Source organism: Pasteurella dagmatis (assembly GCF_900186835.1).
GTDB lineage: Bacteria > Pseudomonadota > Gammaproteobacteria > Enterobacterales > Pasteurellaceae > Pasteurella > Pasteurella dagmatis.
The window spans coordinates 1152371-1267713 of record NZ_LT906448.1; the positions used below are offsets into that span (position 1 = coordinate 1152371).

The 115343-nt window shown below is 37.5% G+C and carries 115 protein-coding genes, 1 tRNA gene and 1 other RNA gene (2 of these 117 running past the window's edge); 60 read left to right on the forward strand and 57 right to left on the reverse strand.

Annotation, left to right across the window (positions count from 1 at the left end):
• The 3 genes in view from ydiJ to hemH are tightly spaced (at most 1 nt apart) and all read left to right on the forward strand, a layout consistent with a single transcriptional unit that may run on beyond the window.
• Positions 1–2282, forward strand: partial view of a D-2-hydroxyglutarate dehydrogenase YdiJ gene (gene ydiJ / locus CKV78_RS05240; protein ID WP_032855293.1) — the 3' portion only. It extends 805 nt beyond the left edge of the window; the window shows 2282 of its 3087 coding nt (coding positions 806–3087); its start codon lies beyond the left edge, outside the window; its stop codon occupies positions 2280–2282.
• Between the two features lies 1 nt (position 2283).
• The gene (locus CKV78_RS05245) at positions 2284–2703 is read left to right on the forward strand and encodes a hotdog fold thioesterase (RefSeq protein WP_005762632.1); all 420 of its coding nucleotides are present in this window, start codon (positions 2284–2286) and stop codon (positions 2701–2703) included.
• A complete protein-coding gene (hemH, locus tag CKV78_RS05250; RefSeq protein WP_005762633.1) occupies positions 2696–3661 on the forward strand; it encodes a ferrochelatase in 966 nt (321 codons plus the stop codon). The genes CKV78_RS05245 and hemH overlap by 8 nt, the downstream gene beginning before the upstream one ends.
• Positions 3662–3702: 41 nt before the next feature.
• On the opposite strand, the gene selD is transcribed toward hemH, so the two are convergent.
• Positions 3703–4758, reverse strand: a complete 1056-nt coding sequence (gene selD, locus CKV78_RS05255) for a selenide, water dikinase SelD (protein ID WP_032855295.1) — start codon at positions 4756–4758, stop codon at positions 3703–3705.
• Between the two features lie 115 nt (positions 4759–4873).
• Between selD and gntR the strand changes: the two genes are divergently transcribed.
• A complete protein-coding gene (gene gntR / locus CKV78_RS05260; protein ID WP_005762637.1) occupies positions 4874–5872 on the forward strand; it encodes a gluconate operon transcriptional repressor GntR in 999 nt (332 codons plus the stop codon).
• 61 nt (positions 5873–5933) lie between these two features.
• On the opposite strand, the gene CKV78_RS05265 is transcribed toward gntR, so the two are convergent.
• Complete coding sequence (locus CKV78_RS05265; RefSeq protein WP_005762639.1) at positions 5934–6452, reverse strand: gluconokinase; 519 nt, start codon at positions 6450–6452, stop codon at positions 5934–5936.
• Between the two features lie 250 nt (positions 6453–6702).
• Between CKV78_RS05265 and CKV78_RS05270 the strand changes: the two genes are divergently transcribed.
• Positions 6703–8052, forward strand: a complete 1350-nt coding sequence (locus tag CKV78_RS05270; protein ID WP_005762641.1) for a GntP family permease — start codon at positions 6703–6705, stop codon at positions 8050–8052.
• Positions 8053–8136: 84 nt separating this feature from the next.
• Here CKV78_RS05270 and CKV78_RS05275 read toward each other — a convergent pair whose 3' ends face one another.
• Both CKV78_RS05275 and CKV78_RS05280 read right to left on the reverse strand, forming a co-directional pair.
• Positions 8137–10233, reverse strand: a complete 2097-nt coding sequence (locus tag CKV78_RS05275; RefSeq protein ID WP_095075291.1) for a fused MFS/spermidine synthase — start codon at positions 10231–10233, stop codon at positions 8137–8139.
• Positions 10234–10274: 41 nt separating this feature from the next.
• Positions 10275–11894: a phosphoethanolamine transferase gene (locus CKV78_RS05280; protein WP_032855209.1), complete on the reverse strand. Its 1620-nt coding sequence runs from the start codon at positions 11892–11894 to the stop codon at positions 10275–10277.
• A gap of 151 nt (positions 11895–12045) precedes the next feature.
• Here CKV78_RS05280 and CKV78_RS05285 point away from each other — a divergent pair, with 151 nt between their 5' ends.
• The 4 genes from CKV78_RS05285 (at position 12046) to cydC (ending at position 17515) form a co-directional block, all read left to right on the forward strand.
• Positions 12046–12903 (forward strand): co-chaperone YbbN, encoded by an 858-nt coding sequence (locus tag CKV78_RS05285; protein ID WP_005762649.1) that lies wholly within the window; start codon positions 12046–12048, stop codon positions 12901–12903.
• Positions 12904–12976: 73 nt separating this feature from the next.
• Positions 12977–13930 (forward strand): thioredoxin-disulfide reductase, encoded by a 954-nt coding sequence (gene trxB / locus CKV78_RS05290; RefSeq protein WP_005762650.1) that lies wholly within the window; start codon positions 12977–12979, stop codon positions 13928–13930.
• A 94-nt stretch (positions 13931–14024) separates the two neighbouring features.
• Positions 14025–15788: a heme ABC transporter permease/ATP-binding protein CydD gene (gene cydD / locus CKV78_RS05295; protein WP_005762652.1), complete on the forward strand. Its 1764-nt coding sequence runs from the start codon at positions 14025–14027 to the stop codon at positions 15786–15788.
• On the forward strand, positions 15788–17515 hold the full coding sequence (cydC, locus tag CKV78_RS05300; protein WP_005762654.1) for a heme ABC transporter ATP-binding protein/permease CydC: 1728 nt from the start codon (positions 15788–15790) through the stop codon (positions 17513–17515). Before cydD ends, cydC begins: the two co-directional genes overlap by 1 nt.
• Before the next feature lie 16 nt (positions 17516–17531).
• On the opposite strand, the gene ffs is transcribed toward cydC, so the two are convergent.
• An RNA gene (ffs, locus tag CKV78_RS05305) (signal recognition particle sRNA small type) lies at positions 17532–17630 on the reverse strand.
• 175 nt (positions 17631–17805) lie between these two features.
• On the opposite strand from ffs, the gene tesB reads away from it, so the two are divergent.
• Positions 17806–18672 carry an acyl-CoA thioesterase II gene (tesB, locus tag CKV78_RS05310; RefSeq protein WP_005762656.1) on the forward strand — a complete coding sequence of 289 codons (867 nt, stop codon included), beginning with the start codon at positions 17806–17808 and terminating at the stop codon, positions 18670–18672.
• Between the two features lie 30 nt (positions 18673–18702).
• Positions 18703–19578 carry a ferritin-like domain-containing protein gene (locus tag CKV78_RS05315; protein WP_005762658.1) on the forward strand — a complete coding sequence of 292 codons (876 nt, stop codon included), beginning with the start codon at positions 18703–18705 and terminating at the stop codon, positions 19576–19578.
• A gap of 12 nt (positions 19579–19590) precedes the next feature.
• On the opposite strand, the gene CKV78_RS05320 is transcribed toward CKV78_RS05315, so the two are convergent.
• From CKV78_RS05320 to CKV78_RS05350, 6 genes are all read right to left on the reverse strand, one after another.
• Entirely contained in the window at positions 19591–22455 is a 2865-nt protein-coding gene (locus CKV78_RS05320; RefSeq protein WP_005762661.1) for a valine--tRNA ligase, read from the reverse strand.
• A gap of 203 nt (positions 22456–22658) precedes the next feature.
• Positions 22659–23051, reverse strand: coding sequence for a hypothetical protein (locus tag CKV78_RS05325; RefSeq protein WP_005762663.1), 393 nt, complete (start codon positions 23049–23051; stop codon positions 22659–22661).
• A gap of 198 nt (positions 23052–23249) precedes the next feature.
• Entirely contained in the window at positions 23250–24023 is a 774-nt protein-coding gene (locus CKV78_RS05330; RefSeq protein ID WP_005762664.1) for an ADP-ribosylglycohydrolase family protein, read from the reverse strand.
• Between the two features lie 201 nt (positions 24024–24224).
• Positions 24225–24722, reverse strand: coding sequence for a thiol peroxidase (tpx, locus tag CKV78_RS05335; RefSeq protein WP_005762666.1), 498 nt, complete (start codon positions 24720–24722; stop codon positions 24225–24227).
• 209 nt (positions 24723–24931) lie between these two features.
• Positions 24932–25384, reverse strand: coding sequence for a DIP1984 family protein (locus CKV78_RS05345; RefSeq protein ID WP_032855210.1), 453 nt, complete (start codon positions 25382–25384; stop codon positions 24932–24934).
• Between the two features lie 9 nt (positions 25385–25393).
• On the reverse strand, positions 25394–25822 hold the full coding sequence (locus CKV78_RS05350) for a DNA polymerase III subunit chi (protein ID WP_005762670.1): 429 nt from the start codon (positions 25820–25822) through the stop codon (positions 25394–25396).
• A gap of 249 nt (positions 25823–26071) precedes the next feature.
• On the opposite strand from CKV78_RS05350, the gene fumC reads away from it, so the two are divergent.
• From fumC to CKV78_RS10625, 3 genes are all read left to right on the forward strand, one after another.
• Entirely contained in the window at positions 26072–27466 is a 1395-nt protein-coding gene (fumC, locus tag CKV78_RS05355) for a class II fumarate hydratase (protein WP_005762672.1), read from the forward strand.
• Positions 27467–27600: 134 nt separating this feature from the next.
• On the forward strand, positions 27601–28212 hold the full coding sequence (locus CKV78_RS05360) for a hypothetical protein (protein ID WP_005762673.1): 612 nt from the start codon (positions 27601–27603) through the stop codon (positions 28210–28212).
• A gap of 91 nt (positions 28213–28303) precedes the next feature.
• Entirely contained in the window at positions 28304–28783 is a 480-nt protein-coding gene (locus CKV78_RS10625) for a hypothetical protein (RefSeq protein ID WP_005762675.1), read from the forward strand.
• A gap of 10 nt (positions 28784–28793) precedes the next feature.
• Here the strand turns inward: CKV78_RS10625 and CKV78_RS05370 are convergent, their stop codons facing one another.
• Both CKV78_RS05370 and CKV78_RS05375 read right to left on the reverse strand, forming a co-directional pair.
• Positions 28794–29228: a hypothetical protein gene (locus tag CKV78_RS05370; RefSeq protein WP_005762676.1), complete on the reverse strand. Its 435-nt coding sequence runs from the start codon at positions 29226–29228 to the stop codon at positions 28794–28796.
• On the reverse strand, positions 29228–30262 hold the full coding sequence (locus tag CKV78_RS05375; RefSeq protein ID WP_005762677.1) for an IS1595 family transposase: 1035 nt from the start codon (positions 30260–30262) through the stop codon (positions 29228–29230). The genes CKV78_RS05370 and CKV78_RS05375 overlap by 1 nt, the downstream gene beginning before the upstream one ends.
• Positions 30263–30365: 103 nt before the next feature.
• Between CKV78_RS05375 and CKV78_RS05380 the strand changes: the two genes are divergently transcribed.
• From CKV78_RS05380 to CKV78_RS05395, 4 genes are all read left to right on the forward strand, one after another.
• Positions 30366–30701: a helix-turn-helix domain-containing protein gene (locus CKV78_RS05380; protein ID WP_005762678.1), complete on the forward strand. Its 336-nt coding sequence runs from the start codon at positions 30366–30368 to the stop codon at positions 30699–30701.
• A gap of 91 nt (positions 30702–30792) precedes the next feature.
• Complete coding sequence (locus CKV78_RS05385; protein ID WP_005762679.1) at positions 30793–32796, forward strand: N-6 DNA methylase; 2004 nt, start codon at positions 30793–30795, stop codon at positions 32794–32796.
• Entirely contained in the window at positions 32790–34196 is a 1407-nt protein-coding gene (locus tag CKV78_RS05390) for a restriction endonuclease subunit S (RefSeq protein ID WP_005762681.1), read from the forward strand. The genes CKV78_RS05385 and CKV78_RS05390 overlap by 7 nt, the downstream gene beginning before the upstream one ends.
• A 378-nt stretch (positions 34197–34574) precedes the next feature.
• Positions 34575–35708, forward strand: a complete 1134-nt coding sequence (locus tag CKV78_RS05395; RefSeq protein ID WP_005762683.1) for an IS1595 family transposase — start codon at positions 34575–34577, stop codon at positions 35706–35708.
• A gap of 298 nt (positions 35709–36006) precedes the next feature.
• On the opposite strand, the gene ycfP is transcribed toward CKV78_RS05395, so the two are convergent.
• Together ycfP and CKV78_RS05405 are read right to left on the reverse strand one after the other, a co-directional pair.
• Positions 36007–36549, reverse strand: a complete 543-nt coding sequence (ycfP, locus tag CKV78_RS05400) for an alpha/beta hydrolase YcfP (RefSeq protein ID WP_005762685.1) — start codon at positions 36547–36549, stop codon at positions 36007–36009.
• Positions 36550–36586: 37 nt separating this feature from the next.
• Positions 36587–37504, reverse strand: coding sequence for a RimK family alpha-L-glutamate ligase (locus CKV78_RS05405; RefSeq protein WP_032855212.1), 918 nt, complete (start codon positions 37502–37504; stop codon positions 36587–36589).
• Positions 37505–37659: 155 nt separating this feature from the next.
• Here CKV78_RS05405 and CKV78_RS05410 point away from each other — a divergent pair, with 155 nt between their 5' ends.
• Together CKV78_RS05410 and argA are read left to right on the forward strand one after the other, a co-directional pair.
• On the forward strand, positions 37660–37923 hold the full coding sequence (locus CKV78_RS05410) for a GrxA family glutaredoxin (protein ID WP_005762691.1): 264 nt from the start codon (positions 37660–37662) through the stop codon (positions 37921–37923).
• 123 nt (positions 37924–38046) lie between these two features.
• Positions 38047–39360 carry an amino-acid N-acetyltransferase gene (gene argA, locus CKV78_RS05415; protein WP_032855213.1) on the forward strand — a complete coding sequence of 438 codons (1314 nt, stop codon included), beginning with the start codon at positions 38047–38049 and terminating at the stop codon, positions 39358–39360.
• A 39-nt stretch (positions 39361–39399) separates the two neighbouring features.
• Here argA and manA read toward each other — a convergent pair whose 3' ends face one another.
• From manA to manX, 6 genes are all read right to left on the reverse strand, one after another.
• Entirely contained in the window at positions 39400–40602 is a 1203-nt protein-coding gene (gene manA, locus CKV78_RS05420) for a mannose-6-phosphate isomerase, class I (protein WP_005762694.1), read from the reverse strand.
• Positions 40603–40610: 8 nt separating this feature from the next.
• Positions 40611–41066, reverse strand: coding sequence for a DUF986 family protein (locus CKV78_RS05425; RefSeq protein WP_032855214.1), 456 nt, complete (start codon positions 41064–41066; stop codon positions 40611–40613).
• A gap of 130 nt (positions 41067–41196) precedes the next feature.
• Entirely contained in the window at positions 41197–42357 is a 1161-nt protein-coding gene (locus CKV78_RS05430) for a porin (RefSeq protein WP_005762698.1), read from the reverse strand.
• Positions 42358–42638: 281 nt separating this feature from the next.
• Positions 42639–43475, reverse strand: coding sequence for a PTS mannose transporter subunit IID (locus CKV78_RS05435; RefSeq protein ID WP_005762700.1), 837 nt, complete (start codon positions 43473–43475; stop codon positions 42639–42641).
• A gap of 14 nt (positions 43476–43489) precedes the next feature.
• Positions 43490–44293: a PTS mannose/fructose/sorbose transporter subunit IIC gene (locus tag CKV78_RS05440; protein ID WP_005762702.1), complete on the reverse strand. Its 804-nt coding sequence runs from the start codon at positions 44291–44293 to the stop codon at positions 43490–43492.
• A 24-nt stretch (positions 44294–44317) separates the two neighbouring features.
• Complete coding sequence (manX, locus tag CKV78_RS05445) at positions 44318–45301, reverse strand: PTS mannose transporter subunit IIAB (protein ID WP_005762704.1); 984 nt, start codon at positions 45299–45301, stop codon at positions 44318–44320.
• A gap of 387 nt (positions 45302–45688) precedes the next feature.
• Between manX and CKV78_RS05450 the strand changes: the two genes are divergently transcribed.
• Positions 45689–46906 carry an MFS transporter gene (locus tag CKV78_RS05450; protein WP_005762706.1) on the forward strand — a complete coding sequence of 406 codons (1218 nt, stop codon included), beginning with the start codon at positions 45689–45691 and terminating at the stop codon, positions 46904–46906.
• A gap of 64 nt (positions 46907–46970) precedes the next feature.
• Here the strand turns inward: CKV78_RS05450 and CKV78_RS05455 are convergent, their stop codons facing one another.
• The gene (locus tag CKV78_RS05455; protein WP_005762711.1) at positions 46971–47309 is read right to left on the reverse strand and encodes a DUF496 family protein; all 339 of its coding nucleotides are present in this window, start codon (positions 47307–47309) and stop codon (positions 46971–46973) included.
• Positions 47310–47508: 199 nt separating this feature from the next.
• Between CKV78_RS05455 and serC the strand changes: the two genes are divergently transcribed.
• The 3 genes from serC (at position 47509) to aroA (ending at position 51137) form a co-directional block, all read left to right on the forward strand.
• Positions 47509–48591, forward strand: a complete 1083-nt coding sequence (gene serC / locus CKV78_RS05460; protein WP_005762715.1) for a 3-phosphoserine/phosphohydroxythreonine transaminase — start codon at positions 47509–47511, stop codon at positions 48589–48591.
• Between the two features lie 86 nt (positions 48592–48677).
• Positions 48678–49775, forward strand: coding sequence for a histidinol-phosphate transaminase (hisC, locus tag CKV78_RS05465; RefSeq protein WP_005762717.1), 1098 nt, complete (start codon positions 48678–48680; stop codon positions 49773–49775).
• A gap of 39 nt (positions 49776–49814) precedes the next feature.
• Positions 49815–51137, forward strand: a complete 1323-nt coding sequence (gene aroA, locus CKV78_RS05470; protein ID WP_005762718.1) for a 3-phosphoshikimate 1-carboxyvinyltransferase — start codon at positions 49815–49817, stop codon at positions 51135–51137.
• A gap of 82 nt (positions 51138–51219) precedes the next feature.
• On the opposite strand, the gene ubiD is transcribed toward aroA, so the two are convergent.
• Positions 51220–52692 carry a 4-hydroxy-3-polyprenylbenzoate decarboxylase gene (ubiD, locus tag CKV78_RS05475; RefSeq protein ID WP_032855215.1) on the reverse strand — a complete coding sequence of 491 codons (1473 nt, stop codon included), beginning with the start codon at positions 52690–52692 and terminating at the stop codon, positions 51220–51222.
• A 160-nt stretch (positions 52693–52852) separates the two neighbouring features.
• Between ubiD and smpB the strand changes: the two genes are divergently transcribed.
• The gene (gene smpB, locus CKV78_RS05480) at positions 52853–53335 is read left to right on the forward strand and encodes an SsrA-binding protein SmpB (protein ID WP_005762724.1); all 483 of its coding nucleotides are present in this window, start codon (positions 52853–52855) and stop codon (positions 53333–53335) included.
• Positions 53336–53419: 84 nt separating this feature from the next.
• Here smpB and CKV78_RS05485 read toward each other — a convergent pair whose 3' ends face one another.
• The 3 genes from CKV78_RS05485 to CKV78_RS05495 form a co-directional block, all read right to left on the reverse strand.
• Entirely contained in the window at positions 53420–53629 is a 210-nt protein-coding gene (locus CKV78_RS05485; protein WP_005762726.1) for a TOBE domain-containing protein, read from the reverse strand.
• 89 nt (positions 53630–53718) lie between these two features.
• Positions 53719–55092 (reverse strand): quorum sensing histidine kinase QseC, encoded by a 1374-nt coding sequence (qseC, locus tag CKV78_RS05490; RefSeq protein WP_032855216.1) that lies wholly within the window; start codon positions 55090–55092, stop codon positions 53719–53721.
• Positions 55079–55750, reverse strand: a complete 672-nt coding sequence (locus CKV78_RS05495) for a response regulator (protein ID WP_005762730.1) — start codon at positions 55748–55750, stop codon at positions 55079–55081. Before CKV78_RS05495 ends, qseC begins: the two co-directional genes overlap by 14 nt.
• A gap of 541 nt (positions 55751–56291) precedes the next feature.
• Here CKV78_RS05495 and CKV78_RS05500 point away from each other — a divergent pair.
• Genes CKV78_RS05500 through CKV78_RS05515 form a run of 4 tightly spaced genes read left to right on the forward strand, consistent with a single transcriptional unit; the run spans position 56292 to position 58830 of the window.
• Positions 56292–56750, forward strand: a complete 459-nt coding sequence (locus CKV78_RS05500) for an HvfX family Cu-binding RiPP maturation protein (protein ID WP_005762733.1) — start codon at positions 56292–56294, stop codon at positions 56748–56750.
• Positions 56751–56789: 39 nt separating this feature from the next.
• On the forward strand, positions 56790–57140 hold the full coding sequence (hvfA, locus tag CKV78_RS05505; RefSeq protein ID WP_005762735.1) for an oxazolone/thioamide-modified RiPP metallophore HvfA: 351 nt from the start codon (positions 56790–56792) through the stop codon (positions 57138–57140).
• A 60-nt stretch (positions 57141–57200) separates the two neighbouring features.
• Entirely contained in the window at positions 57201–58121 is a 921-nt protein-coding gene (locus tag CKV78_RS05510; protein ID WP_032855217.1) for an HvfB family MNIO-type RiPP peptide maturase, read from the forward strand.
• Positions 58111–58830 (forward strand): HvfC family RiPP maturation protein, encoded by a 720-nt coding sequence (locus CKV78_RS05515; protein WP_005762739.1) that lies wholly within the window; start codon positions 58111–58113, stop codon positions 58828–58830. The genes CKV78_RS05510 and CKV78_RS05515 overlap by 11 nt, the downstream gene beginning before the upstream one ends.
• Positions 58831–58951: 121 nt before the next feature.
• On the opposite strand, the gene CKV78_RS05520 is transcribed toward CKV78_RS05515, so the two are convergent.
• From CKV78_RS05520 to CKV78_RS05550, 7 genes are all read right to left on the reverse strand, one after another.
• Positions 58952–59164, reverse strand: a complete 213-nt coding sequence (locus tag CKV78_RS05520; RefSeq protein ID WP_005762740.1) for an anti-sigma factor family protein — start codon at positions 59162–59164, stop codon at positions 58952–58954.
• Entirely contained in the window at positions 59165–59722 is a 558-nt protein-coding gene (locus tag CKV78_RS05525) for a sigma-70 family RNA polymerase sigma factor (RefSeq protein WP_005762742.1), read from the reverse strand.
• A gap of 101 nt (positions 59723–59823) precedes the next feature.
• Positions 59824–59909: transfer RNA gene (locus tag CKV78_RS05530), tRNA-Leu, on the reverse strand.
• An 18-nt stretch (positions 59910–59927) separates the two neighbouring features.
• Positions 59928–60269: a preprotein translocase subunit SecG gene (gene secG, locus CKV78_RS05535; RefSeq protein WP_005762744.1), complete on the reverse strand. Its 342-nt coding sequence runs from the start codon at positions 60267–60269 to the stop codon at positions 59928–59930.
• A gap of 112 nt (positions 60270–60381) precedes the next feature.
• On the reverse strand, positions 60382–62349 hold the full coding sequence (locus tag CKV78_RS05540) for a DNA topoisomerase III (RefSeq protein WP_005762746.1): 1968 nt from the start codon (positions 62347–62349) through the stop codon (positions 60382–60384).
• A 9-nt stretch (positions 62350–62358) separates the two neighbouring features.
• Positions 62359–62961, reverse strand: coding sequence for a recombination mediator RecR (gene recR, locus CKV78_RS05545; RefSeq protein ID WP_005762748.1), 603 nt, complete (start codon positions 62959–62961; stop codon positions 62359–62361).
• Between the two features lie 106 nt (positions 62962–63067).
• On the reverse strand, positions 63068–63397 hold the full coding sequence (locus CKV78_RS05550) for a YbaB/EbfC family nucleoid-associated protein (RefSeq protein ID WP_032855218.1): 330 nt from the start codon (positions 63395–63397) through the stop codon (positions 63068–63070).
• A gap of 223 nt (positions 63398–63620) precedes the next feature.
• Between CKV78_RS05550 and acnB the strand changes: the two genes are divergently transcribed.
• On the forward strand, positions 63621–66227 hold the full coding sequence (gene acnB / locus CKV78_RS05555; RefSeq protein ID WP_005762752.1) for a bifunctional aconitate hydratase 2/2-methylisocitrate dehydratase: 2607 nt from the start codon (positions 63621–63623) through the stop codon (positions 66225–66227).
• 119 nt (positions 66228–66346) lie between these two features.
• On the forward strand, positions 66347–67375 hold the full coding sequence (locus tag CKV78_RS05560; RefSeq protein WP_005762753.1) for an ABC transporter substrate-binding protein: 1029 nt from the start codon (positions 66347–66349) through the stop codon (positions 67373–67375).
• A 55-nt stretch (positions 67376–67430) separates the two neighbouring features.
• On the opposite strand, the gene epmA is transcribed toward CKV78_RS05560, so the two are convergent.
• A complete protein-coding gene (gene epmA / locus CKV78_RS05565) occupies positions 67431–68402 on the reverse strand; it encodes an elongation factor P--(R)-beta-lysine ligase (RefSeq protein WP_005762754.1) in 972 nt (323 codons plus the stop codon).
• A gap of 364 nt (positions 68403–68766) precedes the next feature.
• Between epmA and frdA the strand changes: the two genes are divergently transcribed.
• The 4 genes from frdA to frdD are packed head-to-tail and all read left to right on the forward strand — an operon-like array spanning position 68767 to position 72102.
• The gene (frdA, locus tag CKV78_RS05570; RefSeq protein ID WP_005762757.1) at positions 68767–70563 is read left to right on the forward strand and encodes a fumarate reductase (quinol) flavoprotein subunit; all 1797 of its coding nucleotides are present in this window, start codon (positions 68767–68769) and stop codon (positions 70561–70563) included.
• Positions 70556–71326 carry a succinate dehydrogenase/fumarate reductase iron-sulfur subunit gene (locus CKV78_RS05575; protein ID WP_005762759.1) on the forward strand — a complete coding sequence of 257 codons (771 nt, stop codon included), beginning with the start codon at positions 70556–70558 and terminating at the stop codon, positions 71324–71326. The genes frdA and CKV78_RS05575 overlap by 8 nt, the downstream gene beginning before the upstream one ends.
• Positions 71327–71336: 10 nt before the next feature.
• Positions 71337–71735 (forward strand): fumarate reductase subunit FrdC, encoded by a 399-nt coding sequence (frdC, locus tag CKV78_RS05580; RefSeq protein WP_005762761.1) that lies wholly within the window; start codon positions 71337–71339, stop codon positions 71733–71735.
• Positions 71736–71751: 16 nt separating this feature from the next.
• Positions 71752–72102, forward strand: a complete 351-nt coding sequence (gene frdD, locus CKV78_RS05585; RefSeq protein WP_032855219.1) for a fumarate reductase subunit FrdD — start codon at positions 71752–71754, stop codon at positions 72100–72102.
• A gap of 296 nt (positions 72103–72398) precedes the next feature.
• On the opposite strand, the gene lptG is transcribed toward frdD, so the two are convergent.
• Together lptG and lptF are read right to left on the reverse strand one after the other, a co-directional pair.
• Positions 72399–73469 carry an LPS export ABC transporter permease LptG gene (gene lptG / locus CKV78_RS05590; RefSeq protein ID WP_032855220.1) on the reverse strand — a complete coding sequence of 357 codons (1071 nt, stop codon included), beginning with the start codon at positions 73467–73469 and terminating at the stop codon, positions 72399–72401.
• Between the two features lie 6 nt (positions 73470–73475).
• Positions 73476–74582: an LPS export ABC transporter permease LptF gene (gene lptF / locus CKV78_RS05595; RefSeq protein WP_005762767.1), complete on the reverse strand. Its 1107-nt coding sequence runs from the start codon at positions 74580–74582 to the stop codon at positions 73476–73478.
• Positions 74583–74701: 119 nt separating this feature from the next.
• Between lptF and CKV78_RS05600 the strand changes: the two genes are divergently transcribed.
• Positions 74702–76186: a leucyl aminopeptidase gene (locus CKV78_RS05600; RefSeq protein WP_005762772.1), complete on the forward strand. Its 1485-nt coding sequence runs from the start codon at positions 74702–74704 to the stop codon at positions 76184–76186.
• Positions 76187–76300: 114 nt separating this feature from the next.
• Here the strand turns inward: CKV78_RS05600 and mtnN are convergent, their stop codons facing one another.
• From mtnN to dsbC, 4 genes are all read right to left on the reverse strand, one after another.
• On the reverse strand, positions 76301–76990 hold the full coding sequence (mtnN, locus tag CKV78_RS05605) for a 5'-methylthioadenosine/S-adenosylhomocysteine nucleosidase (RefSeq protein ID WP_005762775.1): 690 nt from the start codon (positions 76988–76990) through the stop codon (positions 76301–76303).
• Positions 76990–77673 (reverse strand): thiol:disulfide interchange protein DsbA/DsbL, encoded by a 684-nt coding sequence (locus tag CKV78_RS05610; RefSeq protein ID WP_005762777.1) that lies wholly within the window; start codon positions 77671–77673, stop codon positions 76990–76992. The genes mtnN and CKV78_RS05610 overlap by 1 nt, the downstream gene beginning before the upstream one ends.
• A gap of 12 nt (positions 77674–77685) precedes the next feature.
• A complete protein-coding gene (gene recJ, locus CKV78_RS05615; RefSeq protein ID WP_005762778.1) occupies positions 77686–79407 on the reverse strand; it encodes a single-stranded-DNA-specific exonuclease RecJ in 1722 nt (573 codons plus the stop codon).
• 63 nt (positions 79408–79470) lie between these two features.
• A complete protein-coding gene (dsbC, locus tag CKV78_RS05620) occupies positions 79471–80154 on the reverse strand; it encodes a bifunctional protein-disulfide isomerase/oxidoreductase DsbC (protein ID WP_005762781.1) in 684 nt (227 codons plus the stop codon).
• A gap of 160 nt (positions 80155–80314) precedes the next feature.
• Here dsbC and prfB point away from each other — a divergent pair.
• The 10 genes from prfB (at position 80315) to rnb (ending at position 90761) form a co-directional block, all read left to right on the forward strand.
• Positions 80315–81413, forward strand: a protein-coding gene (gene prfB / locus CKV78_RS05625) for a peptide chain release factor 2 (protein WP_155811610.1) whose coding sequence is annotated in 2 segments (ribosomal slippage) — positions 80315–80389 and positions 80391–81413 — 1098 coding nt in all. Because the reading frame shifts where the segments join, the coding sequence is not laid out codon by codon here.
• A gap of 58 nt (positions 81414–81471) precedes the next feature.
• Positions 81472–82977, forward strand: a complete 1506-nt coding sequence (gene lysS / locus CKV78_RS05630; protein WP_005762786.1) for a lysine--tRNA ligase — start codon at positions 81472–81474, stop codon at positions 82975–82977.
• 55 nt (positions 82978–83032) lie between these two features.
• A complete protein-coding gene (locus CKV78_RS05635) occupies positions 83033–84271 on the forward strand; it encodes a multifunctional sialyltransferase (RefSeq protein WP_032855225.1) in 1239 nt (412 codons plus the stop codon).
• 37 nt (positions 84272–84308) lie between these two features.
• Entirely contained in the window at positions 84309–84980 is a 672-nt protein-coding gene (locus CKV78_RS05640) for an acylneuraminate cytidylyltransferase family protein (protein WP_005762794.1), read from the forward strand.
• 141 nt (positions 84981–85121) lie between these two features.
• The gene (gene queC, locus CKV78_RS05645) at positions 85122–85796 is read left to right on the forward strand and encodes a 7-cyano-7-deazaguanine synthase QueC (RefSeq protein ID WP_005762796.1); all 675 of its coding nucleotides are present in this window, start codon (positions 85122–85124) and stop codon (positions 85794–85796) included.
• Positions 85797–85799: 3 nt separating this feature from the next.
• Positions 85800–86225 (forward strand): 6-carboxytetrahydropterin synthase QueD, encoded by a 426-nt coding sequence (gene queD, locus CKV78_RS05650; protein ID WP_005762798.1) that lies wholly within the window; start codon positions 85800–85802, stop codon positions 86223–86225.
• Between the two features lie 5 nt (positions 86226–86230).
• The gene (locus tag CKV78_RS05655; RefSeq protein ID WP_005762800.1) at positions 86231–86860 is read left to right on the forward strand and encodes a 7-carboxy-7-deazaguanine synthase QueE; all 630 of its coding nucleotides are present in this window, start codon (positions 86231–86233) and stop codon (positions 86858–86860) included.
• Positions 86861–87095: 235 nt separating this feature from the next.
• Positions 87096–87851, forward strand: coding sequence for a Nif3-like dinuclear metal center hexameric protein (locus tag CKV78_RS05660; protein ID WP_005762802.1), 756 nt, complete (start codon positions 87096–87098; stop codon positions 87849–87851).
• An 85-nt stretch (positions 87852–87936) separates the two neighbouring features.
• The gene (gene fabI / locus CKV78_RS05665; protein ID WP_005762805.1) at positions 87937–88719 is read left to right on the forward strand and encodes an enoyl-ACP reductase FabI; all 783 of its coding nucleotides are present in this window, start codon (positions 87937–87939) and stop codon (positions 88717–88719) included.
• Between the two features lie 62 nt (positions 88720–88781).
• A complete protein-coding gene (gene rnb, locus CKV78_RS05670) occupies positions 88782–90761 on the forward strand; it encodes an exoribonuclease II (protein ID WP_005762808.1) in 1980 nt (659 codons plus the stop codon).
• A gap of 59 nt (positions 90762–90820) precedes the next feature.
• Here rnb and murA read toward each other — a convergent pair whose 3' ends face one another.
• Genes murA through mlaF form a run of 7 tightly spaced genes read right to left on the reverse strand, consistent with a single transcriptional unit; the run spans position 90821 to position 95540 of the window.
• On the reverse strand, positions 90821–92095 hold the full coding sequence (gene murA, locus CKV78_RS05675) for a UDP-N-acetylglucosamine 1-carboxyvinyltransferase (RefSeq protein WP_005762811.1): 1275 nt from the start codon (positions 92093–92095) through the stop codon (positions 90821–90823).
• A gap of 20 nt (positions 92096–92115) precedes the next feature.
• A complete protein-coding gene (locus CKV78_RS05680; protein WP_005762813.1) occupies positions 92116–92373 on the reverse strand; it encodes a BolA family protein in 258 nt (85 codons plus the stop codon).
• On the reverse strand, positions 92373–92732 hold the full coding sequence (locus tag CKV78_RS05685) for an STAS domain-containing protein (RefSeq protein ID WP_005762814.1): 360 nt from the start codon (positions 92730–92732) through the stop codon (positions 92373–92375). The genes CKV78_RS05680 and CKV78_RS05685 overlap by 1 nt, the downstream gene beginning before the upstream one ends.
• A gap of 3 nt (positions 92733–92735) precedes the next feature.
• Positions 92736–93377 (reverse strand): phospholipid-binding protein MlaC, encoded by a 642-nt coding sequence (gene mlaC, locus CKV78_RS05690; protein ID WP_005762816.1) that lies wholly within the window; start codon positions 93375–93377, stop codon positions 92736–92738.
• Positions 93378–93414: 37 nt separating this feature from the next.
• The gene (mlaD, locus tag CKV78_RS05695; RefSeq protein ID WP_005762817.1) at positions 93415–93921 is read right to left on the reverse strand and encodes an outer membrane lipid asymmetry maintenance protein MlaD; all 507 of its coding nucleotides are present in this window, start codon (positions 93919–93921) and stop codon (positions 93415–93417) included.
• A 45-nt stretch (positions 93922–93966) separates the two neighbouring features.
• A complete protein-coding gene (gene mlaE / locus CKV78_RS05700) occupies positions 93967–94749 on the reverse strand; it encodes a lipid asymmetry maintenance ABC transporter permease subunit MlaE (protein ID WP_005762819.1) in 783 nt (260 codons plus the stop codon).
• Positions 94746–95540: a phospholipid ABC transporter ATP-binding protein MlaF gene (gene mlaF, locus CKV78_RS05705; RefSeq protein WP_005762821.1), complete on the reverse strand. Its 795-nt coding sequence runs from the start codon at positions 95538–95540 to the stop codon at positions 94746–94748. The genes mlaE and mlaF overlap by 4 nt, the downstream gene beginning before the upstream one ends.
• A gap of 232 nt (positions 95541–95772) precedes the next feature.
• Between mlaF and lptC the strand changes: the two genes are divergently transcribed.
• The 5 genes from lptC to rapZ are packed head-to-tail and all read left to right on the forward strand — an operon-like array spanning position 95773 to position 99000.
• Positions 95773–96339 (forward strand): LPS export ABC transporter periplasmic protein LptC, encoded by a 567-nt coding sequence (gene lptC / locus CKV78_RS05710; protein ID WP_005762823.1) that lies wholly within the window; start codon positions 95773–95775, stop codon positions 96337–96339.
• The gene (lptA, locus tag CKV78_RS05715; protein ID WP_005762825.1) at positions 96323–96829 is read left to right on the forward strand and encodes a lipopolysaccharide transport periplasmic protein LptA; all 507 of its coding nucleotides are present in this window, start codon (positions 96323–96325) and stop codon (positions 96827–96829) included. Before lptC ends, lptA begins: the two co-directional genes overlap by 17 nt.
• A gap of 26 nt (positions 96830–96855) precedes the next feature.
• On the forward strand, positions 96856–97581 hold the full coding sequence (gene lptB, locus CKV78_RS05720; protein WP_005762828.1) for an LPS export ABC transporter ATP-binding protein: 726 nt from the start codon (positions 96856–96858) through the stop codon (positions 97579–97581).
• A 2-nt stretch (positions 97582–97583) separates the two neighbouring features.
• Entirely contained in the window at positions 97584–98111 is a 528-nt protein-coding gene (ptsN, locus tag CKV78_RS05725) for a PTS IIA-like nitrogen regulatory protein PtsN (RefSeq protein WP_005762830.1), read from the forward strand.
• A gap of 25 nt (positions 98112–98136) precedes the next feature.
• Positions 98137–99000 carry an RNase adapter RapZ gene (gene rapZ, locus CKV78_RS05730; protein ID WP_005762832.1) on the forward strand — a complete coding sequence of 288 codons (864 nt, stop codon included), beginning with the start codon at positions 98137–98139 and terminating at the stop codon, positions 98998–99000.
• A gap of 92 nt (positions 99001–99092) precedes the next feature.
• On the opposite strand, the gene xseA is transcribed toward rapZ, so the two are convergent.
• The 4 genes from xseA to CKV78_RS05750 all read right to left on the reverse strand — a co-directional run bounded on the left by xseA (position 99093) and on the right by CKV78_RS05750 (position 102508).
• On the reverse strand, positions 99093–100466 hold the full coding sequence (gene xseA / locus CKV78_RS05735; protein ID WP_005762836.1) for an exodeoxyribonuclease VII large subunit: 1374 nt from the start codon (positions 100464–100466) through the stop codon (positions 99093–99095).
• A gap of 63 nt (positions 100467–100529) precedes the next feature.
• On the reverse strand, positions 100530–101723 hold the full coding sequence (locus tag CKV78_RS05740; RefSeq protein WP_005762837.1) for a ribosomal protein uL16 3-hydroxylase: 1194 nt from the start codon (positions 101721–101723) through the stop codon (positions 100530–100532).
• Positions 101724–101781: 58 nt separating this feature from the next.
• Positions 101782–102081: an RnfH family protein gene (locus tag CKV78_RS05745; protein WP_005762839.1), complete on the reverse strand. Its 300-nt coding sequence runs from the start codon at positions 102079–102081 to the stop codon at positions 101782–101784.
• Positions 102068–102508 carry a type II toxin-antitoxin system RatA family toxin gene (locus CKV78_RS05750; protein ID WP_032855227.1) on the reverse strand — a complete coding sequence of 147 codons (441 nt, stop codon included), beginning with the start codon at positions 102506–102508 and terminating at the stop codon, positions 102068–102070. The genes CKV78_RS05745 and CKV78_RS05750 overlap by 14 nt, the downstream gene beginning before the upstream one ends.
• 154 nt (positions 102509–102662) lie before the next feature.
• Between CKV78_RS05750 and pth the strand changes: the two genes are divergently transcribed.
• From pth to CKV78_RS05775, 5 genes are all read left to right on the forward strand, one after another.
• A complete protein-coding gene (gene pth, locus CKV78_RS05755; RefSeq protein WP_005762843.1) occupies positions 102663–103247 on the forward strand; it encodes an aminoacyl-tRNA hydrolase in 585 nt (194 codons plus the stop codon).
• Positions 103248–103275: 28 nt separating this feature from the next.
• The gene (locus CKV78_RS05760) at positions 103276–103887 is read left to right on the forward strand and encodes a hypothetical protein (protein ID WP_005762846.1); all 612 of its coding nucleotides are present in this window, start codon (positions 103276–103278) and stop codon (positions 103885–103887) included.
• A 38-nt stretch (positions 103888–103925) separates the two neighbouring features.
• Entirely contained in the window at positions 103926–105017 is a 1092-nt protein-coding gene (gene ychF / locus CKV78_RS05765; RefSeq protein WP_005762848.1) for a redox-regulated ATPase YchF, read from the forward strand.
• Between the two features lie 102 nt (positions 105018–105119).
• Positions 105120–106526 (forward strand): basic amino acid/polyamine antiporter, encoded by a 1407-nt coding sequence (locus tag CKV78_RS05770; protein ID WP_005762850.1) that lies wholly within the window; start codon positions 105120–105122, stop codon positions 106524–106526.
• A 129-nt stretch (positions 106527–106655) separates the two neighbouring features.
• A complete protein-coding gene (locus tag CKV78_RS05775; RefSeq protein WP_005762852.1) occupies positions 106656–107381 on the forward strand; it encodes a nitroreductase family protein in 726 nt (241 codons plus the stop codon).
• A gap of 105 nt (positions 107382–107486) precedes the next feature.
• On the opposite strand, the gene CKV78_RS05780 is transcribed toward CKV78_RS05775, so the two are convergent.
• From CKV78_RS05780 to CKV78_RS05800, 5 genes are all read right to left on the reverse strand, one after another.
• Complete coding sequence (locus tag CKV78_RS05780; RefSeq protein WP_005762855.1) at positions 107487–108728, reverse strand: Zn-dependent hydrolase; 1242 nt, start codon at positions 108726–108728, stop codon at positions 107487–107489.
• Positions 108729–108862: 134 nt separating this feature from the next.
• Positions 108863–109633 carry an amino acid ABC transporter ATP-binding protein gene (locus CKV78_RS05785; protein WP_005762858.1) on the reverse strand — a complete coding sequence of 257 codons (771 nt, stop codon included), beginning with the start codon at positions 109631–109633 and terminating at the stop codon, positions 108863–108865.
• Positions 109634–109643: 10 nt separating this feature from the next.
• Complete coding sequence (locus CKV78_RS05790) at positions 109644–110360, reverse strand: amino acid ABC transporter permease (RefSeq protein WP_005762860.1); 717 nt, start codon at positions 110358–110360, stop codon at positions 109644–109646.
• Positions 110344–111135, reverse strand: a complete 792-nt coding sequence (locus CKV78_RS05795; RefSeq protein WP_005762862.1) for an amino acid ABC transporter substrate-binding protein — start codon at positions 111133–111135, stop codon at positions 110344–110346. The genes CKV78_RS05790 and CKV78_RS05795 overlap by 17 nt, the downstream gene beginning before the upstream one ends.
• A gap of 180 nt (positions 111136–111315) precedes the next feature.
• A complete protein-coding gene (locus tag CKV78_RS05800; protein WP_032855230.1) occupies positions 111316–111873 on the reverse strand; it encodes a YtfJ family protein in 558 nt (185 codons plus the stop codon).
• 143 nt (positions 111874–112016) lie between these two features.
• Between CKV78_RS05800 and CKV78_RS05805 the strand changes: the two genes are divergently transcribed.
• Positions 112017–112349, forward strand: a complete 333-nt coding sequence (locus CKV78_RS05805) for a zinc ribbon domain-containing protein YjdM (RefSeq protein ID WP_005762865.1) — start codon at positions 112017–112019, stop codon at positions 112347–112349.
• A 74-nt stretch (positions 112350–112423) separates the two neighbouring features.
• Here the strand turns inward: CKV78_RS05805 and CKV78_RS05810 are convergent, their stop codons facing one another.
• A complete protein-coding gene (locus CKV78_RS05810) occupies positions 112424–112636 on the reverse strand; it encodes an excalibur calcium-binding domain-containing protein (protein ID WP_005762868.1) in 213 nt (70 codons plus the stop codon).
• Between the two features lie 206 nt (positions 112637–112842).
• Between CKV78_RS05810 and rbsD the strand changes: the two genes are divergently transcribed.
• The 3 genes in view from rbsD to rbsC are tightly spaced (at most 10 nt apart) and all read left to right on the forward strand, a layout consistent with a single transcriptional unit that may run on beyond the window.
• Positions 112843–113262: a D-ribose pyranase gene (gene rbsD / locus CKV78_RS05815; protein WP_005762870.1), complete on the forward strand. Its 420-nt coding sequence runs from the start codon at positions 112843–112845 to the stop codon at positions 113260–113262.
• Between the two features lie 10 nt (positions 113263–113272).
• Positions 113273–114775, forward strand: coding sequence for a ribose ABC transporter ATP-binding protein RbsA (rbsA, locus tag CKV78_RS05820; RefSeq protein ID WP_005762872.1), 1503 nt, complete (start codon positions 113273–113275; stop codon positions 114773–114775).
• A 9-nt stretch (positions 114776–114784) separates the two neighbouring features.
• Positions 114785–115343: the 5' portion of a ribose ABC transporter permease gene (gene rbsC, locus CKV78_RS05825; RefSeq protein WP_005762874.1), read on the forward strand. Its footprint extends 410 nt past the window's final position; the window shows 559 of its 969 coding nt (coding positions 1–559); it begins with the start codon at positions 114785–114787; its stop codon lies off the right edge, out of view.

Consider the following 115343-nt stretch of genomic DNA (forward strand, 5'->3'; position numbering starts at 1 on the left):
GATCACTAGCATTTATTTGCGAAGCAACATTAGATCTCACCCAAATTCCACAATATCGCACATTAATTAATATTAAATACAACTCATTTGATTCGGCATTACGTAATGCCCCATTCATGGTGAAAGCAAACGCTCTTTCTGTTGAAACAATTGACTCCACCGTACTTAATTTAGCAAAACAAGATATTATTTGGCATTCTGTTAATGAATTATTGACAGAGAATGAGAACAATCCAATCCTTGGGCTAAATATTGTAGAATATGCAAGCAACGATAAGTACAAAATTCAACGCCAAGTGACCGCACTTTGCCAAGCACTTGATGAAAAAATTGCCAATCAACAAGATGGCATTATTGGTTATCAAGTGTGTTCTGATTTACCCTCTATTGAACGTATTTATGCAATGCGTAAAAAAGCGGTAGGTTTATTAGGGAACGCAAAAGGTGCTGCAAAACCCATCCCATTTGTAGAAGACACTTGCGTGCCACCAGAACATCTCGCCGATTATATTGCAGAATTCCGCGCCTTATTAGACCAACACAATTTACAATACGGAATGTTTGGTCACGTTGATGCTGGCGTATTACACGTTCGCCCTGCACTTGATTTATGTGATCAACAACAAGTGCTACTATTCAAACAAATTTCTGATCAGGTTGCCGAATTAACACGCCAATATGGTGGTTTAATTTGGGGGGAACACGGTAAAGGCATGCGTTCACAGTACGGTGAAAAATTCTTTACCCCAGAATTATGGCAAGAACTACGTTATATCAAATTCTTATTTGATCCTGATAACCGCTTAAACCCGGGTAAAATTTGTACACCGTTACACAGTAAAGATGAACTGTATTCTATTCTTTCTCCAATGCGAGCAGATAATGATCGGCAAATTCCAATTAAAATGAAAGAGCAATTTAGCGGTGCAATGAATTGTAACGGTAATGGGCTTTGCTTTAACTTTGATGTGCATAGCACAATGTGCCCTTCGATGAAAATCAGCAAAAATCGTCTATTTTCACCTAAGGGACGTGCAGCAATGGTCCGAGAATGGCTTCGTTTGTTATCACTCGAAAATGTATCACCTGAACAACTTGATTTCCGTGAGCAAGAAGTGAAGTTAACGGATCTGGTAAGTAAAGTTCGTCATTCTGTACAGAAATGGCATGGTGAATACGATTTCTCACACGAAGTGAAAGCAACGATGGATACTTGTCTTGCATGTAAAGCTTGTGCCAGTCAATGCCCAATCAAAATTGATGTACCGCATTTTCGTTCAAAATTCTTACATTTCTACCATAGTCGCTACTTACGCCCATTAAAAGATCATGTGATTTCCAATATCGAATATATTGCTCCTTTGATGGCAAAACAACCTGAATTTTTTAATTTCTTCACTGCAGCAAAAATCACTCAATCTATTACGAAAAAAGTATTAGGTGTGATCGATTTACCTCTACTTTCCTCACCTTCATTGCAAAAACAATTAGTTGAGATTGGCTACCAAGGCTATTCCTTAGAAGCACTTGAGCAACTAAATGCGGTAGAAAAACAAAAAACTTTATTGATCGTACAAGATCCATTTACATCCTATTACGATGCAAAAATTGTAGCTGATTTTGTTGAATTGGCTCAAAAATTAGGCTACAGACCTGTATTGTTGCCATTTAAGCCAAATGGTAAAGCACAACATGTGAAAGGTTTCCTTACTCGTTTTGCGAAAACAGCTAAAAATCAGTCAGACTTCTTAGCTCGAATGGCAAAACTTGGTTTACCGTTAGTCGGTGTTGACCCTGCTATTGTATTGACTTATCGTGATGAATATAAAGAGATATTAAAAGAAAAACGTGGTGAATTCCAAGTCCTAACCTCTCACGAATGGTTAAAAACACAGTTAGACACACTTAAAGCAACACTGCAAAATATTGAAAAAACTGACCGCACTTTTACACCACAACAATGGCATTTATTCCCACATTGTACGGAGTCTACTGCGCTACCAAATAGTGCAAAAGAATGGCAACAAATTTTTGCTTTATTTCAACAAGAACTAAGCGTAGAAAATGTCGGTTGCTGTGGAATGGCTGGAACGTTTGGACACGAAACGAAACATTTTGATATGTCTGCCGCCATTTATGGCTTATCTTGGGCGAAAAAACTAGCCGGAAAAGATCCTGAATTTTGCCTTGCTACAGGTTATTCTTGTCGCAGCCAAGTAAAACGTTTTGAAAAATGGCAACTTAAACACCCAGTACAGGCTTTACTCACACTATTGAAATAAAATGATTTGGACAAAACATCATTCTCTTGAACAAATGAACGCAATGAGTGCCAATTGTGCCATTGCACATTTAGGTATTTCTTTCACTGCTAAAGGTGATAACTGGCTTGAAGCAACGATGCCTGTGGATAAACGCACAACACAACCAATGGGTTTTTTGCACGGCGGACTTTCAGTAGCATTGGCAGAAACTATTGGCTCTATGGCGGGCTTTTGTTGTATAAAGGATAACCAAGGTATCTTTGGTTTAGAAGTTAATGCAAACCACTTACGTCCAGTAAAACAAGGAAATGTGACGGCTCGTGCTACGCCTATTCATCTAGGTAGTAAAACACAGGTTTGGCAAATTCAAATTAGAGATGACAATGATAACTTATGTTGTATTTCTCGTTTAACTCTTTCAGTGATTAACTATGAATAAAACAAAAATAGGTGTACTGCTTATTAATTTGGGCACACCCGACAGCCCAACACCAAAAGCGCTTTCCCGTTACCTTTGGCAATTTTTAACAGACCCTCGTGTTGTAGATTTACCCCGTTATAAATGGTGGCCATTATTAAAATGTGTGATTTTGCCAATGCGTTCAAAACGTGTTGCTAAAAATTATGCATCCATTTGGACAGATCAAGGTTCTCCATTATTAAACATAACTCGTCAACAACAACAAGCATTACAGCAATATTTTGATGAAAATAATCACAATATCTACGTTGAAATTGGAATGACTTATGGCAATCCATCAATGCAAAGTGCGGTAGAAAAACTGATTGTTCAACAAGTGGAAAAAATTATTGTGTTACCACTCTACCCGCAATATAGCAGCTCAACTACAGGCGCAGTATTCGATGCTTTTGCGAATGTGTTGAAAGAACAACGCAATATGTTGCCATTCGATTTTATTCACTCCTATCATCTCAACGAAGATTACATCTCAGCATTAGTAAACTCAATCAAAGCGGAATTTAAAGATGATGAATTCCTACTCTTCTCTTTCCACGGTATTCCACTTCGTTACGAAACAATGGGCGACTATTATCGTGAACATTGCCGTCAAACAGTAATTGCTGTTGTTGATCGTTTAGGGCTAACTGAAAATCAATGGAACCTGTCTTTCCAATCACGTTTTGGGCGTGAAGAATGGCTACAACCTTATACTGATAAGTTTTTAGAAAAAGCAGCAAGTGAAAATATCCAAAAAGTTGTTGTTATTTGCCCTGGCTTTTCCGCTGACTGTTTAGAAACTTTAGAAGAGATCGAAGAAGAAAACAAAGAGATCTTTATAAACAATGGTGGCGTCTCATATCGCTATATTCCCGCACTCAATGCTTCTCCCCAACATATTAAAATGATGGCAAATTTAATTTTAAACAAACTCTAAAAAAAACAAAGGCGGAGAATACTCCGCCTTTTCTTTTATCGTTAAATTACCCGAACTTTAACCGCACTTTCCTCTCTATTAGCTAACAAATGCCCTACTTCAATTAAATGAATACCTTGCTGCTGAGCAATATTTTTAACTTCTTGCTCTGTATTAGGTTGTACTGCGATTAGTAAACCACCTGAAGTTTGAGGATCACATAAAACTGCTTTTTGAAATGCCGTCATCTCGCTCACTTTATGTCCATAGCTCTGAAAATTTCGATCTGTGCCACCGGGAATACAACCTTTTTCAATATAACTTGGCACATCATCTAACATCTCAATTTTAGAAAAATCCACTTCAGCCGTGAGGTTTGAACCTTCACAAATTTCGATCAGATGCCCTAATAAACCAAATCCTGTCACATCAGTCATTGCGGTTACACCTTCCAATTCAGCAAACTGGCTACCAATAGTGTTCATCTTACACATTGTCTCGGTTGCTAAACCTTTATGTTTTTCTTTTAATTTACCTTTTTTCTCTGCGGTCGTTAACACACCAATACCGAGTGGCTTCGTTAAAAATAATTTACAGCCTGCTTGTGCTGAAGCATTTTTTTTCACTTTTTCAGTGCTAATCACACCTGTAACGGCCAAACCAAAAATCGGTTCTGGGGCATCAATTGAATGTCCACCAGCTAACGCAATTCCTGCTTCTTTACAAGCAAATCGACCACCATCAACAATTTTTTGTGCAACTTCAGGTGGCAGTAATTTAATTGGGAACCCTAAAATTGCAATCGCCATAATTGGTTTACCGCCCATTGCAAAAATATCACTGATGGCATTAGTCGCCGCAATTCGACCGAAATCAAAAGGATCATCAACAATTGGCATAAAAAAGTCGGTTGTACTAATAATACCGATACCATTACCAATATCATAAACTGCCGCATCATCTTTGGTTTCATTGCCTACTAATAGATTGGGATCAACCCATTTTTCCATTTCAGAATGTAAAATTTGCTCAAGCACTTTTGGTGAAATTTTACACCCACAACCAGCTCCGTGGCTGTACTGAGTTAAACGAACAGTACTTGCAATAGTTTGGTTCATTTCTTGCTCAAGTGCGGTAAGATTTTGTTCAGTTTTGGCTTGCATTTTCGGATCTCCTAACCAATAATGTTGCCCCATTATACGCTTGTCATAAAAAAAAGAAATTGAGAACGCAATGGAAAAGCGAAAACGTCCTACCTTACAAGATATCGCTAATCATCTCGGTATTACTAAAATGACCATTAGCCGTTATTTACGTAATCCCAATTCGGTTGCTCCAGATACACAACAAAAAATCGCTGCGGCGATCGAAGAATTTGGATATATTCCCAACCGTGCCCCCGATATTTTATCAAACGCAAAAAGCCGAGCGATTGGCGTGCTAGTTCCCTCATTAACAAATCACGTTTTTGCTGATGTGATTAAAGGTATTGAGCAAATCACCGACACAGCAGGCTATCAGACAATGCTAGCTCATTATGGTTATAGCGAAAAAAAAGAAGAACAGCGTATTGAAAGCCTACTTTCTTATAATGTTGATGGCTTAATTTTATCGGAAAGCCAACATAGTCCACGTACGTTAAAAATGTTAGAAGTCGCAAATATCCCTGTAATAGAAATTATGGAATGCAGTGAGATTGGTGCTTATCAGTCTGTGGGATTTAATAACATTATGGCAGCACAATCAATGGTAGAGACGATGATCAAGCGTGGACGCAAACATATTGTCTATTTCGCTGCTCGACTGGATAAACGTACTCAATTAAAAATGCAAGGATATGAACAAGCAATGCATAAATATGGTTTGCGACCATATAGTTTAATCACACAAGAACCATCTTCTTTTAGTTTGGGTGCACAGCAGTTACATCAAGCCTTACAAGATGTTCCAACGTTAGACGGGATTTTTTGTACAAATGATGATTTGGCGATTGGTGCGATTTTTGAGTGCCAACGCTTAAATATTAAGGTCCCTACTCAAATTGCCGTAGCTGGATTTCACGGGCATAATATGGGACAAGCGATGACACCACAGCTTGCGACAGTGATCACACCTCGTTTAGAAGTGGGACGAGTGGCTGCGCAAGAATTACTAAATCGCTTGAATGGTCAAACACCACAAAGCCCAATTATCAATTTAGGCTATCAAATTCATATTGGCGAAAGTATCTAAAATTTAATAAAAAAAGACCGCACTTTTGATTATGAACTTAAAGTACGGTCTTTTTATGACTTTACAAATGCGCTTTCAAGGCATCCACACAGCGTTCCACTACTTCATCAAACGAGCCCTCAATACTAATTGGAATCACATCTTTCTCATCGCTTTGTGGCACCTCTAAGGTATCAAACTGGCTCTTTAGCATTTCCACTTTCATATAATGCCCTTTGCGCTGTTTCATTCTTTCCAAAACCAGTTCAAATGGCCCCTGTAAGAAAATGAAAGTGACATCATTACCATCACGGATCATATCACGATATTGTTTCTTCAATGCAGAGCAAACGATAATCCCTACTTCACTTTTTTGTTCCAAGCTAAATGCGGCATCACGAATTCGCTCTAACCAAGGCATACGATCTTCATCATTCAACGGATTGCCCTGTGACATTTTAACGATATTGGCTCTAGGATGTAAATCATCACCATCAATCAACTTTATCCCTAAACGTTGTGCAACCGCCGTACCCACTGTTGTTTTTCCTGTACTCGACACGCCCATTAGAATAAAACTTTTACCTTTTTTTTCTGACATATCTCAACCCTCCTCAAATATTTTTTATTAACATACCGCACTTTTTCATAAAAGTTACTGGTAACATTTGTTTTCGTGATATAAATCACATATTTTTAATAAACGTTCATCAATATTTTTTAAGAAGAAAAAATAAACCATTATTCCTTGAAGCAGATCACAAATTCCAAAATTACTTTACAAATTCTCTTTACCCTTATGTCACTAAAAAGTATGTTACCAGTAACAAAGCAACCAAAGGAGGTTTTCTATGTTAATTTTCATTATGATTGCCGCAGTCTTGCTTCTGCTCGTATTGATTATGAAGTTCAGAGTACACGCTTTTGTTGCTCTGATTATTGTCAGCTTATTAACTGCGCTTGCCACAGGCATTCCCATCAATAAAATCTTACCGACTTTATTAAGTGGTTTTGGTAATACTCTTGCTGCCGTTGCATTATTAGTCGGATTAGGGGCAATGATCGGTCGCTTACTCGAAATTACCGGTGGCGCTAAAGTATTAGCCGATACTTTAATCAACAAATTTGGTGAAAAGAAAGCTCCTTTTGCTCTGGGTATCGCATCACTGTTATTTGGTTTCCCTATCTTCTTTGATGCAGGTTTAGTTGTTATGCTGCCAATCATATTTAGTGTAGCGAAACAATTTGGTGGCTCAACTTTACGTTATGCGCTTCCTTCCGCTGGTGCTTTTGCGGTAATGCACGCCTTTTTACCACCGCATCCAGGCCCTGTTGCCTCAGGTGATCTACTTGGCGTAAATATGGGACTACTGGTAATTGTCGGTCTAATTTGTGCAATCCCAACGTGGTATGTTGCTTCTTATTTATTTGGATTATATTCAGGTAAGAAAATTAAACTGGAATTACCAAAAGCATTTTTAAGTAGCAATGCTATCAATGAAACTGCCGTTATAAACCCACCAAGCTTTGGCAAAGTAATGTTTATTTTGCTCCTTCCAATCTGTTTGATCTTATTTGATACAGGGCTAAATACCTTAAGCGTTACCAAAGTCATTGATGGTTCAACCACTTGGGTGGAAAGCCTACGTTTATTAGGCAAAACACCAGTCGCATTACTTATCACCTTAATTGCAGCGATTTTGTTACTCAAAGAACAACGTAGTTATGAACAAATTGAGAAAATCTGCGACAACGCACTCGGTCCAATCTGTGCCATTGTATTAGTAACAGGCGCTGGCGGTATGTTTGGTGGCGTGTTGCGTGCAAGCGGTATTGGCGATGTATTAGCCAGTGCCTTATCCGACACAGGGCTACCAGTGATTGTCGCAGCATTCATTATTGCTCTTGCATTAAGGGTTGCTCAAGGATCTGCTACCGTAGCATTAACCACAGCCTCTGCATTGATTGCCCCAACTGTAGCAGCAACTACAGGCTTGAGCCAATTTGATCTTTGTTTCATCGTGATCGCAATTGCCTCCGGTGCAACCGCTCTTTCACATGTAAACGACTCTGGCTTCTGGCTCGTCAGCCGTTTCTTAGAAATGGACGAAAAAACCACATTAAAAACCTGGACAGTCATGGAAACATTAATTGGTTTAGTGGGATTCATATTAGCGGTTATTGGGAGTGTTTTACTCTAATTGACTGTTAAAAACTATTTTTTATATTAAAAAAGGATTGAATTTCAATGACTCAATCCTTTTTTGTTTTAACACACTCTCATTTTATTTTGACAATATACCGTATTTATATTCTGTAATCATATTTTTATCTGTAATCATCTCAGGCTGGCGTGGTAAAGCGAACTGGCTTTTTTCTGTATAAGCAATTAATGGTTGTCCCAGCAAAATATTTGTCGCTAGCTTTAAGTATTCTTCAGAATCAAATTTAGTATCACGCCACTTTAATTGGCTTAAATTAGTATAGACATTATATTCATCCAATTCTAACACGGGTTTTAATGAAGCCAGAGCCATATTACCATACTGATACGTATAAGGATAAACTTTAGATGCCGTAAAAAATGCATCTGTAGATTCAGTCGTATTGAAATAGATAAATCCATTTTCTGTTAAATGGGACTTTGTTAACTCAAGAAATTCTTGACTTAATAGATTCGTTGCATAACTACGCCAATGGAATGTAGTATTCATTAAAATAAAATCAAACTTATCTTGCTGATTTTTTACCAACCATCTACGCCCATCATCTGTAATAATTTTAATACGTTTATCCTCTAAGACTTTCCGCATTGCGGAATAACTATCTGCAAGTGATGGATAACCAGGATTTAATTCAATAACAGTAATTGATTCCACATTAGGCATTGAAGATAAAACACGAACCCAAGAGCCAGTACTTAATCCAACCACCAAAATATTTTTAGATTGTGGTGCAATAACTGGTAATAAATACGCTCTATGAATACCGTTTGAATTATGTGTAATATCAATGTTTAACATTCCATCATAAACATTACTACCAAAAACAAGATGATCATCATACTTATCTTTATAAACTTGAATGAAACCATGTTTATTTTCAATTAATTTTTCTAAAACAAGGTCTGGTTTTTGCACTAAAGAATTAATAATTCTTTCTGGCAAAAAAACCATAGAAGAAATCGCTAATAATGAAAATAATGATATTATTTTTAACCAAATAAGCTTTAGACAGAAAAATGCGATTAATAAACTTATTGCAATAATTACGAGATAAACTTGTTGAGTATTTAAAATATCTAATAGGAAAAATCCGAAAAAGATAGGTGCAAGTGTACAACCTAATACATTGGCAAAATAAACATTTGAAATCGCAGCGCCTGTTTTCCTATTTCCAGTTCCCAAGTGGTGAACTATTGGAAATATAATCCCTCGAAGTAAAGCAACTAATAATACAGAAAACGTGAAAACAATAAAGTTGGGATAATAAATTATAGATAAAATTGCAATACTATCAAATAAAGTAGAAACTAGAAAAATACGACCAATATAATTTAAATTAGCTTGTTTTCTTTTACACACATCTTTTCCAATTAAGGAACCAAAAGCAATACCTAATAAAAATAGAGCTAAGATAAAAGCAAATGCTTGTGGAATTGAAGATGAATAAAGCGAAAATAGGCGGATCCAAATAACTTCTAGCCCTAGACTCAGGAAACCACCTAAGAAAGATAATAAAATTGCCTTTCTCACCAGGCTAAAATCTGCAACCTCAATAGGTTGCTCTTCTCCTTTATTGATAAGTTTAATATTCTTGTTATGTTTTTCTGTACCATAGATACTAAATATGGCGATCGCAACAAATACATTAATACCTGCGGCAATATAGACTACCTCATCTAATTGAAAATGATTAAATAAATAAAATCCTGTCACCAAACAAGCTGTTGCAGCACCTAACGTATTTACAAAGTATAACCAGCCAATATTATTACCTATATTATTATCAATATAATTATTCAAATATTGAGTTAATAATGGCAAAGTACTTCCCATTAAAAATGTTGGAAATAATAATAAAATAAAGTTAGCTAGAGAAATAATTAGCGTATTAGAATGTAAAAAAACTGATTTAATAAAAGCAATCAAATCTGAACTCAAAAACCCAAATAAACCAATACCAATTTCTGTTAAGGCAAAAATAAGAATAATTTTATTAGGAAACTTATCCGCTAATCTTCCCCCAAAATAAGCACCAATACCCAAGCCTGCCACAAATACAGCAATCACTATAGTTATAGATTCTAAGTCAACACCAAATGCAGTAAATAGCATTCTTTGCCAAGCAATTTGATAAACTAAAGCAGCAAAGCCTGACATAAAAAATACTATTCTAAGAATATTTAAGTACGACATATTCATCACTTTATTAATTCCTTTTCAAAAGATGGTATTGGATCAGTTTCCAAACTATCAAAATAAACATTTTTACGAAAATCAAAAACTTTTATATCTTTATCATCTTCGTAAGAGAAGAAGTCATAATCAGAAGATAATTCTTTTGTTTTTATGCCTAACCATTGACTAAAACCATAAATAAAATTAACCGCACTTCTTTTAATATTAGTCACTTCTCTTTTTGTATCATCGCTTGATAATTTAAAGAACGGTACCATATAGTTAGACTGATTTTTTTCGCTATAATCTAATGAAAGTCTTTCTAAATCGTCTTTTTTGATATGGCTAAGTCCATGGTCAGAAAAATAAATTAAAGAGTAACTTTCATTTTTTTCTTTCAAAATAGAAACAATATTTTCTATCAACTTGTCTGTTTTTAAAATCGTATTCACATAACAAGACATATCTTTATTAACAAATTTTAATATATGCTCATCTTTTTTTAATCTTGAACAAAATTTTTGATGAGATCCCATTAAATGAAAAACAAATAAACTTGCTTTCTTATTGGTAATGCTACTTTTTGCTAACCTCATCTTAAATTCATCTAGTAGAGTAAAATCATCAACATCCCCTGTATTAAATGCGCCTTTTTTAGTAAAGAAATAAAAATCACTACTTGCACCAATTCGACTAGCACTACTATCATATTTACCAATGCTACCTTGATTAGAAAACCAATAGGTTTGTATATCCGCTTTTTTGGCTAAGTTAATGATGTGATAGCTATAATCGATCTTATTAGAGACTCTAAAATAAAGCGATTTAAGTAAAGAATGATAGGTCGCTGGAGCTGCTGAAATGTACCCAGCATTAATATAGCCTAAGCTGCGATCCAAAAAAGGGGTTGTTGGTAAAGAAAAACCATAAGTAGAAAAATAATCTCGGCGTGCACTTTCTCCGATAATCAAAACATAATTTCGATATTTAGGCAGTGCTTCAATAACTTGCCAAGGGTTCGGCTTTTTAAATGCAGATTCTAATTCCTTTTTCTCAAAATAATAACCAGAGAAACTTTCATAAATATTAGCATAAAATGACACAACATTAATTGGTGTATTTGCAAGTGTCCAACGATGTTCATCTTCCTCTGATTCTTCTAAATAATATTTAGTTGGCTCAAATACAAGAGAGAACAAAAAGCCAAAAAACAATAAAGTATAAATTCCCTTCTTCTCTGAATAATTTCTTGCACTGATATTATATCTTTTTAATCTAATCAGAATGATGGCAGAAAGACAGAATAAAAAAGGTAATAAAAAATCTGAGAAGGAAAATACAGACATAAACTCTAATGACTCAGAAATATTTGTTTCTAAAAATGCGGCGATTATTCCCGAGTTTAAAGAGCCATAATATAAAGAGACTGGATAATATAAAGATAAAGTAGCCGTAACAAATAAAATAACAGCAGTAAATAATTTCTCAGATAATACATAAATTAAATAATAAAGAATAAATGTAATAAATAAGGTATAAGCCAAGCTAGCTTCAGAGTTGATGACTACAGTTAGAAAAGAAAAGAAAAACAACCAAATATAAAAAATTCGATAATGCAAATAAGAAAAGAAGCGTTTCAACATAAGCCAACATCCTTGTTTTAACCTAGGCGCATTATTATATAGAATCCCCAAAAATAAGTTAAGCAGCATTTCATCCAAGACATATGTTCTATGATGTTCTACTCCTTTTTGCTAGAATGCCAGAATATCCATCTTCAACAAAAGGACTTTTATGACACAGTCGAAATATATCGTTAATATGACTGAGCAAAATCTCAATGAGGTTTTGCAAAGCTCACAACAAATTCCACTTGTTATCACTTTCTATGCACCAAGCCACAAAACTTCTGTAGAATTTACCGCACTTTTAGAACGTGTCACAGAACAGTATCAAGGGCAGTTTTTGCTTGCTAAGGTAGATTGTGAAAAAGAACAAATGTTGACGGCACAATTTCGTATTCAAGCACTACCAACCACTTATTTATTCAAAGAAGGGCAAGCGTTAGATGCGTTTCCCGGTGTGTTGGATGAACTGACATTAAAGCAACGCTTATCTGTCATTTTGCCCAAAGAGGAAGACATAAAATTTATGCAGGCCTTAGATTTTCTCGAAGCAGAAAATTACGAAGCCGCATTACCCTTACTCAAAGAAGGTTGGGAATTATCAAATAAGAAAAATAGTGACATTGCCTTGCTTTACGCAGAAACCTATATTGCGATGAAAAAAGTGGAACCTGCACAGGATATTTTAACCCAAATACCTCTACAAGATCGTGATAGCCGTTGGCAGGGGCTACAAGCTCAAATAGAACTGTTAATTAAAGCTTCTGACACGCCAGAAATTCAACAATTACAAACCGATTTTGACAAAAATCCAAGCACTGAAATTGCATTGAAACTCGCCTTACAATTACATCAAGCAAACCGAAATGAAGAAGCATTGGATTTGTTATTCCATATTTTAAGAAAAGATCTCAATGCAGAACAAAGCGAAGTGAAACAACAATTTCTGTCCATTCTTTCTGCAATAGGAAACAATGATCCGATTACCAATAAATATCGTCGTTTACTCTATTCCCTTTTATATTGATAGGTATTAGGGATAGATAACACCAATTGAACAAGCTATAATACTAACCAAATTTTGATATTAAGGATAAAAAATGAGCGACATTAAACACTGTAAATTATTGATTTTAGGTTCAGGTCCAGCAGGCTATACTGCTGCAATTTATGCCGCACGTGCTAACTTAAATCCGGTTTTAGTGACAGGTTTACAACAAGGCGGACAATTGACCACAACCACCGAAATTGAGAACTGGCCGGGTGATTTTGGTGATACAACTGGTCCGGAATTAATGCAACGAATGCTTCAGCATGCAGAAAAGTTCGAAACTGAAATTATTTTTGATCATATTAACAAAGTTGATTTGTCAGAACGTCCATTTAAGTTATATGGTGATGTGCAAACGTTCAGCTGTGATGCTTTAATTATCGCAACGGGAGCATCAGCACGCTATTTAGGTTTACCTTCCGAAGACTCCTTTAAAGGTCGTGGTGTTTCGGCTTGTGCAACTTGTGATGGTTTCTTCTATCGTAATAAACCAGTTGCTGTTGTAGGTGGTGGAAATACCGCAGTTGAAGAAGCTCTTTATTTATCAAATATTGCATCTGAAGTACATCTTATCCACCGTCGTGATACTTTCCGTAGTGAAAAAATCTTAATTGAGCGCTTAATGAAAAAAGTAGAAGAGGGCAAAATCATTCTTCATACTCACCGTATTTTAGATGAGGTATTTGGTGATAATATGGGAGTAACAGGTGTTCGCTTGAAAGATACACTATCAGATCAAACTGAAGAAATCGCATTAGATGGTGTATTCATTGCCATTGGACATACACCAAACACTGAAATTTTTGCTGATCAATTAACTTTGAATAACGGCTACATTGTTGTGAAATCAGGCCTAGAAGGTAATGCAACCGCAACTTCCGTAGAGGGTGTATTTGCTGCTGGCGATGTGATGGATCATAGCTATCGTCAAGCTATTACGTCTGCTGGCACTGGCTGTATGGCTGCACTTGATGCAGAACGTTATTTAGATGCTCAAAAATAAGCCTTACTTGTAGCATTTAGGCATATAAATAGAAATGAGGGGATAATATCCCCTCATAAAATCTCTTGATTATAACACTTAGTGTACATAGATTATGGAAAAAACTCGCCAAAAATATTTACAAAAATGGCTTTGGAATGAACAACAACCAATCAAAAAGTTGTTACATCTAAATATCATTCTTGCATCAATTTCTTCTGTGATCTTAGTTGCTAATACCTATTTTATTGCCTATCTCTTGCATCATTTAATTATAGAAAATACTCCACGCACAGAATTACTACCTTATTTTATTGCTCTTGTTATTGGTTTTTTCCTACGAGCACTAATTTTATGGGCAAGAGAGTCTATTGGTTTTAAGTGTGGTCGAATTTTACGTAATATTGTTCGCAAAAAAATTCTCAATAAAATTCACGAGGTAGGCCCTGCTGTTACAAGCAATACGCCGGCAGGAAGCTGGGCAAGTATTATGCTAGAGCAAGTAGAAAATCTACAAAACTATTACGCACGCTATTTACCACAGCAAGCGCTTTCTATCATTGTGCCTGTGGTTATTCTTATTGCTATTTTCCCAATTAATTGGGTTGCAGGAATCATCTTGATGATAACTGCACCACTTATACCAATTTTTATGATTTTGGTCGGTGTCGCTGCCGCTGATAGTAGCCAAAAACATATGAACACCTTAGCTAAACTAAGTGCACAATTTTTAGATCGCCTAAAAGGGTTAGAAACTTTACGCCTTTTCAACCGTACGGAAGAGCAAACCAAACATATCGAGAAAAGTACTGAAAAATTCCGTGAAACAACAATGGATGTTCTAAAAATGGCGTTTTTATCTTCCGCAGTATTAGAATTTTTCACATCAATCTCAATTGCTTTAATGGCTGTCTATTTTGGTTTCAGCTATTTAGGAGAAATCAATTTTGGTGAATACAGTACCGAACTCACCTTATTTGTTGGCTTTTTCTGCCTAATTCTTGCACCTGAATTTTACCAACCATTACGAGATCTTGGCACTTATTACCACGATCGTGCAGCTGGCATTGGGGCTGCAGATGCGATTGTAGAATTTCTAGAAAAAGAGCATAAAAGTTTCTTATCAAACGCAAGTCAGTCTATTGAGAAAAAAAGTGCGGTCGAAATTAAAGCAAAAAATTTAGTAATTTTCTCACCACAAGGTAAAGCACTTACCAACCCATTAAATTTTAAGCTAAATGCACAAAGCCATACTGCACTTGTTGGCCAAAGTGGGGCTGGAAAAACCACTCTAATGAATGCATTACTAGGATTCTTACCCTACGAAGGTAGCTTAACGATTAATAACATTGAATTAAAAGAATTAAATATTAATCAGTGGCATAAACAAATCGCTTGGGTTGGGCAAAATCCCCTGTTACTCAAAGGTACAATTAAAGAAAATCTATTATTAGGTGATATTGAAGCCAATAATGATGAAATTGAACAAGCACTTATTCAAGCACAGGCTAAAGAGTTTACCGATAAACTTGGATTAAATAGCGAAATTAAAGATGAAGGACTAGGTATTTCTGTCGGGCAAGCACAGCGTTTAGCCATTGCAAGAGCCTTATTACGCCGTAGTAAATTGTTATTGCTAGATGAACCAACTGCAAGCCTAGATGCACAATCAGAACAATTGGTGCTAAATGCCTTACACATAATGAGCCAACATCAAACCACATTAATGATTACACACCGTATTGAAGATCTAAAACAATGCGATCAAATCCTTGTTATGCAACAAGGAAAAATTATTCAACAAGGTAATTTTGAACAATTAAAAGAGGTCGGTTTTTTTGCTGAATTACTTAATCAACGCAAACAGGACTTAAATTAATGCGCACACTGTTTCCGTTTTTACGCCTTTTTAAGTACGCTAAATTCCCGTTAATTTTAGGCGTAATTTTAATGATTGTCGGGCTTTCATCTAGTATAGGATTACTAACATTATCAGGTTGGTTTCTTGCTGCAACAGCAATTGCTGGTGCTGGCACGTTATTTAACTTCTTCTACCCTTCTGCTGGAGTGCGTGGTTTAGCCATCTCACGAACTGCGGTACGTTATATAGAAAAAATTGTTACTCACGATGCCACATTCCGTGTACTAGCAAAATTACGTGTAGAAGTATTTAGTCGTATCATTCCGTTAAGCCCTGCCGTGCTTAATCGTTATCGTAATAGTGATTTATTAAATCGATTAGTGGCTGATGTAGATACCCTTGATAACTTATATCTACGCCTGATTGCCCCTTTTATTAGTGCTATCGTTGTCATTGCTATTATCACTTTTGGGCTCAGTCTCATTAATCCTACTATTTCTATTTGCATTGGTATCGCACTACTTATATTTTTATTAACTATCCCGACACTATTTTATTATCTAGGCAAACAGTTTGGTGAAAAGCTAACACAATCACGGGCAAATTATCGTAGCAAATTTGTGGAATTTATTCAGGCACAAGCTGAGTTGCTGTTATTCAATGCTGAAGATAAATCCAAGCAATCACTCAATCAGATTGAACAAGAATGGCAATCCTACCAACAAAAAGAAGCAAATTTAACAGGGCTTTCAAGTGCAATTTTACTGTTAGTTAATGGGTTGATTATTTCATTTACCTTGTGGTTTGTAGCTGATATGGATTTAGGTGATGGCGTATACAAAGCTGCATTTATTGCCTTATTTACCTTTGCTGCGCTTTCTACTTTTGAAATTTTAATGCCTATTGGCGCAGCATTTTTGCACATTGGACAAGTTATTGCCTCTGCCGAGCGTCTAAATGACATAATGACCCAATCACCGTTAGTGGAATTCACACAAAATGAGCCATTTACTCAAACTGATGATGCTCTAATTGATGTAAGAAATGTATTTTTTACCTATCCTGAACGTGAAAATCTTGCATTAAACGATGTCAGTTTGTCTATCCAACAAGGACAAAAAATTGCGATTTTAGGCAAAACTGGCAGTGGAAAATCAACATTATTGCAATTGCTTGTACGTAATTATGATGTGCAACAAGGCTCACTCTTATTAGCTGGAAAATCTATTGAACAATATTCTGAAGTGACTCTACGCCAACAAATGTGCTTTTTAACACAACGCATTCACGTATTCAGTGATACCTTACGCCAGAACTTACAAATCGCAAGTACGGTAGAAATTTCTGATGAAAAAATGATTACGGTGTTAAAACAAGTTGGCTTAGAAAAGTTATTGGATCAAGAAGGTTTAGATGTCTGGTTAGGTGATGGTGGACGTCCGCTTTCAGGGGGCGAACAGCGTCGTTTAGGGTTAGCTCGTATACTGTTAAATGATGCACCAATTTTATTACTAGATGAGCCAACTGAAGGTTTAGATCGTGAAACTGAACGCCAAGTTCTACAACTGATTTTTGCTCACGCACAAAATAAAACTTTATTAATGGTGACACATCGCTTAACGTTCATCGAGCAATTTGATCAGCTGTATCTAATTGATGAAGCAAAACTTATCGAGCAAGGCCACTATAACGAATTAATCAATAAAGAAATGGGTTATTTCAAGAAACTGACAGAACGGATTTAAGAAAAGTTGGGTGGAAACCTTCCCAGCTTGATCTCGGCACACGGAAATTCTGACTTTGGCTGCTTTCTTCCGAACCTGACCAGGTAAACCAGACACCATTGCGAGGAACCGAGAAGGTTTCCATTGAGGCTAACCAGAACAAAATATGCTTGATTAGCTGCGCTATTATGCTATAAGCGCCCCTATTTTGCAAACGTTGATTGTTAAATTTCGTGGATTCGCTTACTTTTTATAATATTTGGAATATTAAGGAAAATTCCTAATCTTGCTGTTTATATGAGGAATGAACGATGTCAAATGCATTAAATAATCTGATTGAGTTACTTAAATTAGAGCGTCTTGATGACTTCTTGTTTCGTGGTAATAGTGAAGATCTTGGTTTACCGCAAGTCTTTGGTGGACAAGTTGTGGCACAAGCCCTTTCTGCGGCAATTCAAGTGGCACCACAAGATCGTATTTTACATTCTTGCCACGCTTATTTTTTATCCCCCGGCGAGAGCAAACACCCGATTATCTATGATGTGGAAACGCTACGAGAAGGACGTAGTTTTAGTGCATATCGTGTTAAAGCTATTCAACATAATGAGCCGATTTGCCACATCACTGCATCTTTCCAAAAAGAAGAACAAGGTTTTGAGCACCAAAGTTCAATGCCTGAAGTTGCCTCACCAGAACAGCTCATTTCAGAAAGCGATACTATTCAAAAGCTCGCTTCATTATTACCAGAACCAGTGCGCACAAAATTTACTGCAGAAAGACCATTTGATATTCGCGCAAAATATATCAATAACCCTTTCCAAGGTAAAAAATTACCTGCAGAACAATTTGCTTGGGTAAAATCAAATGGAGAAGCGCCTTTAGATCAAAGAATCCAACAATGTTTACTAGCTTACTTTTCAGATTTTCACTGTTTATTGACCGCACTTCACCCTCACGAAAAAGGTTTCTTACAAGCCGGAATGAAAGTCGCCACAATCGATCATTCGATTTGGTTCCACCGCACTTTTGATCTTAATGATTGGTTACTTTATGCGATCGAAAGTAACAATGCCTCTGGTGCGCGTGGATTAGCGCGAGGGCAAATTTTCGATACGAAAGGACGTTTAATTGCAACCACTCAGCAAGAAGGCCTAATCCGCTATCGTACTGGAAAATAAAAGATTATAGAAAAATAAAAAAGGAAAAATATGACCGCACTTTGGCAAGACGTTATTCAAGCATTACAGGAAACTCAACCTGAGAAAAAATGCCAATTAGTCAATGCTCTTTATGATGGGCTTTTACCTACAATCAATTTTACGGAAATTGAAGATTTCCCAATAGTGACACCTGAGCAGGACATTGCAGGCTTTCCTGACAGCCCTAAATTAGTTGCGCCGAAAGATGTCCCCAAACGTGCATTTAGTACCGATGAAGGCTATGCTGCCACATTACACGCTATCGCCCATATTGAATTTAATGCCATTAACCTTGGCTTAGATGCCGCTTGGCGATTTGGTCGTTGTGCACAACAAGAATTGGGCGAGGGAATGGCGTTTATTAAAGATTGGTTACGTGTTGCTCGTGAAGAAAGCACGCATTTTAGCTTGCTTAATGCACATCTGAACCGACTTGGTTATCAATATGGCGATTTTGAAGCACACGCAGGTTTATGGGAGATGTCGCAAGCCACTGCACACGATATTTGGGAAAGAATGGCATTAGTCCCTCGAGTACTAGAAGCTCGTGGTCTAGATGCTACTCCACTCCTACAAGACAAAATTCATCAACGCAAAGATTTCGCTGCCGTGGATATTCTAGATATTATCTTACGAGATGAAATCGGCCACGTGGGCATTGGCAACCATTGGTATCACGCTTTATCTGCAAAGCGTGGATTAGATGCAATGCAATGTTTCAGCGATTTGCTACAAAAATACCGCATTGTAATTTTCAAAGGTGTCATCAATACTGACGCCCGCTTACAAGCTGGATTCACCCAGTACGAACTTGATTGGATCTATGAAATAGAACAAACCTTAAAAAGTCATATCAAATCACAAAAAGAAAGCGGTCAAAATTGACCGCTCTTTTTATTATAGATTTTCAATCGCTTGATACTGCTGTTTGAGTTTATTTAACCCTTCAGCGTATTCAGCCATTTTAGCACGCTCTTTTTCAATAACCGCTGGTGGTGCTTTAGCTACGAATACTTCGTTAGAGAGTTTGTTTTCAATACGTTGGATTTCACCGTTGTATTTTTCAATCTCTTTATTTAAACGAGCAAGTTCTGCTTCTTTATTAATAAAGCCAGCCATTGGCACGAGTAATTCTGCGTTGTTCACCAATTTCACAACTGAAAGTGGCGCTTCTTCATCCGCTGAAAGTACACGAATCGAATCCAATTTTGCCATTGCTTGGATTAAAGTGCGGTTGTTTTCTAGCGAGTTTTGATCCACATCTGAAAGATTACGCAATAATAAATCTAAGCCTTTGCTTGGTGGAATGTTGTTTTCTGCACGAATATTACGTACTGCAACAATCACTTCTTTCATCCAGTTAATTTCAGCTTCTGCTTGGTAATCTAATGCACTTTGTTCAAATTGTGGGAAAGATTGCAACATAATGGTATCACCATTTACGCCAGCGAACTCTTTCACTTTTTGCCAAATTTCTTCAGTGATAAATGGCATTACAGGGTGTGTTAAGCGCAATAATTTTTCTAACACATTGATCAATGTTTGACTAGCACCCCGTTTTTGGGCAGAACTGCCGCTAGCAAACACAGGTTTCGTTAATTCTAAATACCAGTCACAGAATTGGTTCCAAGTGAACTCATACAATGCGGTTGCACATAAATCGAAACGGAATTGTGCTAATGCACTGCGAAAGGCTTCTACCGTGCGATTAAATTCTGACTGGATCCAACGATCCGCCACAGAATATTCCACCGAACCTTCGCTGAGATCCAATTTATCATTAGTCAACACAAAACGGCTAGCATTCCATAATTTGTTACAGAAATTGCGGTAACCTTCTAAGCGTTTCATATCCCAGTTAATATCACGACCATTAGTCGCTAACGCAGTTAATGTGAAACGTAACGCATCGGTACCGTGTTCTGCAATACCTTCAGGAAATGCTTTGACTGTTGCTTTAGAAATTTTCTCCGCCAATTGCGGCTGCATCATGTTGCCAGTGCGTTTTTCTAACAGGCTTTCCAGATCAATGCCATCAATCATATCCAATGGATCAATCACGTTACCTTTTGATTTGGACATTTTTTGTCCTTGTTCATCACGAATCAAGCCTGTTACATAAACAGTTTTGAATGGCACTTGTGGTTTGCCGTTTTCATCTTTCACAAAATGCATTGTGAACATAATCATACGAGCAACCCAGAAGAAAATGATGTCAAAGCCCGTGATCAACACATCTGTTGAATGGAACATTTTCAGATCTGGTGTTTGATTTGGCCAACCAAGCGTTGAGAAAGTCCATAAACCTGATGAGAACCAAGTATCCAACACGTCTTCATCTTGTTTTAATGGTAAATCTGCAGGTAAATTGTGTTTTGCTCGCACTTCTGCTTCATCACGTGCAACATACACATTACCTTGCTCATCATACCAAGCTGGAATACGGTGTCCCCACCATAATTGACGAGAAATACACCAGTCTTGAATGTCACGCATCCAAGAGAAATAGAGATTTTCATACTGTTTTGGTACGAATTGAATTTCGCCGTCTTCTACCGCTTTCACTGCCACTTCTGCAAGCGATTTTACGCTCACATACCATTGGTCAGTTAACATTGGCTCGATTGGCACACCACCACGGTCGCCATAAGGCACTTTCAAATCGTGTGGTTTGATTTCTTCTAATAAACCTAATTCTTCAAAATCTGCCACGATTTGTTTACGTGCCGCAAAACGTTCCATACCTTGATATTTGGCTGGAATAAGTGCGGTGTAATTTTCAAGAATTTTGCCGTCTGAACCTATAATTTCCGCTTCAGCACGGATATCTGCGTTTAAGGTCATTACGTTCACCATAGGTAATTGGTGACGTTTACCCACTTCATAGTCGTTGAAGTCGTGTGCTGGTGTAATTTTCACAACACCTGTTCCAAATTCACGATCTACATAATCATCAGCGATAATTGGAATTTCACGATTTGCTAGTGGCAATACGACTGTTTTACCAATAAGTGATTGATAACGTTCATCTTCTGGGTGTACAGCCACAGCGGTATCACCCAACATTGTTTCAGGACGCGTTGTCGCTACCACCAAGTAATCTTTACCGTCTGCGGTTTTCGCACCGTTCGCTAATGGATAACGGAAATGCCAAAGTGAACCTTTGCTCTCTTTGTTTTCTACTTCAAGATCAGAAATCGCAGTGTGTAATTTTGGATCCCAGTTAACTAAACGTTTACCACGATAAATTAAGCCTTCTTCGTGTAAACGAACAAACACTTCTTTTACTGCTTCAGATAAACCCTCGTCCATTGTGAAACGTTCACGATCCCAGTCGATAGAGTTACCTAAACGACGCATTTGTTGACTGATTGTACCGCCTGAATACGCTTTCCAATCCCAGATTTTATTGATGAACGCTTCACGTCCATAATCGTGACGAGTTTTACCTTCTTCAGCGGCGATTTTACGCTCCACCACCATTTGGGTTGCAATACCCGCGTGGTCAGTACCTGTTTGCCATAATGTGTTATGCCCTTCCATACGATTGAAACGGATTAAAATATCCATCAATGTTTGCTGGAAAGCATGCCCCATATGTAGGCTACCAGTTACGTTTGGCGGTGGAATGGCAATAGAATAGCTTGGCTTTGAAGTATCTTCAGACGGTTTAAAATAACCGCTTTCTTCCCAGTGTTTATACAGGGCTTGTTCCACTGCAGATGGCGTAAAACGATCTGCCATTTCGAAGTTTTGTGTCATTTGTTATCTCTTTTAAAGTCATAAAAATAAAACTATATTTTCATGATATATTTAACTAAATCTGGATGTTGGCACGAGATTATAAATCTTCCATATTTTATTGATTTAATCGACGTGATTTATAATTAATATTACTTAAGAGAAATTTCTCTAATTATTCAATACTAACATTACTTGAGTAATCAAGTAACTTTTACGAAAAATTAAGACAAAGCGTTATCAGTAGCTTGAGATAGCTGGCTAGTAGTTTCAAGTAATTCTCTATTTACACCACTAAATTTAAAAATTCTTTTCGAAACACGCTTCCCTGTACCTGAAATTCCAAGGTTCCCGCCATCTTTTTTAACTTCAACGCCTAAATTTCCCTTACCCTCTAAATCATAATATTCTTCAATTTGAACTTCTTCTGCAAGCTCAATTCTGCGAGCTATTGCAATCTCTTGTAGTACTTTGGCATCTGCTTCTGCCATTTCCATTCTTATCTTATTTTTTTTATGTTCATCTAATAAACTATCTACTGTTTCATTTTTATTAGAATTCTTAAACTTATCTACTACCAACGGTACAAAAGCACCTAAAATAATATTTCCAATCATAGTATTCTCCCAAAATGCAGAATGGATCTCTTATAAAAATGTGTTAATAATAAAACTATAAAATATTGTTAAAAAATTATATAAAAAATGTAGGTATTCATTTAACTCAAACACACCACTTATATAAAGTAACGATATTCATCGAAAAACAGTTACTATCAAAATGAGCTGTTATCTCTTTTCTATTTAAAATGTCCTTTATACATGCTTAACCCTAGAGAGAATATCTATAAACTCTTTAGGTAAAAGCTGAATAGCTTTCGATTTAATCGCCTCTGGAATCTCTTTATAAAATGCTTCAGCAATAGATCCCGTAATTGCGGCTAAAGTATCAGAATCGCCGCCTAATGATATTGCGAGTCGAATTGCGTGTTCGAAATCATTACTTTCTAAGAAAGCAACAATTGCCTGCGGCACCGTACCTTGGCAACTTACATCAAACCGATAAGTTGGACGAATCTCATCGCAAGTTTGATTCAAATTATAATGAAAATTTTGTTCAATAAAGTCTTTGATAAAGGATTTTGTTTTACCGATTCTTGCAAAATAAATTGCAGCGGCAGTAGCTTGTGCGCCCTTAATTCCCTCGGGGTGATTATGTGTAATTTCTGCCGATTTTTTAGCATATTCTAATACGCTTTCAATATCGTTACACAACCAACCTACTGGGGATACTCGCATTGCTGAACCATTGCCCCAACTGTTATAAGGTTTAGGATCTGCGTTAAACTTGATCCAGTGATAAAATGTACCACCATAGCCTGCATTTGGGTATTTGTTGCACCATTTTTTCATTATAGGCACAAGATCAGCGGTAAAATTTGTTAATGCCCATTCAGCAACCGCAACGGTACAAACAGTATCATCTGTAAATCCGCAATCTGCGGTGATAAAATCAAAATCGGTTCTTCTATAATTATTAAGTTCAAAACGAGAACCCGCGATATCGCCAATAGCAGCACCTAGTAACATAAATTAATCTCCGTATGTATTTATAAATGATTGAATGCTCAGTTTCTTAGTACAGGTTGTACATTGAATAAAATCCAAGCAACTGACTTTAATAATCGAGAGTATTAAAAAGTGTTTAAGCAACTCGAAAAAATCCACATCAAAATATAAACAGTCAAAGCGACAATCAATGTCGCTTTGATTCCTAAGGAGAAATAAAAATTAAAGCACTGATAACGCTACTTCGTAATTTGGCTCTTGTTTAATTTCTGGCACTAACTCGCTGTGTAATACACGGTTATTTTCATCTAACACGATAACGGCACGTGCAGTTAATCCTGCTAATGGGCCTTCAACAATATCTACGCCTAATTGTTTGTGTACCTCTTTGTTACGGAAAGTGGAAGATACAGACACATTTTCAATACCTTCTGCACCGCAGAAACGTGCTTGAGCGAAAGGTAAATCTGCGGAAACACATAATACCGCCGTATTGTCTAAATTTGCCGCTTGCTCATTGAATTTACGCACTGAAGTCGCACAAATACCTGTGTCAATACTTGGAAAAATGTTTAAAATTTTACGTTTGCCCGAGAAAGTAGCAAGCGTCACGTCTTCTAAACTACTATTAACGGTAGTGAAATCAGCCACCACATCACCCACTTGTGGAAATGTGCCTAAAACCTCGATTGGTGTGCCTGCTAATGTAATTTTACTCATTATATGTTCCTCTTTTGTTTATCGGATAAAATCCCCTATCCCGCCCATTTTTATTCAGATCAACACAGGGTTGTCACAATACAATGTATTTGTACGAAATCACTTGTACGGAGCAGAAGTTGTTCAGAAAAATGAACGGCTCTTCGTTCCCACATGAGTGTTTTTTGTGCTCGCCTCTGAATAAAAATACCTAAAAACTGACCGCACTTTTACAAATCGTATTGCCAATTTGCTTGCTGAATTAAAATATCCAGTTCACGATGTGCTTTTGCCACTTGATCTGCTTTTTTGCGGATCTCTTTGATATTCACCGCTGAAAGCATTTTAATTTCACTGCGACTATAACGGTCTTGCTCTGGCAATGCAGCTTCCGCTAATTTAATTAAGATAGAATGTTCTTCTTTCAAACGATCACGTTTCGCTAACGCTTCTACCATTTTCACTTCATTTGTTAATAAAATTTGATTATTGGCTTGGTTAATTTTCACTATCAATTTTTCTAGTTGATCAGCGACCTCTTGATATTCCACCAATAAATCAGCAGGATGTTCAGCAGGCTTTTCACCTTCTTGGTATTTCGCATTTTGTTGTAAACGTTGATTGAGTTGCGCCAAACGACGTTGCGCATCTGCACGTTCCATTAAGGCTTCGGCTAATTTCATCATTTCCCCTTATTTGGTTTGCTCTGTTGATAATTGCCAGCCAAGTTGTCTTAACTGCTTATAACGCTCACGAGCTAACACTTTCAGATTTTCTTCTACAGGAACAAAATCAATCATGTGATTAAAACTACTGACATAATCAGGGATTTCAGTTTGCAAATTGATTAATAAATCTCGACGTTGTGCATTACGTTTTCCTTTCCAACTAATTTCAATTGGAGTCGCATAAGTCGTCACTTCACCGGATAAATTATGTGGTACAAATTCTTCTACATCTCTTACCCACAGTGCTTCATCAATATCTAGCGCCTGTTGCTCAGTTTCACACGCGATTAGCACACGCTTACCCAAGCGCCAAGCTGAAGCAGCTAAATCACAAGCTATTTTCTCAACTTGGGATTGTTCACTTAACAAATAAAACTGCGCATTTTTAGACATTGATAGCATAAATCCTGACTTAAAGTATAATCTGAAGATTCTATCGAAAAAGTAGCAGAAGATAAAATGATAATTACCCAATCTTGGATTTTCTTTTCACTTTTTGCAAAATTTTTAGAAAACAGACCGCACTTTATGATCTAAGTCACAAAACTATGTTTTGCTACTGTTGATTGATTCCACAACTAACTCTCAAGTGTTAGAATTTCATTATTATTTTTAATATTTTTTCAACAAGAGGTAATCACTATGACATTTCGTATCGAAAAAGACACTATGGGTGAAGTGCAAGTTCCTGCAGATAAATATTGGGCTGCACAAACTGAACGCTCTCGTAATAATTTCAAAATTGGCCCTGAAGCCTCTATGCCAAAAGAAATTATCGAAGCCTTTGGTTATCTAAAAAAAGCAGCTGCTTACGCAAACCATGATTTAGGTGTCTTATCTGTTGAGAAACGTGATTTAATTGCAAAAGCATGTGATGAAATTTTAGCAAATAAATTAGATGATCAATTCCCACTCGTGATTTGGCAAACGGGTTCAGGTACACAATCCAACATGAACCTAAATGAAGTGATTTCAAACCGTGCTCATGTGTTAAATGGCGGTAAACTTGGGGAAAAATCCATTATCCATCCAAACGACGACGTAAACAAATCTCAATCATCAAATGATACTTACCCAACCGCAATGCACATCGCAGCTTATAAAAAAGTGGTTGAAGTAACGATTCCTTGTGTTGAACGTTTGCAAAAAACCTTAGCACAAAAAGCAGAAGCATTTAAAGATGTAGTTAAAATCGGTCGTACTCATTTAATGGATGCAACGCCATTAACATTAGGTCAAGAGTTCTCAGCTTATGCAGCACAGTTAGACTTCGGTTTACGTGCATTGAAAAATACCCTTCCACACCTTGCACAATTAGCATTAGGTGGTACAGCCGTTGGTACAGGTTTAAATACTCCAAAAGGTTATGATGTGAAAGTGGCGGATTACATCGCAAAATTCACTGGTTTGCCATTTATCACAGCAGAAAACAAATTTGAAGCTTTAGCAACGCACGATGCCGTTGTCGAAACTCATGGAGCATTGAAACAATTAGCCGTATCTTTATACAAAATCGCAAATGACATCCGTTTATTAGCATCAGGTCCTCGTTCTGGTATTGGGGAAATCTTAATTCCTGAAAATGAACCAGGATCATCAATTATGCCAGGTAAAGTTAACCCAACTCAATGTGAAGCAATGACAATGGTATGCGCACAAGTGTTAGGTAACGACACCACCATTTCATTTGCAGGTACACAAGGTCACTTCCAATTGAACGTGTTCAAACCAGTCATGGCAGCAAACTTCTTACAATCGGCACAATTGCTTGCGGATGCTTGCGTGTCATTTGATGAGCACTGTGCAGTGGGTATCGAACCTAACTTCCCACGCATCAAAAAACAACTTGATGATTCTTTAATGTTAGTAACCGCACTTAACACTCATATCGGTTATGAAAATGCAGCGAAAATCGCAAAAACTGCACACAAAAATGGGACAACATTAAAAGAAGAAGCAATTAATTTAGGTTTATTAACTGCAGAACAATTTGATGAATGGGTTCGCCCAGAAGATATGGTAGGTAGCTTAAAGTAAGCAACCATAAGGTTTAAAATAACTATAAAAAATTGAAATAAAACAAAGGTGAGCGAAAATGCTCGCCTTTTCTTTTTGCTTTTTGATTGGTTTTGCTATAATCAGCCTCAGTCGTGTTTAGCTATGGATAAATAATGAAACTTAACACATTTTTATTTTCAATTTTATGCGTTTTTTCCACCGCACTTTCTGCACAATGGCTCAATGTGGGTAAAGCAGATTATAACTGGGGACCATTCCACGTTTATACCTTAAGCCTTTATACTGAAACAGGTCAATATGAAGAAAATACCCGTCCATTAATGCTGACTTTTAATTATGCAAAACCTATTGAGGGGAAAAGTTTTGCGATTAGCTTAATGAAAGAAATTGAAACATTGAAATTAGCTACGATTAATCAGCAAGAACATCTGAATGTGTTAAAAACCTTATTGCCTGATTTTTCCCCTAATGACGTTTTAAATTATATTGCATTAGAAGAAAAAGGTTATTTCGTACTGAATGACACTATTTTGGATTATGAATTTAGTGCTGAATTTAATGATGCATTGCTTGCAATTTGGCTATCCCCTAATACGAACTTTCCTAAACTGCAGCCGAAATTATTAGGTAAGGAAAAATCAACACCAGAAGACAATAAAGTCTCTCCACCTGTGGCGCCATTAGATGAGGAGTCAACTCACCCTGAATTACCGCCCCATTATCCATTAGAGAATAAAGATAGAGAATACTCTAAAACGTTATAAGAACGGTATTATGTAGCAGTTGCACAAAGACCAATTAACTAAATTTGACTAAAATCCTTGTGGTTATTTTACATCATAAGGATTTTTATTTATGGCAAGAATGAGTGGGGAAACCCTTATTCGGCAGAAAATAGCTGAACTCACGCAACAAATTTCGCACTTTGAGCAATGTATTGAAAAGGCGAAAGAGCATCAAGTAACTCTACAACAAGCATTAGTAGCATTACAGAGTGACCCGTTTTCAAGCCCCATCAAGAAGGAAAGAAAGCGGAAAGCCAAATCTATTGGTGATGGGAGTACGATTTCAATATACGCTTATCTCCCTAGCGATTATATTGCAAAAGTGTTTAAACATTACCCAAACCAATGGATGTCAGCGAAAGAGATAATGTTTAAGGCTTTTGAAATTGAAGGGAAAAGAGAGAATAAATCTCAGCATCATTCAATTGTAACAGCCTTTTCACATGCATTAAGACGATTACAGGAGAAAGGCATTGTTGAGAGACAGGTTTTGCAAGAGAAATCTTCGGTTAAGGTAATTCAGTGGCGATTGAAAGAGATTGCTGCATAGAAAACAGCCGTTATTTCTCGGTTTTTAATCGCCATAAAGCCACCTTGTGAGCCTTGTCTGACTGCCGTTCTACAATGCCTTTTTTGAGCAACCTATCCATTGCCGCATGAACATTCTTAATATAGGTGCGATTTACAGGGGTATTGGGTTGATTATCTGCAATGAGAATTTCTTTTGTAATTTCTTCAACTCGCCAATAACGATTTGGCTCTGTTTTGAGTAAACAGATAATTAAGGTAGCTGAATTTGTGGTAAAACGGCGGCGGCGAGTACGATATTGGAATTGTGAGGTATCGTATTCGGTAACATCTCGATGCTCTTCTTCCATTATCTGAATTGCTTTGCGTAAAGTATAGATTTTATCATCAAGCAGAGAGAGATGTTCTCGTACTTGTTTACGCTCAAATTCAAGTTCTTTGAGTTTTTTATCAAGAGTATATGCCATTACATTACCAACCGTTCTACTTGTCTGTGATGACCTTGCCAATATCCTTTCCAGTCGTTATCCGATGATGTGTTGAGACATTTACTGATAACATCATTGAAAAGGGTTAAGTTATCTTGTTTACGAGTATCTTCCCGATAGGCAATTTCATTGGCATAGTTATCAAGGTACAAATTACTCATTTTATGGACTTGTCCGTAATACATTCGTTTGAAACGAGCAAAGTAACTTTCGGCAAGGTTGTTGGTAATCCCTTCATCACTACGGTATTCACGCTGATGGTTTACTCGTTGCAAATCGTAATTAACGATTAATTCATCATAAGCTGAGTTTTCATCTGCATGAATGCGACTGTTTCGCTCAATATAGGCGGTTGCCAACTTCTTCACTGTTTCGGTATTCTCTGAGAGAATGGGAAACGTGATGGTTTTCTTTGCACCGACTAATTGCGGATTAGAAGAAGTTTCCTGTTCTGAATAACGCTCACGCATCACCAAAACCGCACGCTTGTTTGGATTGGTATGGACTTTTAACCGTCTATCCACACGTTCGTCTTTCTTATTCTTTGGGCGAGGTGCGGAATGTACGTAAGTGCCATCAATATGGACTTCACCTGATAATGGAAATAGCTCACGTTGTACCATCAAACTTTCACGGATTTTGTGAGCAAGAGTGAAAGCCGTTTTGTACTGCACATTTAAATCACGAGAGAGTTGACAGGCTGAAATCCCTTTTACTGCATTCACAAATAAAGCGATAGCGAATAAGTAAGTTTGAATGGGCAATTTATGGTTCGCAAAAATTGTCCCTGATGTAATACTAAATGTGTGTTTGCAATGCTTGCACCGCCATTGTTTGCGTGTAGAGATGAAATAGGCTTTATGTTGCACACCGCATTTAGGGCAAACCACTACTTCTTTACTTCCCCAACGTAGCTCGCACAATAAGCTAAATGCTTCATCGTCAGATAGGCGAGCTATCTTAATAGATGAAAGCGAGCGAGCTTTGCTAGTTAAGAGAAAATGAGATGCCATATTGCGGTTATACCTTGATTAAATTAGAATATGAAACATAATTCATATTGATTGTGTACAATATATCACAATCATTCACTTTTAACAAGAGAAATATGAAACAATGTGCATATCAGACAGACTAAAACAAATTTTAGAAGTAAAAGGCATGAGCATAAAAGAGTTTTCAGAATTGACGGGAATCTCTTATCGTTCAGCCATGAATTATCTTAATGAAGGACGAGATCCGAATGTGGAAGGATTAGTAAAAATTCACGAAGCATTAGGAATTAGTATTACTTGGTTATTAACTGGTAAAGGTGCTATGTTTCAATCGGCAACCAAAGAAAGTGATATGTCTAATCAAGAAGAAAAATTGATTACTGATTACCGTTCAATGCCTGAAAACATTAAAAATGCTTTTGCTATTGCTTTTAAAGAGATCTCTTCTAATCAATAAATCACTTAACAAACTAAGGATTACAAAAATGTTCAACGCAATAGTTTCAATTTCACCGTTTGCTTGCCAAGCGTTATTCCAGGAGGCATAAATGGCTAACTCTCCTGTTTTTCGAACCATTCCTGAAGGCAAAATTGCCGATTTTATCACAGGTCAATTTCGTCCTGACACACCCGAAGAATACGTTCGCCAAAACATTGAAAAGCGTTTGGTTAATGAGCTGAAATACCCCAAAGATCGCATTGGTGTAGAAGTTACTTTACAAGTTGGCAGCCGCAAGCCGAGAGCCGATGTGGTCATTTATACCAAAGATTTGCCGCAAACCCAAGAAAACATTCAAATTATTGTAGAGTGCAAAAAAGAAAACGTTTCTTCCAACGATAAAAAAGACGGTATTGAACAGCTCAAAAGCTATATGACCGTATGTCCGAATTGCGAATGGGGCTTGTGGACAAACAAAAAAGAGCGCAAAGTTTTACGCAAGATTTTTAATCAACAAACGCAGCAATATGAATTTATTGCCTTTAACGATATTCCCGATGTAACAGGCAATACCGATGATATTGATCGCCCAAAACGTAATAAACTAGCACGTGCCGACGGAGATAATCTCTTTTTAGCCTTTCGACGTTGCCACGAATCCATTCATCTTTATGATGGTTTCAACAAAGAAAACGCCTTTTTTGAATTTCTAAAAATCATCTTTTGCAAAATCCGTGATGAACGCAACATTCCTAAACCACTGGAATTTTACGTTTCGTCCACGGAAAAGGGCAATTTAGATGGTCAAAATGCCTGCAAAGAGCGAATCAACAACATTTTTGCTGGCGTAAAAAGACAGTTTTCCCAAATTTTTGAAGCCAACGACGAAATCAAACTTTCGTCACGCAGCCTTGTAGAAATCGTCAGCGAATTGCAAGGTTATAGCTTTTTAGCCACCGACGTGGATTTAAAAGGCAGAGCCTATGAAGAAATTGTCGGTTCAAACTTAAAAGGCGACCGTGGGCAATTTTTCACGCCACGCAACGTGATGCATATGGCGGTTAAGATGATCAACCCAAAACTGGACGAGAAAATACTCGATCCAGCCTGCGGTACGGGCGGATTTTTGGTTACGGCGATGAATATGGTTATCGAACAGCTCAAACAAGATTGGGCAAAAGACTTGGGGGCAGACGAACACCAATGGGGCGACGACGAGAAAAAAGCCTTGCAACAACGTATCAGCGAAGCGGCAGCCAGCTCCTTTTTCGGTTTTGATATTGCCCCTGAACTGGTTAAAGCAACCAAAATGAATATGGTGATGAACAACGACGGCAGCGGTAACATTTTACGCAACGATAGCCTATTGCCGCCGCATTTGTGGGAAAGTGATTTTAAAGAAAACCTTGCCAAAGCATTGGGCATTTCCGCCAGCCAATTTAAAAGCCATCAAGACATCGGCTTATTTGACGTGATTATTACCAATCCACCATTTGGCAGCAAAATCACCATTCAGCAAGAATATATGCTCAACCAATACGAAATCGGACACGGTTGGGAAAACCCGAAGAAAAAAGGCGGCACAGAGTGGCTCAAAAAATCAGTAACGTCCGCCGCACCGCCAGAGCAACTTTTTGTCGAACGCTGCCTGCAATTATTAAAACCTGCGGGGCGAATGGCGATTGTCTTGCCTGACAACATTTTAGGCGCACCCGGTTTAGGCTATATCCGCCAATGGCTACTCAAAGAAGCCAAAATCATCGCCAGCGTGGATTTGGATTCCAATACTTTCCAGCCACACACAGGCGTGCAAACCTCTATTTTGATTTTGCAAAAGAAAACCGAAGCCGAAAAGAAAGCCGATTTGGAAGGCAAAATGCAGCCTTACAATATTTTTATGGCAGTGGTGGACAAAGTCGGACACGATAAACGTGGCGTAAATACCTATTTGCGAGATGAAAACGGTGATGAAATTTTGCAGGAGGTGGAAGAAAGCAGCGCCGATGTAAGCGGTGAAAAAACCAAACGATTTGACAAAATCCCCGACGACCAAACCCTTGCTGTGCCTGAAGTTTTTGCACGTTGGAAAAAAGAAGAAGGTATTGAATGGTAAACAATGTGCAAAATTTCGCATCCACTTCACCGCTTGCACAGCCGTTTAACTGGGTCAGCGTGCCACTGGAAGAAGTGATTAACGCAGGCTTACGCCTAGAAGCCAGCGTGTATGCCACCGAAGCGGAAAAGGCGAAGTTGAAAATAGAAAGCGGGAGATATGGTTCAATTTCTCTTTCTCGACTTGTTGATAATTGCTTCTATCCTGGGCGGTTTAAACGAGATTATAGGAAGAAATCTGAAAATTTAATGGGTTTTATTGGTAGTGCTGAAATGCTGGCTATAAATCCTGAACCACAAAAATGGATGCCGCCAAATGATGTTGTAAGTGTTATTAGAGGACAGTTACTTTTATCTCGTTCGGGGACGATTGGAAAAGTTACCTATGTAAATGAAACGCTATCAAAACTTCTAGTAAGTGAACACGCTATTAGAATTTCAGCACCTAAATTTGCAGGGTACTTATACGCATTTTTTAAATCAGAATACGGCTATCTTATTACTAATTCACTCACGCACGGTTCAGTTGTTAGTCAAATTGAACCAAGCCACATTTTGAGTATAAAAATCCCTAACGCCCCTGACACGCTCAAAGCCGAAATTCATCAGCTGGTAGTGGATTCTTTTGATCTACGTGATAAATCCAACCACCTGTTACAGCAGGCGGAGCAGTTGCTTAAAACGGCTTTAAAACTGCCCGCACTTGAAGTTTTTGAGCAAAGAGATAATCAGCCCTATACGTTTAGCATCAACAGCCAACAACTTTCAGGCAGGTTTGAAGCCAATTTTCATCACCCCGTGGTGCAAAAAATTGAACAACATCTCAAACAACACGCCCAAACAGTGAGTAATTTAGCTGATAGGGAATTAGTAAGTTCAATCTTCTTACCTGGTAGGTACAAACGATATTATGTTTCCCCTGAATTTGGTGTACCGTTTTTAGGTGGAAAGGAAATTCTTGAACTTGATCCAAGGGGCGAAAAATATCTTTCTCTTAAACAGCACGGAGACAGAATAGCTGAAGAACTTCAATTAAAAGAAAATATGATTTTAGTCACTCGGAGTGGAACAATAGGCAAAGTGGTACTCATACCTTCTTATTGGGAAAATTGGGTCGCAAGCGAACATTTATTGCGAGTTAATCCAAAATCCAGCGAATTAGCAGGCTATCTCTATGTTTGGCTAAATTCCCCTTGGGCATTGCCTTTGATTCAACGTCACACCTATGGCTCAGTGATTTTTGAGATTGACCAGCATCATTTAGCCAACGTTAGTGTGCCGTTATTGGAAAAATCCATAATGCAGGAAATCAACAAACTAGCTTTGCAAGCCAATAAACTCCGCAGTCAAGCTTTTGAAAAAGAACAACAGGCATTAGCAAAATTTGAAAGTGTGTTGTGACCGCCTAATCATTACCACCTGTATTTTACAGGTGGTCTGAAGCAACTCAGCAATGGGTTGCTTTTTTATTTGACAGAAAAACAACGTAGATCTATATTGAATGCCGTTCATCATTGATGAACAATGACAATTTGCCAATGAGCCATTTATTTATATTTAGCCTAGTTTCTTTCAAAGAAGCACAGCGAACCATATAGGCGTAGAAACCTTTATTAAGGCTCTATTTTCGGTTTGCAACTCATTTATTAAAGTCCACGTATTTCTTGTGGCAGTACGGTATTCAGGGCAAAACGCTTTGAGCCGATCTGAAAATTCAGGTGGGCCATTTTTTGTGCCTAGCGTTTAGCTTTGAGTACCTTGTACACACAAGGAATACTTATGGCTCATTACTTACTTTCAAGCAAATCTAAAACATTATCCCTTAAACATATCTTCCGTCTAAGTGAAGATGAAGCCTTCCAACTTTTAAAAGCAAACCGTTGGGGCAATCCTGATAATATTCACGATGTTTGTTGTCCGCATTGCGGAGTCCGCCACAATGCTTACTTTCTTCAATCTCGTAAACGTTGGTGTTGCAAACATTGCCAACGCCACTTCTATATTACGACTAATACAGCATTTGCTTTTCATAAATTGCCGTTTGTTGATATTTTGGCAGCAACGCTTCTCTTTGCGAATGAAGTCAAAGGGATTTCGGCAATAACAATGAGCCGTCATCTTAATATCAGTTATAAGACAGCATTCGTCCTTTGCCATAAACTGCGTGAAGCCCTATTCAAAACTCGTGATTTAACGCCGTTACAAGGGGAAATTCACGAAGATGGTGCGTGGATTAATTTCAAATTACGTCCAGCTAACTTCGCTAAAAACGCCCATAAACAGACACAAAAAGCCGATAAAAAAGGACGAAAACTTCCAAAATTCAGACCGACTAAACGTTGTATCATCAGCTTAAATCAACGTGCTTCTAATGATGAAACATTGTGGGGTTCAAATTGTACTATTGTCGCAATGGATTACACCGAAAATGCTAATATCGTTCTCGCCTTAAACCACCGCTTTGTAAAAGCAGGCAGTGATATTATGTGTGATGAAAATCCAGCCTATAAAGGTTTAGATTTTCATTACACTCGTTGGAGTGTTAATCACGATTTATGTTACAGTGCAAAAGGCATCAATAACAATCTCGCCGAATCCTTTAACGCTCGTTTCCGTGATTTACATCGTGGTGTACATCACAAATGCGATAACAAATACGCCCTACATTATGCCAACCAAGCAGCGTTTATGTCAGATCATCGTCAAAAGTCTAATGGTGAGCTGTTTAGTGATATTCTCAAACGTTGTTTATGGGCGTTGCCATTAAGGGAATGGGTAGGTTATTGGCAAGGGAATCATCGCACGCAAGAGCTTATCGGTATGACTGCATTTAGCCCCGAAGAAATTTCCCAGTCTTACTTCAAAAATCTCAACGAAAGAATGAAGTACGAGCAAGAGTTACTGGCAGCCTAATTTTCTTAATTGCAAAACTAATTAGAATGAACAGGGAAATCTGCTTACCTTTGATAAGGTTGAGTGGATTAACTACGCCCATTGATGGGAAAATTCACATCTCTAGTCAATAACATTGGCAAACAAGTGGGAAAATCAGCTAATTTTTACCAAAATAAATGCTCTTAACGATTAAGGGCATCAAAATTTTTACTGCGGTTGAGATTGCATTTTGGTCTTTGTGCAACTGCTACATAATACCGTATAAGAAACAAAAAAGGACAAATTTAATTGTCCTTCTCTGTTGTATGCGCACTGATTATACCACTTCTTTAAACGCTTTAATACGTTGTAAATGTTGTGAAATCTTTTTAAATTTATGCGTTTCCTCTTCATCCCATACAATTTCATAAAATGGTGAGAGTTCTTTAGCGCTACGTTGAGAGTCTAACATTTCATCTCTAGTTGAAAGAAATACCAAGCATTTCCCTTTATTTTTCTCACGGAAATTTTCCACACATTTTGTTGCAATGTCTTCATATTCTTCTGGGCGATCAATTTTTCCCTGCATATTCTCATAAGGGAATAAATTTGGGTTAAAAATAGCTTGTTTAATACCACATAAGAATCCGATACGCTCAGACCAATATCCTCCCAATCCTACACCACAAATTAAAGGCGAAGGATCTTTACTTTCTGACACCAACTTATGAACTTCATTCAAGAGAAATTGCATATCGTGACGAGGATGTAAAGTACTGTAATTCACAAAACGTACATCTGGATCTATAAATTTTAACTGCATCACTTTTTCGTGATTCCCCGGACTGCTTGAATCAAACCCATGTAAATAAATAATCATAATGACTCCTTAGAAAAGCGATATTTTCTATCACACTTTATCTGATATTATTTTTTAATGTATTGTACTTTTTCTCAAGGTACACAATCATTTGCAATGCAATGTCAATTCCACTGGTTTTCTCAATCATTTCTAAACCTGGACTTGCATTCACCTCCAATACCAATAAACCTCGTTTAGAACGAATTAAATCTACGCCGGCAATGTCTAATCCTAACGCTTTAGTTGAACGAATCGCAATTAATTTTTCTTCTTCAGTTAATTTTACTTTTTGTGCTAAACCACCACGATGGCAATTCGCACGAAATTCTCCCTTCTGTCCAATTCGTTCCATTGTGGCAACCACTTTGTCACCAATTACAAAACAGCGAAGATCCATTCCTTTCGCTTCTTCCACAAATTCTTGCATGAGTACAGGCACATCAACTTGCTTCAATGTTTCCAAAATACTCACCGCACTTTGTGGTTTATCAGCCAAGATGACGCCGATACCTTGTGATCCAGATAAGGTTTTTAAGATAGTGGGAGAAGACATTTGTCTTACTGCTTGTTGTGCAGAACACTCAATTCCAGACAACAAGGAGACTGGTACTGCTATGCCATTTTCAACGAGCAACTGTAAACTTAACCATTTATCACGCGCTTTCAAAAAGGCACTTTCATCGTTCAAGCATAACGTCTGCTTCGCTTGAAAATGGCGTAATACTGCACATCCCATTCTTGTACTAGCAGATCCAAAACGTGGAATAACCGCATCATATTCAGGCAAAAGATAAGGTTCATCATCAAGAGTAGGCTGATAATACAACGTAAAGTGCGGTGAATTTTCAGCAAGATTTAACAAACAACGATTAGGATCTAAAATATCAACGGAATGCCCACTGTGTTCAGCTGCTTGTTTTAAACGTTGGCAGCTATATAAACGAGGTTCTCGGCATAGTATCAATAATTTCATCTGCATTCATTTAAGAAAAATTTCTATAATAATTCGGCTATATTACACGTAATCTGTGTAATGGAAAAATACTTTATATTTTTAGCTCAAATACAGTAAAATACCTAAACGCAAATTGCGCAAACTTACTTATTTTAAATCCAAAGGGGAATATTATGTTCGTTGTTATTTTCGGTCGTCCTGGCTGCCCATACTGCGTACGTGCAAAGTCACTAGCAGATAAATTAAAAAATACCTTGCCAGATTTTGACTACCGATATGTTGATATTATTGCTGAAGGTATTTCTAAAGCAGATTTATCAAAGTCTGTTGGTAAGCCTGTAGAAACTGTGCCACAAATATTCATCGATGAAAAACCAATCGGTGGTTGTACCGATTTTGAAGCATTAATGAAGGCACAATTCAACGTCGTTGCTTAATCCTTTTTTAATAAGTGCGGTGAATTTTCACCGCATTTTTTATTTCTGTAAATTTCCACTTGCACATTTCTTAAAATGAATATAAATTCAAAAAAATAGAATAAATATTTAACAGGAAAGAATATGCGTAGCACTGAATTAGTTCATTGGTTTAGACAGTCCACCCCTTATGTCAATATGCATAATGGGAAAACCTTCGTGATTATGCTTGACGGAGATACCATTGCTAGTCCTAATTTTGTTAATATCATTAATGATATCAACCTATTACATAGCCTCAATATCAAACTCGTGATTGTATTTGGCGCGAGATACCAAATCAATGATTTGCTTTTACAACATCAAATTGAACCCACATATTACAAGAATATCCGTATCACGGATTTACAAAGTTTAGAACTTGTTAAACAAGCCGTCGGAAAATTACATTATGATCTTTCATCACTGCTTTCATTACGCCTTGCTCATTCGCCTTTAACCAATGTTGTAAGTGGTAACTTTGTGATCGCTCAGCCCATTGGCGTTGATGATGGGATAGATTACCAACATAGCGGTAAAATCCGTCGCGTAAATACCGAAAGTATTCAACAACAATTAGAGCGTAATACAATTGTGCTAATCGGCCCGATTGCCCCCTCTGTAACAGGTGAAAATTTTAATTTACCTTTTGAAGAAATTGCGATGCAAATTGCAATTAAGTTAAAAGCAGAAAAACTTATTGGTTTCTCAAATACGCAAGGTATTCTGGATGAAAATGGTAATACTATTTCTGATTTGTTGCCACACCAAGCAGAACAACATTTGCAAAATTTAATTCAACAAGATCAATATCACAGCTCTCAAGCCCGTTTTTTACAAGCCGCAATCGAAGTTTGCCGTGCAGGAATAAAACGAGCTCATCTGATTAGTTATGAAGAAGATGGCTCATTATTACAAGAGTTATTCACTCGTGACGGTGTAGGAACACAGCTTTCAATGGAGCTTTCTGAAACGATTCGCTTAGCCACAGTTAATGATATTCCCGCATTACTTGAGCTTATCCGACCATTAGAACAACAAGGTATTTTAGTGAAACGCTCACGTGAACAGCTCGAAATGGAGATTAACAATTACACGATTATTGATCGTGATGGTGTGATCATTGCTTGTGCAGCATTAAATTGCTACTTTGAGGAAAGTATGGCAGAAATGTCTTGTGTTGCGGTGCACCCTGATTATCGTAATTCATCACGTGGCGATGTATTATTAGAGGCTATCAAAAAACGGGCAAAACAATTGAACATTCAAACCTTATTCGTTTTGACAACTCGCACAGTCCATTGGTTTCAAGAACGAGGCTTTGAATTAACAACAGTCAACGCATTACCCGAAGGAAAAAGAAAAAACTATAACTACCAACGTCGCTCTAAAATTTTGATGCAGTACTTAAATCAGTAATAAAAAATCGGTTAACCAAGTTAACCGATTTTCTTTTCATTAAGGCAATGCTGCAACTACACAGTAACCATCTTGCACACCTTCAATTTGGTAATCCACATCACTTGAAATAAATGCAGCCTCACCTTGTTTTAATACAAGTGCGGTGGAATTTTGCGAAATTTTTACTTGCCCAGACATCACTAGCAAAATCGCTGCACTATAAGAGTGGCATTGATGTAATTCACTTTGCTGATAACGAATATTTGTCAATGCAAAATCTTTTGCAGGTGTTGGATAAGTGAAAATACGGTGGCTTTCTGGCGCTTTTTTAATGATTTTTGGATCAACTTCTTGGCAATCGACAATTTTCAACAATTCAGGAATATCCACGTGTTTTGGAGTCAATCCACCACGAATAACATTATCTGAACACGCCATTAATTCAATATTTTGCCCACGAAGATAAGCGTGTGGAATGCCCGCATCTTGGAAAATCCCTTCACCTTCTTTCAAATGCACAATATTAAAAAGATAGAAACACACTAACCCTGCATCTAATTTTTCAGCAGAAATATCCATTATATCTATTGTGTAAAGTACCCAATAATCAGGATTATCCAAATTTAATTGTTGAGCTGAATATGCAGCTTGGTTTTCTTTAATAATTGGCAATAGCCACTCAGCCAATTGCGACTGCGTTGCCTGCATAATGAAGGCATAAAAATCCGATAAACTTTGTTTTTCTAATTGTGCTGCTAATGTGACTAGAGAAGGTCGTTGTAGCAAAGTAGCTAAAATCGCGGATTTGCGTTTGAAACCGTGTAATAACCAGAAATCAGATAACGCAATCATCATTTCAGGTTTGTGATTTCGATCTTTATAAGTACGCTTAGGATCGTTTAAAGCAATCCCTTTTTCATTTTCTTCAATAAAGCCAAGCTCTGCTTGTTGTTTCGTTGGGTGTAACTGGATTGAAAGAGGCTTAGCTACATCAAGGATCTTCAATAAATACGGTAAATCTTGCCCAAATTGTACCGCACTTTTTTTACCTAATAATTGCGGTGACTCTGATAATAGTTGTGTTAAAGGCTGTCTTCTATCTGCAAATTCAACTAATGCTGGTGCTGAAGAATGAGCCCCTAACCACCATTCTGCATAATATTGATCCGTACTATTATTTATACCAAGCAATTGAGGAATAAATTGCTTTCCTCCCCACAGATAATTTTGCTCACAGCCAATTAGTTTATAGATCCCCATTTTGTCCCCTATTTTCTATAACCACCAAAAAATTGTACTAATAATGATTTATCTTCTTCATTTAATAAATGGGCGAGTAAACGTTTTCCAGTAATAAGATCAATCACTAAAATATTGTTCTCTGCCAAATTAATTTGATTAATTTTATCATATTGAAAATATAGATTACCGAAAAAAAACCCTTTTTCTTTGAGTAATAAAACTGGTGCACGCACAAAAGCAGCATAAACTGTTAAGACAATCAGCATACCGAGTAAATATAGGGTAACAGATGAGATATTTGCTTGTGTTTGATAAATAATAATGAAAATTAACACTATAAAAATCACAGCATCTTTTTTTGCCTGTTTTTTTAAGTGCACTTTCAAAAGCGTTTTGCCCTTCCAAAGGTCCATAACAAATTGATCATAAAACGCATAACAAAAAAACAAAACAATTCCGAGAAGAAGTAATGTATTTATCATAAACATATCGATGGCGTACTATTCTAAAATGGCAAAATAGTAGCAAACTTAGCTTTTAAAGTAAATTTCACGTAAAACAAAAGGGATGGAGCAAAAACCATCCCTTTTTATCACTTAATCTAACAATAGATTAGAAGAATACACGTAAGCCTACGCCAACTTTGTTGTCTCTTACAGTAATTTTGCTTGAATAAACTGGATCTACCAATTCACGGCTGCTAGTTTCATACCATTGAAATTTGCTTTCATTTTTAATTACTGAGTGAGCATACTCAAGGTAAGTTACTACATTCTTATGTAATTTGTAATCTACCCCAACAAGATAAGTATTTTCTTCAGCTTTAGCATTAGGATGTATCCAGAGTCCGTAACCAGGAACTGAAAGATCTTCAATTGGCTGACCTAAATGCACTTTAGAACGAGTATTGATCCATTGAACATATACTTTAGAAGGCTCTGCAATTTGGAAGCTAGAAGACACTAAAAGATATTTACCTGTCGCTGCTTTAATATCACGTGCTTTATTAATGCTTTGACCGTATTCAGCACCAAAGGTAACTGGACCATAAGCTAATTGTGAAGCAACTCTCCAAGATTTTAACTCACTTGTTTTTTTAGTTGACTCTGAATCATAAGTATCAACACCATAACCTGCTGCTAAGTTAAAGCTAAGATCTTTAATTAATTCACGAGTATAGAATACTGATGCTTGATAACCATATTTATACTCTTGTGGTAAAAGAGCAAGATGTTCAATAGCATAACGATTTGTTAAGTCTGGACCATCTTTCTTGATCGCATTACCAAATAGGTAATCTAAACCAAAGCTAAAACCACTCCATTCTGCAGAACGGAATTTAATTGATTTTTCAGCATCTGCAGTTAAATTATTATTACCACCCCAAGTATAGGTATTTTCATTTATTTCAATATCGTCACCATTAGTGGTTTGTTTACCAAATGTTAATGTACCGATACCTTCGTAATCAAAACCTGCATAAAGTTGGTGAGTTGTTGGGCTACCAAAAGAGTTAGATGAATCTGTATCTTCAAAACGTATTTCTAAACCACCTAATGCACCTAAGCCGTTACCTAAATCTTGGCTCGCTTTAATTTCTAAACGAGATTCGTCATTAATTAAATCAGCGCGTTTATCTTTTTCTTTGCTTAATAATACGCGAACAGCACCACCAACTTCTACTTTAGCGCCATCTTTTTCATATACTGTTGCAGCATTTGCAGAAGTTGCAAATACAGCAGCTGTTGCTAATGCAATAATTGTTTTTTTCATAAATTAAGTCCTCTTAACATTGATTTTATACAAGGCTTTATTTTTATTACTGTAATGCAGTCAATAAGTATATTGCCCTATATTCTTGCCAATTGTCACAATAAATATAAAGGTTGTCAACCGAAACCCTAAAATAAACGTGACATCTGGACTACATTTTCAACTACAATCTCTCATTATTTAAATGATATTACATTTATTTTACATAATGTAAGCATTTGTTACATAAAAATAAAGCCTTGAATTCTCAAGGCTTTAAATATCAATTGTCTGATTTTATCTTACGCTAAAATACCTGTCCATGCACCTAAAATACCAATAGCAAAGAAACCAATGATAATCCATAATGCATTTACACGATTGCGTAATAACCACATACAAGCAAACGTAAGTAATAGTGGTAATAAACCAGGCATTAAACTATCTAAAATAGTTTGGATAGTTTCGACACGCGTTGTACCATCTTGCATTTGAATGTTCGCGACAACGAATGGAACGTTAATACTTGTCCATTTCTGAACAAGAGCACCCATAATAAATAAACCAAGGATTGATGCACCTTCAGTTAACTTTTGCAGTAAACCACCACTCATATCACCAACCACATCAAGCCCTTTTTTGTAACCATAGGTTACACCAAAGTAACGTGTTGCTAAACGAACAAGGTTGAATAATACGAAAAATAGGATTGGGCCTAAAATATTACCATTTACTGCTAAACCAGCACCTAATGCAGCAAATACAGGGCGCGCAGTTCCCCAATAAATTGGGTCACCCACACCAGCTAAAGGACCCATTAAACCCACTTTAATACCATTGATTGCTGCATCGTCAATTTCTTTACCATTTGCACGCTCTTCTTCCATCGCAATAGTTACACCTAATACAGGCGCAGCTACGAATGGTTGAGTGTTAAAAAATTCTAAATGGCGTTTGATTGCATCTTTACGCTCTTGTGAATTTGGATCTGGATATAAACGCTTGATAACAGGTACCATTGAATAGGCAAAACCTAGTGCCTGCATACGCTCAAAGTTCCAAGAACCTTGGAAAAGATTAGAACGACGTACTACTGCGTTTAAATCGCTTTGCGTTACTTTTTTAATTTCAGTTGTCATTGTTGTAATTCCTATTAATCTAATCTGTTATCAAGATCGTTGTTACCATTGCTTACTACTTGCACCACTTGTTTGCTTTGGTTGTATTTAGGGTGAAGTTGAATATAAAGCACTGCCATAATTGCACCTAGTACACCTAATGCAACTAAGTTGAAGTCGGTGAATGCCGCAATAACAAAACCAGCATAGAAGAATGGCATTAAGTGACCAGCACGCATCATATTAATTACCATCGCATAACCTACAACTGCAATGAAGCCACCTGCAATTTTCAGACCTGTTGTTACAACATCAGGAATTGCATTTAACATATCTTGCACGGTGTCAGTACCAGCTGTCATTGCAACAATTAATGCTGGAATTGCAATACGCATTGCTTGTAATAATAAAGCTGAACGATGAATCCAATCTAATTTGTTTAAATCACCACTTTCAATCACGTTATCCGCTGCGTGTTGGAAACCAACAGTAATTGCACGCACAACATAGGTTAACACTTGACCTGCTGCAGCAAGTGGGATTGCAATTGCTATACCCGTTGAAATGTCTTGGCCACCAACAATAACAAGAATTGTTGATACTACAGAAGCGAGCGCTGCATCTGGAGCAAGTGCGGCACCTATATTCATCCAACCTAATGCTAATAATTCTAATGTACCGCCTACGATAATACCTGTTTTAATGTCACCTAATACAAGGCCAATTAAGGTACAAGCAATTAAAGGACGGTGTGTTTGCCACTCATCCAAAATGGATCCCATACCTGATACACAGGCAACAAGGAACACGAGTATAATTTGTAAAGTTGAAATTTCCATGTTAGTTTCCTTTGGTTAATGTTTTTAAATCAAATTATTTTTCTTTAAAAGATCCATCATGTATTGACGGCTATCATTTGATACTTTTCGTACATCAAGCTCAATATTTTTAGCATCTAATACTTTGAAAGCTTCAATATCTTTATCATCAACAGCGACTGCACTAGTAATCATTTTCTTACCATCTTTATACGCCATACCACCTACATTGATTGACTTAAACTCAACGCCTGCTTCCATTAAACGTACAACATCTGTTGGATTAGTGAATAACAACATCATACGTTCACCCGCATATTCAGCATTATTATAAACACGGATCATTTTTTCGACATCAACTACATGAGCAGTCACCCCTGGAGGTGCAACACTTTTCAACATTGTTGAACGCACACTATCTTTTGCTACATCATCATTTACAACAACAATACGAGTAACACGGCTTTCTTTTGTCCAACGCGTTGCAACTTGACCATGAATTAAACGGTCATCAATACGAGCTAAACCAATTTCTAAATGACCAACACCATTTGCTTTTACTACAGATGGTTCAACTGGTTTTACAGCTTGATTAGCTGGCGCAGCTTGAGCTGGCTCATCTTCCTCTTCTTGATAACGTAATGCACGAACACCAGTGCGACCAGTTTCAAGCGCAATTGCAACTAATTCTTGCAAACTTGGATTATCATCACGTGCCATAAAAGTTTCAACAAGCATAGGAATATTGACACCAGTTACAATATCCATATTCTCTTTACCATCAGCGATGCGGTTTGCAGCATTGAATGGGCTACCGCCCCAAGTATCAACTAAAAACAATACTTCATCACAATGAGATAATGTTGTTGATAATTTTTCTTGGTATTTAGTCATTATCGTTTCAGCATTTTCACCAGGAACAAAGTCGATAGTAGCAACATTTTCCTGCTCACCAATCAACATTTCTGTGGTTTTAAGTAATTGCTCTGCTGCAACACCATGGGTCGCTATAATAATAGCAATAGTCATTGTTTGACTCCTTAATAAAATTAAAAATCAAATAGAGTTATTTGAGATGCGAATTATAGAGTAAATACTAACGTAATGATGTGATTTAGATCACAAATAATACTAGATAGCAATTAAAAAATAAGATGGTCGTCACATTTTTAACCAGCATAATTAAAATTTTACTCCATTTATTTAATCATCCTACTACTTCATTTGTATATTTTAAAAATTAATATAATTTTTTTACATATTAATAACTTTTTTAATACAAATTATGCACTCACTTTTATTTTAAAGTTGCTTGCAAAGCTCATAAAAATCCGTAAACTACGCCACAATTTCTTATTCAGAGAAATTCTCCTCTACTTTTAATCGCTACCAGAGAGTAGTAAAAAGGATCACAATATGAACGACAATGTCAATAAAGATGGCTGGAAAGCCCTTCTAGGATCTGCTGTAGGCTATGCTATGGATGGATTCGATCTTCTTATACTCGGTTTTATGCTGAGTGCAATTTCTGCAGATTTAGCACTTACCCCTGCACAATCAGGATCACTTGTTACTTGGACATTAATCGGTGCAGTTGCGGGTGGAATCATTTTTGGAGCATTAAGTGATAAATATGGACGTATTCGAGTACTCACTTGGACTATCGTCCTCTTTGCAGTATTCACTGGACTTTGTGCATTTGCACAAGGTTATTGGGATTTACTGATTTATCGTACTATTGCTGGTGTAGGTTTAGGAGGTGAATTTGGGATTGGTATGGCACTTGCAGCCGAAGCTTGGCCTGCGCGTCATCGTGCAAAAGCATCCTCTTATGTTGCATTAGGTTGGCAAGTTGGTGTACTCGCTGCGGCCTTATTAACTCCATTATTATTACCGCACATTGGCTGGCGAGGAATGTTCTTAGTCGGTATTTTCCCTGCATTTGTTGCTTGGTATTTACGAGCAAAACTCCATGAACCAGAAATTTTTGTTAAAAAACAGACCGCACTTGCGGAACAAAGATCTTCAAAGTGGGATTCATTTAAGTTGCTCGTTAAAGATAAAGCAACCTTCAAAATCAGTGCAGGGATCGTACTGTTAACCTCAGTACAAAACTTTGGTTACTATGGCATTATGATTTGGATGCCAAATTTTTTATCAAAACAACTTGGATTTAGTTTAACCCAATCCGGTTTATGGACAGCGGTAACGATTTGCGGAATGATGTTTGGTATTTGGCTATTTGGTCAGCTTGCTGATCGCATTGGTCGTAAACCAAGTTTCCTACTCTTCCAAGCTGGGGCTGTTATTAGTATTTATACTTATTCACAACTTTCTGATCCAACCTATATGCTGATTGCTGGTGCTGTATTAGGGATGTTTGTGAATGGTATGATGGGTGGCTACGGTGCATTAATGTCCGAAGCATATCCAACTCAAGCGCGTGCCACTGCACAAAACGTATTATTTAACTTAGGTAGAGCGGTAGGCGGATTTGGTCCAATCGTTGTGGGGGCATTAGTATCAACCTACTCATTCCAATTGGCCATCGCATTCTTAGCCAGCATTTATATTATTGATATGCTTGCAACAATCTTCTTGATTCCTGAATTAAAAGGAAAACAATTAGATTAAACATATATTTCAGGAGCTAAAAAAGCGGTTCAAAATGAACCGCTTTGTTTTATTTTTTAGCATATTACGCTTTTTTAATTAACGCTTGATGAGCTTGCTTTTGCTCTTTCATTTTCTCACGGATATCGCGACGCTGTTGTGAAATTTCTGCGTTACGAATCATATAATCATCAACACGTCTTTCATAATCATCACGCATACTCTCAATGATTGCACGCACATCTTCAATCGACATATTATCATTAATATATTGGTTTAGGTTATCCAATAATAATACACGTTTTTGGTTATCGCGAATCTTGCGATTATTATCTTCACGATCACGCGCAAGTTTATTTTTTAAACGATACATACGCACATACTCTAAAACTTCTTGAAAAGATTGTTTGTTCACAGTTTCCATTAGATGACTCTCTCAAAATTAATTTAAGCTATTAACTATACTTAATGTATCTATTTTTATCGCACTCGTCAAAGCGTTCCTTAAGTTTTTAAAAATTAAATAGAAAAATAACAATTTTTCAACAAAAGATCATTGATTAGAATGGGGTGAGGTGATAAAACTACTAAATTATTTTTCTAATTAATTAAAGGAAGTGAAAATGTCAAACGTATTCAATTTTAGTGCGGGTCCGGCGATGATTCCAAGTGAGGTTTTAGCACAAGCACAGGCTGAATTCACTAACTGGCAAGACCAACATACTTCAGTAATGGAAGTTAGTCATCGTGGTAAACTGTTTATGGAGCTGGCTTCACAATCAGTGCAAGATTTCCGTAAACTTTATCGCATTCCTGATAATTATCAAATTCTCTTTTTACAAGGTGGTGCGCGTGGTCAATTTGCTGCCATTCCAATGAACCTACTCAAAGAAAATGGTAAAGCTCTCTATTTAACTAGTGGTCATTGGTCTGCAACTGCCGCAAAAGAAGCCCGTTTATTCGGTGAAATTGATGAAATCAACATTTTAGAACAAAATGATGAACTGAAAGTCGGTAAGTTAGATTTTAGCGATATCGCAGAACAATATGATTATGTGCACTATTGCCCAAATGAAACGATTAGTGGTGTTGAAATTTTTGATGTACCGAATGTTGGTGATGCGGTGCTTGTAGCGGATATGTCATCGAATATTCTGTCACGTGAAATTGACATTAGTAAATTCGGTTTAATTTATGCAGGCGCACAAAAAAACTTAGGTCCAGCAGGAATTACATTAGTGATTGTACGTGAAGATTTAATTGGTCACGCTCGCAAAAGTACACCAACAATTTGGAACTACGAAGTACAAAAAAATGCAGATTCAATGATCAACACACCACCCACATTTGCGTGGTATTTATGTGCATTAGTATTCAAGTACTTATTGTCGATTGGTGGTTTACCCGAAGTACAAAAACGCAACCAAGCAAAAGCAGAATTGCTTTATCAATATCTAGATCAAAGTGATTTCTACCGCAATCCAGTAGCAAAGCAAAACCGTTCATTAATGAATGTCACCTTTACAACAGGCAATGACGAGTTAAATGCAAAATTTGTAGCAGAAGCTACTGCAGCTGGCTTACACGCATTGAAAGGTCATAAAGTGTTAGGCGGTATGCGAGCATCAATCTACAATGCAATGCCGATTCAAGGTGTGGAAGCATTAATTTGCTTTATGAAAAAATTCGCCGAAGAAAATCGCTAAAAGAGCGGTCGTTTTTCATCAAATTTTAGAATGAGGGCGTACAACTACGCCCTTTCTATCACAAAGAACAATAACGAGAAAAAATTATGCAATACATCAATATCGCAAATGAAGGCGTTAAAACGCTATTACCTTATCAAGCCGGCAAGCCAGTCGAAGAATTAGAACGAGAGCTTGGCATCTCAAATATTATCAAGCTAGCATCCAATGAAAATCCATTTGGTTTACCTGAAAGTGCTAAACAAGCAATCCAAGCTGAACTGGATAATTTAACACGCTATCCAGACAGCAACGGTTTCTACTTTAAACAAGCGGTGGCAAAAAAATTTGGTTTAAATGCGGAACAAATCACATTAGGAAATGGTTCGAATGATTTACTCGAACTTATAGCGCACACTTTTGCCAATGAAAATGATGAAATTATGTTCTCGCAATATGCGTTCATTGTTTATCCCCTTGTTACTCAAGCGATTAATGCAAAGAAAGTTGAAATCCCTGCGAAAAATTATGGAGCAAATCTTGATGCCTTTTTACAGGCAATCACAGATAAAACCAAATTGATTTATCTTGCCAACCCAAATAACCCAACAGGATCGTTTCTAAGTGCGGTGGAAATTTCTGAATTTTTAAGCAACGTGCCAGAACAAGTGATCGTCGTATTAGATGAAGCTTATACTGAATTTACGCTACCCGAAGAACGTGTTGATTCTTTTGCTTTGCTGAACAAACACAAAAATTTAGTGATTTGTCGTACGCTTTCTAAAGCTTATGGCTTAGCCGGATTACGCATTGGCTATGCAGTATCTTCCTCTGAAATTGCTGACTTATTCAATCGTGTACGCCAACCATTTAACTGCAATAGCCTTGCATTAGCTGCAGCAACTGCGGTGATTAATGATGATTCATTTATTGCAAAAGTGGCAGAAAACAATCGCCAAGGGCTGAAATTATTAGAAGATTTCTTTACAACCAAAGGCTTAAGCTATATTCCCTCAAAAGGAAACTTTGTGATGCTTGATTTACAGCAGCCAGCTCAACCAATTTATCAAGCGTTATTACATAAAGGCGTGATCGTGCGCCCAATTGCGAGTTATGGTCTACCAAATCATTTGCGAATCAGCATTGGTCTCCCAGAAGAAAACCAACGTTTTATTGATGCGTTATCAGAAATTTTAAAAATTTAACCGCACTTTTGTTGAATAATCGAGGAAATACGAAATTTTATGCAAAATGCCACTTCTATTACTTTAAACCCTATTACACATATTGAAGGCGAAATTCGACTGCCCGGTTCAAAGAGCCTATCCAATCGCGCCTTATTGCTCGCTGCGCTTGCTAATGGCACAACAACAGTAAAAAACTTATTAGACAGCGATGATGTTCGGCATATGTTAAACGCTCTCAAACAATTAGGCGTGAATTATCGACTTTCTGATGATAAATCAGTATGCACTATTGAGGGGCTTGGACGTGCGTTTGAATGGCAAGGCGGCTTAGCATTATTTTTAGGCAATGCCGGCACTGCAATGCGCCCGCTCACTGCCGCACTTTGCTTATCAAATGCAGAAACGGAAGGACAAAATGAAATTATTTTGACGGGTGAACCTCGTATGAAAGAACGTCCAATTCGGCATTTAGTTGATGCGTTATTACAAGCTGGTGCCGATATTCGCTATTTAGAACAAGAAGGCTACCCTCCCCTTGTTATTCGCAATACAGGCCTACAAGGTGGATTAATCAAAATTGACGGTTCAGTTTCATCTCAATTTTTGACCGCACTTTTAATGGCTGCACCAATGGCGAAAACTGATACTGAAATTGAAATCATCGGTGATTTAGTATCGAAACCTTACATTGATATCACATTAAATATGATGAAAATTTTTGGTATCCATGTCGAAAACCAAAATTACCAACGTTTTATAGTCCAAGGAAATCAGCAATATCAATCTCCAAACACCTTCTTAGTGGAAGGCGATGCATCATCAGCGTCTTATTTTTTAGCGGCTGCAGCAATTAAAGGCAAAGTAAAAGTGACTGGTGTAGGCAAAAACAGTATTCAAGGTGATCGCCTATTTGCCAATGTCTTGGAAAAAATGGGGGCAAAAATCACTTGGGGCGAGGACTTCATTGAAGTTGAGCAAGGTGAACTCAAAGGTATTGATATGGATATGAACCATATTCCAGATGCAGCAATGACTATTGCCACTACCGCACTTTTTGCTCAAGGTGAAACGCTTATCCGTAATATTTATAACTGGCGAGTAAAAGAAACGGATCGTTTATCTGCAATGGCAAAAGAACTGCGCAAAGTTGGCGCTGAAGTGGAAGAAGGTGAGGATTTTATCCGTATTCAACCGTTGGCATTAGATAAATTCCAACACGCTGAAATTGAAACCTATAACGATCACCGTATGGCGATGTGTTTTGCTTTAGTAGCATTATCAAACACAGCTGTCACCATTTTAGATCCAAATTGTACGACAAAAACATTCCCAACATTCTTTGAGGAATTTGCTCACTTAGCTCATAACGCAACCGCTTAAATTAAATATATCACAAAGAAAAGACACAAAAAGTGCGGTGAAATTTATAAGTTTTTCACCGCACTTTTTATTGTGTTAGAGATTATTCATCGAAAATTCCTAAACTATCCCACATTGCATCGACTTTTTTCACCACGTCAGGATCTTTCTTAATTGGAATGCCCCATTCACGTTGGGTTTCACCTGCCCATTTATTGGTAGCATCTATCCCCATTTTCGAGCCTAAGCCTGCTACTGGTGAAGCAAAATCTAAATAATCGATCGGCGTATTTTCCACTAACGTTAAATCACGAGCAGGATCGCAACGGGTAGTAATTGCCCAAATCACATCTTTCCAATCACGAGCATTAACATCATCATCACAAATAATCACAAACTTAGTGTACATAAACTGACGTAAAAAAGACCACACACCCATCATTACTCGTTTTGCGTGACCTGCATATTGTTTTTTGATTGTCACTACAGCTAAACGATAGGAACAACCTTCTGGCGGTAAATAGAAATCTACTATTTCAGGGAATTGTTTTTGCAAAATTGGAATAAATACCTCATTTAACGCCTCACCTAACACAGCTGGCTCATCAGGTGGACGACCCGTATAGGTGGAATGATAAATTGGATCTTTACGCATTGTGATATGCGTGACAGTAAAAACGGGGAAATACTCCTGTTCATTATAGTACCCCGTATGGTCGCCATAAGGCCCTTCAAGTGCCGTTTCATTTGGATCGATATACCCTTCTAACACAATTTCTGCACTGGCTGGTACTTCCAAATCGTTACTAAGTGATTTAACTACAGAGGTTTTTGTGCCTCGCAATAAACCTGCAAAAGCATATTCAGATAAAGTATCTGGCACTGGTGTAACTGCGCCTAAAATAGTTGCAGGATCTGCCCCTAATGCCACCGAAACAGGAAAAGGCTCTCCTGGGTGAGTTTCTTTCCATTCTTGGAAATCTAAGGCTCCACCACGATGTGACAACCAACGCATAATTAATTTATTTTTTGCAATAAGCTGTTGACGATAAATACCCAAGTTCTGGCGTTTTTTTAATGGACCTTTAGTAATCGTTAACCCCCAAGTGACTAAAGGTGCGACATCATCTTTCCAACATTGCATAATAGGCAATTTGTATAAATCCACATCATCACCTTTTAATACTACCTGTTGGCAGTCTGCACGCCCAAGCACTTTAGTTGGCATATTCAGCACTTGCTTAAATTGTGGAATACTAGATAAAAAATCTTTAAAGCCTTTTGGTGGTTCAGGCTCTTTCAAAAAGGCAAGTAATTTACCCACATCACGCAACGAAGATACCTCTTCTTGCCCCATTCCCATTGCTACACGTTTTGGTGTACCAAATAAATTACACAGAACAGGAATATCAAACCCTTTTGGTTTTTCAAACAATAAAGCGGGCCCGCCGGCTCTTAAAGTGCGGTCGGCAATTTCTGTCATTTCTAAGTATGGATCAACTTCTTGTTTAATTCGTTTTAGCTCACCACGCTGTTCAAGCAAATCCAAAAAATCACGCAAATCTTTATATTTCATAGTAAGTACCATTTTTTAATCTAATTTAATGCCAAAAATAAATAGCATCTCAGATAAAAAACAATGTTATAGAGAACATAATTGATTGCAAGCAATTTTGCTATCTCACACAAGATTCTGTAGAATTAGGCTCAATCTTTTTTACAAAATACGGATAATTATGACAAAGAAAAAAGCGAAAGTTAGCTCAAATACCATCGCTCTCAATAAACGGGCAAGACACGATTACTTTATTGAAGAAGAAATTGAAGCAGGACTTTCACTGCAAGGTTGGGAAGTAAAATCTATGCGTGCGGGTAAAGCAAATATCAGCGATAGCTATATTATTTTCAAAGATGGCGAAGCGTATTTGTTCGGCGCAACAATACAACCACTGAGCGTAGCTTCTACTCATATTGTGTGCGATCCAACACGTACGCGTAAACTTTTACTGAATCAAAAAGAACTTGCTTCATTATTTGGCAAAGCAAACCGTGATGGCTACACAATTGTTGCACTCTCTTTATATTGGAAAAATGCTTGGGCAAAAGTCAAAATTGGTCTAGCTAAAGGTAAAAAACAACATGATAAACGCGAAGATATTAAAGAACGTGAATGGAAAGTGACAAAAGATAGAATTATGAAAAATGCGCGAATTAGTTAAAACAGTCCATTCATCAAAATGCAATAACGAGTAGAAACAAAAAAGCCTTGTGATTACACAAGGCTTTTTCTTCTTAATTTAAAATTACTCCACACCAACCATTACAGAAGTTGCTTTAATGATTGCGTAAGCTTCTTTACCTACTTCAAGTTTTAATTCATCGACTGCAGCCATTGAAATGGTAGAAGTGATTATATTATCACCACCAATATCAATACTCACTACTGCATTTACTGCGCCTTTTTCTAAGGCAACAACTTTACCTTTAAATTGGTTTCTTGCACTAATTTTCATCGTTTTTCCTCTATAATAGAAATGAATAAAACTTGCTTAAAAATAGCACTAATTATAAACATCTCGCAAAATAAAGCAATGGACAATAACTATTTTTTTAATAAAATCAAAGCTCTAAATCCTTCTATATAACCATTTGGATTTTTCATATTTTCTAAGCTTACTTGGTAATGATGTAATTCAGCAATGCGTTGTACAATAGATAAGCCCAAACCACTTCCCTTCTCATTCTGGCCTGCGGGGCGATAAAAACGCTGTCCTAATTTTGGTAAATCAGTTTCATTCACGCCACCACCATTATCTTCAACAATGAGACAATTCTCTGACAAAATCACTTTAATAGTACTGCCTTTAGGGCAATATCGAATGGCATTTTCAATCAAATTTCGTAACATTAATGAGAGCAATAATGGTTGCCCAAATTTGACTGGTGGTGTAGCAACTAACTCAAATTGTAAATCCATTTGACGTTTTTGTGCTTGGAAATACAATTCACCAATCAAAGAAGGAACTAATTTATCCCAATGAATTTCCTCCTTATTCTCAAGAGATTTCAAACTATCTAAACGTGATAAAGTTAATAACTGCTCAATTAATTGTGTCGCCCTATCAATACCTTGGGTTAAATTGTGTAATGCTTGCTCACGTAATACCACATCATCACCGGCGAGCTGTGCAACTTCGGTTTGAATACGCAATGCTGACAATGGACTACGCAATTCGTGTGCTGCATCAGAAGTGAAACGGCGTTCTCGTAACAGCATCGTAGAAGTGCGGTCTAAAAATTGATTTAAGTTTTTCACTAAAGGCAGTATCTCTGTCGGTAAATTATCCATAGAGAGTAACGTTGTATCATCAGGGTTACGCTGTTCAAGTTGAGCACTTAATTGCTTAAGGCTTTTTAGCTCACGTGTAATAATCCAAACGATAATTCCCAAGAAGAGAGGTAAACTGGCAAACCAGATCCACATTTGCCCAAATACCATTTTATTAATTAAATCGTTTCGATAATCGACTTCCTGACCAACTGCGATAATGAATTGCCCTTTATTGACAGGTAACCAGAAAATACGCCACAGATCATCATCTTCACGAATCGGCACCACTGAAAAGTGTTGTTGTGGAGAAAAAATAAAATTATCACCATTATTACCATCGCTTAGCACTACTCTGCCTTGCTGAGTAAAAATTGCAAACGCAAAAGCATCATCGTCATAACGATTACGCGCTTTTTTCAACTCTTTATGAGTTTCTTTCGGTAAGTTCTTCGACAAAATATAGTGTAAATCAGATGAGGCTAATCGCTGTGCGAATAATATTTGTTGCGCATCAAAAACTTCATTCACCTCCTTTCTTACTTGAAACCAAGCCACCGTTGTTGAAACAAACCAGATCAAAAGTGCAGTTAGAGATAGTGTAATGATCAAACGGAAACGCAGGCTTTTTGAATTATGATTTCTCATCATTTTTCCCTAATGTATAACCTACTCCGTGAACTGTACGAATAAAATGTTTCCCTAATTTTTGACGTAAATTGTAAATATGTACCTCTAACGCATTACTACTGACTTCATCATCCCAAGTATAGAGTTTTTCCTCTATTACAGCACGTGGCAATACCCGATCTTTATTCAACATAAATAATTCTAATAGTTTATATTCACGTGTAGTGAGAGCAACTTCTTGATTTTGTAAAAAAACTTTGCGCTGATTTGGATCAAAACGTATCTGGCTATGCTCAATAATCGGGTTTGATTGCCCATAACGGCGGCGAATCAAGGCTTGTAAACGCGCCACAACCTCAGCTAAAGCAAATGGTTTACATAAATAATCATCTGCACCACGTTGTAATCCTGTTACTCGCTCATCAAGCGTATCTCGCGCAGTTAAAATCAATACTGGTACATCACATTTTTCTTTACGCCAAGTTTGCAAAATCTCTAACCCATCCATTTTCGGTAACGTTAAATCAAGTACTACCGCATCATAAGGAGCCGAGTTCACTGCTTCTAAGCCTGTTCTACCGTCTTGAAACCAATCAACTGTAAAACCCGACTTAGTGAGCCCAATTTGTAACCCATTCCCAATCAAAGAATCATCTTCTATTAATAAAATTCGCATATTTTTAACCGCACTTTTTAGCCTTCGTTCATTCTATCAAAAAATGAACAAAAGTCCTCTATTCGCCATTTTAGACAATTTATAACACAAACATTAAGAAAAACTTAATCTTGCCAACCTTTGAAGGATTTAAATAACCAACTGAAAAACAAGAGAAAAATTACCACTCTTTGATTTTCAAATAATTCAAAAAATGGATTATAAAAATTTTTTAAAAAAAGTTGTAAGAAAATGAATTTATCTCACGACTAATAAAACCGTGACGCAATGGTTAAGGAGAAACCTTGTAAAAAGTTCGAAATTCATATTTTCTTGTTTAAATGAGATTTTGTTTGAGTTTAAGGAAAAAATCACAAAAGCTGTAAGAAAATCATCGTAGTTTCGACAAATAAAGTAATTTGATAAATAGGGATATCTATCAGTTGCACTTGTTAGGAAACATTTCCTACATAATCAAATGGTGCTGATGGAACAGCATCATTAGCAACTTATAAGAAATGGATAATCTATAAGTGAATCAGTAATTAAGAGGCAAAGAATAATGACTAGAAATTGCAAAATCCAAGGGATTGGGACTGCCATCGGTCTATTAGGTTTACGTCTTTTCCTAGCTTGGGAATTTTTTGAATCGGGTAAAGAAAAATGGAATGGTGAAAACTGGTTTATGGAAGTACAAGAAAGTTTTCCTTTCCCATTTAATATTATCCCAGCAGACATCAGTTGGAATTTGGCGATGGGGGCAGAAATTTTATTGCCTTTATTCCTAATATTTGGCTTTTTAACACGCTTTAGCGCATTAAGCTTAGCGATTTTAACCTCAGTTGCTTGGTACACCATCCACGCAGATGCAGGTTATAACGTGTGTGATAATGGTTATAAAATGGCATTAATTTATTTAATCACTTTATTACCATTAATTACGCAGGGGGCAGGGATGCTCTCTTTAGACTCTCTTATCAAGAAAGTCAACTCAACCAAGGATTGGTTGAGATTTCTCTAATCATTTAGCAAACCATTTAACTTTAAGGAGATTAAACAAATGAAAAAATTAGCAACTTTAGCTGCATTAGCAGGTGCATTAACAATGGCAGTATCAGCTCCAGTAAATGCTGAATCAAAATCAAATGATAAAGCACCACATTGCGTAGAAGGTAAATGCGTAAAAACTAAAGCAGGTGAAGGTAAATGTGGTGAAGGTAAATGTGGTGCTCACGATCACAAAGCTAAAGCTGCTGAAGGCAAATGTGGAGAAGGTAAATGTGGTGCACATGATCACAAAGCTAAAGCTGCTGAAGGTAAATGTGGCGAAGGTAAATGTGGTGCACACGATCATAAAAAAGCAAAAGCTGCAGAAGGTAAATGTGGCGAAGGTAAATGTGGTTCTAAATAATCACGCAATAATGCTGGTGTAAGCCTTACACCAGCCCTTTTCAAAATGGAGTCAATTACTATGTTACAAGGTGCAGGATTAGGGTATCGTCGAGATTTGGCAGATGATTTTTTATTACTTCCTCCAAACAACTCAATTCAATTTATGGAAGTTGCGCCAGAAAACTGGATCAAAATGGGTGGTTCTGCTCGCTATAAATTTGATCAAGCAGCAGAAAGATATCCACTAGCAGTACATGGTCTCTCTCTCTCTTTGGGGGGGCAAGCGCCGCTTGATCGTGAGCTATTAAAAGGAATAAAAACTTTAATGACTCAATATAACTCAGTTTTCTTCTCTGAACATTTAAGTTACTGTGAATGTGAAGGTCACTTATATGATTTATTGCCAATGCCATTTACAGAAGAAGCGGTAAAACATGTCGCTCAACGCATTCGTGAAGTACAAGATTTCTTAGGTTTACAAATTTCCTTAGAAAATACCTCTTACTATTTGCACTCCACTACTAGTACAATGAATGAAGTTGAATTTTTAAATGCCATTGCACAAGAAGCAAACTGTGGAATTCACTTAGATGTGAATAACATTTACGTAAACGGTGTTAATCACGGCTTACTTGATCCTTATGTCTTTTTAGATCAAGTCGATGCAAAACGCGTAAATTATATTCATATCGCAGGGCACGATGAAGATCACTCTGCTGCAAAATCAGTTCAAGAATCAGGCGAGTCATTTAATAAAGTAAAAGGTGAATATCGCCATTTACCAGAATTGTTGGTCGATACACATGGTGAAGCAGTTAAAGGCAATGTTTGGGACTTATTAGAATATACGTATCAACGTTTACCTCATATTCCACCAACATTATTAGAGCGTGATTTTAACTTCCCACCATTTGCAGAACTTTATGCCGAAGTAGAACATATTGCGAAACTGCAACAAAAACATAGTAAATCAATCGAGGGAATCCCTAATGCAGCCTAAACCGACACTTGTAGAAACGCAACAAGCATTAGCGGATGCTGTACGCTTAGGCAATGCAGATCCATTAAATGGTTATGCACCAAATCGCTTAGCGGTTTATGCTCGTTTAGTGAGAAACAACGCATTTGGTTTTATTGACCGTTGCTTTGTTGAAGCACCGAAACATATCGAACCTGAGCTTTGGAGACAAACTAAAGAAGCATTTGTACAAGAAGGTAAAGCACATTCGCCTTATTTCCAAGATATTGCGGGAGAATTCCTTACATTTTGCCAACAACGCAATATATTTACAGCGAATATATTGGCACTTATGGACTTTGAGAATACACAATTACTTGCTGAGGTTTCCATCGCTGAAGTCCCTGCAAGTTTTGAATGGGATCGCCATAGTATCATGCAGTTATCTGATACTGCTTATTTAAAAAGCTATGATGTAGACTTTTTGTCTAGCGATTTCGAACGTTTTGATGAGTCACCAAGTCAAATTATTGTATGGCGAGATAGTGATTTTGATATTAATCAGCAACAACTCTCTGAATTAGATTTTTGGTTACTTAGCTACTTGCAAGAACAACCTAGCTCTTTAGAGGATGTACTATCTGCTTTAAATACAATTATTGAAGATAGCGCACCATTAATTCCATTATTAGAACAAACATGGGTAAAATGGGTGAATGCTGAAGTTATCTATCCAAAGAAAGAAGTTTAGCAAAAGAAGGAACTAACTAAACTTAAGTGCGGTGAAAATTTTCAAAATTTCTACCGCACTTTTTTTATTTATCACCATATAAAAAACAAAAGCACCTTAATTTTCAGGTGCTAATTATTCATTATTTTTCATTGTTATCTGTTTTTTTGGTCAATTGAGAATTTGCATCTGCAAATCCTTTCATCATCTTACTCAAACTATCACAGTTTTTACCAAAATTATCGCAACGTGGACACACCATACGATGTAATCTCACCGCCACGGATTCCGCAAAGGATAAAGGTCTTTCGTGAGATTCTGACATCAGCTGGGTGACTTTAAAACAATATTTCATTTATCTATCCCCCATTTTTGTAGTTAAACAATGTTGTAATTGTAAACGTGCACGATACAACAGCACATGTAAATTAGACGAAGTTATTTGCTCAGTCTGACAAATTTCATCTGCATTTAGCTCTAAATACTCTCTCATCATAAACACTTTAGCTTGAGATGCTGGCAAACGCGTTAAACATGCCTCAAATAACATCCAAAACTCTTTTGAATAAACGGTATTCTCATCTTCTTGTAAACGAGAAGGATGATACTCTTTTTTCCAATTACCACGCTCAAAAAAGCTATTCTCACTCTCATCGTCATCTTGAACTAAATCACTTTCTACAATAAAGCGTTTACTCACACGTAAATAATCAATAATTTTATTTTTTAAAATGGCAAATATCCACGTTTTTAATGCAGCCTGACGCTTAAAACTATCAATATTTTTCAATGCACTGACAAACGCTTCTTGGACAATATCCTCTGCCAAAATAGGATCTTTCAATTGTAGCTCAGCAAACCTTAGCATTTGTCCTCGAATTTCTTCGATTTCTACTGATGAAATATTTTGCATACTTTAACCTTTTATCCTAAATCATCTTCTTTAAGTTGTATGTAATAAATAAATTTTAAGTATAAAAAAAGCCAGAATTCGAAAAATTCTAGCTTTTTAAATGGTGCTCTGGGCGAGACTTGAACTCGCACGTCCTATGGACACTACCCCCTCAAGATAGCGTGTCTACCAATTCCACCACCAGAGCAGATTTAAAATTCTTTATTTATTGAGGGATATCGCTGTTCTTTGTTTCAACTGCTGGTACTTCTAATTTTTGCTGTACCTGTTCTGCGGTTGAAGATAAATCATCGAACTTGCCTTTTACAACGTTATCACGATGAGAGTTAATGTTACCAATAACAAGACTTAACGCAAAAAAAACTGTCGCTAAAATAGCAGTTGTTTTTGATAGGAAGTTACCAGAACCTGCTGCACCGAAAATCGTACCAGATGCGCCAGCACCAAAAGATGCACCAGCATCAGCCCCTTTACCTTGTTGTAAAAGGATAAAACCGATTAAAACAGCTGAAATAATAACATAACCAAATAATAGTGCGTGATACATTATACTCTTCTCTATATTTGCAAATTCGCAATAAAATTAACGTGCGGATATTATCGAATATCGCTATGAAGTGCAAGTATTTTTATATTTCTCAATACTATTTGTTGTTATTTCATTCAACGTAAAGATTTTTCTTGTTTTCTACCGAACTTTTTCGTTTTCTTACAGATTGTTTTGTCGTTTGAGCTACCTGACTTAATTGTCGTAATGCAGCGAAATTCACATAGCGTAATAATTCAGGCAATGAGTTAGTTAAACGAAGCATAAATTGTTGGTAACTCATTTCCTTTTGACTAATGCTTGTCAGTTGTGACTCCCAATGAGCGGTCATATCCGGCTGTGTTGCTACATCGGGCAAAGCTTGAATTAAAATGCGTCCTGTTTCGGTACTATGAATATTACGCCCTTTTTTATATAAAAAACCACGCTTAAACAGCAATTCAATAATGCCAGCACGTGTTGCTTCTGTGCCTAATCCATCTGTTTCACGTAGAATTTTTTTCAATTCTTTATCTTGTACAAAACGTGCAATACCTGTCATTGCTGATAATAATGTCGCATCAGTAAACGGCTTCGGTGGCTGTGTTTTTTTATTCACAATCTCACCTTGTTTACAAAATAAGATTTGCCCTTTTTTTACGACGGGTAATAAAGGCTCTTGTTGTTCATCCTCATCTTCTTTGCCCCAAAGTTGCTTCCAACCAGCTGTTTGTAAAGTTCGAGCTTGTGCAATAAAATTTCCACCCGCAATATTGAGAGTAATTTTGCTTTTACGATACTCCGCATCTACACAAAACTGCATTAAATATTGACGTGCAATTAAGTGGTAAATTTGCCATTCATGTTTAGTTAAATTAACTGGTTTATTTTTTGCAGTAGGAATAATAGCATGGTGAGCCTCTACTTTTTTATCATTCCAGCAACGGTTTCTTTGCTCAGGATTCACTATTTCAGGGAGCGGTTGATAATCATTAATATGTACCGAAATGGCATTCAGCACATTGAAACGCTCAGAAAAATGTTCCTCTGGCAAATAACGGCAATCCGAGCGAGGATAAGTAATCAGTCGATGAGCTTCATATAAACGCTGACAAATATCTAACACTTCTTGTGCAGATAAGCCGTAGCGTTTTGCTGCATCGATCTGCAAAGCAGATAAAGAATAGGGCAACGGTGCGGTTTCTTTTTCTCGTTTGTCCACATATTCCACCACTTCCGCAGATTGCGCCTGAATACGTTTGACAACATTTTCAGCTAGACCTAATGACAACACTCTTCCATCATCATCTTGGTAGTCCTCACAAGCTTTACTCGGTTGCCATAAGGCTTTAAATACAGGGATTTGCTCTTTTTCTGCTTCTGAAAGTGCGGTCATTTTTTCGGGAGTTTCTGGCTGAACGTGTGCCAACACCTCATAGAAATCTTTAGGTTGGAAATGTTCAATTTCTAAATCGCGTCGTACAATCAATCCCAGAACAGGCGTTTGTACACGTCCCACAGAAAGCACGCCATGATAACCAGCTTGACGACCACGAATAGTATAAGCTCGAGTCATATTAATGCCATACAACCAATCAGCTCTAGCACGAGCAAGTGCTGAAGTTGCAAGTGGAATAAAATTTCGGTTAGGTTGTAATTTATTGACGGCTTTTTGCACTGCGCTTGGGTTCAGATCACTTATCAAACAACGTTGGATTTGATTGAGCTTATCCACACTTAATTGTGCATGACTAAATACCTCATCTACCAACAATTGCCCCTCACGATCAGGATCGCCTGCGTTAATTAGGATGTCAGCCTGATGAATCAGCTTTTCTACTACATTAAGTTGTTTTTGAACTTCTTTACGTGGAATAAGCTGCCATTTTTCAGGAATAATCGGTAAATGCTCTAAACACCATTGCTTAAAACGAGGATCATAAGCATCAGGTTCGGCTTGTTCTAACAAATGCCCTACACACCAAGTGACATAATCGTCATTACCACACTTAATAAAACCATCACCACGATGATGTGGTTTAGGTAACACGTCAGCAATTGCTCTTGCTAAGCTCGGTTTTTCTGCAATAAACAAGCGCATTAGAAAATATTATCCAAGTTGGCGGCGACCTAAGAAAGAATGGGTTAACGTTGTACCATCAACCATTTCCAACTCACCACCGACAGGAATACCGTGAGCAATGCGAGTCACTTTGACGTTGTGTTGCATACAAATTTCAGCAATGTAATTGGCTGTAGCATCACCTTCAACTGTTGGGTTAGTTGCTAAAATAACTTCGTGGAAACTTTCTTCTTGTAGGCGTTGTTGCAATAAATGCAAGCCAATTTCTTTGGGACCAATGCCATCAAGCGGTGATAAATGCCCCATTAAAACAAAATAACGTCCTGAAAATTGCCCAGTTTGCTCAATAGCTTGAATATCAGAAGGCTGTTCAACGACGCACAGTAAACCCGAATGTTGACGACGTGAGTTATTACAAATAGTACAAACTTCTTCTTCTGTAAATGTACGACATTGCGTGCAATGTCCAATTTTTGACATTGCTTCCGTTAATGCACGAGCCAAATCCATTCCACCATTGCGATTACGCTGTAAAAGATGATAAGCCATTCGCTGCGCTGATTTTGGACCAACCCCAGGAAGGCAGCGTAAGTTTTCAATGAGATGTTCAAGTAATGGACTTGTTTGCATTTTTTATATTCTCTTAAGAAATCTTATAAAAACAGACCGCACTTTTAACAAGTGCGGTCAAATCTGGTTTTTTAGTCACTTTTTACAAGAGTCAAAAAGTGACATCTTAGAATGGCATTTTAAACCCTGGTGGCAACTGCATTCCAGCGGTTACTGATGCCATTTTTTCTTTTTGTAATTCTTCCGCACGACGAACCGCATCATTAAATGCTGCTGCAATTAAATCTTCTAACATTTCTTTGTCGTCTTCCATCAAAGAAGGATCGATTTCAATACGACGGCAGTTATGTGCACCATTAATTGTAATTTTGACCAAGCCCGCACCAGACTCACCAGTTACTTCCAACTGAGCAATCTCCTCTTGCATTTTTTGCATACGATCTTGCATCTGTTGTGCTTGTTTCATTAAATTGCCTAAGCCACCTTTTCCGAACATAATTTTTTCCATTAGTTAATTAAAAAATTGGTTGGCATTTTAGCGAAAATTTGTGAATTTTGGAATAAAGAAACGTGATCTAGGCTAAAAATTCAACTTTTTTCTATTGAGGGGATGATTTTTACGTATTATTATGTTTTAACATTTTTGTAACGAAATCAAACCGCCTTCAACCTAACAGCGGTTCTCCTACATTATAAAAGCAAACCCAACGAGGTAACCTATGTCTAACTTTCTACAAAGCTATCAACAACATATTGATGAGCGTGCAGCATTAGGTATTGTGCCGAAACCTTTAGATGCAGAACAAACTGCCCAACTCATTGAACTGTTAAAAAATCCACCCGCAGGAAAAGAAACTTACTTACTTAATTTATTTGAAAATCGTATTCCAGCTGGTGTTGATGAAGCTGCTTATGTAAAAGCCTCTTTCCTTGCTGCGGTTGTGAAAGGCGATGCTCACTCTCCTTTGATTTCAGCCGAAAAAGCAGTGCAAATCCTCGGTACAATGCAAGGCGGTTACAATATTGAGCCACTACTCAGTGCCCTTGACGATGATAAACTTGCCCCAATTGCTGTTAAAGCACTTTCCTCTACTCTTCTAATGTTTGACAATTTCCATGATGTCGCAGAACGTGCTAAAAGAGGAAATGCATTTGCAAAACAGATTTTAGCCTCTTGGGCAAATGCAGATTGGTATTTATCTCGCCCTAAATTAGATGAAAAAATTACAGTAACGGTGTTTAAAGTAACTGGTGAAACTAATACAGATGATCTTTCCCCAGCACAAGATGCATGGTCTCGCCCCGATATTCCATTACACGCTCTTGCAATGCTCAAAAACCCACGTGATGGTATTGAGCCAGATGATGCTGGCAATATTGGACCAATCAAACAATTAGAAAAATTAAAAGAAAAAGGCTTCCCACTCGCCTATGTTGGTGATGTAGTCGGCACAGGTTCATCACGTAAATCAGCCACAAACTCCGTGCTTTGGTTCATGGGTGAAGATATTCCTTATATTCCAAACAAACGTGCTGGTGGTGTAGTATTAGGTGGAAAAATTGCACCAATCTTTTTTAATACAATGGAAGATGCGGGATCATTGCCAATTGAAGTAGATGTCAGCCAACTTCATATGGGTGATGTGATTGATATTTACCCATACGCAGGCAAAATTTGCCGTCATAACACAGATGAATTATTAGCTGAGTTTACTTTAAAAACCAACGTATTATTAGATGAAGTACGTGCAGGCGGACGTATCCCATTAATCATTGGGCGTGGTTTAACTCATAAAGCACGCTGTGAACTAGGCTTGCCTGAAAGTGATGTATTTGCAAAACCCCAAATCACAACAAAAAGCACAAAAGGCTTTACTCTTGCACAAAAAATGGTCGGTAGAGCTTGTGGTGTCGAGGGTATCCGCCCTGGTCAATATTGCGAGCCGCGTATGATGTCAGTTGGATCTCAAGACACTACTGGGCCAATGACACGTGATGAATTAAAAGATTTAGCTTGTTTAGGCTTCTCTGCTGATCTTGTCATGCAATCTTTCTGTCACACGGCCGCTTACCCGAAACCTGTAGATGTGGTGACTCATCACACATTACCAGACTTTATCATGAATCGTGGTGGTGTTTCATTACGCCCTGGTGATGGAGTTATTCACTCTTGGTTAAACCGCATGCTATTACCTGATACCGTAGGAACTGGTGGTGACTCTCACACTCGTTTCCCAATTGGTATTTCGTTCCCTGCTGGTTCTGGTTTAGTTGCATTTGCAGCAGCAACAGGCGTAATGCCGTTAGACATGCCAGAATCGGTATTAGTACGCTTCAAAGGCGAAATGCAACCAGGCATTACTTTACGTGATTTAGTTCACGCAATCCCGTACTATGCGATTAAACAAGGTTTGCTCACCGTTGAGAAAAAAGGCAAGAAAAATATTTTCTCTGGTCGTATTTTAGAAATTGAAGGGTTAGAAAACTTAAAAGTGGAACAAGCTTTTGAGCTTTCTGATGCCTCAGCAGAGCGTTCAGCGGCGGCTTGTACAATAAAACTCGCAAAAGAACCGATCATTGAATATTTACAATCAAATATTGTGTTATTGAAATATATGATCGCTGAAGGTTATGGAGATGCGCGTACTCTTGAGCGTCGAATCAAAGGCATGGAGCAATGGCTTGCAAATCCAGAGTTAATAGAAGCAGATGAAGATGCAGAATATGCTGCTGTCATTGAAATTGATTTAGCTGAAATTAAAGAGCCAATCTTATGTGCACCAAATGATCCTGATGATGCTCGTTTATTGTCTGAGGTTCAGGGTGATAAAATTGATGAGGTATTTATCGGCTCTTGCATGACCAATATTGGACACTTCCGTGCTGCAGGTAAATTATTAGACAAGTTCAAAGGTATGATCCCAACTCGCCTATGGATTGCGCCACCAACTAAAATGGATGCATCATTATTAAGCGAAGAAGGTTATTATAGCATTTACGGTAAAAGTGGTGCGAGAATTGAAGTTCCTGGATGTTCATTATGTATGGGTAACCAAGCTCGGGTAGCCAACAATGCGACAGTAGTTTCAACCTCTACTCGAAACTTCCCAAACCGTTTAGGCCAAGGTGCGAATGTTTACTTAGCTTCAGCAGAGCTAGCTGCAGTCTCAGCTATTTTAGGAAAATTACCAACAGTTGAAGAATACCTTGCCTTTGCAGCAGACTTGCAACGAGATAAAGATGACACTTATCGCTATATGAATTTTGATCAAATTAACAATTATACACAAAAAGCTAAGGACGTTATCTTCCAAAGTGCGGTATAATTTCTAAAAGTTTTCAGTGTTTATTAAGACAATCTGACGGGGAACAATAGTTCCCCGTTTGCAATCAATAACATTTTTATTTTTCTCTTTTCTACATAAATATAAAAGGAATTAACACAATGAAATTTAAGTCAAAACTCACCGCACTTTGCTTAGCCATACCCTTTGCATTGTCAACTAAAATAATGGCTGAAGGAAAGTTGACTGTTTATTGCAGTGTACAAAACACCACTTGCGAAAAAATAGTGCAAACCTTTGGTAAGCAACATAACATCGAAACGAAGTTTATTCGTAACAGCACAGGTGCAACATTGGCAAAATTAATTGCTGAACAAAATAATCCACAAGCGGATATTTGGTACGGAGGCACTATCGAACATCATTTCCAAGCAGGTGATTTGAATTTATTAGAAAAATACCGCTCTCCAAACCAAACAGACATTATGCCGCAATTCAAGTCCCTAATGGACAAAAGAGGCGATTTAACTTCTATTGTCTATATGTTGGTTTTAGGCTTTGGCATTAATACCGAAAAATTCAAAACACTAGGGATTAAAGAATATCCCAAATGCTGGTCAGACTTACTCGACCCACGCTTAAAAGGTTATGTGCAAATGCCTGACCCTCAAATTTCTGGCACAACTTACACAGCTATTGCAACTCTCATTCAATTATGGGGTGAAGAAAAAGCGTTTGATTACTTAAAGAAAGTCAATGCTAACGTCTCTGAATATGTGAAAAGTGCTTTGGTAACTACAAACTTATCAAGAGGTGAATCTGCTGTTGCAATAGGTTTTGTGCATAGCTATGCCACTGAAAAGGAAAAAGGTGCACCTGTGGAAAGCATTCTACCTTGTGAAGGCGATGGCTATTCTCTCGGTGGAATGAGTATTATCAAAAATGCACGCAACTTAGACAACGCAAAATTATTTGCCGATTGGGCATTAACCAAAGAAGCTCAAGAACTTGTATGGCGTGAAACCAAGGTATATCAAATTCCAACGAATATCCATGCTGAAGCGTCCCCTCAATCTGTTGACCCGAAAAAATTAAACTTGATTGACTATGACTTTGAACGTTTTGGATCAAGTGAAGAAGGTAAACGCCTCACTGATAAATGGGTGAAAGAAGTGAAACTTCACAAATAATTGCAATACACATAAAAAAGGCAGTAAATTCTGCCTTTTTTATTTATTGACTAAATCAAGCATTTTCAATGCCAAATGAAATCACCTCTTGGATATTTTGTGCACCTAAAGCAATCATCAATAAACGATCGACACCTAGTGCTACGCCAGAACAATTCGGTACGCCAGCTTGCAATGCACCTAACAAACGTTTATCTATATCACGTTGTGGCAACCCCATTTTTTCACGTAAGCGATTATCTTGTTCAAAACGGTGGTATTGCTCATTCGCATCTGTCAACTCGTGGAAACCATTCGCTAACTCAAGTCCTTTGTAATAGAACTCAAAACGCTCTGCTACACGATGATCTTCAGAACTGATCTGAGCTAATGCTGCTTGTGTAGCTGGAAAATGATAAACAGCCACTGGATTTTCTAAACCAATTTTAGGTTCAACCACCGTACTAAATAAAAATTGTAGTAAAGTATCACGATCTTCTTCATCTGCACTTAATAAATGATATTGTTTTGCTTTAGCGGCTAATTCAGATTTATCTGCAGATAAAGGATCTAAACCTACATATTCTTGAAATACGAATTGATAGCTCAAGCTTTCTGCAGGAGGACACTCCAAAATTTGTTGTAATAAGTCGTCCACTTCATTGATCAAACGATACATATCAAAGTGCGGTCGATACCATTCTAACATTGTAAATTCAGGATTATGTCGATGCCCTGATTCTTCATTACGAAAGACGTGGCAAAGTTGGAAAATTGGTCCACTACCTGCCGCAAGTAAACGTTTCATATGATATTCAGGACTTGTTGAGAGCCATAATGTTTTTGATTGTTCACCAAAAGGTGAAACAAACTGCGTGCTAAATGTGGAAAGATGCACATCTGTCACACCAAATTCACTTAATACTGGCGTTTCAACTTCCAATAAACCACGATCAGTAAAAAAACGGCGAATTTCCGCCATAATTTTTGCACGTGTCAATAAATTATTAATGGAGGCAGAAGGTCGCCAATTTTCTTGTTCAAACATAAATTAATCCGATATTTTAAAAATAAGATATTTTAAACAAGCTCCCTTATTATTTCAAATTAAGTCGATATTCCTCATCACATTCTTTCCGGATAAAAATGAAAAACAATATCATTTTAAGTAGGTTATTTTTCATAAAACTCCTGCTAAACACTTATAAAATATGTGTATTTTGCTCAAACAAATAACTAAGACAAGGTCTATTAAATAAACCAGTTTTAACTTTTTTGAGGTAGATCACGAAACTGGTTTTTTCTTTCAAAAAAAGATTATTAATATTGTTAAATAATGGCACAATGAGAACACCCTAAATAGACCGATTTCGGTTTCTTTCTATTTTCTATATTCTGATTGGAGGAATATCGTGCAAACTGTTAATGTCGATATTGCAATTGTAGGCGCCGGTGGCGGTGGTTTACGTGCAGCAATTGCTGCTGCAGAAGCGAACCCGAACTTGAAAATTGCATTAGTTTCAAAAGTGTATCCTATGCGTAGCCACACTGTGGCAGCAGAAGGTGGTGCAGCAGCCGTTATCAAAGAAGAAGACTCTTATGATAAACACTTCCATGATACCGTTGCTGGCGGTGACTGGTTATGTGAACAAGACGTTGTTGAATATTTTGTGCAACACTCACCAGTAGAAATGACTCAACTTGAACGTTGGGGCTGTCCTTGGAGTCGTAAACAAGATGGGGATGTTAACGTTCGTCGTTTTGGTGGTATGAAAATTGAACGTACTTGGTTCGCTGCCGATAAAACGGGTTTCCACTTATTACATACGCTATTCCAAACCTCTATTCAATATCCACAAATTGTTCGTTTCGATGAACATTTCGTATTAGATATTTTAGTTGATGACGGTCATGCTCGTGGTATGGTCGCGATGAATATGATGGAAGGTACTCTTGTTCAAATCAATGCTAATGCAGTTGTTATAGCAACTGGTGGTGGTTGTCGAGCATTCCGTTTTAACACTAACGGAGGTATCGTAACTGGTGATGGTCTATCAATGGCTTACCGTCACGGCGTACCACTTCGTGACATGGAATTCGTTCAATATCACCCAACTGGCTTACCAAATACAGGTATCTTAATGACTGAAGGGTGCCGTGGTGAAGGTGGTATCTTAGTCAATAAAAATGGCTATCGTTACTTACAAGACTATGGTCTAGGTCCTGAAACGCCTATTGGCAAACCAGAAAATAAATATATGGAGCTAGGACCACGTGATAAAGTATCACAAGCATTCTGGCAAGAACTACAAAAAGGCAATACTTTAAAAACTGCAAAAGGTGTTGATGTTGTTCACTTAGACTTACGTCATCTAGGTGAAAAATACTTACACGAACGTCTACCATTCATTTGTGAATTAGCACAGGCTTATGAAGGCGTTGACCCTGCAAAAGCGCCAATTCCAGTACGTCCTGTTGTTCACTATACAATGGGTGGTATTGAAGTTGACTTCAACAGTGAAACACGTATCAAAGGTCTATTCGCCGTAGGTGAGTGTGCTTCCTCTGGTTTACACGGTGCTAACCGATTAGGCTCTAACTCTCTTGCTGAATTAGTCGTATTAGGTCGTGTTGCCGGTGAATATGCTGCGCAACGTGCTGTTGAATCTCCAGCAGTAAACAAAAATGCTGTTGATGCGCAAGCTCGTGACATTGTTCAACGCTTAGAAGATTTGTATCACCAAGAGGGTACTGAATCTTGGTCTGAAATCCGTGATGAAATGGGCGATGCAATGGAAGAAGGCTGCGGTATCTATCGTACTCAAGAAAGTATGCAAAAAGCAGTGGATAAAATCGCTGAATTAAAAGAACGTTATAAACGTATCCGCATTGCGGACCGTTCAAGCGTGTTCAATACTAACGTCTTATATACTGTTGAATTAGGCTACATTTTAGATGTTGCACAATCTATCGCAAACTCTGCAATTGAACGTAAAGAATCTCGTGGTGCACACCAACGTTTAGACTATGTTGAGCGTGATGATGTGAATTACTTGAAACATACCCTTGCATTCTATAATGGTGATGGTGCACCTCGCATTGAGTATAGCGATGTGAAGATCACTAAATCTCAACCTGCAAAACGTGTTTACGGCGCTGAGGCAGAAGCGCAAGAAGCTGCTAAAGCTAAGGAGCAAGCAAATGGTTAATCAAGCAATTATGAATATCGAAGTATTACGCTACAATCCTGAACAGGATAAAGAGCCTTACTTACGTACTTATCAAGTGCCTTATGATAACCAAACCTCATTGCTTGATGCGTTAGGTTATATTAAAGACAAACTTGAGCCTGAACTTTCTTATCGCTGGTCGTGCCGCATGGCAATCTGTGGTTCTTGTGGGATGATGGTAAATAACAAGCCAAAACTTGCTTGTAAAACTTTCTTACGTGATTACAGTGGTCATATGCGTATTGAGCCACTTGCTAACTTCCCAATTGAGCGTGACTTAGTTGTTGATTTAAGCCACTTCATTGAAAGTTTAGAGGCAATAAAACCTTACATTATTGGCAACCAAGCACCTGCATTAGATGGTAAACCACATCCATCTTCTGAGCTTGCGAAAAGCCGTACTAAACAAACACCAGCACAACTTGAGAAATATCGTACCTTCTCAATGTGTATTAACTGTGGCTTATGTTACGCAGCTTGTCCACAATTTGGTTTAAACCCTGAATTTGTAGGTCCAGCCGCATTAACGCTTGCACATCGTTATAACCTTGATAACCGTGATCATGGTAAAGCTGAACGGATGAAAATTATCAATGGTAAAAACGGTGTTTGGAGCTGTACGTTCGTGGGATATTGTTCTGAAGTATGTCCAAAACACGTTGATCCAGCTTCAGCGGTAAACCAAGGTAAAGTCGAAAGTTCAAAAGACTTTGTAATTGCAATGCTTAAACCGCAAAAGTAAGGAGCGTAAAATGACAGCGACAACCAGTAAACGCAAAAAATATGTGCGTGAAATGAAACCAACTTGGTGGAAAAAGTTAGATTTTTACAAACTTTATATTGCGCGTGAAGCAACTGCAATTCCAACACTTTGGTTCTGCTTAGTATTACTTTATGGCGTAATCAGCCTAGGTAATATCGAAAGCTTTGGTAATTTTATTGCATTTTTAAGAAACCCAATTGTTGTTATCTTAAATATTATTACCCTCGGGGCAATGTTATTAAATACTGTCACATACTATGTGATGACACCAAAAGTGTTAAATATCATTGTGAAAAATGAGCGTATTAATCCTCGCATCATTACAACTGCATTATGGGCAGTTACTGGATTAATTAGCTTAGTCATCTTAGTATTGATGTATGTATAGGTACGGGGAGGATAATATGGATAAATCACCAAAACGCTCGAATGAACCAGTTGTATGGTTATTATTTGGTGCCGGTACAACAGTAAGCGCAATGTTCTACCCTGTATTGGTACTTTTAATTGGCTTGTTAATCCCATTCGGTTTAATTAGCTCAGAAAATATGTTTGAACTGCTTGAATTCTTACGAACAGGCTTAGGTAAATTAATTCTATTAGTACTACTTATTTTCCCTATGTGGGGGGCAATGCACCGAATCCATCACGGTCTACACGACTTTAAATTGCATCTTCCTGCAAGTGGTGTAATTTTCTATGGTTTATCAGTACTTTACTCAGTATTAGTTTTATTTGCTGTATTAAGTATTTAACGACTGAATAATAAAAGATAAAAGGCGGGTATATCCCGCCTTTCTTTTTTGAGTTTTTATATTTGTCAGCCAGTCTTATAAACGATTAAATTCTTCTAAATTACACCGCACTTTTGTAACTATCCTGCTTTTATCAAACTAAAAAATTAATGCTTAAATTAATGTGGAGGATTAATCTTTTACTCATTTATTATTTTCATCCTAAAGTGCGGTCAATTTTTGAAAAGTTTTCTTATCATTTCAAGATAAAAGTAAGGGTAAACAATTGTTTACCCTTATTCTACTATCCATTGTTATTATGTCCTTTTCCTACTCAGTAACCACCAAGTAATCAATAAGAACATAACACTTGGCATTAACGCACCTGCAAGTGGTGCAACATTATAGACTAGGCTGAGAGGTCCAAAAATCTCATTCACTACATAAAATAAGAAACCGAAAAAAATGCCAGTCACGATGCGGGCACCAGCAGTCACGCTACGTAATGGTCCAAAAATAAAGGAAAGTGCTAACATCATCATTACCCCTACCGAAATTGGCTGGAATAATTTACGCCAGTAAGTCAACTCAAATTTTTTCGATTCTTGTCCAGTGTCTTTCAAAAAGGCTATGTAATTCGACAAACCTGAAATGGACAACGATGTTGGTCTTAACGAAGCAATCCCTAAATTATCAGGCGTTAAACTAGTCTTCCATTCACTATTCAGGCGGTTTACTGTTTTGATCTCATCAGGTGTTATTTCAGACTCGTTTAATTGGTGTAAAACCCACTTACCTTCTTCATAAACTGCACTATCAGCGTGCTTTACTTGTTTTAACTGACGATTTTCACCAAAGCTATAAATATAAATATCATTCAGTTCAAGATCATCAGTAATACGTTTTACATAAATAAAATCGCTACCTTCTTTTGCCCAAAAACCATCACGCACAGATAATAAAGAACCACCTGTCATTGCTTTTGAACGCATATCACGCGCAAATTGTTCAGTTTGAGGGATTCCCCACTCTCCAATAGCCATGGTAATAATCACCAATGGAATAGCTGTTTTCATTACTGCTAAACCAATTTTTAACCGCGAAAAGCCGGATGCTTGCATAACAATTAATTCACTGCGACTCGCTAAATTACCTAAGGCGATTAATGAACCTAACAAAGCAGCCATTGGAAAGAAGGTCTCGACATCTTTTGGCATTGTTAATACAGTATATGCAATCGCCTGCCAAATATCGTAAGTTCCTTTGCCAACTAAACGGAATTGCTCAACAAACTTAATAATGCCAGACAAGCCCACTAACATAATTAATGTGGCAAAGATTGCACCTAAAATGCTTTTCCCTAAATAACGATCTAATGTATTCATCATTTTCACTTACCCTTTTCTCACCATTGCATTGCTTAACCAATAGCGAAATTTATATACCGAAGCATTACTCCAGCTATTGAGTAGTAAACCAAGCATAAAAAAGACAAGGTTCACAAATGGCATTAAGAAAGCACCATCCAATTTGCCTGATCCCCAAGCCGATTTAAGTGAGCTTTGTAATAAGAAATAAATTAAATACAATAAAAGTGCAGGTAATACTTTCGCAAAACGCCCTTGACGAGGATTGACACGGCTTAACGGTACTGCAATCAACGCCATTAATGGCACTGCTAATACTAAACTGACACGCCAGTTAAGCTCTGCTTTTGCCGCGGGTGAAGTGCTGTTGAGTAATTCGTTAACGCTCAGTTCTTCTGCTTCATTTTTCTCGTTATTAATATCTTGATGGCCTAAATAAGCTTGGTATTCGTCGAAGTGCGTAATACGAAAATCAGGTAATGCAGCACTCCCCTCAACGCGCTCGCTATTTTCTAGCGTTAAAATTTGATCACCATTAGGTAAAGATTTCAATTCACCACGTTCTGCCACTAACACCGCTGGCTTTAAATTGCCACGTTCTCTTGTTTGGAACAGGTAAACATCATTGATTTGATTATCAACAATCTTGTCAATAAACAACACAAACTCATTGCTGTTGGTACTAATAAATTGCCCCGCCGCTAATGCACCCATTGTAGGGTTTGCTTTAGCTTCTTGTAAAATTTCACTCTGTTTATTAATCGCCCACGGCGTCAGCCAAAAAACATTATAAGTCGCAATACTTGCGGTTAATAAAGATAAAAGCATTACAACACGCACCAGAATACGCTGCCCAACACCACAAGCACGCATTACTGTAATCTCACTTTCAGCATATAGACGCCCAAAGGTTAATAAAATCGCGATGAATAAACATAATGGCAACATTAATTGCGCCATTGTAGGCATACCTAGGCCAAGTAATGACAACACTAAATCTGCAGGTACTTTACCGTTAGCGGCAGAACCTAGAACACGAACAAGTTGCTGACAAAAAAAGATGAGGAGTAGGATAAATAAGATTGCAATCTGGCTCTTAAATACCTCTTTAATTAAATATCGAGTTAAAATCACATTATCGCCTATATTTTTCTTGCAATTCCGATAGAATAGTTTAGTTTCAAGAACAGTTTAATTGTCGTATGATAACGTATTTTTAATGCGAAAACAGTAAAAATCTTTGTGAGGATAAAATGAAATATTATGTAAAATCGACCGCACTTTTAGATATAAAAAGCAACATTATTATTGGTCTATATGAGAATGGAGAATTTTCATCTTCTGCTAAAAAAATTGATGAAATTTCGCAAGGTTATTTAACAAATTTAATTCAATCAGGCGAAATAACTGGCAAAATTGGCGAAGTATTAGTGTTACGTCATTTGCCAAATTACAGTGCGGAACGTGTATTTGTAGTTGGTGTAGGTAAAAAAGGCGAAATCAACGAAAAACAATTCAAACAAATCATTCAAGATACAATTAAAGTTGTAAAATCAACCAAAGCACAAGAAGTTATCAGCTACCTTTCTGACATCGAAATCAAAAATCGTGACCTTTATTGGAATATCCGTTTCAGCGTTGAAACCATCGAAACAAGTTTCTATCAATTTGAGCAATTCAAAAGCAAGAAAAAAGAACAAGATGTTGCATTGACTCAATTTGTCTTTAGTACACAAGGCGAAGTAGCACAACAAGCGATTGAACACGCAAGTGCGGTGGCTTTGGGAGTAAAATTTGCTAAAGATGTCGCAAACTGCCCACCAAATATTTGTAATCCAATGTATTTAGCGGAACAAGCAAAAGCCTTAGCAACACGATCTGATTTAATCAAAACCACGGTACTAGGTGAAAAAGAATTAGCTGAATTAAAAATGAACGCTTATTTAGCTGTTTCACAAGGTTCTGTGAATGAAGCACAACTTTCACTGATTGAATATCGCAATCACCCAAATCCAAATGCCAAACCAATTGTATTAGTAGGTAAAGGATTAACATTTGATGCAGGCGGTATTTCATTAAAACCAGCAGAAGCGATGGATGAAATGAAATACGATATGGGAGGTGCAGCCTCTGTTTATGGCGTGATGAATGCTATTGCTGAATTAAAATTACCACTAAATGTCATTGGTGTATTAGCGGGTTGTGAAAACTTACCAGACGGCAATGCTTACCGCCCGGGCGACATTCTCACAACAATGAAAGGATTAACTGTTGAAGTATTAAATACCGATGCAGAAGGTCGTTTGGTGTTATGTGATACCTTAACTTATGTTGAGCGTTTTGATCCTGAATTAGTCATCGATGTGGCCACTTTAACAGGTGCTTGTGTGGTGGCATTAGGGGCTCACAACAGCGGTTTAATTTCAACTGATGATGAGCTAGCAAAAGCGTTAGAACAAGCAGCTGCGGAAACCACCGACAAAGCGTGGCGTTTACCATTGAGTGAAGAATATCAAGAGCAATTAAAATCTAACTTTGCAGATCTTGCTAACATTGGTGGTCGCTGGGGCGGCGCAATTACTGCGGGAGCATTCTTATCTAACTTTACAGACAAATATCGTTGGGCGCACTTAGATATCGCAGGTACAGCGTGGTTACAAGGCGCAAACAAAGGTGCAACGGGTCGCCCAGTGCCATTATTAGTGCAATTCTTAATTAACCAAGCGAAAAACGCTTAATCTCTAAAGATAAAGCCACCGTCTTTGATTAAAAACTGTGGCTTGTAAAATAAAAAAGTGCGGTGAAAATTTTCAGAATTTCTACCGCACTTTTTGTTTATATAGAATGGCTAATTACAACTTCTCTAACATTCCTAATACCATTTGCGAAGATTGCTTTGCTGCAAGTGGTAAAAACTCTTCAAACGACATACTTGCTTCACCGTCGCCTGCATCAGAAATTGCACGTACTACCACAAATGGTACATTAAACACATGGCAAACCTGTGCGATCGCAGTAGCTTCCATTTCGACGGCCATTACTGTTGGGAAATCTGCTTTGATTTTTGCTAACGCATCTCCACCATTAATAAAGCTATCGCCAGAGCAAATTAAACCACGTTTTACATTATGCCCTTGTTCTTGGGCAATTTTCTCAGCTATATCCAATAATTTTTCATCAGAAACAAATGCAGGTGGGCAAGCTGGTAATTGACCTTTTGTATAACCAAACGCTGTCACATCTGCATCGTGATAGATTGTCTCACTGGAAATCACAATATCACCTACTTTCAAACCTTGAGCCACACCACCAGCAGAGCCGGTATTGATCACAAGATCAGGTTTAGCTTGTTGTAATAACATAGTAGTCCCGATTGCAGCGGCAACTTTGCCAATACCTGATTGCAATAAAGCAACGGCTTTACCTTGAATAGTCCCTTCATAAATAGTACAACTTGCTACTTGTGTCACCACTTTGTTTTCCATTAAATTGGCTAAAATTTCAACTTCTTGTGCCATCGCACCTACAATACCAATTTTCATTATTTTTGTTTTTCCTTTATTAATTTATCAACTAAAAAATCTAAGACTGCAAAACTGTAATCATCACTGTATAAAGTGCTTGCAGTTAATACATAACGACCATCAATCACTACATAAGGAAAGGTAAACACCCCATAATCTTCAGTGAGTTTTTGAGCATTCCAAACTTGGCGCAATATATTCAGAGAATAAAAGTTACGATCAAATGCCTCAACATTCACCTTTTGTTGTGCTAACCAAGTGCGCAATTCATTGATCTTAGCAAGCTGCGCATAGCGATGTTTTTCAGCAGTTTCAAATAAAAGTAATGAGGAAGTATCTTCTTCATCGATTGACTTCAAGGTGTAGAAAACCTGTGCGGAATAATACAAATTTTCAGTCGCAACGGGATAGATCTCTAATTTTACATGATCAAGATTAGTTTGCTCATACAAAGTCAGAATATCCTGTGCATACGAACAAACACGACAATCATAATCAAAGAAAAATTGGATTAATATACGCGAATCGGTTCTGTTAATCGCCAACGGCTCTTGATACGAAAAATAATCTTTACCTTCTTTAAACTCGATTTCAGGTTCTGTATTTGAGGCGGAAAATTTCAGCGATGAAGTAGCCTGGCCATTAGTTGCTAATGCCAGTTGCAATAATCCAAATAAGAAAAGAAACCCAATTCGCCGCATTTTCGTAAAAATCTACTCTCCTATTGGCAAAATGTAATCCACTAATAACTGTATATTACGGTTGCCTCTAAACTCGTTAATATCTAATTTATATGCCAATTTCGCTGATTTAATAGACATATCAGGATAATAACGAGTATCAACGTTAAAGGCAATGGCGTCAAGTAATGGTCCACCCTGTTTTGGTTCGACCATCATTTTTAAGTGTTTCTCGCCCACTAAACGCTGCTGCAAAATTTTAAACTCGCCGTCAAAAACGGGTTCTGGAAAGGCCTGTCCCCAAGGACCAGCTTCTTTTAACGCTTCTGCTATCTCTAAACTAAATTGATGTCCTGCAAGCTCCCCATCCGTCCATACAATGCCCTGTAACTTATCTTCACCAAGCCACTCAGATACAATTTGATTAAACGCCTGTTGAAATGCAGCAAACTCAGATTCATAAATACTCAAACCTGCAGCCATTGAATGTCCACCAAATTTTAAAATCATATTTGGATATTTTGTATGAATTCGCTCTAATGCATCACGTAAATGCAATCCCTCAACAGAACGTGCCGAGCCTTTTAAAATACCTTCTTGGTCTTGTGCAAATGCCACTACTGGGCGATGAAATTGATCTTTAATGCGAGAAGCTAAAATCCCTAGCACCCCTTGATGCCAATCTGCTTGGTATAACGTAATACCTAATGGGAGTTCTTGCTTAAGTGCGGTCAAATTTCGGCAAATTTCAAGCGCCTCAAGTTTCATCCCTTGCTCAATTTCTCTGCGAGATTGATTTAAACTATCCAACTCTAAGGCTAACGCTCTTGCAGTCTCCATATTTTCTGCCAGTAGCAATTCAACACCAACTGACATATTGTCTAATCTCCCAGCCGCATTGAGACGAGGGCCAATCGAAAAACCTAAATCGGACGCTGAAAACTGGCTAATATCTCTATTTGCAACTTCCGCTAAAGCACGAATACCACAACGGCAACGCTCTGCTCGAATACGTGCTAATCCTTGATAAGCCAAAATGCGGTTATTTTGATCTAAAGGAACAACATCAGCAATCGTGCCTAATGCGACTAAATCTAATAATTCAGTGAAATTCGGTTGTGTTTGTTGAGTAAAAACCCCTAACTCGCGAAATTTTGCTCGTACTGCAAGCATTAAATAAAAAGCAACGCCAACCCCAGCCAATGATTTAGAGGGGAACTGACAGTCAACTAAATTGGGGTTTACGATAGCATCTGCTTCGGGCAATATTTCAGGAGGCAAATGGTGATCGGTAATCAACACCTTAACACCTCGCTGTTTTAGAAAAGCTACACCATCAACCGAAGAAACTCCGTTATCAACGGTCATTAATAATTGAACATTTTTTTCGAGTGCTTGCTCAGCAACAGCAATACTCAAGCCATAACCCTGCTCAAAACGATTCGGAATAAGAAATTCAACATCAGTAAAACCTAATTGTCGCAATGCTAATACGGTTAATGCAGTGCTTGTTGCACCGTCTGCATCAAAATCACCTACAACAACTATTTTTTCTTGTTGTTGGTAAGCCGACACTAATAAATTCACAGCACGCTCGATCCCATACAAATCTTGAGGGTGTAATAATGATGCCAAAGTGCGGTCTAATTGTTTCGCATTTTTAATATGACGAGCGCGATACACACGATCCAATAAAGGATCCGGATAAACAATTTCTCCTTGTGGAACAAATCGACGTTGAATTAATTTATGCACAAAAAATCCTAGAACTAAAATAAGCTAAGGACGCATTTAGCGTCCTTAACATTAATATGATGATTAATGAGATAATGCAGATAAAAGATCTTTGGGTTTTAAATATCCGCCAATAAGTTCTCCTTTCTCTGTCACAATCGTTGGTGTGCCATTCACACCAAATTGCAAACCAAGTTGATAATGTTTTTTCACTATTTTAGGTTCTAGCAATTGCTGTGGTAGGTTACCTTTCATTGCTTCGTCTAAACTAAATTGTGGTTCTTTCGCTCTAAAGACAAATTCCATTTGACGAGCCACATTTGTGTCTAAACCACCGCGAGGGAACGCTAAATAACGCACTGTAATGCCTAACTCATTATATTCTTTCATTTGCTTATGTAACACTTGACAATAATGGCATGAAATATCACCAAATACTGTTACTACATGTTTTTCATTTTTAGCAGGATACACTATCATTTCTTTTTGGTATCCTTTTAATTTATCTAGTAATAGTTTTGCAGAAATATCAGTAATCCCCCTTTCTGATGTTTCGTAAATTTTGCCATCAAGAATGTATTTTGCATCTTCGGTAATATAAAAAATACCATTATCCGTTACCGCAGTTTTAATACCTTTAATTGGCGAATCACTCACTTCAACCCCCTTTAATCCCATTTTATTAAAGCGTTCAGAAATAGCATCACTGCTTGCCATTGCTGTTGTTGAAAGAACCGAGATAAAAAGTGCGGTCAGTATTTTTTTCATTTTTTCGTTCCTATGTATCGAAATCAAAGGTTAAGCTTTAGCCGATTAATTATAAAGAGATTCCTTGTTTGTGCAAGGTCTCACGTAAAAAATTGCCCTACCATAACAACCTAAAATAGCTTATAATCTCGATTTATATCTATCTTTTAATTTTAGAAATATGTTTGAAATTAATCCTATCAAAAACAAAATCTCAGACCTCGCTCAACGCACGCAAGTGTTGAGGGGGTATCTTTGACTTCGATGTAAAAGTTGAACGATTAGAAGAAGTCAATGCAGAATTAGAACAACCTGATATCTGGAATGAGCCTGAAAAAGCGCAAGCATTAGGCAAAGAACGTGTTGCTTTAGAAACGGTTGTCCATACAATCAAAGTACTTGTTCAAGGCTTAGAAGATGTTGAAGGTTTACTTGAACTTGCTATTGAAGCAGAAGATGAAGACACCTTCAATGAAGCAGTTATTGAACTGGATGAATTAGAAGAAAAGCTCGCTAAATTAGAATTCCGTCGAATGTTTAGTGGTCAACATGATGCTGCTGATTGCTATGTCGATCTTCAAGCAGGTTCTGGTGGAACTGAAGCACAAGATTGGACAGAAATGCTATTGCGTATGTATTTACGCTGGGCAGAAAGCAAAGGCTTTAAAACCGAATTAATGGAAGTCTCCGATGGTGATGTCGCAGGCATTAAATCTGCAACAATTAGAGTTTCTGGTGAATATGCTTTCGGTTGGTTACGTACTGAAACGGGCATCCATCGTTTAGTGCGAAAAAGTCCATTTGACTCCAATAACCGTCGTCACACGTCATTTAGTGCAGCGTTCGTTTATCCTGAAATTGATGATGATATTGATATCGAGATTAACCCAGCAGATTTACGCATTGATGTTTATCGCGCCTCTGGTGCGGGTGGTCAGCATGTTAATAAAACTGAAAGTGCGGTGCGCATTACCCATATTCCAAGTGGTATCGTTGTACAATGCCAAAACGACCGCTCCCAACATAAAAACAAAGATCAGTGCATGAAACAGTTGAAAGCGAAGTTATATGAAATGGAATTACAAAAGAAAAATGCAGATAAACAAGCAATGGAAGATAACAAATCTGATATTGGTTGGGGAAGCCAAATTCGTTCATATGTCTTAGATGATTCACGTATTAAAGATTTACGCACTGGCGTTGAAAATCGTAATACGCAAGCGGTGTTAGATGGTGATTTAGATCGCTTTATCGAAGCTAGCTTAAAAGCAGGATTATAAAATATCAGGATAATATTCCTTATCGAACAAAATCTTAAAAAATAACTAGGTAATAAAAATGTCAGAACAAATTCAAGAACTTGATCTTAATGGCGAAATGCTAGTTCGTCGTGAAAAATTAGCCGCACTACGTGCAAAAGGCAACCCATTTCCAAACACTTTCCGTCGTAATGCATTAGCCGCAGATTTACATACTCAATATGATGAAATTGAAGGCGAAGAATTAAAAACGCAAGAAATTGAAGTGAAAGTCGCTGGACGTATTATGACTCGTCGTGCAATGGGTAAAGCCACCTTCATCACATTACAAGATATGTCTGGTCGTATTCAACTTTACGTAGCACGTGATAACTTACCTGATGGCGTTTACGCTGAAGATGTCGGTACTTGGGATTTAGGTGACATTATTGGAGTGAAAGGTACGCTATTTAAAACCAAAACTAACGAATTAACTGTACGTTGTACTGAAGTGGAATTATTAACAAAGGCGCTTCGCCCATTACCAGATAAATTCCACGGTTTAAGCGATCAAGAAACACGCTATCGCCAACGTTATTTAGACTTAATTTCTAATGAAGAATCACGTCGCACTTTCATAATTCGCTCGAAAGTGATTGCAGGTATTCGTGACTACTTTATTTCTAAAGGTTTTATGGAAGTAGAAACACCAATGTTACAAATCATCCCTGGTGGTGCTTCTGCGCGTCCATTCATCACTCATCACAATGCATTAGATGTGGATATGTATTTACGTATTGCACCAGAGCTTTATTTAAAACGTTTAGTGGTTGGTGGTTTTGAGCGTGTATTTGAATTAAACCGTAACTTCCGCAATGAAGGTGTATCTGTTCGCCATAATCCTGAATTTACTATGCTCGAATACTACCAAGCATATGCGGACTACCACGATTTAATGGATAATACTGAAGAATTATTGCGCAAACTTGCTATCGATATTTTAGGTACGACTATCGTTCCTTACGGTGAATATGAGTTTGACTTCGGTAAACCATTTGAGCGTATCACAATGCACGATGCAATCTTAAAATACGGTGCTGATAAAGGTATCGTAAAAGAAGACCTATACGACTTTGATCGAGCAGTCACAGTGGCAGAAAAATTAGGTATCGAAGTACAAAAATCTTGGGGATTAGGTAGCCTTGTAAACGTAATTTTTGAAGAAGTCGCAGAACATCACTTAATTCAACCGACCTTCTTAATGGCACATCCTGCTGAAATCTCACCATTAGCACGCCGTAATGATGAGAACCCAGAAGTGACTGATCGTTTTGAATTATTTATCGGTGGCCGTGAAATTGGTAACGGTTTCTCTGAGTTAAATGACGCTGAAGATCAAAATGAACGTTTCGATGCGCAAGTTGCAGCAAAAGAAGCTGGTGATGATGAAGCAATGTTTAAAGATGAAGATTTTGTGACCGCACTTGAACACGGCTTACCACCAACAGCAGGCGAAGGATTAGGAATTGACCGTTTAGCTATGTTATTTGCAAACGCTGCCTCAATTCGAGACGTTATTCTCTTCCCAGCAATGAAGCAAAAATAATCTCTTTTGTTATCCCCAATATAGTATTGGGGATACGTCTTTTATAGGTATTAAAATGAACAAAAGCTCTCTCTCTCTTAAGCTTATCTTATTCTTATCTTTGTCATTACTGAGCGTAACAAGTTGGTCTAAAACAATGACAATCTATTTAGATCCTGCTTCATTACCCACATTAAACCAATTAATGCACTTTACAAAAGAAAGTGAAGATAAAGAAACAGCTCGAATTTTTGGCTTTTCTCGCTTTAAACTACCTGAAAAAATTACAGAGCAGTATAATAATATCCATTTTGTCGAAATCAAGAATAACCGACCGACAGAGGATATCTTCACCATATTAGATCAATATCCAGAAAAGCTAGAATTAGATCTCCATTTGAATATCGCACACTCAATACAGTTATTCCACCCAATTTTGCAATATCGCTTTAAACATCCAGATCGTATTTCAATCAAAAGCTTGAATCTTTATGATGATGGCACAATGGAATATGTTGATTTAGAAAAAGAAGAAAATAAAGACATCAAAAGTGCGATTAAAAAAGCAGAAAAACAACTTTCAGATTACTTACTCACAGGCAAAATCAATTTTGACAATCCAACTCTTGCACGTTATGTTTGGCAATCACAATATCCGGTAAAATATCACTTTCTAAGTACAGAATACTTTGAAAAAGCCGAATTTTTACAACCATTAAAAACTTATTTGGCTGGGAAATATCAGAAAATGGATTGGTCAGCTTATGAGAAACTTTCCCCAGAACAACAAACCTTTTATCTAAAACTAGTTGGTTTTAGTGATGAAACCAAACAGTTATTTCATACAGAACAAACAAAATTTATTTTCACAGGTACTACAACTTGGGAAGGTAATACGGATATACGAGAATATTATGCCAAACAACAACTGAATTTACTCAAGCACTTTACACACTCGGAAGGTGATTTGTTTATAGGTGATCAATATAAAATCTATTTCAAAGGTCATCCAAGAGGTGGAGATATCAATGATTATATTTTGAAGCATGCAAAAGATATTACGAATATTCCAGCAAATATTTCTTTTGAAATTCTAATGATGACAGGACTATTGCCAGATAAAGTTGGTGGTGTGGCAAGCTCTCTTTATTTCTCATTACCAAAAGAAAAAATTAGCCATATTATCTTTACATCAAATAAAAAAATTAAAAATAAAGAAGATGCGCTAAATGATCCTTATGTACGTGTAATGTTACGTTTAGGAATGATTGATAAATCTCAAATTATTTTTTGGGATAGTTTAAAACAGTTATAAAGCTATAATTAGTTGCTAAAACAAATAGGAACAAGTTATGAAAAATATCGCCATTATTCCAGCTCGAGCTGGCTCCAAAGGGATCCCAGATAAAAATCTTCAACCAATTGGAGGTCATTCTCTAATTGGACGCGCAATTTTAGCAGCTAAACAAGCAGAAGTGTTCGATCAAATTGTCGTGACTTCGGATGGTGATAACATTTTGCAAGAAGCAGAAAAATATGGAGCAATAGCTATCAAACGCCCTGCTGAACTTGCTCAAGATAACTCAAGAACAATTGATGCGATTCTACACGCACTTGAAACATTAAAAATCACTCAAGGTACTTGTACCTTGCTACAACCGACTAGCCCCTTGCGTGATCATTTAGATATCAAAAATGCAATGGATATGTTCATCAATGGTAACGTAAGTTCAGTAGTGTCTGCTTGTGAATGTGAACATCATCCTTACAAAGCATTTTCTTTAGGCAAAGATCACGAGGTTTTACCCGTTCGTGAAATTGCAGATTTTGAGGCAGCTAGACAAACATTACCTAAAATGTACCGTGCGAATGGTGCAATTTACATTAACGATATTGCCCAGCTACTCAAAGAAAAATATTTCTTTATTCCTCCACTCAAATTCTACTTAATGCCAACTTATCGTTCAGTAGATATTGATGTGAAACAGGATTTAGAACTGGCGGAAATTTTAGCAAATAAATAGCCGCACTTTATCGTGAAGTGGGCATTGCAACTGCTCAACGCAGTGGCAATCCCGCTTTTTATTTTTACAGTGGTTCGTAAACCTCCCACTTGAACAATGTATCTTGTAAAGCGTTGTTCGAAACAAAACTAGGAAAACAATATGAATATTACAAACCCAAACGGCAATCGTAAAGCCGTTGTTATTTTTTCGGGTGGACAAGACTCCACCACCTGCCTAATTCAAGCCATTCAAGAATATGGTGCTGAGAATGTTGAGGCTGTTACATTCCAATATGGTCAACGTCATGCCATTGAACTTGAAAAAGCCCAATGGATTGCAAAAGATCTTGGTGTCAAGCAAATCTTAATTGATACCTCCGTTATCAAAGCGATTACACAAAATGCACTAATGGACAAAAACGCAACAATTGAGCAACAAGGTAGCACTCCCAATACTTTTGTTGATGGTCGTAATGCGCTATTCCTACTCTACGCTGCAATTTATGCTAAAGGTCAAGGCATCACTGACATTATTACAGGCGTATGCGAAACTGATTTCAGCGGTTATCCCGATTGCCGTGATGTTTTCATTAAATCAATGAATGTGACTTTAAATCTAGCAATGGACTATTCCTTCAATATCAAAACGCCACTGATGTATCTCACTAAAGCACACACTTGGCAATTAGCTGATGAGCTTGGTGCGCTAGATTATATTCGCCAACACACACACACTTGTTATATGGGTGTTGAGAAAGGTTGTGGTGAATGCCCAAGCTGCATATTACGTGAAAATGGTTTAACAGAATATTTAGCAATAAAAAGAGCGGTATAATTTATGTTTAAAATTGTAAAAGAATTTAGTTTTGATATGGCACATATGCTAGATGGACACGATGGCAAATGCAAAAACTTACATGGACACACTTACAAATTGCAGGTTGAAATTTGTGGTGAGCTCCACCAATCTGGTCCAAAAAAAGGAATGGTTATCGACTTTTCAGATTTAAAAGCGATAGTAAAAAAACGTATTTTAGAGCCGATGGATCACGCTTTTATTTACGATTGCACGAGTGAAAGAGAATCCAAAGTTGCAAATTTATTACAATCATTGGACTCAAAAACCTTTTCTCTTCCAACCCGTACTACTGCTGAAGAAATGGCGCGCTTTATTTTCAACTGTTTGAAATATGAAGAACATTTACCTGTTTCTGCGATTCGTTTATGGGAAACACCAAGCTCATTTTGTGAATATGAGGAATAAGTGCGGTGCAAATTCGAGAAATTTTTGAACCTGAATATAACATTGTTGAAATTTTTGAAAGTCTGCAAGGCGAAGGTTTCAACACAGGTATGCCAAGCATTTTTGTGCGTTTTGGTAAATGCAACTTGGCTTGTCCTTGGTGTGATACCAATTACAATCAATACACCACCTGGTCGCTCAGCCAAATTCTACAAAAAGTGCGGTCGTTTTCGGCTAAGAATATTATTATCACCGGTGGTGAACCGACCATTGTGCCGAAGATTGAATATTTACTAGATACCCTCAAAGCAGAAGGCTATTTTTTAGCAATTGAAACCAATGGGTTAAAAACAATCCCGAGTCAGATTGATTATATTGCGACTAGTCCAAAACGCTTGTATCAACATAAATACCAGCAAAAATGTATTCCCTTTGCAAACGAAGTTCGCATTGTGGCAGATGAAGATGTGTTCAGCTTTTGTGAGCAAATTGAACAACAGATCCACGCAGATCGCTACTATCTATCCCCTTGTGAAATTGACGGTGAAATGAATTTGCTGGAAACGATCACACAAATTGGCTTATTAAATCAACGAGTTAATAAGCCAAAGTGGCAACTCAGCATACAAACCCATAAATTAATTGGTATTGAATAAAGGTGATTTTTCACCTTTTTCATATTATTTAAAGAATATTTTTCTTGATCATTATATAAATAAATACATAATGGTATTGTTTTTAATTTGAAGTAGTAAATACACTTGGCTAATGCGAACACTCCCCCATAATCTTGAAAAAGATTTTCGCATTAGCCATTTTTTTCTTCTTATTCCCTCTCAAATCCTTTAACATTGATTTCATTTATTCTTGCTATATCAACGAGAACAATCTATGAATAATCTTGAACTGGAACAAATTTTAAATCAAAAACTAAATGCCCAGAGCATTTCAGACTACGCTCCAAACGGTTTACAAGTAGAAGGCAAAACTGAGATCAAAAAAATCATTACTGGTGTGACAGCGAGCCAGGCATTAATTGACTATGCAGTGAAACAAAATGCCGATGCACTTTTGGTTCACCATGGCTATTTTTGGAAAAGTGAAAACCCTTGTATTCGTGGAATGAAAGGGAAACGCATTAAAACCTTATTAGTCAATGATATCAACTTATACGGCTACCACTTGCCTTTAGATGTACACCCAGAATTAGGCAATAATGCACTTCTTGCGGAATTATTAGAAATTAAAAATTTACAGCCTTTAGAACAAAGTTCAGTCAGTATTCCTGTTTATGGCACATTAAAAACGCCATTAACTAGTGAAGCATTTGCCGCACGTATTGAACAAGTTCTCAACCGCAAACCATTAGTTTGTAGCGAAAATGCACCGCACTTAATCCGTACAGTGGGCATTTGTACTGGTGGTGGTCAAGGTTATATTGATTTAGCAGCAAACCAAGGTATTGATGCATTTATTACTGGTGAAGTTTCTGAACAAACTATCCATTCTGCACGAGAACAAGGTATTCATTTTTTTGCAGCAGGTCATCATGCCACTGAACGTTATGGCATTAAAGCATTAGGTGAATGGTTAAGCCGAGAATATGGTTTTGAAGTTGAATTTAAAGATATTGATAATCCAGCTTAAGCCGTTTGCATAAGGTCTGCTTTGTATTTATTCATATTTTCCCTTATACTAACAAGAATTTCTAACATACGAAAAGGTATTGATTATGGGTTTCTTAAAAAATAAACGTATTTTAATCGCGGGTGTTGCAAGCAATCGTTCAATTGCTTACGGTATCGCACAAGCAATGAAACGTGAAGGTGCAGAATTAGCATTTACTTACCAAAATGATAAATTAAAAAGTCGTGTTGAAGAATTCGCAAAAGAATTAGGTTCAGATATCGTGATTCCTTGTGATGTGGGTACCGATGAAAGCATTGAACAATGCTTTACTGAATTAGCGAAACACTGGGATAAATTTGATGGTTTTGTTCACTCAATAGCATTTGCACCAGGTGATCAATTAGATGGTGACTACGTAGATTCAGTAAATCGTGAAGGCTTCCGTATCGCACACGATATAAGCTCATACAGCTTTGTAGCAATGGCAAAAGCTGCACGTGGTATGTTAAATCCAAACTCTGCATTATTAACCCTTTCTTACTTAGGTGCTGAGCGAGCAATTCCTAACTATAATGTAATGGGCTTAGCGAAAGCATCATTAGAAGCAAATACTCGCTTTATGGCAGCTTCTTTAGGTAAAGATGGTATTCGTGTAAATGCGATCTCTGCCGGCCCAATCCGCACTTTAGCTGCATCAGGTATCAAAAACTTCAAGAAAATGCTGGCGAACTTCGAACAAACTGCACCATTACGCCGTACAGTAACTATTGAAGATGTAGGTAACTCAGCTGCATTCTTATGCTCTGATTTAGCTGCTGGTGTAACAGGTGAAGTATTACACGTTGATGCTGGTTTCAGTATCGTTGCAATGGGTGAATTAGAATAACGCTTAATTCTTTAATAAGAGCGGACAAATGTCCGCTTTTTACTTTTTTATGGATAATCTAAATGTTCCAAAATAATCCTCTTCTTTCTCAATTAAAACAGCAAATCAGAGAGAGCAAACAACAAGTCGAAGGTATAGTAAAAAGTTCAGATAAAGCATTCGGTTTTCTCGAATGTGATAAGAAAAGCTACTTTATCCCCCCTGCAGCAATGAAAAAAGTGATGCACGGTGACAAAATCAAAGCACTTATCGAAGTGGTTGGTGATAAAGAACAAGCAGAACCGGACGAATTAATTGAACCTATGCTCACTCGCTTTATTGCACGTGTACGCTTTAATAAAGACAAAAAATTGCAAGTACTTGTTGATCATCCACAAATTAATCAACCTATTGGCGCGTCACAACACAAATCCGTACAAGAAGAATTACAAGAAGGCGATTGGGTAGTTGCGACCTTAAAAACACACCCGCTACGCGACGATCGTTTTTTCTTTGCTCAAATTCAACAATTTATTTGTAAAGCGGATGATGAACTAGCGCCTTGGTGGGTTACTTTAGCTCGTCACGAGCAATCACGTTACCCAGTGAAGGGATTAGATAGTTACGAAATGCAAGATCAGCAAACTCGTGAAGATTTGACCGCACTTCACTTCGTCACTATTGACTCTGAAACAACAAAAGATATGGACGACGCGTTATATATTGAAGCAATCCAACAAGATGAACAACAAACAGGCTGGCGCTTAGTCGTCGCGATTGCGGACCCAACGGCATACATTGCGTTAGATTCGCAAATTGAGAAAGAAGCAAAACAACGTTGTTTCACCAACTATTTACCCGGTTTCAATATCCCAATGCTGCCACCTGAATTGTCTGACGATCTTTGCTCATTAATGAAAGATAAGGTTCGTCCTGCATTAGTTTGTTATATTGAAACAGATTTGGCTGGTAACATAACCGCAAAACCACATTTCGTGTCCGCCTACGTACAATCGAAATCCAAATTAGTGTACGACAGAATTTCTGATTATTTAGAAAATAAAGCAAATACTTGGCAACCAGAAAATGAACAAGAAAAACAGCAAATTAATTTGTTGCATCAGTTTACACTAGCACGTATTGAATGGCGTAAACAACATTCTTTATTATTTAAAGAAAGACCAGATTATTCTTTCATCTTAGCTGAAAATGGCAAAGTGCAAGAGATAAAAGCAGAATACCGCCGTATTGCTAACCAAATTGTGGAAGAATGTATGATCATTGCCAATATTTGTGCAGCACAATATTTAGATGAGCATGCAAAGTGCGGTATTTTTAATACACATTTAGGCTTTGATAAAAAATCATTGGAAAACGTACAACAGTTTTTATTAGTAAATTTAGCAAATGAAGAAACTCAAGCAGAGTTAACAGAACGGTATTCTAGTGAAAATCTAGCGACATTAGCAGGATACTGCCAAATGCGCCACGATATCGAAGTGATAGAAGGCAATTATTTAGAATTACGTTTACGTCGTTTCTTAACCTTTGCTGAATTTAAAGCAGAATTAGCACCGCACTTTGGCTTAGGCTTAACAGGTTATGCAACTTGGACTTCACCAATTCGTAAGTATTCAGATATGGTAAACCATCGCTTAATCAAAGCCACATTAACCAACAGTGAATGTGAAAAGCCACAAGATGAAGTGCTCGCTCGTTTACAAGAAGCGCGTCGCCAGAACCGCTTGGTGGAACGTGATATTGCTGATTGGCTATATTGCCGTTACTTAGCAGATAAAGTCGAGCAAAAAACAACTTTTAAAGCGGAAATTCAAGATGTAATGCGTAGTGGCTTGCGTGTTCAATTAGCAGAAAATGGCGCATCTGTCTTTATTCCGTCCTCACAACTACATAATAATAAAGACGAAATGCAAGCAAACGCAGATGAACTTGCAATGTACATCAAAGGCGAAGTAGCTTATAAGATTGGTGATATCATCGATGTGCAGTTACTTGAAGTGAAAGAAGAAACGCGCAGTATTATTGGCACAGTAATCCAATAAACATAGCGATATAAAAAAGGGAAATTTAACATTTCCCTTTTTATTTGAATAACTATTTATTATTCTTCGCTATCCGCTGAAAAGCGTTCAATACGAGCACCTAAGCCACGTAATTTTTCTTCAATGCGCTCATAGCCACGATCAATGTGATAAATACGATCAACGATAGTTTCACCTGTTGCAATACAACCGGCCAATACTAAGCTGATCGAAGCTCGTAAATCCGTCGCCATCACTTCTGCACCACTTAAGTGCTCTACACCGTGACAAATCGCAGTATTGCCTTCAATTTCCGCTTTACCACCCATACGAATAAGCTCTGGGATATGCATAAAGCGATTTTCGAAAATAGTTTCAGTAATAATACTTGTACCATTAGCAACCATATTTAATAAGGTAAATTGTGCCTGCATATCTGTTGGGAACCCCGGATATGGCGCAGTACGGATATTCACGGCACGTGGGCGATTACCTAACATATCTAATGTAATTGTATTTTCAGCCACATCAACTTGTGCACCCGCCTCACGTAATTTATCAATAACTGCATCAAGGGTATCCGCTTTGGTATTTTTACATTGGATACGACCACCAGAAATTGCGGCTGCAACTAAGAATGTACCGGTTTCAATACGATCTGGCACTATACTGTGCTCACAACCACCTAAGTGATCAACACCTTCAACGATAATTGTATCCGTTCCAGCACCTGTAATTTTTGCACCTAATTTATTTAAGAAAATTGCGGTATCTGTAATTTCAGGTTCACGTGCTGCGTTTTCAATTGTTGTAGTGCCTTTTGCTAAAGTTGCCGCCATCATAATAGATAAAGTTGCACCTACACTGATCTTCTCAACAACGATACGTGTACCAACTAAGCGGTGATCAACATAAGCTTTAACATAGCCATCTTCTAATGCAATTCGTGCACCTAAACGCTCTAACCCACTAATATGTAAATCAACAGGACGAGCACCAATTGAGCAACCTCCCGGCAATGAAACTTGGCCTTGATTAAAGCGAGCCACTAATGGTGCAAGCGCCCAAATTGAGGCACGCATTGTTTTAACCAGTTCATAAGGAGCGATGAAATGATCGATTTTTGATGCATCAATATGCACTGCGCCTTCTGCATCACGTTCAACAGAAACACCCAATTTACGTAAAATTTTAAAGGTGGTATCAATGTCTTTTAACTCTGGAACATTAGTCAATTTGACAGGTTTTTCAGCTAAAATCGTTGCAAAAAGGATAGGGAGTGCAGCATTTTTTGCTCCAGAAATATTTACTGTTCCTTTCAAACGAGATTGCCCATAAACACGAAATTTTTGCATAAAAATTACCTAGCTAAGCCTTAACGAGGTTGATTGAGTAAGCGCTCACGATTCCATTTTTCAATAGTATACGTTTTTATTGTTAATGCATGAATTGCATTATTTGAGATATGTTCCATCAACGGTGCATAAATCAATTGTTGTTGTTTTACTCTTGATAATCCGGCAAATTCATCACTCACCGCAATTACACCATAATGTGCATTTTCGCCTTGAACATAGACTTCATCTAAGTTCAAGGCTTCTTTTAAAATTCTTTCAATTTCTTGCGTTTCCATTATTTGCTTCCGTTGACCTGAATAAATGTTGCGATCCAATTAGATAGACCAAATAAATCCGCCAAAGTTAATAGTTGTTTTGGCGCATTTTTTAAAACGATACGATACCCCTGTTTTTGTACTTTCAAAGCTTGCCCAATACAATCACATAAAAGAGCAAAACCAGCTGAATCAATGCGTGTAACTTGAGCTAAATCCCAATAGACATTTTTATCTGCAATCTTTTCTGCCGATAAAAAAGAAGCACGTTGCTCCCAAAAAGGAAGCAACGTGTTACGAGATAGCTCTCCAATTAACAAGAGCGATATATTATCACTATTTTGTTCTAATTCCCAAGTTAAACTTTTTGCAGTTTTCATCGCTTATTTACTTAAAGTTACCGGGACTCTAGCCGCTTTTGATACTTGTTCTGTTAACGCATCTAAGCCACTTTTCGTAATGATTGGTGACCATTCTTTACTTTTAGTTTCCACCATACTCACGCCTTCTGCGCTCATATCAAATACTTGCCATTTACCAGATTTACTGTTTTTGTACCAATAGAAAGTCAAATTCACTGGTGGTTGGTTACCACTTTGAATGACTTTTACACTTACAGTTGAAGTTTTGTCATCTGCTTGTGCTTTTGGTTTTTCAATTTGTAATTTTTGATCAGAATACATTGTTAATACTTGCGCATAATTTTGTTCAATGTATTGCTCAAAGGCATTGAAGAAACGCTCTCTTTGTTCTGGTGTTGTTGCTTTAAAATGCTTACCTAACACTTTAGAACCTGCATATTTTACGTGTACATACGGCATTAATTCAGTACGTACAATTGTTTTTAAATAGTTTGGATCTTGTTTAATTTTTGTCTGGCTTGAAGTGATATTTTTAAACAATTTGTCTGATACTTCTTGCATTAATTCATAAGGTGTATCAGCTGCCAAAGCCTGTATAGAAAAAAGTGCGGTAGAAATTACCAGCATTTTTGCGAATACACGTTTTAATTTAGATAAAAACATTATTTTTACTCCTACTAAAATTCAGAAATTTTACACATTATTGTACTGTTGGTTCTTCATTTTTGTCGGCTTCCGATTTATTACGATCACCATATAAAAATTGACCAACAAGATCTTCTAAAACTAATGCGGATTTCGTGTCTGTAACACGGCTTCCTTCTTTCCACATTTCCACTTCACCATCATCAAAACCAATGCTTAATGCAATATATTGTTCACCCAATAAACCTGATGTTTTAATTGATAATGCACTGGTTTCAGGAATCTCGTGATAACGCTCATCTATCGCAATTGTGACCATTGGTGAGTAAGTTTTTTCATTTAACGAAATATCGGCTACTCGACCAATCACAACACCACCGACTTTTAATGGTGCACGGACCTTTAGTCCACCAATATTTTCAAAAGTTGCATAAATTTTATAGGATTTTGCTTCGCTAAAACCTTGAATATTTGCTACTTTTAACCCTAAGAATACTAAAGCACCTATGCCAAGTAATAAAAATAATCCTACCCAAAACTCGTATTTTATTGTTTGTCGCATAAAATTTCCTTACATCATCATTCATAAATAAACAGCTATTCTTGGTTAACTTGAACCAAACATTAAAGCTGTTAATACAAAATCTAAACCTAAAACAACTAATGAGGCGTGAACTACTGTACGTGTCGTTGCTTTACTGATTCCTTCTGAGGTCGGCAAGCAATCATAACCATTAAACAGTGCAATCCACACAACAGCAATTGCAAAACATAAGCTTTTAATAAAGCCATTGAGTAAATCTTTTTCCCAAGTCACCGCATTTTGCATTACTGACCAGAAACTGCCCGAATCTACGCCTTTCCAATCCACACCAACAAGGGAGCCGCCCCAAATACCAATTGCCGTAAAAATCACTGCTAAAATTGGCATTGAAATCACACCAGCCCAAAAACGAGGTGCAATCACACGACGTAAAGGATCAACAGCCATCATTTCTAAACTGGAAAGTTGTTCAGTAGCTTTCATTAAACCAATTTCTGCCGTTAATGCCGAACCTGCACGACCCGCAAATAAAAGTGCGGTCACTACTGGACCTAATTCACGTAATAATGAAAGAGCGACTAACTGACCTAAACTTGTCTCAGCAGAAAAATCCACTAACACCACATACCCTTGCAAGCCTAATACCATCCCGATAAATAATCCAGACAACATAATAATCAGTAACGATTGCACGCCTAACACGTGTAATTGTTTGACTAATAATGGGAAATGTTTCTTAATTTGTGGTTTCCCAACCAATGCGCCAAACAACATAAAACCAGCTCGACCAAGTGAACGGCAAAAATCTATCGCAGAACGACCAAGTTGGGAAATAAAATCAATCATTGAAATAACTCCTCCACATAATCCTGTGCAGGAAAATGGAAATGTACTGGGCCATCTGCCTCACCATCTAAGAATTGACGTACTTGCGGATCCTGACTTTGTAATAATTGCTCCGATGTTCCTTCTGCAATCACTCGCTTATCCGCAATAATATAAGCATAATCAGCAATACTTAACACTTCCTGCACATCGTGTGAAACCACAATAGAAGTCAACTCTAAAGCTTCATTTAAGCGTTTAATCAAACTTAAAATCACCCCCATACTAATAGGGTCTTGCCCCGCAAAGGGTTCATCAAACATCATTAATTCAGGATCTAACGCAATCGCGCGAGCTAATGCCGCACGTCTTGCCATACCACCAGAAAGCTCAGAAGGCATTAAGTCTGCCGCACCACGCAATCCAACAGCTTCTAATTTCATTAAGACAATTTGACGGATTAAACTTTCAGGAAGAAGTGTATGTTCTCGAATAGGGAAGGCTACATTATCAAAAGTCGAAATGTCAGTAAATAATGCACCTGATTGAAACAACATTCCCATTTTTTGGCGAATTTTATAAAGTTCAGAATTAGAGAGTTGGCAAATGTCTTGCCCCTCAAACCAAATTTCGCCTACTTCTGGCTGTAATTGCCCACCAATTAGTTTCAGTAATGTGGTTTTACCAATTCCAGATGGTCCCATAATTGCGGTAATTTTGCCTTTCTGCACCTTTAAATTTAGGTTGTCATAAATCGTGCGCTGACCTCGCTTGAACGTCAGATTTTTCACTTCAATTAAGGGGGTATTCATAAAATCTCTTTTCTAAATTAGAATGCTTCAAAAATTAAAAGGGGATATTCTACCAATTCCCCTTGAATGTCAAATTTTACACAATAAACAATGTGATGCTTTGACCTAATAAAAATAAAAACGTTCATTCAAGTAAAAATTTTCCAAAATTCGACCGCACTTTTATTAGTTTTAATAAAATTATGCTATGATTGCCAATCCAATATCCACCTAAAATGAACTGAACTCACTTATGAATATTCGTTGGAATATCGTTTTATCTGTTATGGCATTGGCACTACTTGCGTGGTTTTACTCATTAAACCAAAAAGAAGATGACCTTAGCGCACTTATTAAGCGTCACGACAGCCCTGAATATACAGGGAAAAATATGCAAACAACGGTATTTTCGCCTACTGGTAAAAAACAATATTTTGCTAAATCACAGTCTGTTGAGCATTACAGTCATAATGGTCATACGGATTTTATTATGCCAGAGGTGTATCTGTTTGACATTGAGCAAAGTAGCAATGAAAGTTGGAAATTAAGTGCCAATAAAGCGACTTTAACGAAAGATCACAAACTCTATTTAGAAGGGAATGTAGTCGCACAAAGTTTATCAGATAAATCGCACTTGCAACGTATTGAAACAGAAAATGCGGTGGTTAATTTAAAAACACAAGATATTCAATCAAATTATATGGTGAAAATTAATGGGCAAAATTTTCATTCAACGGGCTTAAAACTGACGGGCAACTTACAACAACAAATTGCCTCCTTAAAAGAACAGGTAAATACATATTATGAAATCAAAAAGTAACCAAATTATTCTTTTGGCAACGCTAGTAATGGCGTCATTATCTGCACTGGCATTAAAAAATGACACACAACAGCCTATTAACATAGTGTCAGATAATCAATCTTTAGATATGGATAATCATATTGTTACTTTTACTGATAACGTTGTGATTACACAAGGCTCTATCTTAATTAAAGCAAACAAAGTTGTAATTACTCGCCCACCTGAAAAGTCAGGTAAAAAAGATACGGTTGAAGCCTTTGGCAACCCAGTCACTTTCCAACAAACTTTAGACAATGGTAAGCCTGTGAATGGTAAAGCAAACAAAGTGCATTACGATCTCACTACTGAATTTTTAACGCTAACAGGCAATGCTGAATTAAAACAATTAGACAGTAAAATCAACAGCAGTATGATTTCTTATGATGTAAAGAAACAACAGCTTAAAGCAAAAGGTTCTGGCAATTCGAGAGTAAAAACTGTATTAATCCCTGCTCAATTGAACAAATAATGTAAAGAAATAAGGTTTTATTTTCTATGTCTATTCTACACGCTGAAAATTTAGCGAAAAGTTACAAAAGCAGACAAGTAGTTTCTGATGTAAGCCTGACTGTAAATTCTAACGAGATCGTTGGTTTACTTGGGCCGAACGGTGCGGGAAAAACAACTACTTTTTATATGGTTGTGGGATTAGTGAATCACGATCATGGAACGATTCGTATAGATGATGAAGATATTAGCTTATTACCAATGCACAACCGTGCACAGCGTGGTATTGGCTACTTACCGCAAGAAGCTTCTATTTTCCGCCGTTTAACTGTATATGAAAACCTAATGGCCGTATTAGAAATTCGTAAAGATCTCAATCAAGAACAACGCCGTGCAAGAGCTGATGAACTAATTGAAGAATTTAATATTGGGCATATTCGTAACAGCTTAGGGCAATCACTCTCTGGTGGTGAGCGTCGTCGTGTAGAAATTGCACGTGCACTAGCAGCAAACCCTAAATTTATTTTATTAGATGAACCTTTTGCAGGTGTTGACCCAATCTCTGTTATCGATATCAAAAAAATCATTATGGATTTAAGAGATCGTGGCTTAGGCGTATTAATTACCGATCATAATGTGCGTGAAACTTTAGATGTGTGTGAGCGTGCTTATATCGTAAGTGCTGGGAAAATGATTGCCACTGGCACACCTGAAGAAATCCTTAATAATGAACACGTAAAACGCGTATATTTAGGCGAACAATTCAAATTGTAGTTATGACCAAATTTACTGAATTATTAAAACCTGAAAACATTCGTCAAGGCATTATATGCTCAAGTAAAAAACGTGTATTTGAGACAATTACCTCTGTTATTGCAGATCAAGTTCAGCTAGAAAATGCAGAACAATGTTGTTTTGAATGCTTATTCAATCGTGAAAAATTAGGCAATTCTGGTTTAGGAAATGGTATTGCAATGCCAAAAGCTCGCATTCCAAATGGTGACAAACCTATTGCTGTTTTTCTACAGCTTGATACTGCTGTTGAATATGATTCATCAGATCATCGTGATGTAGATTTAGTTTTTGCATTATTGATCCCTGAACAAATCTGTGCAGAGTATATTACAAAGCTCCCTGAAATTGCTGAAAATTTATCCAACAAAACTTTATGTAAACAACTGAGAACGGCGTTAAGTGCGGATGAAATTTGGAAAATTTTTGAGCATTACGATCAAATACAAGATATAGAAACAGAAGTTGTGGAAACACCAAACGAAAATAAAGAGGATGTTTCCAAAACTTAATTTAAAGTGATAAGCGAGTAAACCTATGGAAATTATAATTGTCAGTGGCCGATCTGGTGCGGGAAAATCTGTTGCACTACGCGCTTTGGAAGATATTGGTTATTATTGTGTCGATAACTTGCCATTGGATTTACTTCCACAGCTGGCAGATATTTTGTCTGCCAGTTATAAATCCGTTGCGATCAGTTTAGATATTCGTAATCTGCCTCACTTATCACAAAGTCTCGATCAGCTACTTGCACATCAAATGCAACACCATCAAATTAAGATCGTCTTTTTAGATGCGGACCGTAGTACATTGATTCGTCGTTATAGCGATTCTCGCCGTTTACACCCACTTTCAGCACAAGATCTTTCTTTAGAAAATGCAATTGATGAAGAAAAAAAACAACTTGAGCCACTTATTCTACAGGCGAATTTAATTATTGATACGACACATCTTTCAACGCATGAACTAGCTGAACGCTTACGCGAATTTGTATGCGGTCACTCAGATAAAACACTGAAAATTATTTTCCAATCTTTTGGTTTTAAATACGGCTTACCACTAGATGCGGATTATGTGTTTGATGTGCGTTTTTTACCAAACCCACATTGGAATCCAGAATTACGCTCTCTTACAGGCTTAGATCAACCTGTTGCAGATTTTTTAAGTAAGCATAATGATGTGAATAATTTTATTTATCTCACACGCACTTATCTTGAAACTTGGTTACCACTACTCGAACAAAACAACCGCAGCTACCTCACGATTGCAATTGGTTGTACGGGCGGTAAGCATCGCTCTGTTTATATCACTGAACAAATTGGCAAATATTTCCAAGTCAAAGGAAAAGATGTGCAAATCCAGCATAAATCATTACCAAACCATCAATCTGCGAAAAAATAACGGATTAAAAATATGAAAAGCAAGCCAATACGCTTGCTTTTATTTTTATAGCAAATAAAAAACGGATAATTTATCCGCCTTTCTCAACTATTCTAATTAGATTTTAATTGTTTAGCTTTACTTCGCTTTTCAAGGAAAGATTGAATGGAAATCACCTCACTGACAATTTCACCATTTGCCACACGTGTTTTTAATTTATCTCCTACGTTGACTTGGCTAATTTCAGTAATCGCCTTGCCTTGCTCATCTTCAGCGATGGAATAACCACGTGCCAGCACTTTAAGCGGACTTAATCCATCAAGTCTGCCACATAAATTAGCAAACTGATGTTGTTTATGAGTCACTATGCGATTCAACATAGTATGTAATCGAAGTTCTAACTGGTGAATATATTGCTGTTGCTTTTGCACGTTAAAAGGCAATGGATTCTTCTGCACACGAGTCGAAAGTGCGGTCAATTTATCCTGTTTTTTATTCACTAAAGTTTTAATCGCTAGAACTAAGCGGTGACTCAATTGGCTCATCTGTTGTTTTTGCACTTGCAATTGTGTTTGGGGATGCTTATGTTGTAAACGTAGGCGTAAACGTTGTAAATATTGCAATTTATCATTAAATAAACGATCCAATGCCATTTCTAAACGTTGGCGTTTATAAGCAAGTTGTTGAAGCAGTTCTTGTTGATTACGGCTCACCAATTCTGCCGCAGCCGATGGCGTTGGCGCACGTAAATCCGCCACAAAATCCGCAATAGTGACATCAGTTTCATGCCCGACTGCACTGATCACGGGAATGGTAGAGTTAAAAATAGCGCGCGCAACACTTTCTTCATTAAAGCACCACAAATCTTCTAGCGAGCCACCACCACGCCCCACAATCAGCACATCAACTTCTTGGCGTTGGTTAGCAAGCTCTATCATTTGTACAATTTCCGCAGTGGCCTCTTTGCCCTGCACTGCTGTTGGGTAGATCACCACTTTTAAACTGGGATCGCGACGTTGTAAAATATGCAAAATATCTTGTAATGCTGCCCCTGTTTTTGAGGTCACAATCCCGACTGCCTTACTAAAGTGCGGTAGATTTTTCTTAAGATGTTGCGCAAATAAACCTTCTGCAGCTAATTTCATTTTTAAGGCTTCAAACTGCTGTTGTAGCAAACCTTCGCCTGCGGGGTGCATACTTTCGATAATTAGCTGATAATCCCCTCTTGGTTCATATAAACTGACACTCGCACGCGCAAGCACTTGCATTCCGTTTTGTGGGCGGAAATTAACTCTCATATTTTTCATACGAAACATTGCACAACGGACTTGTGCATTTTCGTCTTTCAGGGTTAAGTACCAATGCCCCGAAACAGGTTGCGTAAAATTGGAAATTTCGCCTGTGAGCCAAACATAGCCTAATTGATTTTCCAACATAACACGCACGGTTTGATTCAGTTGCGAGACAGAATAAATTTGTTCAGACATTGGTAATACCTTAAGTTGAAAATTTATTTACGGTGACAAAATGAAAATAAGCAATTGTGAATTTTATTCCACTAGCACCCAACCGTCATCAATCCAGTTGCATAACGAATCAAGTAATAAATCTAATGCCGTATCTGGATCCTCATCTTGTTCACATAACGTAGTTAAGAAAGCAAAATCCAATTGTTTGCCATCCGCCATAGCTTTTAACACTTGAGCTTCAATCTCATTTAATTCATCTAGCCATTCGCCGTTGGCATAAATACGTAATGGGTTTTCAAGATAAAGCAACTTACAATTATTATCTTGCACGATCGTGCCATTTTCTTCCAAAATTGACCGCACTTCGTCTAAATCGCAATACTCTTCCGTTTCCAATAAGTCATAACGTCTTGTGCTAACAGTCGTTGCCACTGCGTGTTGAAATAAGCGATCAAATTGTGCTGAATTCGCTAATTTATCTAAAAATTGCTGTTTCATTGTGGCGATCATCGCTGGGTCAAGCTTACCTGTTGCTTGTTCAGTAGGACTTAAACGTAGCGGAATATTCATTTCCGTCACGTCAATATCAGGTAAGGATTGGCAAATGCTCTTGTTCACATTATCTAATAAATCTGCCACATTTGGATAACGCAAACCGAAAGAGAAAGTTAAGCAATCATCTTCTGCTACGCCGTAATGAGATAAACGAGAAGGCACATAAAGAATATCGCCCGGAGCCATTACTTCATCAAAAATCAAATCGCCCATATCATCAAAAATACGAATCGGCTGATTGCTTTTAAATTCTGTACTTGGATCGCACCATTTACCGAGCTGCCAACGGCGGTGACCACAGCCTTGCACTAAAAACACATCATATTCATCATAATGTCTGCCTACCGAGCCACCTTTTGGCGCATAAGACACCATAATGTCATCACGTTGCCATTGTGGAATAAACCCAAACGCATTCCATAATTGCCCCAATTCTGGCGACCATTGCTCTAAATTTTGCACCAGCACTGACCATTGTTCTGGTAAGTTTTTGAAATCTTTTGCTTCTAATGGACTGCGTTTTAATTGCCAATTATCTTCTGAAAATTGTTTGATTAAACGTGCAGTCACACCTTCTTGCTGCGCTAATTCGATAATGTCTGCTGGCTCAAACATACCGACCAGTTGTGGCAAGCCGTTACGAATTAATAAAGGTTGTTTTTGCCAATAATCACGCAAAAAGATTTCAGGGGTAATATGTTCAGGTAAACAAAATATCATTTTTCTATCCGTTATCTAAGTCGTTTGGAAATGATGAATAAAATGCACAATAACAAAACTATTTTTTCTTCGCTTGTGCTGCTTGCTGCTCTGCACGTTTACGGCGAATTTCTTTAGGATCTGCTAATAAAGGGCGATAAATTTCAATACGATCACCGTCTTTTAATTGATCTGTAAGTTTAGCAGGACGGCTGAAAATCCCCACTTTATTTTCACGCAAATCAATTTCGGTATATTGTTGCAAAATGCCTGATTGCAAAATTGCGGTTTGAATCATCGTACCTTCTTCCACCGTCAATTTTTTTAAATAATGGCGGTCGGGATAAGCATAAACAATCTCAATTTTAATTTGTGCCATTGTAAACCTCTTTTGCGCGTTGCTTGAATGCATCTATCATCTTGCTGGTTAAATGGGTGAAAATCTTACCAAATGCCATTGCAATTAAAGGATTGGAAAACTCAAACTCTAATTTGAGCGAGATTTTGCAACAACGTTCATCTAATTCATCAAATAACCATTCCCCTTGCAAAAAGCGGAACGGGCCTTCCACCAACTGCATTTTAATAGAACGATTTTCTACCATTGTATTTCTGGTCGTAAATTGCTGGCTGATCCCCGCTTTTGAAATCACTAATTCTGCAGTTAATTGATTACCTTCGTGAGTCAAAGTTCTGCCATTCACACAACCTGGTACAAATTCAGGATAAAGCTCATAATTATTCACTAATTGATACATTTGTGCAGTACTATAAGGCACGAGTGCGCTCTGATTAATTGTTGGCATTGTATTCCATTCTTCATTAAAAAAATTCTGCTCATTATAGCTGAAAAGTGCGGTCAAAATAAGGCAAGAATTGATAAAATCTGTGTTTCAAAATTGAGAACTTATGCATTTTCCGCTACAATATCGCACTATTTTGACTGTTGGAATAAGATGAATGTCTGAAATAAAATTAATTGTGGGCTTGGGGAATCCGGGGGATAAATATGCAGATACCCGCCACAATGCTGGTGAATGGTTGATCGACCGTTTAGCTCGTCAATTTAATTTTACATTGAATCCTGAAAATAAGTTTTTTGGGAAAACTGCGCGTGTTGTCATCAATGGTAATGAAGTCCGTTTTTTAGTGCCGACCACTTTTATGAATTTAAGTGGTAAAGCAATTAGTGCATTAGCCAATTTTTATCGAATTAAGCCAGAAGAAATTCTAGTTATACACGATGAGTTAGATCTTCCACCTGGTGTTGCAAAAATTAAGCAAGGCGGAGGGTACGGTGGACACAATGGCTTGCGTGATACTATTGCGCAATTAGCTAACAATAAAAATTTCTATCGTTTACGTGTAGGTATTGGACATCCTGGTGATAAAAATTTAGTGGCTGCTTATGTACTCAACAAGCCATCACCAGCAGATTGGCAATTAATTGACAAAGCCTTAGATGAAGCATCAACTTGCGTAGAAATTCTGATCAAAGAAGGCATAACCAAAGCAACAAATCGTTTAAACGCATTTAAAGCGTAGAATATAAACAAAATAAGGAAATACAAAAATGAAAAAAATTCTACCTATTTTATTCATTTCTGTTGCATTAGCTGGTTGTTCTGCGCGTGCAGTGCTTGTACAGAAAAAAACTCTTTATGATCCAACTGAAGATGCTCGAATCAGAATCTTCCAAAAAAACGGTAATAAGACAATCAAAGTAATCAATGCGACAAGCTGCAAAGAGATTGAAGATAATGGAGAAACTATTCGTAGCGGTAATCCACTTGCTAAAGAAAATAGCTATAACGGTTTACCTAGAAGAACATTAAAAAGTATCAGTATAGGGATGCCATTAACACAACGTAGCTATGATGCTATTAATCGAGATAGCTATCTTGACACAGACTCTTTTACTGAACATCGTCTTACTGCCAATCAACCTGTTGTCATCAGCGGTGCTAGCTGGTTTAGCACGTCTGGAGCGACAATGGAAACAAGTGTAAGTTGTGAAGTAAATGGCGAATTTATACCTGATGCAGGTGTAGATTACGAATTAGATTATAGATTTCTAGGTAGCAACTGTATGATTCAAGTTTATAAACTAGAACCTCTTGATACTCCTGAGGGTAAGGTTACAGCCAAATCAGGCAAAGCCGTACCTTTAAAAAAATGTGACTAAATCATTCAATTAATATATTAAGTTCTAAAGGAAAAATTATGGGATTCAAATGTGGAATCGTGGGTTTACCAAACGTAGGTAAATCAACACTATTTAACGCATTAACTAAAGCAGGTATTGAAGCAGCAAATTACCCTTTCTGTACCATTGAACCAAACACCGGTGTTGTACCTATGCCAGATCCACGCTTAGATGCATTAGCAGAAATCGTTAAACCTGAGCGTGTACTACCAACCACTATGGAGTTTGTCGATATAGCTGGTTTAGTTGCAGGTGCAAGTAAAGGTGAAGGATTAGGTAACAAATTCTTAGCCAACATTCGTGAAACAGATGCAATTGGTCACGTTGTTCGTTGTTTTGAGAATGATGATATTGTTCACGTTGCCGGTAAAATTGATCCAGCTGAAGATATCGACACGATCAACACAGAACTAGCATTAGCAGATTTAGACAGCTGTGAACGTGCAATTCAACGTTTACAAAAACGCGCTAAAGGTGGCGATAAAGAAGCGAAATTCGAGCTTTCTATTATGGAAAAAATTCTGCCAGTTTTAGAAAACGCAGGAATGATTCGCTCTGTGGGTTTAGACAAAGACGAGTTACAAGCAATCAAAGGCTATAACTTCTTAACGTTAAAACCAACAATGTACATCGCAAACGTCAATGAAGATGGTTTTGAAAACAACCCATATTTAGATCGTGTGCGCGAAATTGCCGAAAAAGAAGGTGCGGTTGTTGTGCCTGTATGCGCGGCGATTGAATCTGAAATTGCAGAATTAGATGACGAAGAGAAAGTTGAGTTTTTACAAGATTTAGGCATTGAAGAACCAGGCTTAAATCGTGTAATTCGTGCGGGATATAAATTATTAAATCTACAAACTTACTTTACTGCGGGTGTAAAAGAAGTTCGCGCTTGGACCATTCCTATTGGTGCAACTGCACCAAAATCAGCAGCCGTTATCCACACTGACTTCGAAAAAGGCTTTATTCGAGCAGAAGTTATCGCTTATGACGACTTTATTCAATACAAGGGTGAAGCTGGAGCAAAAGAAGCTGGGAAATGGCGCTTAGAAGGCAAAGATTATGTCGTACAAGATGGTGATGTAATGCACTTCCGTTTTAACGTTTAAAAACGTGTCTAAAAATCACCGCACTTTTTGCTAATCTACTCAACGCAAAGTGCGGTGTTTTTTTGAGTATTTCTACAATAAAAACAATACAGAGAAGACAGTATGTCGAATAAAAAAATTGGTTTGTTATCTCTCACCGCACTCGTTCTCAGTTCCATGATCGGTTCAGGAATTTTCAGCTTACCACAAAATATGGCTGAGGTGGCAGGAGCTGAAGCATTAGTGATCGGTTGGATCATCACAGGTATTGGGATCATTTTTTTAGGTCTTTCATTTTTCTTTATATCTCGTTTACGTCCCGATCTTGATGGTGGTATTTACACTTACGCACGAGAAGGCTTTGGTGATTTAATTGGTTTTCTCTCTGCTTGGGGTTACTGGCTATGTGCAACTATTGGCAGTGTAGGATATTTAGTGGTCGCCTTTGAAGGCATTGGTTTATTTACTGACAGTGAAAACAATGTCATTTTTGGTCAAGGTAACACTATTTTAGCTTTTTTAGGATCTTCCCTAGTTGTGTGGTTAGTTCATTGGCTAATCACTAGAGGAATCAAAGAAGCTGCATTTCTAAACTTACTTGCTACTTTCGTTAAAGCATTTCCATTAATTTTATTTATTGCACTTGCTGCTTGGTTTTTCTCACCAGATACCTTTAGTCACGATGTGAAAGCGGTAAATCTGAATAACTCAATTACAGATCAAGTAAAAAACACAATGTTAATCACGCTTTGGGTTTTCGTTGGAGTTGAAGGAGCTGCAGTACTTTCAGGCCACGCTAAAAAACGCAGTGATGTGGGGTTAGCAACAGTATTAGGGATTGTCATCGCATTGATCCTTTATGTCGCAATCACGGTTCTCTCTCTTGGAGTATTACCGCGCGAAATGATTGCGACAATGCCGAATCCATCAATGGCGGGTTTGCTTGAGCATATGATTGGCGGAAGTGGTAAAATCATCATTACATTATGTTTGATCGTTTCTGTATTGGCTTCATATATCAGCTGGACAATGTATTCTGCCGAAGTACCTTACCGTGGCTCGGAAAATGGAGCTTTTCCTAAAATTCTAAATAAAATCAATGAAAATGATACACCAATTAACTCACTTTGGTTTACCAATTTAGTGGTTCAACTCTGTTTAGTGTTGGTGCTAATGACTGGTAAAAGCTATAACGCCTTATTGCTTATATCAACCTCAATGATTTTAGTACCTTACCTTTTAATCGGCGCATATTTATTGAAGTTATCTATCCAACAAAACAGTGCGTGGTACATCAAACTAACAGGGCTACTTTCATCAATTTATGGACTGTGGATCTTATATGCTGCAGGTTTAAACCACTTGTTACTCTCTGTGCTGCTTTATGTCCCTGGCATTGCGATTTATTTGTACTCACGCTACCAACATGAAGGAAAGTTAACCTTCAAAGGTAAAGAGATTACTTTACTGGTACTAATTTTCATCACATTCGCTTTTGCAGTGTACCACCTTGCAACCACGAATCATTGACAAAAGTGCGGTAATTTTTACCGCACTTTTTGTTTTGTAGCCGAACAAACTGCTTGTAGTTCTGCTAAAATATATAGTTAAAATAATCCCCTTCCCTTCTACTCATTTTTTAGATTAAAGGAAAAAATTATGTCCTTATCTGATATCCTTAACTACCGTCGTGCAGTACGTCACTTTGATACAGAAAAACTGCTTGATAGTGAAAAAGTGAAACGATGTTTACAATTAGCAACTCTTGCGCCGAGCAGTTCCAATATGCAACTTTATGAGTTCTATCATATCACTGATAAAACTCTTCTTGCAGAATTGGCTATAGCTTGTTTAAGTCAGCAAGCAGCAAATAGCGCACAACAAATGGTTGTATTTGTCACTCGTCAAGATCTTCACAGGCAACATGCCAAAGCAGTATTAGACTTCCAAATCGGTAATATCAAGCGTAATACTTCGCCAGAACGCCAAGAAAACCAACTCAAAAAAATGAAGGCTTATTATTCAAAATTAATGCCTTTTGCGTATAGTCGTTTTTTTGGTTTACTAGGTTTATTTAGAAAATTGTTAGTGACTTTGATTAGTTTCCGTCGGCCAATTTATGTGAATATGTTGGAGTCGGATGCTCGTATTGTGACCCATAAAAGCTGTGGTTTAGCCGCACAAACTTTTATGCTCGCAATGGCGGAACAAGGCTATGACACATGCCCATTAGAAGGTTTTGACAGTGGTAGAGTAAAAAAGATTTTAAATCTACCTCGTGGTGCGGAAATTAATATGATCGTTTGTTGTGGTATTCGCACTGAAAGAGGCATACATGGAGAACGTTACCGCTTGCCTTTCGAAGAAGTTTATCGCCATAAATAACTGCTCTTATTCGCACAAAAAATCTGCATCTTACATACATTTACTTTGTAAGATACAGATTTTGAGAAAAATTGACCGCACTTTTACTTGTTCAAAAACAGAGGGCTATCCCTCAATCACTTCTGCTTGAGTCAGTACCACATTTTGTAGTACTTTAATTCCCGCTTCGATATCTCCCCACTCCGTAAATTCTAATGGATTATGGCTAATCCCATCACGAGAAGGCACAAACACCATACCTGTTGGGCATAATTTTGCCATATGCATTGCATCATGCCCTGCACCACTTGGCATAATTTCATAAGCATAGCCCAATGATTCTGCGGATTGGCGAATATTTTCAACCATTTCATCAGGTAAAACAACTGGACGATCTTTAGAAATCAACTGTAATTCCATCTCTAAACCGCGTTTTTGGGCGACTTTCTCCATCTGTTGCTGTAAAGCTACAAATACAGACTCTCTCGCCTCAACATGAATGCCTCGAATGTCCACTAACAACTCACAATAACCCGGAACCACATTCATCACACCAGGTTTAGCGCTCAAATTCCCTACCGTTGCCACAGTAGAATGACCTGCATCAATTGCTGCTTGCTCTATTGCTAAAGCAAGTTCTGAAGCCCCTAATAACGCATCGTGGCGATAATGCATTGCTGTTGCACCAGAATGATCCGCTTGTCCTTTTATTTTGACGATACAACGAATTGGTGCTGCGATCCCTGTCACTACACCAATTGTTTTTTGTTCATTTTCCAAACGTGGACCTTGCTCTATATGTAATTCAAAAAAGCATTTAAATTCATCACCTGCACGTCTCGCTTGGTGAATTTTTTCAAAGTCCAAACCAATTTCTGCTAACGCTTCTTGTAACCCATTTCCTTGTTTATCACGCAAATGCTGCAAGCCTGATTGATCTGTAACGCCACACATCACTTTACTACCTAAAGTCGCATAATTAAATCTACTAGACTCTTCGCAAGTAAAAATAATGAGTTCTAATGGATAACGAGTTTTTATACCTTGCTCACAAGCCTGAAATAAGATTTCTAAACCTGCAACAGAGCCTAACGGACCATCAAATTTCCCTGCGTTGACCACTGTATCAATATGCGAACCAAATGCGACTGCCGGCAAATGATCTTCCTCACCCGTTTTACGAATGAATAAATTACCGATTTCATCTCGGCGAATCGTAAGATCATATTGTTGGCATAAATCCACAACATATTTATGTGCTTTTTCATCTTCAACGCTGAAGGCTAAACGAGTTAATTCCCCTTCGACCGAAGATATAGATGCAAGCTTTTCAATGATTGACTGCACTCGTGCGAGATTAATAGACATAATTTCTCCTTCCTACGAAATAAAAAAGCAGTGCTTAACACTGCTTTTTTATTGGTTTTATATGTGTTGTAAGCCTTTTGTGTTTTTACAACATCCAGTCGGCCTTGACAACTAACAAACACAAATAACCTGAACTAGATCATATAATCTTGCACAAAATCATGCATATTAGTTTGCAATAAAAACTGCTTTGTACGCTCATGTTGAGGATTGGAGAAAAATGCTTCGGCGCTGTTTTGCTCAACAACTTTTCCAGCATCCATAAATACCACTCTATCTGCCACTTCTTTTGCGAATTTCATTTCGTGCGTTACGATAATCATTGTCCAACCTTCTTTAGCAAGTACTTTTAGCACTTGTAACACTTCGCCAACTAATTCAGGATCTAAGGCAGAAGTTGGCTCATCAAGTAAAATGATTTCGGGTTGCACCGCTAAAGCACGTGCGATACCAACACGTTGTTGTTGACCGCCCGATAATTGTGATGGAAAAAGCTGTGCTTTTTCAGAAAGTCCTACTTTTTTCAATAATGCTAACGCTTGCTCTCGTGCTTTTTCAACAGGCTTTTTCTGCACCACGACAGGCCCTTCCATTACATTCTCAAGCGCGGTACGATGTGGGAATAAATTATATTGTTGAAACACCATTGAAGAACGACGACGTAATGCCAATTCAGTTTGCTTCGAAATTTTTTTATCAAAATCGATTTCAAGGCTGCCATCAGTAAAACGTAATATGCCTTGATCAGGTTTTTCTAATAAATTTAAACAACGTAAAAGCGTAGTTTTTCCAGATCCAGAAGGGCCTAAAATTGCTACCACTTCACCTTTTTGAATAGTTAAGTCAATCCCTTTTAAGACTTCATTGCCTTTAAATTGTTTATGAATATTTTTAATTTCTAACATCAAAACCACCTTACAAATGACGAGAAAGTCGCATTTCTACACGTTGTTGTACGATAGATAAAACGAAGCAAATAATCCAGTAAATCAATGCAGCCTGGCTATACACCAAAATAAATTCATAAGATGAAGCTGCTACGTTTTGTGCAATGCGAAATAATTCAGTTACTAAAACCAATGATGCTAATGATGTATCTTTTACTGTGCTAATAAATGTATTCGAAAGTGGTGGGACAGATACTCGCATTGCTTGCGGAATAATCGTACGAATAAAGGCTTGGCGATAGCCCATACCAATCGCATAAGAAGCTTCCCATTGCCCTTTTGGGATCGACAAAATCGCTGCACGTACTGTTTCTGATGCATATGCACCAATATTCAAAGAAAAAGCAATAATTGCAGTTGGAAATGGATCTAACGTAATCCCAATTTCAGGCAGCCCATAAAAAATAATGAAAATCTGCACAAGCATTGGTGTGCCACGAATAATAGACACATAAATGCGTGCTAATCCAACCAATATGCGATGAAAAACAGATTGCGACGGCATTGTGCGAATAACTGCTACGCCAACGGCAATCAATAGCCCCGCGAAAAATGAAATTAACGCCAATGGAATGGTGCTAATCAGCGTTGCTTCAAGCATAGGCCAAAAAGAGCTGATCAATAGATCAGCTCGTTCTTCATTCATAAAGGGCAAATTCGAAAGAAAATTATTGAGTAATATCATCACCAAACCACTTAATTGAAATCTGTTTTAAGGTGCCATCGGCGCGAATTTCCGCTAATGCTTGATTTACTTTTGACACCAATTCTTCCTCACCTTTCAAGAAGGCAAAACCTGACGGCACCTTATCTTTATTTTCAGCGGCAATTTTCAAGCCTGCATTTGGCATTTTTTGGAAATAATCAAGCACCGCTAATTTGTCGTTTACTGTGGTATCTGCACGTTTTTGGCGAATCAATTCTAATGCTTGTGCTAAACCTTCTACTGTCACTAAATTTGCTCCGTGTTTTTGTGCAATTTTAGTGTAATTACTCGTTAAAGACTGGCCTGATTTTTTGCCTTTCAGATCTTCAAACGTTGCCACTGAATTATCATCTGCACGTGTCACAACGACGGCATTGGAATAGTTATAAGGTTCACTATAAATGTATTTTTTCAAACGCTCTGGGCTTGGGTTTGTTTGGTTAGCGATCACATCAAAGCGTTTTGCATTTAGACCCGCATACATTGCGTCCCATTGAGTTTCTTGGAGTTGAATTTTTAAGCCAAGACGTTTCGCCACTTCTTCAATCACCTCAACATCAAAGCCTGTTAATTTACCTGATGCATCGTGGAACGTGAAAGGTGCATAAGTGCCTTCTGTTCCCACTAATAAAGTCTTCGTGCTTTCTACACGATCGCTAATAGGCCCAGCGTTTACTTGGCTCGCCACGCCGAAAATTAAACTTGCTGCTAACAATGCGGTTGTTAATTTTGTTTTGATTAATTTCATATTCATTCCTTACTGTTGTGTTTATTGATTTATTGGAATGACAAGCATTATAGGAACAAATTTTCAGCACTGAAAATAACAATAAGCAGTATTATATAACCATTAGTTCTATAAATAAGGTGTGTAAAAAGAAAGAGTTGAATAAAAAAAGTGCGGTATTTTTTACCGCACTTTTGCTTAAGATGATTATTTAGTCAATTCAGTAATTAGGCTAATCACTTCTTGAACTTGAGCGCCTGAAAGTGCACCTTCGTGTACAAATTTCACTTTGCCACTTTTATCTAACACGATGACAAGATTTTCTTTTTCTTTTAACTGCCACGCATTTTTCACAGCCCCACGTTGATCTAGAACTACTTGGCTATGCGGATTTTTCTTTTTGCCTTTTTCAGCACCACTTTTCACAAAGCTACCGGTGCCAAATGTCGCATCGTCTGCGTTAATGATCGTTGTTGTTTGGTATTTTGAACGATCAAATTGTGCAGCTTTAATTGCATTAATCAGTGTTTCGTTTCGATCTTTTACATCACGGCGCCCAGCAAAATGGTTCACTATACGCACTTTACCCACAAGCTGTACTGAACTCCAAGCTTTATAACTTACATCATCACCTTTTACACTTAATTCGCCATCTTCTTCCACTGAAACCGGAGCTAATGGGCTATTTAATTGAATGTTGTGTGCAAATAATCCTGTTGAGCAAAATACTGCTGCCAATCCTAAAACCAATGTGATTTTTTTCATTTTCTTTTCCTTAATCATAGTAAGACGTTGAATTTTACAGAAAAATAAAAAATAAACAAATCAGAGCTGTTATTCACAAATTTTGGCAAAATCTCGCTTTTTTGCTATACTTTCGCGTCATTTTTATTGAGAGGAAAAATCAAATGGAACAAATGCCAAATTGTCCAAAATGTAACAGTGAATTTGTGTATCACGATTCTGTAAATTTCGTTTGCCCAGATTGCAGCCACGAATGGTCAGGCAACGAAGTAGTTGAAAGTGATGAAAAAGTAGTAAAAGATAGCAATGGCAATATCTTACAAGACGGCGACTCAGTGATTTTAATTAAAGATTTGAAAGTGAAAGGCTCATCAATTGTCTTGAAAAAAGGCACTAAAGCGAAAAATATTCGTTTAGTCGATGCAGATCATGATGTCGATTGCAAAATTGACGGTCAAAGTTTTTCATTAAAATCTGAATTTTTGAAAAAAGCTTAATTACAAATATCCTAATAGAAAAAAGTGCTGTTTTACCTAAATAACAGCACTTTTCTATTCACCTTTTTAGTTTTTTATCTTCGACAACTAGTAGAACCATATTTACTACCACCAGGCAAACATTCACAGGCTTCACCGTCACCATCACCATCTAACTGTGGAGCATTATGACGTTCCATATAGCGTTGTGCCTGCTCTTGTGTTGCAAAACTTTTACAACTCACTCGCTTTGCATAACTAGAAAATGTCAATGTACTTAATAAAAGTAGCAAACATATTTGTTTCATTTGATCTCCTTGTTATCCAGAAACACTGTTTATTCGAAGATTTTAAAATCAGTATGGATCAACATCTAGCACAATATTCAAGAAATTATTTGATCAACTTCACAGTTCTGACAAAACGGTTTTGCACTTTTTGAATTTACTCTTACACTAACTAAAAAACCATCGAAACGTTTCGATAAGGATTTTACCAGAATAAGAGGTAAGCAATGAAAAAGACAACTATACTTAATGCACAATTATCACAAGCAATCGCAACATTAGGTCATACTGACCACTTAACTATTTGCGATGCAGGCTTACCTATTCCAAACACAATTGAACGTATTGATCTTGCACTAACCGCTGGCGTGCCAAGCTTCTTGCAAACCTTTAATGTCGTAGTCTCAGAAATGTATGTTGAACGAGCTGTGATAGCACAAGAAATTCACGAGAAAAATTCTGAAATTTTGACCGCACTTTTAAATGATCTTGCACAGCTAGAACAGCAACAAGGTAATATCATAGCAGTTGAATATGTCAGTCACGAAACGTTCAAAACACTTACCCATTCTAGTAAAGCCATTGTTCGCAGTGGTGAATGTTCTCCTTATGCCAATGTAATTTTATATTCTGGTGTACCGTTTTAAGAGGCTCACAATGCAACAGGAAACCTTACTCAAAATCAGTGGCATTGATAAATCCTTCCCTGGTGTAAAAGCGCTTAGTAATGCCTGTTTATCCGTGTACGCAGGGCGTGCAATGGCATTAATGGGTGAAAATGGTGCGGGTAAATCAACGCTGATGAAAGTTCTTACCGGTATTTATAGCAAAGATGCCGGCACGATCGAATATTTAGGCCAAACAGTCGCGTTCAAAGGTCCTAAAGATTCACAAGAAGCTGGGATTAGCATTATTCACCAAGAATTAAACTTGGTCGGCAATCTCACTATCGCTGAAAACATTTTTTTAGGTCGTGAGTTTGTCACCGCTTGGGGGGCAATCGACTGGAAAAGAATGCATCACGAAGCGGATAAATTATTAAAGCGTTTAGGAGTAACACATAGTAGCCATTTGCTTTGTTCTGAGCTTTCAATTGGTGAACAACAAATGGTGGAAATCGCAAAAGCGTTAAGTTTTGAGTCAAAAGTCATCATTATGGATGAACCTACTGATGCGCTCACAGACACGGAAACAGAAGCGTTATTTAAAGTAATTCGTGAGTTAAAAGCTGAAAAACGTGGCATTGTTTATATTTCTCACCGTATCAAAGAAATTTTTGAAATTTGTGATGATGTGACGGTATTACGTGATGGTCAATTTATTGGTGAACGTGCTGTATCTGATTTAGACGAAGACAGTCTAATTGAAATGATGGTAGGACGTCGTTTAGATGAACAATATCCACATTTAGACCAAGCACCTGGTGATGTGTTACTTGAAGTGGAAAACTTAACGGGTAGCGGTATTCACGATGTAAGTTTCACATTACGTTGCGGAGAAATTCTCGGTATTTCAGGCTTAATGGGGGCAGGCCGTACTGAACTAATGAAGGTGCTTTATGGTGCACTGCCTCGTACAAGCGGAAAAGTGCGGTTACATCAAAAAGAAATTTTCAATACTTGTCCGCAAGATGGTTTAAATAACGGAATTGTCTATATTTCGGAAGACCGTAAAGGTGATGGCTTAGTGCTTGGAATGTCTGTTAAAGAAAATATGACATTAACTGCTCTCGAATATTTCTCAAAAGTTGGTCATATCAATCAACAAGCTGAAAAACTTGCAGTCTCTGATTTTATTATGATGTTTAACATCAAAACACCAAGCCAAGATCAGCAAATCGGTCTGCTTTCAGGTGGTAATCAACAAAAAGTTGCTATTGCAAAAGGCTTGATGACTCGTCCAAAAGTATTGATTTTAGACGAACCAACTCGTGGTGTTGATGTTGGTGCAAAAAAAGAAATCTATCAATTGATCAATGAATTTAAGAAAGACGGTTTGAGTATCATTATTGTGTCTTCAGAAATGCCCGAGGTATTAGGCATGAGCGATCGTATTTTAGTCATGCACGAAGGGCGCATAAGCGCAGAATTCCAACGTGAGGAAGCAACTCAAGAAAAATTATTGGCAGCAGCTATCGGCAAAAGTGCGGTATCAATTTAAGGATGTTTTATGACAACGCAAACTAAACCTTTCCAACTTGGAAAATTTTTAATTGAACAACGTTCGGTAATTGCATTACTGGTGTTAATTGCCATCGTATCAATGATCAACCCTGACTTTTTCAGTGTTGATAATATCTTAAATATTCTACGTCAAACCTCTGTCAATGCGATTATCGCTGTTGGTATGACATTCGTCATCCTAATTGCTGGGATTGACTTGTCTGTGGGCTCAGTCCTTGCACTAACGGGGGCAATCGCAGCCTCAATGGTTGGTTCTGAATTACCGATTCTCCTCGTGATTCCAGCGGTACTTTTAATTGGTACATTGCTTGGTGGTATGAGTGGTATCATCGTGGCAAAAGGTAAAGTACAAGCCTTTATTGCAACTCTTGTCACAATGACTTTACTGCGTGGTGTCACAATGGTGTACACCGATGGTCGCCCAATCAGCACCGGATTTTCTGATGGCGCAGACGCATTTGCTTTCTTAGGAACAGGCTATATATTTGGTATTCCTGTGCCAATTTGGATTATGGCATTTGTGTTCGCTGCTTCTTGGTATGTAT

What these genes read in the sequence shown, in the direction of transcription:
- CKV78_RS05375 (WP_005762677.1), bottom strand. Translation starts at nt 30,262, where the DNA reads ATGGCATCTCATTTTCTCTTAACTAGCAAAGCTCGCTCGCTTTCATCT.
- CKV78_RS05430 (WP_005762698.1), bottom strand. Translation starts at nt 42,357, where the DNA reads ATGAAAAAAACAATTATTGCATTAGCAACAGCTGCTGTATTTGCAACT.
- qseC (WP_032855216.1), bottom strand. Translation starts at nt 55,092, where the DNA reads ATGAGAAATCATAATTCAAAAAGCCTGCGTTTCCGTTTGATCATTACA.
- CKV78_RS05390 (WP_005762681.1), top strand. Translation starts at nt 32,790, where the DNA reads ATGGTAAACAATGTGCAAAATTTCGCATCCACTTCACCGCTTGCACAG.
- CKV78_RS05280 (WP_032855209.1), bottom strand. Translation starts at nt 11,894, where the DNA reads ATGTTGAAACGCTTCTTTTCTTATTTGCATTATCGAATTTTTTATATT.
- gntR (WP_005762637.1), top strand. Translation starts at nt 4,874, where the DNA reads ATGGAAAAGCGAAAACGTCCTACCTTACAAGATATCGCTAATCATCTC.
- manA (WP_005762694.1), bottom strand. Translation starts at nt 40,602, where the DNA reads ATGGGGATCTATAAACTAATTGGCTGTGAGCAAAATTATCTGTGGGGA.
- selD (WP_032855295.1), bottom strand. Translation starts at nt 4,758, where the DNA reads ATGAACCAAACTATTGCAAGTACTGTTCGTTTAACTCAGTACAGCCAC.
- CKV78_RS05775 (WP_005762852.1), top strand. Translation starts at nt 106,656, where the DNA reads ATGTCCTTATCTGATATCCTTAACTACCGTCGTGCAGTACGTCACTTT.
- CKV78_RS05660 (WP_005762802.1), top strand. Translation starts at nt 87,096, where the DNA reads ATGAATAATCTTGAACTGGAACAAATTTTAAATCAAAAACTAAATGCC.
- mlaF (WP_005762821.1), bottom strand. Translation starts at nt 95,540, where the DNA reads ATGAATACCCCCTTAATTGAAGTGAAAAATCTGACGTTCAAGCGAGGT.
- CKV78_RS05800 (WP_032855230.1), bottom strand. Translation starts at nt 111,873, where the DNA reads ATGAAAAAAATCACATTGGTTTTAGGATTGGCAGCAGTATTTTGCTCA.
- frdC (WP_005762761.1), top strand. Translation starts at nt 71,337, where the DNA reads ATGACAGCGACAACCAGTAAACGCAAAAAATATGTGCGTGAAATGAAA.
- ptsN (WP_005762830.1), top strand. Translation starts at nt 97,584, where the DNA reads ATGACCAAATTTACTGAATTATTAAAACCTGAAAACATTCGTCAAGGC.
- CKV78_RS05285 (WP_005762649.1), top strand. Translation starts at nt 12,046, where the DNA reads ATGACACAGTCGAAATATATCGTTAATATGACTGAGCAAAATCTCAAT.
- acnB (WP_005762752.1), top strand. Translation starts at nt 63,621, where the DNA reads ATGTCTAACTTTCTACAAAGCTATCAACAACATATTGATGAGCGTGCA.
- mtnN (WP_005762775.1), bottom strand. Translation starts at nt 76,990, where the DNA reads ATGAAAATTGGTATTGTAGGTGCGATGGCACAAGAAGTTGAAATTTTA.
- trxB (WP_005762650.1), top strand. Translation starts at nt 12,977, where the DNA reads ATGAGCGACATTAAACACTGTAAATTATTGATTTTAGGTTCAGGTCCA.
- CKV78_RS05740 (WP_005762837.1), bottom strand. Translation starts at nt 101,723, where the DNA reads ATGATATTTTGTTTACCTGAACATATTACCCCTGAAATCTTTTTGCGT.
- rbsD (WP_005762870.1), top strand. Translation starts at nt 112,843, where the DNA reads ATGAAAAAGACAACTATACTTAATGCACAATTATCACAAGCAATCGCA.
- CKV78_RS05315 (WP_005762658.1), top strand. Translation starts at nt 18,703, where the DNA reads ATGACCGCACTTTGGCAAGACGTTATTCAAGCATTACAGGAAACTCAA.
- mlaC (WP_005762816.1), bottom strand. Translation starts at nt 93,377, where the DNA reads ATGTTTTTATCTAAATTAAAACGTGTATTCGCAAAAATGCTGGTAATT.
- CKV78_RS05635 (WP_032855225.1), top strand. Translation starts at nt 83,033, where the DNA reads ATGAACAAAAGCTCTCTCTCTCTTAAGCTTATCTTATTCTTATCTTTG.
- recR (WP_005762748.1), bottom strand. Translation starts at nt 62,961, where the DNA reads ATGCAAACAAGTCCATTACTTGAACATCTCATTGAAAACTTACGCTGC.
- CKV78_RS05455 (WP_005762711.1), bottom strand. Translation starts at nt 47,309, where the DNA reads ATGGAAACTGTGAACAAACAATCTTTTCAAGAAGTTTTAGAGTATGTG.
- CKV78_RS05600 (WP_005762772.1), top strand. Translation starts at nt 74,702, where the DNA reads ATGAAATATTATGTAAAATCGACCGCACTTTTAGATATAAAAAGCAAC.
- aroA (WP_005762718.1), top strand. Translation starts at nt 49,815, where the DNA reads ATGCAAAATGCCACTTCTATTACTTTAAACCCTATTACACATATTGAA.
- tesB (WP_005762656.1), top strand. Translation starts at nt 17,806, where the DNA reads ATGTCAAATGCATTAAATAATCTGATTGAGTTACTTAAATTAGAGCGT.
- CKV78_RS05780 (WP_005762855.1), bottom strand. Translation starts at nt 108,728, where the DNA reads ATGTCTATTAATCTCGCACGAGTGCAGTCAATCATTGAAAAGCTTGCA.
- CKV78_RS05360 (WP_005762673.1), top strand. Translation starts at nt 27,601, where the DNA reads ATGAAACTTAACACATTTTTATTTTCAATTTTATGCGTTTTTTCCACC.
- secG (WP_005762744.1), bottom strand. Translation starts at nt 60,269, where the DNA reads ATGTATCACGCACTATTATTTGGTTATGTTATTATTTCAGCTGTTTTA.
- CKV78_RS05785 (WP_005762858.1), bottom strand. Translation starts at nt 109,633, where the DNA reads ATGTTAGAAATTAAAAATATTCATAAACAATTTAAAGGCAATGAAGTC.
- fumC (WP_005762672.1), top strand. Translation starts at nt 26,072, where the DNA reads ATGACATTTCGTATCGAAAAAGACACTATGGGTGAAGTGCAAGTTCCT.
- CKV78_RS05750 (WP_032855227.1), bottom strand. Translation starts at nt 102,508, where the DNA reads ATGCCAACAATTAATCAGAGCGCACTCGTGCCTTATAGTACTGCACAA.
- CKV78_RS05610 (WP_005762777.1), bottom strand. Translation starts at nt 77,673, where the DNA reads ATGCGGCGAATTGGGTTTCTTTTCTTATTTGGATTATTGCAACTGGCA.
- cydC (WP_005762654.1), top strand. Translation starts at nt 15,788, where the DNA reads ATGCGCACACTGTTTCCGTTTTTACGCCTTTTTAAGTACGCTAAATTC.
- hvfA (WP_005762735.1), top strand. Translation starts at nt 56,790, where the DNA reads ATGAAAAAATTAGCAACTTTAGCTGCATTAGCAGGTGCATTAACAATG.
- CKV78_RS05410 (WP_005762691.1), top strand. Translation starts at nt 37,660, where the DNA reads ATGTTCGTTGTTATTTTCGGTCGTCCTGGCTGCCCATACTGCGTACGT.
- CKV78_RS10625 (WP_005762675.1), top strand. Translation starts at nt 28,304, where the DNA reads ATGGCAAGAATGAGTGGGGAAACCCTTATTCGGCAGAAAATAGCTGAA.
- serC (WP_005762715.1), top strand. Translation starts at nt 47,509, where the DNA reads ATGTCAAACGTATTCAATTTTAGTGCGGGTCCGGCGATGATTCCAAGT.
- CKV78_RS05370 (WP_005762676.1), bottom strand. Translation starts at nt 29,228, where the DNA reads ATGGCATATACTCTTGATAAAAAACTCAAAGAACTTGAATTTGAGCGT.
- lptB (WP_005762828.1), top strand. Translation starts at nt 96,856, where the DNA reads ATGTCTATTCTACACGCTGAAAATTTAGCGAAAAGTTACAAAAGCAGA.
- CKV78_RS05275 (WP_095075291.1), bottom strand. Translation starts at nt 10,233, where the DNA reads ATGTCAGGCTTTGCTGCTTTAGTTTATCAAATTGCTTGGCAAAGAATG.
- frdD (WP_032855219.1), top strand. Translation starts at nt 71,752, where the DNA reads ATGGATAAATCACCAAAACGCTCGAATGAACCAGTTGTATGGTTATTA.
- CKV78_RS05790 (WP_005762860.1), bottom strand. Translation starts at nt 110,360, where the DNA reads ATGATATTACTCAATAATTTTCTTTCGAATTTGCCCTTTATGAATGAA.
- queC (WP_005762796.1), top strand. Translation starts at nt 85,122, where the DNA reads ATGAATATTACAAACCCAAACGGCAATCGTAAAGCCGTTGTTATTTTT.
- queD (WP_005762798.1), top strand. Translation starts at nt 85,800, where the DNA reads ATGTTTAAAATTGTAAAAGAATTTAGTTTTGATATGGCACATATGCTA.
- murA (WP_005762811.1), bottom strand. Translation starts at nt 92,095, where the DNA reads ATGCAAAAATTTCGTGTTTATGGGCAATCTCGTTTGAAAGGAACAGTA.
- CKV78_RS05325 (WP_005762663.1), bottom strand. Translation starts at nt 23,051, where the DNA reads ATGATTGGAAATATTATTTTAGGTGCTTTTGTACCGTTGGTAGTAGAT.
- CKV78_RS05640 (WP_005762794.1), top strand. Translation starts at nt 84,309, where the DNA reads ATGAAAAATATCGCCATTATTCCAGCTCGAGCTGGCTCCAAAGGGATC.
- CKV78_RS05450 (WP_005762706.1), top strand. Translation starts at nt 45,689, where the DNA reads ATGAACGACAATGTCAATAAAGATGGCTGGAAAGCCCTTCTAGGATCT.
- CKV78_RS05760 (WP_005762846.1), top strand. Translation starts at nt 103,276, where the DNA reads ATGAAAAAAATTCTACCTATTTTATTCATTTCTGTTGCATTAGCTGGT.
- hemH (WP_005762633.1), top strand. Translation starts at nt 2,696, where the DNA reads ATGAATAAAACAAAAATAGGTGTACTGCTTATTAATTTGGGCACACCC.
- CKV78_RS05805 (WP_005762865.1), top strand. Translation starts at nt 112,017, where the DNA reads ATGGAACAAATGCCAAATTGTCCAAAATGTAACAGTGAATTTGTGTAT.
- CKV78_RS05575 (WP_005762759.1), top strand. Translation starts at nt 70,556, where the DNA reads ATGGTTAATCAAGCAATTATGAATATCGAAGTATTACGCTACAATCCT.
- CKV78_RS05510 (WP_032855217.1), top strand. Translation starts at nt 57,201, where the DNA reads ATGTTACAAGGTGCAGGATTAGGGTATCGTCGAGATTTGGCAGATGAT.
- pth (WP_005762843.1), top strand. Translation starts at nt 102,663, where the DNA reads ATGTCTGAAATAAAATTAATTGTGGGCTTGGGGAATCCGGGGGATAAA.
- lptC (WP_005762823.1), top strand. Translation starts at nt 95,773, where the DNA reads ATGAATATTCGTTGGAATATCGTTTTATCTGTTATGGCATTGGCACTA.
- rapZ (WP_005762832.1), top strand. Translation starts at nt 98,137, where the DNA reads ATGGAAATTATAATTGTCAGTGGCCGATCTGGTGCGGGAAAATCTGTT.
- CKV78_RS05405 (WP_032855212.1), bottom strand. Translation starts at nt 37,504, where the DNA reads ATGAAATTATTGATACTATGCCGAGAACCTCGTTTATATAGCTGCCAA.
- ycfP (WP_005762685.1), bottom strand. Translation starts at nt 36,549, where the DNA reads ATGATTATTTATTTACATGGGTTTGATTCAAGCAGTCCGGGGAATCAC.
- tpx (WP_005762666.1), bottom strand. Translation starts at nt 24,722, where the DNA reads ATGAGTAAAATTACATTAGCAGGCACACCAATCGAGGTTTTAGGCACA.
- smpB (WP_005762724.1), top strand. Translation starts at nt 52,853, where the DNA reads ATGACAAAGAAAAAAGCGAAAGTTAGCTCAAATACCATCGCTCTCAAT.
- CKV78_RS05540 (WP_005762746.1), bottom strand. Translation starts at nt 62,349, where the DNA reads ATGCGCTTGTTTATTGCAGAAAAACCGAGCTTAGCAAGAGCAATTGCT.
- CKV78_RS05485 (WP_005762726.1), bottom strand. Translation starts at nt 53,629, where the DNA reads ATGAAAATTAGTGCAAGAAACCAATTTAAAGGTAAAGTTGTTGCCTTA.
- CKV78_RS05350 (WP_005762670.1), bottom strand. Translation starts at nt 25,822, where the DNA reads ATGTCTAAAAATGCGCAGTTTTATTTGTTAAGTGAACAATCCCAAGTT.
- lptA (WP_005762825.1), top strand. Translation starts at nt 96,323, where the DNA reads ATGAAATCAAAAAGTAACCAAATTATTCTTTTGGCAACGCTAGTAATG.
- epmA (WP_005762754.1), bottom strand. Translation starts at nt 68,402, where the DNA reads ATGTTTGAACAAGAAAATTGGCGACCTTCTGCCTCCATTAATAATTTA.
- CKV78_RS05550 (WP_032855218.1), bottom strand. Translation starts at nt 63,397, where the DNA reads ATGTTCGGAAAAGGTGGCTTAGGCAATTTAATGAAACAAGCACAACAG.
- CKV78_RS05265 (WP_005762639.1), bottom strand. Translation starts at nt 6,452, where the DNA reads ATGTCAGAAAAAAAAGGTAAAAGTTTTATTCTAATGGGCGTGTCGAGT.
- CKV78_RS05245 (WP_005762632.1), top strand. Translation starts at nt 2,284, where the DNA reads ATGATTTGGACAAAACATCATTCTCTTGAACAAATGAACGCAATGAGT.
- xseA (WP_005762836.1), bottom strand. Translation starts at nt 100,466, where the DNA reads ATGTCTGAACAAATTTATTCTGTCTCGCAACTGAATCAAACCGTGCGT.
- CKV78_RS05745 (WP_005762839.1), bottom strand. Translation starts at nt 102,081, where the DNA reads ATGGCACAAATTAAAATTGAGATTGTTTATGCTTATCCCGACCGCCAT.
- rnb (WP_005762808.1), top strand. Translation starts at nt 88,782, where the DNA reads ATGTTCCAAAATAATCCTCTTCTTTCTCAATTAAAACAGCAAATCAGA.
- ychF (WP_005762848.1), top strand. Translation starts at nt 103,926, where the DNA reads ATGGGATTCAAATGTGGAATCGTGGGTTTACCAAACGTAGGTAAATCA.
- lptG (WP_032855220.1), bottom strand. Translation starts at nt 73,469, where the DNA reads ATGATGAATACATTAGATCGTTATTTAGGGAAAAGCATTTTAGGTGCA.
- argA (WP_032855213.1), top strand. Translation starts at nt 38,047, where the DNA reads ATGCGTAGCACTGAATTAGTTCATTGGTTTAGACAGTCCACCCCTTAT.
- cydD (WP_005762652.1), top strand. Translation starts at nt 14,025, where the DNA reads ATGGAAAAAACTCGCCAAAAATATTTACAAAAATGGCTTTGGAATGAA.
- CKV78_RS05330 (WP_005762664.1), bottom strand. Translation starts at nt 24,023, where the DNA reads ATGTTACTAGGTGCTGCTATTGGCGATATCGCGGGTTCTCGTTTTGAA.
- mlaE (WP_005762819.1), bottom strand. Translation starts at nt 94,749, where the DNA reads ATGATTGATTTTATTTCCCAACTTGGTCGTTCTGCGATAGATTTTTGC.
- CKV78_RS05520 (WP_005762740.1), bottom strand. Translation starts at nt 59,164, where the DNA reads ATGAAATATTGTTTTAAAGTCACCCAGCTGATGTCAGAATCTCACGAA.
- CKV78_RS05385 (WP_005762679.1), top strand. Translation starts at nt 30,793, where the DNA reads ATGGCTAACTCTCCTGTTTTTCGAACCATTCCTGAAGGCAAAATTGCC.
- CKV78_RS05680 (WP_005762813.1), bottom strand. Translation starts at nt 92,373, where the DNA reads ATGGAAACGCAAGAAATTGAAAGAATTTTAAAAGAAGCCTTGAACTTA.
- CKV78_RS05770 (WP_005762850.1), top strand. Translation starts at nt 105,120, where the DNA reads ATGTCGAATAAAAAAATTGGTTTGTTATCTCTCACCGCACTCGTTCTC.
- CKV78_RS05525 (WP_005762742.1), bottom strand. Translation starts at nt 59,722, where the DNA reads ATGCAAAATATTTCATCAGTAGAAATCGAAGAAATTCGAGGACAAATG.
- dsbC (WP_005762781.1), bottom strand. Translation starts at nt 80,154, where the DNA reads ATGAAAAAAATACTGACCGCACTTTTTATCTCGGTTCTTTCAACAACA.
- CKV78_RS05500 (WP_005762733.1), top strand. Translation starts at nt 56,292, where the DNA reads ATGACTAGAAATTGCAAAATCCAAGGGATTGGGACTGCCATCGGTCTA.
- CKV78_RS05685 (WP_005762814.1), bottom strand. Translation starts at nt 92,732, where the DNA reads ATGAAAACTGCAAAAAGTTTAACTTGGGAATTAGAACAAAATAGTGAT.
- lysS (WP_005762786.1), top strand. Translation starts at nt 81,472, where the DNA reads ATGTCAGAACAAATTCAAGAACTTGATCTTAATGGCGAAATGCTAGTT.
- CKV78_RS05560 (WP_005762753.1), top strand. Translation starts at nt 66,347, where the DNA reads ATGAAATTTAAGTCAAAACTCACCGCACTTTGCTTAGCCATACCCTTT.
- CKV78_RS05425 (WP_032855214.1), bottom strand. Translation starts at nt 41,066, where the DNA reads ATGATAAATACATTACTTCTTCTCGGAATTGTTTTGTTTTTTTGTTAT.
- rbsA (WP_005762872.1), top strand. Translation starts at nt 113,273, where the DNA reads ATGCAACAGGAAACCTTACTCAAAATCAGTGGCATTGATAAATCCTTC.
- CKV78_RS05320 (WP_005762661.1), bottom strand. Translation starts at nt 22,455, where the DNA reads ATGACACAAAACTTCGAAATGGCAGATCGTTTTACGCCATCTGCAGTG.
- CKV78_RS05345 (WP_032855210.1), bottom strand. Translation starts at nt 25,384, where the DNA reads ATGAAATTAGCCGAAGCCTTAATGGAACGTGCAGATGCGCAACGTCGT.
- CKV78_RS05395 (WP_005762683.1), top strand. Translation starts at nt 34,575, where the DNA reads ATGGCTCATTACTTACTTTCAAGCAAATCTAAAACATTATCCCTTAAA.
- CKV78_RS05795 (WP_005762862.1), bottom strand. Translation starts at nt 111,135, where the DNA reads ATGAATATGAAATTAATCAAAACAAAATTAACAACCGCATTGTTAGCA.
- CKV78_RS05435 (WP_005762700.1), bottom strand. Translation starts at nt 43,475, where the DNA reads ATGACAACTGAAATTAAAAAAGTAACGCAAAGCGATTTAAACGCAGTA.
- mlaD (WP_005762817.1), bottom strand. Translation starts at nt 93,921, where the DNA reads ATGCGACAAACAATAAAATACGAGTTTTGGGTAGGATTATTTTTATTA.
- CKV78_RS05515 (WP_005762739.1), top strand. Translation starts at nt 58,111, where the DNA reads ATGCAGCCTAAACCGACACTTGTAGAAACGCAACAAGCATTAGCGGAT.
- CKV78_RS05380 (WP_005762678.1), top strand. Translation starts at nt 30,366, where the DNA reads ATGTGCATATCAGACAGACTAAAACAAATTTTAGAAGTAAAAGGCATG.
- ubiD (WP_032855215.1), bottom strand. Translation starts at nt 52,692, where the DNA reads ATGAAATATAAAGATTTGCGTGATTTTTTGGATTTGCTTGAACAGCGT.
- hisC (WP_005762717.1), top strand. Translation starts at nt 48,678, where the DNA reads ATGCAATACATCAATATCGCAAATGAAGGCGTTAAAACGCTATTACCT.
- manX (WP_005762704.1), bottom strand. Translation starts at nt 45,301, where the DNA reads ATGACTATTGCTATTATTATAGCGACCCATGGTGTTGCAGCAGAGCAA.
- CKV78_RS05495 (WP_005762730.1), bottom strand. Translation starts at nt 55,750, where the DNA reads ATGCGAATTTTATTAATAGAAGATGATTCTTTGATTGGGAATGGGTTA.
- CKV78_RS05810 (WP_005762868.1), bottom strand. Translation starts at nt 112,636, where the DNA reads ATGAAACAAATATGTTTGCTACTTTTATTAAGTACATTGACATTTTCT.
- fabI (WP_005762805.1), top strand. Translation starts at nt 87,937, where the DNA reads ATGGGTTTCTTAAAAAATAAACGTATTTTAATCGCGGGTGTTGCAAGC.
- CKV78_RS05270 (WP_005762641.1), top strand. Translation starts at nt 6,703, where the DNA reads ATGTTAATTTTCATTATGATTGCCGCAGTCTTGCTTCTGCTCGTATTG.
- CKV78_RS05440 (WP_005762702.1), bottom strand. Translation starts at nt 44,293, where the DNA reads ATGGAAATTTCAACTTTACAAATTATACTCGTGTTCCTTGTTGCCTGT.